This is a genomic window from Nocardioides sp. NPDC057767 (genome assembly GCF_042798275.1).
In the GTDB taxonomy this organism is placed as follows: Bacteria; Actinomycetota; Actinomycetes; order Propionibacteriales; family Nocardioidaceae; genus Nocardioides.
The window spans coordinates 1-92180 of sequence record NZ_JBHVKJ010000020.1 but is presented as its reverse complement, the minus strand read 5'-3'; the positions used below and the strand labels follow the sequence as shown (position 1 = coordinate 92180).

The window sequence follows — 92180 nt, the reverse complement described above, 5'->3', positions numbered from 1 at the left end:
GTTTCGTCGCCCACAACTACAGACTCGGCGCCCGGTTCTGCAGACTCGGAGAGGCCGTAACCCAAGCGCAACCTGGGCGTCAGATTTCGCAACGTTCGTTTCATAGGCTGCTCGAATGACGGTGAAGATCGCCGAGTTCGATGCGCTGCCGGCCGCAGAGGCGGAAGCCTTGGTCACGCCGTGTGTCGCCATCCCTTCGTGGGCGACCGGGCTCGTCGCCGGTCGCCCCTACACAGACGCCGATGACCTGCTCGCGACCGCGGAGCGGCTGGCCGCGGCCTGGACCGACGAGGAGGTCGAGGCCGCGTTGGCCGACCACCCCCGGATCGGCGAGCGGCATGCCGGCGACGGCGAGAGCGCGGCGCTCTCCGCCCGCGAGCAGGCCGGCGTCGACCCGGCCGACGTCGAGGTGCAGGCCCGGCTGAGGGCGGGCAACGCGGCCTACGAAGAGCGGTTCGGACGGATCTACCTGGTCCGCGCCGCGGGCCGGAGCGCCGAGGAGATGCTCGCGCTCCTCGAGGAGCGGCTGGAGAACGATCCGGCTACCGAAATCGCGGTGACCAGGGCTCAGCTCGCCGAGATCGCGTTGCTCCGGCTGCGAGGCTTGGTGGCATGACCACCGTCTCCACGCACGTCCTCGACGCCGCCCTCGGCCGGCCCGCCGCCGGGCTCGCGGTGATCCTCATCCTTCCCGACGACAGCGCGCGCACCGCGACCACCGATGCCGACGGCCGGGTGCGGTTCGAGGGCGAGGTGCCGCCCGGGCCGCACATCCTGACGTTCACGACCGGACCCTGGTTCGCCGAGCAGGACCGCGAGACCTTCTTCCCCGAGGTGAGCATCGGGTTCACCGTCACCGCCGGCGAGCACCACCACGTCGCCCTCCTGCTCAGCCCGTTCTCCTACACGACCTATCGAGGAAGCTGATGTCGATCACTCTTGGCCCCCACCAGCACGGCAAGGCGGAGGTACGCCTGGTCAAGGTCGACCGGGAGGGCACCCGTCACACCATCCACGACCTGAACGTGTCCACCCAGCTGCGCGGCGACTTCGCGAGCGCCTTCACCGAGGGTGACAACGTGCACGTGCACGCCACCGACACCCAGAAGAACGTGGTCTACGCGAAGGCCAAGGAGCTCGGCATCACCTCGCCGGAGGCCTTCCTGCTCGACCTCACCGCCCACTGGGCCGAACAGCCGTGGGTCACCGGGTCGGTGATGAAGGCGGAGTCGTACGCCTGGGACCGCATCCCGGCGAACGAGTTCTCGTTCGCCCGGCGCGGCCAGGAGACGCGTACGGCGGTGGTCAACCGCTATCCCGGCCGGACATTCGTCCTGTCCGGGCTGGCGGACCTGGTGGTGCTCAAGTCGACGGGGTCGGAGTTCCACGGCTTCCCGCGCGACCGCTACACCACCCTGGCCGAGACGACCGACCGCATCCTGGCGACCGAGGTCACCGCCTGGTGGCGCTGGGAGGCCCGTCCGGACGACTGGAACGCGGCCTACGACACGATCCGCACGATCATGCTCGACACCTTCGCGCAGGTGCACTCGCTCGCGCTGCAGCAGACCATCTACGAGATGGGCACGGCGGTGATGGAGGCCTTCGAAGGGATCGCTGAGTTCAAGATCTCCTGCCCCAACAAGCACCACTTCCTCGTCGACCTCTCCCCCTTCGACCTGGAGAACCCGAACGAGGTCTTCTTCGCCGCCGACCGCCCCTACGGGCTGATCGAGGCGACCCTGCAGCGCGACGGGTCGACCGAGCCGGACGCCTGGGCCTCGGTGCCCGGCTTCGCATGAGCACGGACGAGCGGATCGACCGGCGGATCGCCGCGACCTACCAGTCGCTCTCGCCCCAGGAACGGAAGGCCGCCGACACGCTTCTCGAGCATCTCGACGACCTGGCGACCTACCGTGCGGCCGAGCTGGCCTCGCTCGCCGAGGTCTCCAAGGCGACGATGAGCCGTCTCTTCCGGTCTCTGGGGTTCGACGGGTTCGACGAGGTACGCGACCACCTGCGGGGGCTGCGTACGGCTGGTGAGCCGCGGCGGGTCGAGGGCACACCCGACCTGAGCGCGCACGCCGAGGGCGAGGCGGCCGCGATCGCCCGTGTCGTGACGCAGGCGGGCATCGCCGAGGCAGTCGCGGCCATCGCCGGGGCGAGCGACGTCCTGATCGCCGGCTGGCGCAACTCCTACCCGGTCGCGCTCCATCTGCGCCAGCAGCTGACCCAGACGCGCGAGCGGGTCAGCCTCGCGCCGGTCCCGGGCCAGGTCATCGGCGAGGAGCTGGCCGGGCTCGGCGAGGGATCGGTGGTGATCGCGGTCGGTCTCCGCCGCCGACCACCGGGTTTCGGGAAGATCGTCGACGCCGCGGCCTCCGGGAGCACGGTGATCGTGATCGCCGACCCGACCGGGACGGTTCACCTCGGCCGCGCCGACATCGCGCTGGAGTGCCCGGTGCAGGGCGGCCTGGCCTTCGACTCCCTGGCCGCACCGATGTCGCTGGCGAGCGTGCTCGCCGACGGCGTGCTCCATGAGCGCGGACGAGCCGGCCGGGACCGCGTGTCCGCGATCAGCGCCACCTACGATCGGCTCCACGAGGTCGAGTGACAACGGGAGCACAATGACAGTAGAGACATCGATTCTCGGGCCTGTGCGAGGGGGAATCGGCATGACCGACACCATGTGGTTGGAACAGGCGGTCGCGCTGGCGGTCCGCAACGTCAACAACGGCGGCGGTCCGTTCGGCGCCATCATCCTGCGCGACGGCATCCTGCTCGGCACCGGTCAGAACCGGGTCACCCGCGACCTGGATCCCAGCGCCCATGCCGAGATCGTCGCGATCCGCTCCGCGTGCGAGGAGGCCGACAGCTTCTCGCTGGCCGGCTGCACCCTCTACACCTCGTGCGAGCCCTGCCCGATGTGTCTGGCGACCGCGTTGTGGGCGCGCCTGGACCGCGTCGTCTACGCGGCCGACCGTGACGACGCGGCCAAGGGCGGGTTCGACGACCGCGCCTTCTACGACCTGTTCGGCACCGGCCGCGCCAACGAGCACCACGACTGGCCGACCAAGGTCGACGAGCTGCGGATCCCGCAGGCGTACGACCCCTTCGACGCCTGGCTCGCCAAGCAGGACCGCACCGACTACTGACAGCCGAGGCGTACGTGACGCCTCGGCGCTAGCGGGTCATCCCCATCCGCTCGAGCGCGACGGACTCGAGGAGCTGGACGAGGTTGTAGAGCACCAGCGTGACCACGGTGATGATCGCGACGGCGGCCCACAGGTCGTCGAAACGGGCGGCGGCGGGGAACTTCTGGATGTTGCCGCCGATGCCGTTGCCGGTCGAGAGCCACTCGGCGAGCAGCGCGCCGGTCACCGCGCCGGGCACCGAGACCCGGGCGGCGGCGAAGATCGACGGGAGCGCGCCGGGCAACGAGACCTTGCGGATCGCGGTGAGCCGCGAGCCGCCGTAGACGGCGACCAGGTCCAGCGACTGGGGCGAGGCCTGGGAGAGCCCGAACAGGACGGCGGCCAGCGCCGGGAACAGGACCACGATGATCCCGAGCACCACGACCGAGGCGGTCGAGGCGCGGCCGGTGATCAGCATGACCACGGGCGCGATCGCGACCAGCGGGATCGAGCGCAGCAGCAGGGCCAGCGGCATCACGCCGGCCTCGACCGTACGCGACAGGTTGAACAGCACCGCCGCGACGATCGCGATGGCCATCCCGGCGAGGAAGCCGAGCCCGGCGTCCTTCAGGGTCACCCACGTCAGCGGGAACAGCTCCGCTCGGTGGGCGGCCGCCTCCGGCCCGGTGAAAAGGTGGTCGACGACGTCGAGCGGTCCCTTCGCGACGAACTCGGAGACGCTGGAGAACGATACGAACACCTGCCACAGCACGGCCACGATCGCCAGTGCGGCGAAGGTGTGCAGCACCGGCCCCAGGACCGCCCGCGACAGACCCTTGGCACCCGACCTCATCCGGACCTCCCAGCGACCCACGGCGTCACCAGACGCGAGACCAGCCCCAGCAGCAGATAGCCGGCCAGGGCGACCAGGGCGCAGACCAGGAAGACGGCCCAGAGCCGCTCCGGGTCGGGCTTGCCCTGCAGCACGATCAGCGTGCGCCCGACACCGCGGTCGGTGGAGCCGAGGTACTCCCCGAGAACGGCGCCCAGGATCGCGGTCGGCACCGCGATCTGCAGCGCGTTGAGGATGGCCGGGACGGCCGCGACGAGGCGTACCTTCACCAGCTGCGTCCACACCGAGCCGCCGTAGACCCGGACGACGTCGAGCGAGGCGCGGTCGGCCGACTTGAAGCCGAGCACGGCCCCGACCACGGTCGTGAAGAAGACCATCAGCGCGGCCAGGAAGATCGACGTCTTCGACGGGTCTCCCGGCTGCTCGGCGCCGCCGAGGACGACGATCGAGATGCCGCCGACGGCGACCACGGGCAGGCAGTACGTCGTCACCGCGATCTGCATGATCACCGGCTCCAGCCACGGCACCAGCAGCACCAGCGAGGCCAGCAGCAGCGCGATCAGGTTGCCCCACAGGAAGCCGATCGACGCCTCCGTCAACGTCTCCCGGAGCACGCCGTCCCAGAACGCAGACGGACCGGCCGCCGCCATCTCGGAGAGTACGGTCCACGGCGGCGGCACCGGCGTGAACCCGGTCCCGGCGTCGGGCGGGAACCCGACCACGGCCACGACCGCCCACAGCACGAACAGGGTGACCACGCCGATGATCCCGGCGAGCCAGCCAGGCACCCGCATCAGGACTCCGCCTCGGCGCGCCCGTCGTCACCGAAGAGCAGCTCGGAGGCCCGGTCGGCGAGCGCGTGAAACTCCGGCGTACGCATCATGTCCGGCGTACGCGGCCGGGGAAGGTCGACCTCGATGATCTCCTTGATCCGCCCCGGTCGCGGCGACATCACCGCGACCCGGTCGGAGAGGAAGATCGCCTCGTTCACGCCGTGGGTGACCAGCAGCGTGGTCGCCGGCTTCTCGGTCCAGATCCGGAGCAGCTCCAGGTTGAGGTTCTGCCGGGTCATGTCGTCGAGCGCGCCGAACGGCTCGTCGAGCAGGAGCACGGAGGGCTTCAGAGCCAGTGCCCGGGCGATCGAGACCCGCTGCCGCATCCCGCCGGAGAGCTGCGCCGGCCGCGCCTTCTCGAACCCGGACAGCCCGACGAGCTTGATCAGCTCGTGGATGTAGGCCATGTCCGGACGCCGCCCGGCGACCTCGAAGACGAGCTTGATGTTGCCGACCACCGAGCGCCACGGCAGCAGCGCGTGGTCCTGGAACGCGATCCCCAGCTCGGAGTCACGTCGCAGGTCGGCGGGGGCCTTCCCGTCGACGTACGCCTCCCCGCTCGTCGGGGTCTCCAGGCCGGCGAGGATCCGCAGGATCGTCGACTTGCCGCAGCCGGAGGGCCCCAGCAGGGCCAGGAACGAGCCCTGGTCGGTGTGGAGCTCGGTGTCCTTCAGCGCGGTGACGGCCTTGTTCCCCGAGCCGAAGACCTTGCTGATTCCTGAGATGTCGATGCCGTCAGCCATGACTACTTCTGGTAGTCCTTCAGCTCGGGGTTCTCCTCGTAGATCTCGTCGATGATCGAGGTGTCGAAGAGGTCCTCGACCGAGACCTCCCAGCCGGCGGCGGCGAGCGAGTCGACGGTCTGCTGCTGGAGCTCCTCGGAGATGGTGAACAGGCCGTTCTTCTCGGTCTCCGGGGTCGAGATCAGCTTCTGCGACTCCTCGAGACCGCGCTTGGTCTTGACCGGGTCGAGCTCGCCGAAGCTGGCCTCGAGACCGTCGGAGTCGCTGGCCGCCGCGTTGTAGTGGGTCGTGATGACCTCGACCACCTCGTCGGAGGGGTTCTTGAACGTCTCGGTCCAGCCCTTGATCTCGGCGGTCAGGAGCGCCTTGAGGAGGTCGCGGTTCTCGGCGAGGTACTGGTCGGTGACGGTGTAGGTCTCGGCGACGTACGGCACGCCGTTCTCGGCGTAGGGCAGGTTGGTGACCTCGTGGCCGGCGAGCTCGACGGTGATCGACTCGTTGGTCAGGTAGGCCATGAAGCCGTCGACCTGGCCCTCCATCAGCGGCGTCGGGTCGAACTCGACCGGCACGACGGTGATGTCGTCCTTCTTCTCCTCCAGGCCGTTGGCCGCCAGGATCGCCTTGAAGACGTTGACGTTGGAGTCCTGGACGCCGATCTTCTTGCCCTTGAGGTCGGCCGGCGTCGCGATGTCGCCGCCGTCCTTCAGCGACAGGATGGTGAACGGGTTCTTCTGGAAGGTCGCGCCGATGATCTTCAGCGGCGCCTCCTGCTCGGCGATCGCGGAGCCGACGGAGGCGGCGTCGTTGATGGCGACCTGGACCTTGCCGGAGAGCAGCTTGGCGACACCGGTGTCGGGGCCCGAGATGCCGTTGACCGCGTCGAAGCCGGCTTCCTTGTAGTAGCCCTTGTCCTCGGCGTAGAACTCGCCGGCGAACTCCTCGTTCTTGATCCACGAGTACTGCATCGAGATGGTGCCGAAGCCCTCCTCGCTGCTGCTGCCTTCGGAGTCGGAGCCGCAGGCGGCCAGTGTCGTGGCGGCCACGACGGAGAGGAGGGCCGTGGCGGCCCGGAGTCGTACTGACTTACGTCGCGAGGTCCGAGAGGCGGGGGTAGACATCGAAACGAGTTCCCTTCGAGGAGTTTCACGCACAGGTCCCGGGGACCGTAGCGAGCGGAGGTTTCAGGTGCTGGCACCGGCGTTTCGGCGTTGTAACGACCTTTTCAAGGAGAGCTCTCACACGATGTTCGAGGCAGGTCGATCCCGAGCCACGGCGTCCGCTGGACAAGAATGCCGTGGTTGTTGTCTAGTTACCCAACGCGCGTACGCCGCATTTCGTGTGCCGTCCGACACACCGGATCCGCCGTTATCGGTTCGTGATCAGGCCGAGATCTTTCGGTGACCAACCATCAGGTCGTACGCCGCAGCAGCGGCGGGTGCAGGTGCTCGGCGGAACCTCGGCGGAAGAGCTGGGCCGGCCGGCCACCGTCTCTCGTCGTCGTGGCACCGGTGGGCTCGAGGAACGCCTCTGTCTTGGTGACCTTGCGGTGGAAGTTGCGCGGGTCGAGCCGCTCGCCCCAGACGATCTCGTAGACCCGTCGCAGCTCGGCGACGGTGAACTCCTCGGCACAGAACGCCGCCCCCAGTGGTGAGTACTCCAGCTTCGAGCGCGCCCGCTCGACGCCGTCGCGGAGGATCTCCGCATGGTCGAAGGCGAGGCCGTCGCCGGCCAGCAGGGCGTCGACCCGGCACCACTGCGCGTCGGCGGCATCCGATCCCGCCGCGGGCACCGGGAGATCGGGCGCCAGCGCGAGATAGGCGACGGTCACCACCCGCGCCCGCGGGTCCCGCCCCGGTGAGCCGTACGTCGCCAGCTGCTCGACGTGCACGCTCCCCGGCCGCAGGCCGGTCTCCTCGGCGAGCTCGCGCGCCGCCGCCTCCTCCAGGCCCTCGTCCTCGAGGACGAATCCGCCCGGAAGCGCCCAGGCGCCGGCGAAGGGCTCGATGCCGCGGCGTACGACCAGGGCGCAGAGCGCATCGTCACGAACGGTGAGCACGACGAGGTCGACGGTGACGGCGAACGCGCTCGCTTGGCCAGGGGGGTGCTCCATGGGGCCAACCTTGCACCAATCGTCATCTTGACGACAAGCGCGCCACGTCTTATCGTCATTATGACGCTAATAAATCCGATGGAACAGACACGGAGTCCGAGATGGCCGACATCGCCCGCTACCCCTTCCTCCGCCACCTGCGCGGGAGCACCACCACGCACGTCCAGCACCTGCGCAACGGCACCGTCCGTCACAGCGGCGTCGGCGCCTCGTTCTGGTACCGCCCGCTCTCTGCCGTCCTCTCCGAGGTGCCCGTCGACGACCGCGAGCTGCCGCTGCTCTTCCACGCACGCACCGCCGACTTCCAGGACCTGACCACACAGGCCACCGTCAGCTTCCGGATCGTCGACCCGGCCGCGGTCGCCGGCCGCATCGACTTCTCGATCGACCCGGAGAACGGCCGCTGGCGCGGCAGCCCGCTCGACCAGGTCGCCGGACTGCTGACCGAGACCGCGCAGCAGTACGCGCTGGACCTGATCGCCGCCCGCAGCCTGGCGGACGTGCTCGCCGGGGGCGTCGGGCCGGTGCGCGACGCGATCGCCGCAGGCCTGGGTGGCGACGAGCGCCTGACCGCCACCGGGCTCGCGATCCTCGGAGTGCGGGTCGTCGCACTACGCCCCGAGCCCGAGGTGGAGAAGGCGCTCCTCACCCCGACGCGTGAGCGGGTCCAGGCGGACGCCGACAAGGCGACGTACGAACGGCGCGCGACCGCAGTCGAGCGCGAGCGGGCCATCTCCGAGAACGAGCTGCAGAACAAGATCGAGCTCGCCCGCCGCGAGGAGCAGCTGGTCGGCCAGCAGGGCGCCAACGCGCGGCGCAGCGCCGAGGAGAAGGCCGCCGCCGCCCGGATCGCGACCGCCGCAGAGGCCGAGCGCACCCAGGTGCTGGCCGAGGCGAACGCCCAGGCCACCCGGGCCACCGGGCTGGCGACGGCCGATGCCGAGGCCGCCGCCCTGGCCGCCTACCGCGACCTGCCGGAGGCGGTCCTGCTCGGTCTCGCGCTCAAGGAGCTGGCCGCCAACCTGCCCCAGATCGAGCACCTCGCGCTCACCCCGGACCTGCTCGCGCCGGTCCTCGCCAAGCTCGGCGCCCGGAGCACGGACCAGTGAGCATCGCGCCTCGCGTGGTGCTGGTCCACCGGGCCACCGAGCTGGAAGAGCTCGTCGCCCGTCACGGCACCCTCGGCCAGGTCGGCTTCTTCCTGTCCACCAGAGGACGCGACCCTTCGACAAGCTCAGGACATCGCCTGGCCGAGGTGCAGGGTCGCCATGAGGCCCTGAAGGCGGCGATGGCGCAGGTCGGCGCCGCGATCCCGCTCGACTGGCGGCAGGGATCGGTCGAGCGGGGCGACCTCGACCGGTTCCTCTTCGGCCCCGAGGACATCGTGGTCGTGGTCGGTCAGGACGGCCTGGTCGCCAACGTGGCGAAATACCTCGACGGTCAGCCGGTGGTCGGCATCGACCCCGAGCCGGGCCGAAACGCCGGTGTGCTCGTCCGCTACCCGGCACGCGCCGCTGCCGACCTGATCCGCTCGACCGGCACCTGCGAGGAGCGGACCATGGTCGAAGCGGTCGCCGACGACGGCCAGTCGCTGGTCGCGCTGAACGAGGTGTACGTCGGCCAGGCCACCCACCAGACCGCCCGCTACCGGCTCACCGTGGCCGGCCGGACGGAGTCGCAGGCCTCCTCCGGCCTGATCGTCGCGACCGGGACGGGCGCCACCGGATGGGCGCGGTCGGCCTGGGTCGAGCGGCACAGCACGCTCACGCTGCCCACGCCGGCCGCCCCGGAGCTGGCCTGGTTCGTGCGGGAGGCGTGGCCATCGCCGGCCACCGGGACGACCCAGACCGAGGGCACGCTGGCGAACGACGTACTCACGGTCGAGGTGGAGTCCGACCGGCTGGTCGTCTTCGGCGACGGCATCGAGACCGACACGCTCGCGCTGTCGTGGGGCCAGCAGGTCGTCGTGCGCCGCGCGCAGCGGAGGCTGCGGCTGGTCTCGGGCTGATCGTGCCGAAGCCGGTTCAGCCCTCGGCGATCGCTCCGGCAGCCGCGGCGAGGTCGGCCACGCCCGCGGCGAGCTCGTCAGGCCGGTCGGTGGCCAGGTCCAGATGGAAGCCGAACAGCGAGGAGTCGACGAGCGTGACGATCCGGCCGGCACGGTCGGGCGGCGCGCCACAGGCAGTGATGTAGTCGCGCAGCGCGGCGTACCAGAGCTCGTTGGTCTCCCGGACGACCGTGCGGTAGGGCTCCATCCCGATCAGCCCGGTCGCGGCCGCCTGCAGGTAGATCTGCAGGCAGCTGTGCAGCGGCTCGGTGCGGTAGGAGCGCCACAGCGCCTGCACCCCGGCGCGTACGTCCTCGGCGGGCTCCAGCGCCGCGACCGCCGCGACGGAGAGCTCGTTGGTACGCGCCACCACGGCTGCCACGAGCTCGTCACGGCCGCCGAAGTGGTAGATCAGCATCCGGTCGCTGGTGCCGATCGCGGCCGCCAGCGGACGCAGGGTCAGCCCGATCAGCCCGTGCTTGAGCACGTGCTCGACCACCTGCTCGAGGAGCTCCTCCTTGCGGTCCATGGAAAGCATTATGCCCAACCTGTAGCGACTGCTACATTTCTGCCTGATGTAGCAGTCGCTACACACGCCTCAGGAGGACCCCCATGTACGCCGCCAGCCTGCTCGTCGTCGCGATCGCGATCGAGGTCGCCAGCACCGCGCTGCTCCCTCGCACCGAGGGTTTCCGCAACGCGCCCTGGTCGGTTGCGGTCGTGGCCGGCTACGGCGTCTCGATCTGGTTGCTGTCCGTGGTCGTCGAGCGGATGTCGGTCTCGGTGGCGTACGCCATCTGGTCAGGCCTCGGCACCGCCCTGGTCGCGGGCATCGGCGTGATGTTCCTCGGCGAGCACCTCACCGCCGCCAAGGCCGGCTTCCTGGCGATGATCGTCGTGGGCGTGGTCGGCCTGAACCTCTCCGGCGCCCACTGACGGACCCGGATCAGATCGCCGCCGCCGCGGCCCGGCCCGCCGTACGTCCCGAGAACAGGCAGCCACCGAGGAAGGTGCCCTCGAGCGCGTTGTAGCCCATCATCCCGCCGCCGCCGAAACCGGAGACCTCGCCGGCCGCGTAGAGCCCGGGCAGCGGGGTGCCGGCCGAGGTCAGGCAGCGGCCCGACAGGTCGGTCTCCAGCCCGCCGAGCGTCTTGCGGGACAGGATGTGCAGCTTGACCGCGATCAGCGGACCGGCCTCGGCGTCGAGGATCCGGTGGGGCTTGGCCGTGCGCTGCAGCTTGTCGCCGCGGTAGTGGCGGGCGGCGTACAGCGCGGTGATCTGGGCGTCCTTGGTGAAGTTGTTGGCGATCTCACGGTCGCGGGCCTCGATGATCCTTCGCAGCTCCGACTCGGAGATCTGCGGGCCGGTCGGGTCCTTCTCGGCGAGGCCGTTCATGCCGTGGACCAGGGCGGTGAGGTTCTCGGCGACCACGAAGTCCTCGCCGTGCTCCATGAACTTCTTCACCGGGCCGGGCCCCTTGCGCGCCCGCTCGGCGAGCAGCTTGAGGTCCTTGCCGGTCAGATCGGGGTTCTGCTCCGAGCCAGAGAGCGCGAACTCCTTCTTGATGATCTTCTCGGTCAGCACGAACCAGGAGTAGTCGTAGCCGGTCTGGCGCAGGTGCTTGAGCGTGCCGAGGGTGTCGAAGCCGGGGAAGAACGGCGCCGGCAGCCGCTTGCCGGTGGCGTCGAGCCACAGCGAGGAGGGACCGGGGAGGATCCGGATGCCGTGGTTGGCCCAGATCGAGTCCCAGTTGCGGATGCCCTCGACGTAGTGCCACATCCGGTCGTCGTTGATGATCCGGGCACCGGTCGCTCCCGTGATGGCGAGCATCCGGCCGTCCACGTGCGCGGGCACGCCGGAGACCATCGACGTGGGCGGGGTGCCGAGGCGGGCCGGCCAGTGCTTGCGGACGAGGTCGTGGTCTCCGCCGATGCCGCCGGAGGTGACGATCACGGCCTGACCGCCGAGCTCGAAGTCCTCGACCTCTGTCCGGGAGGACGCCTGCCCACGCTCGATGTCGCTGGGCTCGAGCACCTTGCCGCGTACGCCGACGACCGCCCCGTCCTCGACCACGAGATGATCCACGCGGTGCCGGAAGGCGAAGGTGATCCGGCCGGTGTCGGCGTGGGCGCGCACCCGGCGCTCGAACGGCTCGACCACACCCGGCCCGGTCCCCCAGGTGATGTGGAAACGTGGCACCGAGTTGCCGTGTCCGTCGGCGCGGCCGTCGCCCCGCTCGGCCCAGCCGACGACCGGGAAGATCCGGTGGCCCATCTGGTGCAGCCAGGACCGCTTCTCACCGGCGGCGAAGTCGAGGTACGCCTCCGCCCAGCGTCGCGGCCACAGGTCCTCGTCACGGTCGAACTGAGCCGACCCCATCCAGTCCTGGAGCGCCAGCTCGGGTGAGTCCTTGATCCCCATCCGGCGCTGTTCGGGGCTGTCGACGAGGAAGAGTCCGCCGAGGCTCCAGAAGGCCTGGCCGCCCAGTGACTGCTCGGGCTCTTGGTCGACGAGCAGAACACTCTTTCCCGCATCGGCGGCTTCTGCCGCTGCCACCAGGCCGGCGAGGCCGGCTCCCACCACGATCACGTCGGCGTGCCGTTGAATGTCCGCAGTCATGTCCGCAGATCCTGCCACCTCGGATACCGGCGGGTACATGGAACCTGTCGCTTGACCGTTCCGCCTGGTGGACAGTTGTCGGACTCGCACCCCGAAGCAGCCGCCGAAGGGGGTCCGAGCGGATAGATTTTTTGCTCGTGATCGACCCCGAGGTGATGGCGCGAAGGCAGCAGAAGTGGGTCCAACGCGGCATCGCCCGCACCGAGAGCTGGCTGGGCCGCAGTGGCAGCAGCCTGGGTCCGCTGATCCCGCACATCGCCACCTCGATGGTGCTCATCGGCGACGAGGACCACGGCTGGATACCCCAGGGACTGGCCTACTCACCCGAGACCGAGCTGCTCTTGCAGGGCTACTACGGCGACAAGCTCGGCTCCGCGCTGGCCCTGGTCGACAAGCCGTCGGGCGAGCTCATCAACGCCGTCTACCTGGGCGGCCCGAAGGGCAGCGTGAGCGGTCCGGTCAACGCGGGCGGGGTCGCGGTGATCGGCGACGAGGTCTACGTGTGCCGCGAGGGGAACCCGCCCCGCCTCTACCGCTACTCGCTCACCCAGATCGTCCACGCCGAACCGCTCTCGACCATCTCCACGGTCTCCCCGCTGGTGGCGGTCGCCGCGGGCTCCTACCTGGCGGCCACGAAGGACCTGCTCTTCGTCGGGTCGCACGCGAACAACCGCCTCTACAAGTACATCCGCAAGGACGACTCCTGGCAGATCAAGACCCCGATCGGCGTACGCACCCCGGTCGGCACCCAGGGCGTCGTGGTCCGCGACGAGGAGTACGTCTTCAGCGTATCCCGCGGCCCGACCCGGCGTAGCCAGCTGATCGTGCAGGACCGGGTCACGATCCGGCCCCGCGCTCTGCAGTGGCTCCCCAACCTGGCCGAGGGCATCGCCGAGGTCGGGGACGAGTTCTTCGTGACGTACCAGTCGGGCGCCAGGCCCTACTCCCGCGGCTCCTCGACCCGGGGTCAGGCCTGGCCCTCGGCCCACATGACCCGTACGCCGCTGGCCAAGCTCGGCCTGGAGCCGCGGAAGCCGTCGGAGGTCTGATCAGGCCGGCCAGTCGGTGATGTCGGCGTACTCCTCGCCGTGCCGCTTCAGCCACCCCGCGACGTAGGGGCAGTGCGGGATGATCCGCTTCCCCTTCGCCTTCACGTCGGCCAGCGCGAACGCCACCAGCTTCGAGGCCAGCCCCTGCCCGTTGTAGGCCTCCCCGACCTCGGTGTGCACGAAGTCCACGTGCTCGTCGTCAGGCAGCCGGTAGGCCGCCAACCCCGCAACGGTGTCTCCGTCGCGGATCTCGTAGCGGTGCCTGGCCGGGTTCTCTACGTACTCGATGTCGCTCACGCCCTCATTCTCACCGCTCGGCCCAACTGCTCGGCCCATGGGCTCGGCGGGCGGTCGTTCTTTTGGCTGGTGGCCGCCGCCGATTTTCTTGGGTGTGAATCCTTCACAAAGCGTCGCCCTCGGCGTCACCTCGACCCGTTGCCACCTGATCCTCAGCGCCGTTCTCAACAGCCCACTACGACCCCGCCACCGAGCTCTCGACAGACCCCGTCGTGGCATCGCAGCGCCCGTATGCGCGGAGCTTGCCTGCCCCGCCGAGACGTCACTCGCGTCGGCCGAGTGGGCACTCGACTGCCAACTCGGCCGACGTACGTGACGCCTCGCCCGACCTAACTGACGTCTCGGCCGACGTGTCTGACTTTTCGGCGAGAATCGCCGGCTGACTCGCAACCCGAGAAGGAGTCGCGCGAGCGGGTGGCCCACCTGTGATCAGTGCGCCGGGCTCCGGCGCCATCTAGCGATGTCGAATCGGCCCAGACCGGCCCAGCCCTCGACCGCGTCAGCGATATCAGCAGCACCAGCAGACCGGTTCTGGATCAGCTCGTGCGGGCAGCCCTGGTGAACCGGATCCGTCCGTCCGGGAGGCGCTGGTAGGTGAAGTCGGGGTCGTGGATGCGGCGATGGTCGTTGGCACACAACAAGACCATGTTGGCCAGATCGGTCCTGCCGCCTTGGGACCAGGGTTTCAGGTGATGGGCTTCGGTCCAGGCGGCTGGGGCGTCGCAGTCTTCGGCTTGGCAGCACTGGTCCCGTAGCCGCAGGGCGCGGTGTTGGATGGGGTGGGCCAGGCGGGTGGTGCGGCCGAGGTCGAGGATTTCGGAGTCGGTGCCGAGCACGACGGGGACGAGGTCGGCGTTGCAGGCCATCCGGCGTGCTTCGGCGGCGGTGATCTTCTCGCCGTCGAACCCGAAGGCGGCGGTGCCGAGGTCCTTGCGGAGGTCTTCCACCGTCATGGTGATGAACACCGTGGTGCCGTGCCCGCCGTGACGCGGGAGCTGGTCGACGTCGTAGGTCGATCACCCGAGCGAAGGCCTGACCGAGGAGCCGGTCGTAGGGCGCTTTGACGCCACGGTTCTCGGCTGAGAGCTTCTCGGCTGGGCCAGGGAGTCCAGGATCGTGCGCAACCTGATCCCGACGGCATGGGAGACCCGCGCCTGGATGTCGATGGTGCCGTCGCCGTTGTCGCGGGAGGTGAAGGACGTGCGCCGCTGCGCGTGCTCCTCTTCCCGCTGCAACGCCTTGGCCTCGGCGGCCTCGAACCGTTCTGGGTCGATCTCGGCGAGGATCCGTTTCCCGACGATCTTGAGCTCGTTCGCGGTCAACCGGGTGGCGTAGTCGACCAGCAGCTTCTCCGCCAGGAGCAGGTCTTCGGCGCTGGCGGCAGGGTCGGCCTCGATCGCGTCGAGGGCCTGGGTGATCACGCGGGCCTTGTCCTGCGACACGACACCTTCGGCCAGACCACCTGCGACGAGGTCGTACTTGGCGACACCGGCGGCGAGCTTGATCTGGGAGCGGGCGGCGGCCTTGTCGACGAGGAGCTCGGTCCGCATCCATCCCGAGGCGTCTTTGGCCCCGGTCTCTTCGGCGATGTCGCCGGCCGACGCGAGGACCCGCAGTTTCAACGCGGCCTGTTGGGCCTGGAGCTTCTCCAGCCGCTCGAGGAGGTCTTTCTTCTGCCCGGTGCGCCAGTAGGCCGGGTCGGTGGCGAGCAGGTCGTGGAGGGCGGATTCGATGGCGGTCAGGGCAGCGTCGATCAGGTCACTGGCGTTGGTGCTCCAGTGGTTGATCTCGCGGCCGAGACTCATCGCCATCCTCCCCTCAGAGGTGTGCTGTGATGAGTCTGATTCTACTCCTCAACTATCGATCTGGCGATCTATTTACGCAGGTCAGACGTACTTTCGCGGCAAGCAAACGGTATCGTCCTTGTGGATGGTAAGTGGCGCGAAGGGCCACCTCTTCCACCCCAGCAACACCACCTGTCCCGTGCATGACTCTGCCGCGGCCACACTCGGGCCGCCGCCCCGATAGCCAGCCAATTCTTTTCTCGAGAACGGGTCGGCGGCCCACATCAGCCACAGAGAAACAGCTCCGAAGAGCGGTGGATCGACCAACCCAAGGACCCTTCACACCACGAAGATGCAGAAAATGTGCCCCGCCGGATCCGCATAAGCCCGCAGCGGCTCCACGGGATCGTCAGACCGATCGAGCCGGAGCGAAGCCCCCAACCCGAGCACCCGATCGTGCTCCGCATCGAGCTCCGCCACGGACCTGACGACGGTGTCCAGGTGCATGTGCTTGACCGCCCCAGGAGCAGGCCAGTCCGACGGCGCCATCTCGGCGGGGTCGACCAGGTTGAACGCGAGCGCCCGACGCCCATCGGGCCAGGTGAGCACCAACCAGTCGTCATCGTCGCCCGGCACCTCGTCGCCCGGACGATAGACGAGACCGAGGAACTGGCGGTAGAACTCGGCGAGGCCGCGTACGTCGGTGGTGTCGAGGACCGTGTGGAGAAGGTCAGCCACGCGGGGCACCACCCCGGGGCAGGCCCGAAGGCCGACCCAGCCACCGGGGCGTCGCGGCCCGGTAGGAGTCGTACGCCGCACCGAAGCTCCACGACAGGGCGCGCTCCTCCGCGGGGATCTGGGTGCGGTCGATGACGGCGACGAACGCCGCGACGGGGACGAGCGGGAGCAGACCACCCCGGAGCACGGCGTGGGCGAGCAGGAGGCCGGTCATGCCGACGTACATCGGGTTGCGGGTGTAGCGGTAGGGCCCGTCGGTGACGACGGCGGTGGCGCGCTCGGGTTCGAGCGGGTCGAAGCTGGTGCCCTTGTGCTTGAACGCCCGAGCCGCAGTGCCCGCGACGTACACCGACCCGGCGGCCACGAGCCCGGCCGCGACGGACCGCACCAGCGTCGGTCGGCGCCCGCGAGCGAGCAGATGCTGGGCGACCAGACCCACGGCGACATATACGGGCGGCGGCACCTTCGGCATGCCCTCCACCGTAGCCCTGCCCCGAGGGTCGAAACCCCTCTTTCTCGGGAAGAGGAAAGCGTCAGTGCAGCAGCGCGCGCACCAGTCGCTCGGCGATGTCCGGGACCGGCTCGCTGCGCTCGAGGGAGTGGAGCACGAACCCACCGACCAGGGCGCGTACGAACTCCATGACCGGCAGGTCGGCGGGCAGCTGTCCGGCTGCGACCGCGGCCTCGATCCGGGTGGAGACGGTGGCCGTGATGCCGAGCGCGTCGTTGAGGCGGGTGCCGATGTCGGGGTTCTCGCAGGCGGCGGCCACGAGCGAGCGGACGAGGCCGTCGTTGCCGGGCTGGGCCACCAGGTCGATGAGGCTCTGCATCCAAGCGATCAGGTCGGCACGGATGTCACCGGTGTCGGGCACCACGGGGTGGTCCGGCAGCAGCTTGTCCTCGATCAGCGCGTCGGCCACGACCGCGCTCTTCGAGGACCACCAGCGGTAGATCGTCTGCTTGGAGACGCCTGCCTCGGCCGCGATGCCCTCGATGGTGAGGTGGTCATAGCCTTGGGTCGCGAAGAGCCGCCCGGTCGCGCCGAGGACCGCGATGCGAGCCTCTTCGCTGCGTACGGCACCTCGACGGCGCACTCCTGCTGACGCTGGCATGAACGGCATCCTAAGAGGCCGTGGCATCTCCTGGCCAAGGCACAGGTGTGACCCATCACTCGCACAGCGACCCTTGTCCAGCGGCGTACAGGTGATTAACTGGACGCACCGTTGCGAATTACCGGAGGGATGCCGCCATGGCGGAGCTGTTGTATCGATTGGGCAAGACGGCCGCGCGCCGCGCCTGGCTTGTGATCCTTGCCTGGGTGCTGGCGCTGTCCGGCGCTGCCGGGGCGTACGTCGCCTGGTCCGGGGAGCTCACCACCAGCTTCGACATCCCGGGGCTGCCCTCGTCCGAGGTGGTCGACGAGCTCCAGAGGGGGCTGCCCGATCTCGCCGGCGGCTCCGGCACGATCGCCTTCCAGACCGAGGACGGCACCCCGCTCAGCGCGACGCAGAAGAAGGAGATCCAGGCACTCATCACCAGCGCCGAGGACCTTCCCGACGTCGCCGCGGTGACCGACCCGTTCCAGACCGAGGCCCAGCGTGAGGCGCAGGCCGAGAAGGTGGCCGAGGGCCAGGCCCAGCTCGAGGCCGGCCGCACCCGGCTCGACGGCGCCCAGGCCAAGCTCGACAAGGCCCAGGCCGACATCGACGCGGCCCGCACCCAGCTGCAGGCCGCGGGTCTGCCGACCACCGAGCTCGACGCCCAGCAGGCCGCCCTCGACAAGCAGCAGGCGAAGATCGACGACAGCTCGGCCGACCTCGAGGCCAACACCGCAAAGGCCGAGAACGGCGCCGAGCTGCTCGAGCTCGCAGACGGGATCCGGATGGTCTCCGCCGACGGCTCGGCAGCCCTGGTCAACGTCGCCTACTCGGTCGGACGTCTGGAGATTTCCGAGGAGACCAAGAAGGCCACCGTCGACCACTTCGCCGACCACCCCATCGACGGGGTCGAGATCGGCGTCTCCTCCGACATCTCCCAGGAGGCGCCCAACCCGATGGGGCCGGGTGAGATCGTCGGCGTCGGCGTCGCCGCGGTCGTCCTGCTGGTCATGCTCGGCACCATCATCGGCGCCGGCGTCCCGCTGGTCACCGCGCTGACCGGCGTCGGCATCGGCGCCCTCGGCGCGCTCTCCCTCTCCGGAGTCGTCCAGATGGCCTCGATGACCCCGATCCTGGGGCTGATGCTCGGCCTGGCCGTCGGCATCGACTACTCGCTCTTCATCCTCAACCGGCACCGCAAGCAGCTGCTCCACGGCTCCGACGTCACCGAGTCGATCGCGCTCGCCAACGGCACCGCCGGCACCGCCGTCGTCTTCGCCGGCTCCACCGTGATCGTCGCCCTGGTCGCGCTCAACATGACCGGCATCCCGTTCCTCGGCCTGATGGGCTCGGTCGGCGCCGCCTGCGTCGCGATCGCCGTGCTGGTCGCGATCACCCTGACCCCGGCCATCCTGGGCCTCGTCGGCGGACGCATCGTCTCCAAGCGCGCCCGGAAGAAGGTCGCGAAGCAGGACGCCGCCGAGGCCCACGCCCGGCCGATGCCCACCTGGCGCGCCGTGGTCACGGTCGTCGCCTCCGTGGTGGCGCTGCTCGCCCTCGCGATCCCCGCGCTCGACATGCGCCTGGGCCTGCCCGACGGCGGCTCGGAACCGGAGGGCTCGCTGGCGAAGACCGCCTACACGATCACCGAGGACAGCTTCGGCCCCGGCGCCAACGGCCCGCTGCTGGTCGCCGCCGACCTGCCCGACGGGCTCGACGAGTCCGGCATCCAGCGTGCCCAGCTGACGGTCGCCAAGGCCCTGGCGGACCTCGACGACGTACGCGCGGTGGCCCCGGCCGCGGTCTCCGAGGACGGTCGCACCGCTGCGTTCCAGGTCGTGCCCGAGGAGGGCCCCAACAGCGTCTCCACCAACGAGCTGGTCAACGCGATCCGGGAGATGCCGGCCGTCAACGGCGACATCACGCTCGGCGTCGCCGGCGCCACCGCCGTCGCGATCGACGTGTCGCAGGGGCTCAACGACGTACTCCTCCCCTATCTCGCCGTCGTCGTCGGTCTCTCCCTGCTGATCCTGATCCTGGTCTTCCGCTCGATCCTGGTCCCGCTCATCGCGACCGGTGGCTTCGTGCTCTCGCTGCTGGCGACGTACGGCGTGGTGGTCGCGGTCTTCCAGAAGGGCATCGGCGCGGAGTGGATCGGCATCGACAGCACCGGCCCCATCCTGAGCTTCCTGCCGATCCTGCTGGTCGGGATCCTCTTCGGCCTGGCGATGGACTACCAGCTGTTCCTCGCCTCCGGCATGCGGGAGGCCTACGTCCACGGCGCCCCGGCCCGGGTCGCCGTCGCCCAGGGCTTCCGGGCCGGGCGCTCGGTCGTCATCGCCGCCGGCCTGATCATGGTCTCGGTCTTCGGCGGGTTCATCTTCGCCGAGTCGGTGATGATCCGCTCGATGGGCTTCGGGCTCGCACTCGGGGTGCTGCTGGACGCCTTCATCGTCCGGATGCTGCTGATGCCGGCGCTGATGCACCTGCTCGGACGTTCGGCGTGGTGGCTGCCGAAGTGGCTCGACCGCATCCTCCCGAACGTGGACGTCGAGGGTGCCGCGCTCGAGCGTGCCCACGGCGGCGCCGCCCCCGACGAGGCCACGGTCGAGCGGGAGAAGGTCTCGGCCTGAGGAGGACCGTCGGTGGTCGCCGGTATGGTCGCTGGCGTGATGGAGTTGACCCCGGAGCTGGATGTCCTGCGCCGTGTCTTCGGCTACGACGAGTTTCGCGGCGACCAGGCCGAGATCGTCGCGCACGTGGCCACGGGCGGTGACGCCCTCGTCCTGATGCCGACCGGTGGCGGGAAGTCGCTGTGCTACCAGATCCCGTCGCTGGTGCGGCCCGGGACCGGGGTGGTCATCTCACCGCTGATCGCGCTGATGCAGGACCAGGTCGACGCCCTCTCCGCGCTCGGTGTGCGCGCCGGGTTCCTCAACTCGACCCAGATGCCTCATGAGCGGCAGCAGGTGGAGCGGGCGCTGCTGGCCGGCGAGCTCGACCTGCTCTACCTGGCCCCCGAGCGGCTGCGGGTGCCGGAGACCGGCCGGCTGCTCGACCAGGCCAAGATCTCGCTGTTCGCGATCGACGAGGCCCACTGCGTCTCGCAGTGGGGCCACGACTTCCGGCCCGACTACCTGCAGCTCTCCCACCTGCACGAGCGCTGGCCGGAGGTGCCGCGGATCGCGCTGACCGCGACCGCCACCGCGGAGACCCGCCGTGAGATCGCCGCCCGGCTCAACCTGGAGGACGCCCGCCACTTCGTGGCCTCCTTCGACCGGCCCAACATCCAGTACCGGATCGCCCCGAAGGACAAGCCGGCCAAGCAGCTCGTCGACCTGATCCGCACCGAGCACCCCGGTGAGGCCGGCATCGTCTACTGCCTCTCCCGCGCCTCGGTCGAGCGCACCGCGGCGTCACTGGTCGGCCAGGGCATCCCGGCGCTGCCCTACCATGCCGGTCTCGACGCCCGCACCCGCGCGGAGAACCAGTCCCGCTTCCTGCGCGAGGACGGCATCGTCATGGTCGCCACCATCGCCTTCGGGATGGGGATCGACAAGCCGGACGTACGCTTCGTGGCCCATCTCGACCTGCCCAAGTCGGTCGAGGGCTACTACCAGGAGACCGGCCGGGCCGGGCGTGACGGGCAGCCGTCCACCGCCTGGCTGGCCTACGGGCTGGCCGACGTCGTCCAGCAGCGGCAGATGATCGAGACCTCCGAGGGCGACCGTGCCCACAAGCACCGGCTCGGTCAGCATCTCAACGCGATGCTGGCGCTGTGCGAGACCGTCGACTGCCGCCGGGTGCAGCTGCTGCGCTACTTCGGGCAGGTCGCGGAGCCGTGCGGCAACTGCGACACCTGCCTGACGGCACCGGAGTCCTGGGACGGCACCGTCCCGGCGCAGAAGGTCCTCTCCACCGTCATCCGGCTCGACCGCGAGCGCAACGGCCAGCGCTTCGGGGCCGGACAGATCGTCGACATCCTGCGCGGCAAGGAGACCGAGAAGGTTCGCCAGTTCCGCCACGACGAGCTCTCGGTCTTCGGGATCGGCACCGACCTGGCCGAGAGCGACTGGCACTCGGTCATCCGCCAGCTGCTGGCCCGCGAGATGCTCGCGGTCGACAACCGCTACGGAGTCTTCTCGGTCGCCGAGCCGGCCGGCCCCGTGCTGCGCGGCGAGCAGCAGCTGATGCTCCGCAAGGAGCCGCCCCGGCAGGCCCGTCGCAGCTCCGGGGAGCGGAAGCCGAAGGTGGCCGCCGCCGACCTGTCGCCGGAGGCGGCCGAGGTCTTCGAGCGGCTGCGCGCGTGGCGCGGCGAGGTCGCCAAGGAGCAGGGGGTGCCGGCCTACGTCGTCTTCCACGACGCGACCCTGCGGGAGATCGCCACCCGGCTGCCATCCAGCCGGGACGAGCTCGGCACGATCAGCGGGATCGGTGAGGCGAAGCTGGAGAAGTACGCCGACGGGGTGCTCGCCGTCCTCTGAGCGGCGAGCAGGCGAATCGCCCTCGGTGAGCTTTCGGCCCTTCTGCGCCCGCTAGCCTGCCGACATGAAGATCGGACAGGCGGACGAGCGGGCACTTCTCGAGGGCATGGTCGACATCCAGCGCGAGCAGATCGGCGGCATCCTGGAGGATCTCGACGACGAGGAGGCGCGCCGGAAGCTGGTCCCGTCGCTGACCACCCCGCTGGGGCTGGTCAAGCACGCCACCTTCGTGGAGAAGGTGTGGTTCCACGCGCGGGTCGCCGGGGTCTCACGCAAGGAGATCGGGCTGCCCGAGACCGTCGACGAGAGCTTCGTTCTCGAGGCCGAGGACACGGTCGCCTCGATCCGGGCAGCCTACGACGCGGCCTGCGAGCACTCCCGCGAGGTCGCCGCCGCCCACGAGCTCGACGAGGAGTTCGACTGGCACGGCAACCGGGTGACGCTGCGGTTCGTCTACGTGCACATGATCCAGGAGCTGGCCCGTCACGCCGGGCACGGCGACATCATCGTCGAGCAGATCCAGGCCGCCCGGAGCGCCTAGCCGACGACCCCGGCGTATGCCAGCCGAAACCCTTGGCGCTACGGCCCGCCGATATCGGACAATGGTGAGCGTGCCGACTCTGAGCCAGTTCGCCGCCTTCGCGCTCGCCTCCGTCATCTTCATCCTGATCCCGGGACCGAGCGTGCTCTTCGCGCTCGGCCGCGCCCTGACCGCGGGCCGCCGCGAGGCGGTGCTCGCCGTCGGCGGCAACGCGCTCGGCCAGTTCGGCCAGGTCCTGGCGGTGGCCGTGGGCCTGGGTGCGCTCGTGGCAGCGTCCGCGACCGCGTTCACGGTCGTGAAGCTGATCGGCGCTGCGTACGTCGTCTATCTCGGCATCCAGGCGATCCGTCACCGCGCCGACGCCCGGGCCGCTCTCCACGGCGAGGACGTCGCGCGCACGACTGCGTGGGGCGCGATCCGCACCGGGATGGTCGTCGGCGCGACCAACCCGAAGACGATCGTCTTCCACCTGGCCTTCCTGCCTCAGTTCATCGACACCTCGGCGCCCGCGGTGCCCCAGATCCTCCTGCTGGGCGCGATCTTCTCGACGATGGCCTTCGCCTGCGACTCGGGCTGGGTCCTCGCCGCCAGCCGGGCCAAGGCCTGGTTCGCTCGCAAGCCCAAGCGCCTCGACACCCTCGGCGCGGGTGGCGGCGTCATGATGATCGGCCTCGGGGCCACCATGGCCACCGCCTCCCACGGCGCCTGACCGACACGTCGACCGACCGCCGAATTTCCGGGACAGGAGCGCGCCGGTCGCAGAGACTGGGTCCCATGCGGACTCCATGGAGAATCTCGGGCTTCATCGCGGCTGCGATCGCCTCACTGGTCATCACCTCGGGCACCTCGGTCACCCCCGCCCACGCCGCGGACGAGAAGCGTCCGGATCCGCTCCTGGCCTTCAACCACGCGTGGGCGATGGTCGACCAGGAGACCGCTGACGCGATCGAGCACTCCGCGTATCTGGGGCAGTTCGCCGACCGCCGCATCAGCACCGGCAACGACGGCACCTCGACCTGGACCGGTCGTTATCTGCTCGGCAAGGAGACCTACCTGGAGTTCTTCGGGCCGGGCGACGCCCCCGACGCGGTCGCCGGTGACACCGGGCTCGCCGTCTCGGCCGACGACGACGGCGACCTGGCCATCGCCACGGACAACCTGCGCGACCTCGTCGCCGACCCGGTCGAGTTCACCCAGGTGACCGACCTCGGCGACGGCGAGCTGATCCCGTGGTTCGACGTCACCTACACGACCGCGACCTACGACACCTTCTTCTCCTGGGCGATGGAGTATCGCGACGAGTTCCTCAGCGACCCGCGGCTCTCCTTCCCGCCCGCCGCCTACGAGGGCGACGTCAGCCGTGACCGCTACAACCGCGACCGCTACCTCGACCGCCAGATGCGCGACGTCATCGGCGTCCAGATCGCCACGACCGAGGCCGACATCGAGAAGATGGTGCCGCTGTGGCGCGCCGCCGGGATCACCATCCGCGTCCTGAAGGACGGCGGGGTGCTCGCCTTCGACGGCATGACCACGATCCGCCTGCAGCCGGTGCCGGCCGAAGAGGCGGGCGTACGCCACATCATCCTCGCCCTCAACGAGCCGGCCGAGAATCCCCACACCGAGACGATCGGCAACTCGACGCTGCACGTCGGGCCCGGGGCGTACGCGCTGTGGACCTTCGACCCGATCGAGGCCTCGCCGGACACCCGCTCCGGCGGGTCCGGCAAGCCGCTCCACCCGGCCTTCGGGGACTGAGCCGCGCCGCTCCCGCCGGGGCGGTGCGCCCTGCCCATCGGGCGAGGGGGATGATGTGGGAGGCGTCGACTCCCATGTGGCGAAGGCAGAGGACGATGGCGGGCAACAGCCGACAGGCCGGCACGAGCGTGACCAGCCGAGCGCTGGCGATCCTGAGCGCGTTCGACGAGCAGCACCGGGCGATGTCGCTCAGCGACATCGCGACCCGCGCGGACCTTCCGCTCGCGACGACCCATCGGCTCCTGGGTGAACTCTTCCGCTGGGGCGCGCTCGAGCGGCTGCCGTCCGGTGACTACGTCATCGGACGCAAGATCTGGGACATCGGCCACCTCGCGCCGGCCGAGACCGGACTGCGCCAGGTCGCCGAGCCGTTCCTCCACGACCTCTACGGCGCGACCCTGGCCACGGTGCATCTCGCCGTCCGTGAAGGGACCGAGGTGGTCTACCTCGACCGGCTGCGCGGCAACCAGTCGGTCCCGGTCGTGAGCAAGGTCGGTGGCCGCCTGCCGATGCACGCCACCGGCGTCGGCAAGGTCCTCCTCGCTCACGCTCCCGACGAGGTCCGGGACACGGTGCTGGCCACCCTCACCCGGATCACTCCCTACACGATCACCCAGCCCGGCGCCCTCCGCAGGCAGCTGCGGCAGGTGCTCGACAAGGGCTACGCCACCACTCACGAGGAGATGAGCCTCGGCGCCTGCTCGATCGCGGTCCCGATCCACCGACGCGACGAGGTGGTCGCCTCCCTGGGCCTGGTCGTTCCCACGCTCAAGGGGAGCGAGCAGCGGTTGTACGGCGCGCTCCGTGTCGCCGCACAGTCGATCGGGCGTCGGCTCTGAAGTATTTCGGCCGAGTTTCCACTGACCGGAAGCTGTGTCGATGCTCACAGGGCTGACCGCCCCTAGGTTCGTCCCATGAATGTGTCCGCAACCACATCGCGCACCATCGCCGACGGCAACCGGAGTCTTTGGCCGGTCGCGCTCTGCTGGCTCGCCGTCGCCCTCGACGGCTACGACCTCGTCGTGCTCGGCGCGGTGATCCCCACGCTGGCGGGGACCGGCGACCTCGGGTTCACCAAGGCGTCGTTGACCACCGCGGCCACGGTCGGCCTGGTCGGGGTCGGCATCGGCGCCGTCGCCATCGGTCCTCTTGCCGACCGGTTCGGCCGGCGTACGACCCTGATCAGCAGCATCGCCCTGTTCTCGCTGCTGACGCTGGCGGTCGCGTTCGCGCCGAACGCGACCGTGTTCATCGCGCTGCGCTTCCTGGCGGGTCTGGGTCTGGGCGCCTGCCTGCCGACGGCGCTGGCGTTCATGAGCGAGCACGCCCCCGAGGGCCGCTCCGGCACCGCCATGACACGGATGATGACCGGCTACCACGTCGGCGCGGTGCTCACAGCTCTGCTGGCCCTGTGGGTGATCCCGAACCTCGGCTGGGAGGCGATGTTCGTGATCGGCGGCGTCGCCGGACTACTGACGGTCCCGGTGATGTGGGTGAAGCTCCCGGAGTCCCAGGCCTACCTGGAAACCGTGGAGACCGAGAAGGTCCGCCCCTCGGAGGTCGTACGCGGCCGCCTGCTGTGGGTGAGCCTCGGTCTGTGGGCGGCGTCGTTCTGCGGTCTACTGCTGGTCTACGGCCTGAACACCTGGCTGCCGACGATCATGGGCGAGGCCGGCTACTCCCTCGACGCCGGCCTCGGCCTGCTCCTCACCCTCAACGTCGGCGCGGTGATCGGACTCGTGCTGGCAGGCCTGATCTCCGACGCGAGGGGCAACAAGCCGACGGTCGTGACCTGGTTCGGCGTCGCCGCCGTGATGCTGGCGCTGCTGTCGATCAAGATGGAGAACAGCCTCCTGGTGTACGGGGCGGTCCTGGCCGCCGGAGTCTTCGTGTTCAGCGCGCAGGTGCTGGTCTACGCGTTCGTCAGCCACCTCTATCCCGCCCGGATCCGCGGCACGGCACTGGGCATGTCCGCCGGCGTCGGCCGGGTCGGTGCCATCGTCGGCCCCTTCCTCGGCGGCGCCCTCCTCACCGCCGGCATCGCCTACCCCTGGGGCTTCTACGCCTTCGCCGGCGCGGCCGTGATCGCTCTGCTGGCCCTGCTGACCGTGCCGGCGCATCCCCACAACTAGCCACCCGACATTCAGGAGCACACCATGTCCGTTCTCGACTCCGTCGACTGGTCCGGAAACATTCTCAAGGCCGGCACCTGGCAGCCCGGGCGCGGAGGTGACTACGCCGTCGTCGAACCCGCCACCGGTGCCGAGCTCGGCAGGATGGGTCTGGCCACCGCCGCCGATGTGGCCGAGGCCGCTGCAGCGGCCGCCGAGGCCCAGCTCGAGTGGGCCGCACGTCCGCACCCGGAACGTGCCGCCGTCCTGCGTCGCGCCGGTGACCTGTGGCAGCGGCATGCCGAGGAGATCACCGGGTGGAACGTCCGTGAGGTCGGCGCCGTGCCGGGCATGGCCGGGTTCGCACTCCACGTCGCGGCCGAGGAGTGCTACGAGGCCGCCAGCCTCCCGAGCCGGCCGATCGGCGAGGTCATCCCGTCCGAACAGCCGCGTCTGTCGATGGCACGCCGCATGCCCGCCGGCGTGGTCACCGTCATCGCCCCGTTCAACGTGCCGATCATCCTCGGCATCCGCTCGGTCGCCCCCGCCCTCGCCCTCGGCAACGCCGTCATCCTCAAGCCGGACCCGCGCACCGCCGTGACCGGCGGCACGCTGATGGCCCGTGTCTTCGAGGAGGCGGGCCTGCCCCCGGGTGTGCTCCAGATGCTGCCCGGCGGCGCCGACGTGGGCGAAGCGCTGGTCACGGATCCCCACGTCCGGGTCATCTCGTTCACCGGATCGACCGGCGTCGGCCGCCGGATCGGCGAGCTGGCGGGCAAGCACCTCAAGCGCGCCCACCTCGAGCTCGGCGGCAACTCCGCGCTGCTGGTCCTCGACGACGCCGACGTCGAGGCCGCCGTCAACCTGGCAGCGTGGGGCTCGTTCTTCCACCAGGGCCAGATCTGCATGACGACCGGCCGGCACCTGGTCGCTGCCGGCATCTACGACGACTTCGTCGAAGCCCTCGCCGAGAAGGCCAGCCACCTGCCGGTCGGCAATCCCGCCACCGACCAGGTCGCTCTCGGTCCCGTCATCGACGCCGGTCAGCGCGACAAGATCCACGGCCTGGTCACGGCATCGGCGGATGCCGGTGCCAAGGTCGCGGCCGGCGGCACCTACGAGGATCTCTTCTACCGGCCCACCGTCCTCTCGGACGTCCCGCTGACCGCGCCGGCGTACGCGGAAGAGGTCTTCGGCCCCGTCGCTCCGGTGACCAAGGTCGAGTCGGTCGAGGACGCGATCGAGCTCGCGGGGGCCAGCGAGTACGGCCTGTCGTTGGGCATCGTCACCAAGGACGTCATGCGTGGCCTCGCGGTGGCGGAGCAGATCCCGACCGGCATCGTCCACATCAACGACCAGACCGTCAACGACGAGGCCAACGCGCCGTTCGGTGGCGTACGCGCGTCCGGCACCGGGTCCCGGTTCGGCGGCGCCGAGGCGAACATCGAGGCGTTCACCGAGACCCGGTGGATCACCATGCGGGGTGAGCCGGCGCGCTACCCGTTCTGAGCCGGGCGGCTTCTCATCCCCAGGGTGCCGGCCCGTCCGGCGTGATCAACCGAGCGCTGGGTGGAGGTGCTCGGTCTCGATCGCGACCCGGGCCTGGTCGGCGGCGGCACGAAGGGCGACGTCCACCGGCTCCCCACGCAGCCGCGCGGCCAGGAAGCCCGCCATGAAGGCGTCGCCTGCACCGTTGGTGTCGACGACGGTGGCCGGTGTCGCGGCGACCTCGTGCCGGGTCCCGTCCGCCTCGAGCGCGATCGCTCCCTTCGCCCCGAGGGTGCAGACGGCGAGGCCGGGACCGCGGTCGAGGCACGAGGCCATCAGCCCCCACGGGTCCTCGGTGCCGTCGTCGTTCATGAACACGCCTGCCGCCGCCCGCAGGAAGGGCTCGTGGAAGGCGGTGGCACCGTCGTAGTCGTGCAGATCCATCCAAAGCGGGATGCGCGGCGACGGCATCGCCTCGAGCACCATCCGGCCGAGCTCGCTCAGGTCGATCACCGCGAGGTCGGCCTCGGCGACCGCACACGCCGCCGCATCGACCGCCTCGGCGGACGGGGTCGAGGGGGTCGAGACGTACAACGAGACCCGGCCGCCCCCGTCGGCCATGAGGTTGACGTGCCGCTCGGTCTGCTCGCTGACGATCGTCTCCACGACGACCCCCGCCTTCTCGAGCCGCTGCCGCAGTCGCTCGCCGTCCTCGTCGGTGCCGAGAGGAGCCCACAGACGTACGTCGATGCCGAGCCCGGCCAGGTGCAGCGCCTTGCCCGCCGAGGTGCCGCCGATCGTGTGCCACGACCGCCGCGCGAACTGCATGTGGGGCACCGGTTCGGGCAGACGGTCGAGGTCGATCAGGTGGTTCCAGGACGCGGGGCCGCAGACGACGACGCGGGGCGATGACGACATAGGCCTATTCAGCACCATCAGCGCGCCGCGCGCACGGCTATTACCTGGCGAAGTCCACCGTGACGGAGGACGCCTCCCGGAGCGGGGCGACACGCTCCGCCTCTGCCGCGAGTGCCTCCCTCCGCGCTCGGCTCGACGCCTCGAAGGTCGTCAGGTCGATGCGCAGCTCACGTCCGCGCTTGCGTGGGCGCCAGGTTCCGACGATCTCACCCTCGGCGAGGACGGTTCCGGGGTCGCCTGCCGTCCTCCAGATGTCGCGGTGATGCGCCTTGTCGACGATGGTCTCCCGGTCACGCAGCTGCGTGTAGGGGTCTCGCGGCGGGAGCAGCCGCACCCCGAAGGGCATGGTCGAGGTTCGGAGGGTGTCGAGGTCGGTGGCCAGGACCCATGCCGACCGGCCGACGTCGACCTCCTCCAGCTCGTCCTCGAGGCAACCCCACCAGGGATCGACATCACCCGCCCGCACTCCGAGCCACGCCGCGAAGTCGCCTCGGGTCGACGGCCCGTAGCAGCGCAGGTAGCGCCGGAGCAGCTCGGCGCGCGATGCCGTGGGGTCTGCCTCCGCGACCGGGTGGCCGAGCCACTCCTCGGTCAGCACGAACGGCGCCTTGTTCTCGGCTCGCGTCGCGAGACAGACGATCCGTCGCAGCGCGAGCACACGGACACAGAAGCGCACGACCGCCTCCCCGATGGGCTGACCCTCGGCGTACGGCCCCTCCTCGATCCAGACCTCTCGCTGCGGTGCCGTCAGTCGGGGCGTGATCACCTGGGACACCTCGACACCGAGCTCGCTGATCGCCAGCCCTCGCCCTGGCAGGACCTCACGTGCCGCCGCGGCGACGATGTCGACCGCCTCGGTGAGGCTCAGCCCGAGTCGGTCGACGGCTTGCTCGACACCCGGCACGAAGTGCCGTAACACCGTCTCCGACGGAGGAAGGACCCCGGTCGTGAAGACGCCGGCCTCGGCGGCCGGGACGAGGTAGGGGGCACCGCGCATGCTCCACGTCAGCAGCATGCTCCTGTCCTCGATCGCTCGGGCGACCGTCCCGGCGGCGACCCCATCCACCCGCGCATGCAGCGCCAGCAACGCCGATCCCGGTGGCGAGTCCTGGATGCCGCACCGTCCCGCGGCCGCGAGGAGATCGCCCTCACCCAGCCGGACGTCGAGATGGTGTGACGCCAGCCGGAACGCGACCACGCTCTCCCGCTCGAACCGCTCGGCCATCAGCCCAGCCTACGGCCCGGCTCAGGCGGCGAAGGTCGCCGGCGTCACGCCGAGGATGCGGCGGAAGTGGCGGGTGAGATGGGCCTGGTCATGGAATCCCGCCAGCGCAGCCGCCTCGGCGGGACGGTGGCCGTCCACGAGCAGCCGGCGGGCGAGATCGACGCGGCGACCGACCAGATACTTGTGCGGAGCGATGCCGTAGGTCTGCGAGAACACCCGGACCAGATGGCTGGGATGGGTGTCGAGCTCGGCGGCGGCCGCGGCGATCGTGAACGACTCCGTCAGCCGGTCGTCGAGGAGCGCCCGCAGACGCCTGGCCAACGGTGCGTCGCGAAGCCTCGGCGCGGGGCTTCCGAGGTGCGTGAGCACCTCGTCGCGGATGGTCAGCAGCCAGTGTTCGGCCGCCATCAGATCACCGGGGTCCTGCAGCGCCGCGTGCACGTGCCGGGCAGCCGCGAGCGGTGCCGCAGCCGCGAGCGTCGGCCGGCGCACGGCAAGGCCCTGAGCACCCGCCGGCAACCAGTCCGGATCGAGGTAGAGCACTCGTTTGCGATAACCCTTCCCCTCGATCGCCGAGTGGCCGTCGTGCGGCACCCCGGGCGGCAGCAGGGTCAGCGCTCCGGGAACGGCATGGTGGTCGTCGCGATCGAGGCCGTAGACCACCGCGCCGTCGTCGACCAGCATCACCGCCCAGTCGTCATGGGTGTGCATCGGGTAGGAGTGGTCGAAATCAGCGTGGTAGACCTCGCGCAGCGACGGCACCTCGGGATGCCAGGCGCGCACGTGATCGACCATGCAAGAAACGTACAAGACCTGGCTGCGGACGACGGCGGAGACTTCGACCATGACGGCACAGCTGACCTCGGAAGACCCCGCGACCTCCCCACGCTTCGACACGAAGGTGGTGGTCGTGCTCAACGAGGACCTCGAGCCCTGGCAGGAGCTCAACGTGACCGCGTTCCTGATGTCGGGGATCGCGACCAGCTCCCCCGGCCTCGTCGGCGAGGCCTACCGCGACGGCGACGCCACCGAGTACCTGCCCATGCTGCGTCAGCCGGTGATGGTCATGAGCGCCGACTCCGGCCTGCTGGGCAAGGCTCGCGGCAGGGCCGCCGCCCGGGACGACGTCGCGCTCGCCATCTACACCCGCGAGCTGTTCGGCACCGGACACGACGAGGCCAATCGAGCCGCTGTCGCCGCGGTCCCGGCGGCCGACCTCGACCTCGTCGGGATCGCCCTCCGTGGTCCCCGCAACGCCGTCGACCGCATCGTCAAGGGCGCCCGGTTCCACGACTGACCGAGCGGTCGAGCCCGGCGATCAGCACCAGTGCCGCGAAGCCGTCCTCGGTGCCCGGCCACTGTGCCCGCACCGCGTCGATCCCGGCCCGGCGGACGACGCCGCGCAGCGCGGCGGCGACGATGATCGCATCGTCGGCGTAGCCCAGCACCGGGATGAAGTCGGGCACCAGATCGATCGGCAGAGCCAGGTAGACCATCAGCAGCCCGAGCCTGATCCGTACGCCGCGGGGCATCGTCCTGTCCGCCGCGAGCCGCCGGAGCAGCCGCACGACGTCGGGCAGGATCCGCAGGGCCTCGCGCAGCAGGTCGCCGCGCGGGCGGACGACGAGCAGCGCCGCGACGAGGCACAGCCAGGTGAGCAGCAGGGCCGCGGCGATGCCGATCAGCAGGTCCCACCAGAACGAACCGGTCATCCTCGCCCTTCCCGCATCAGGCGTCCGCTGTGGCGCCGCTCCCCTGATTCCATCACGTCACGGCAGCGGAGCGGACGCTCCGGCCACTGGTCGAAACGGGCCGTCGAGAGCGGCCCACTGCACGAGCATGATGGTCTTGCCGTCCATGATCCGGCCGTCGCGGGTCATCGCCAGCGCGTCGGCGAAGTCGAGCTCGAGCACCTCGATGTCCTCGCCCTCCTCGGCGACCCCGCCTCCCTCACCGGTGCGACTCTGCGGTGAGTAGGCGGCTGCGAAGAAATGGAGTCGCTCGGTCACCGACCCCGGGCTCATGTACGCATCGAAGACGTGGTCGACCTCGCCGAGGCTGACGCCGAGCTCCTCGGCACTCTCCCGCCGAACGGCGGTGACCGGGTCGTCGGCGTCCAGCAGCCCCGCGGCAGCCTCGACGAGAAGACCGTCGGGATGGTCGTTGACGTAGACCGGATACCTGAACTGCCGCGTCAGCAGGACCGTTTCGCGCTCGAGGTCGTAGGGAAGGAGCACGGCTCCGTTCCCGCGGTCGTACGTCTCGCGCTGCTGTGTCTCCCAGCGCCCGTCGCGACGGCGGAAGTCGAAGGTGGTGCGCCTGAGCACGTGCCACCCCTGCGAGGTCAGCTCGACGTCTCGGACCACGACGTCGGGGTTGCGGGTCAGGTCCCGTCCGGTGCGATCGAGGCCGGTGCGGCCGCGATGGTCCGGGACGTCGACACCAGGTCGCGGGTCGGCTTTCGTTGTCGTCACAGCGGCAGCGTACATGCAATAATGTGCAAGAACAGAAAGGAACGTGCATGCTTGTTGGGCAGCGCCGCGCTCATCTCCTGCGTCTTCTGGAAGAAACAGGCAAGATCGTGGCCAAGGACGCGGCAACCGAGCTGGGCATCTCGGAGGACAGCATCCGCCGTGACCTGCGCGACCTGGCCGCCGAAGGGTTGTGCCAGCGCGTCTACGGTGGCGCGCTGCCCGTCTCCCCGGCGGTCGTCGACTACACCGCGCGCCACACCGTCGAGCCCGACGCCAAACGGACGGTCGCCGCCACGGCCGCCGGCCTCGTACGTCCCGGCAGCACGCTCATCCTCGACGGCGGCACCACCGCGCTCGCCGTCGCCCAGGCGCTCCCGGCGGACCTGGAGTGCACCGTCATCACCAACAGTCCGACGGTCGCCTCGGCCCTCCTCCAGCACCCGAGCGCCGACCTCTTCCTCCTCGGCGGCCGAGTCTTCAAGCACTCCGCCGTCGCCTGCGGTGCCGCGGCCGTCGAGGCCGCCCAGAACGTCTCCGCCGACCTCTGTCTCATCGGCGTCACCGGCGTCCACCCCGAAGCCGGACTCACCACCGGCGACGCCGAGGACGCCGCGATGAAGCGCGCCCTGGCCGGGCGTGCTGCCGAGACGTACGTCCTCGCCTCCTCGGAGAAGATCGGCGCCGCCTCCCCCTACCGCGTGCTTCCCTGGGGCCAGGTCGCGGGCGTCGTCACCGACGCCGACCCGACCGACGAGGTCGTCGAGCAGATCTCGGCACTCGGCGTCGAGATCCTGCACGCCACCGGGTCGAACATCGACGCACGACCCACAGGATTCGGGTGGCGCGACCGCCTCGCCGCCATGGGCGACGACGCCGAGATCATCAACTAGCGGTCAGTGCCGTTCCTCGAGGCCCACGGCCTCGCGCAGGATGCGCACCGAATCGGCGAGGTCCTCGTCGTCGCGGGCCCGCGACTCCATGAGATCGGAGAGGGCCGAGGCGATGACGTTGAGCTTCTCGTGCGAAGCCTCCTCCGAGCGTCGCCCGGCGTTCTGGAGCAGCACCAGCAACAGCAGCGAGAGGACCGATGAGCCCGTGTGCACCGCGAGCTCCCACTTGGTGCTGGAGGACCAGAACGGAAAGCTCACCGCCCACGCCAGCAGGACGACCACGATCACGTAGAAGAACGGCGCATGGCTGACCACGGAGGTCACCACCTCCACGAAGCGCTCGAACCCGTTGCGTCCGTCGCCTCGCTGGCGCGATTTCCTGGCCTCGTTCTCCACAGTCATGCGGTCACCGTAGCCGCGATCCGACGCATCGACTGGAAACGACCGGAACTCAGGCCGCAATGACCGAGGTGACCAGGACGTACGCAGCGGTCCCGGCGAAGATGCTCAGCGTCATGCTGCCGCGCCACAGGTGCAGGCCGATGGTGAGCATCAGGGCCAGGGCGGCCGGGCCGGCCGACGCGAGGACGACGGGGTCGGTGTCGCGAACGGTGTAGACGGCGAGGATGACCATCATCCCGACGGGCATCCGCTCGCCGATGTGGGCCATCAGCACGCTGTGCCGCAGCGGCGCCAGCACGGCGAACGGGACCGCACGGAGCCCCCAGGTGACAGCCGCGGAGACGGCGATGCCGGACAGGACGTACCAGGGATCAGGCACGACGGCTCCTCCGCGCGGCGAGGGCGTACGAACCGACTAGCGCGGCGACGAACATGCCCATCGCGATCAGCAGCATGTTCTCGCGCGAGATCAAAGCAGCGACGAGCGCGCAGCCGAGCGCGAGCGCCGGGACCGGCAGCGACCGACGGACCTTGTACGCCTCGAGCCCGAGCACCACGAACAGCGCGGTGACGGCGAACTCGAGCCCGACGACCTGCGGCGGGATCAGCGAGCCAAGCCCGGCGCCGGCGGCCACACAGATCACCCAGGCGACATGGAAGAACGCCTGGATGCCGATGATCCGGGCCCTCGACCAGCCGGCGGACTCCGGCGTCACGGTGAGTGCGTAGGCCTCGTCGGTGAGCGCGAAGGTGCTGTAGGCCTTCCATCCGGCGCCGTGCACCCGGTGCAGCGGGAACGAGATCGCGTAGAAGACGTGGCGGAAGTTCACCAGCAGGGTGCTGACGGCGATCTGCGCCAGGGGTGCGGTGGCGGCCAGCAGGCCGACCAGCAGGAACTCCATGGTGCCCGCGAACACGATCGCCCCGAGCACCGGCGCCCACCACCAGGCGAGCCCGGAGTGAACCACGAGCACGCCGAGCGCCAGCCCCAGCGGCACCACGGCAACACAGGCGGGAAGCACGCTCCGCCAGCCGGCAGCGAGCTCCTCACGGGTGCCCACGGGCTCCCGGAACGCCGTCTCCATCTCCATGACCTGCATGCCGCAAGCCTAGGCAAGTTCGGACGTTCATGGGTTGCCCATTGACGATGCTAAAGTGCCCGCATGCGCAATGATCATGCGATCGACGACCTGGATCGAGCAATCATTGCCGAACTCGAAGAAGACGCCCGACTGAGCAACGCCGAGCTGGCGCGCCGGGTCGGCCTCACCCCGGCTCCGTGCCTGCGCCGGGTGCAGCGCCTGGAGAGCGAAGGGGTGATCAAGGGCTACCACGCCCGCATCGACCCGAAGAGCGGCGGACGCGGGTTCGAGGTCATCGTCGCGATCGACATCGCGGTCAACGACGGCAAGACCATCGAGGACTTCGAGACCGCCGCCGTCGCCATCCCCGAGGTCACCGAGATGCGCCGCATGCTCGGTCAGCCCGACTACTACCTGCGTGTCCAGGTCGCCGACCCGGAGGCGTACGAAGCGCTCATCCTCGGGACGATCTCGCGCCTGCCCGCCGTGAGCCGGGTGCTCTCGCACCAGACGATGCGGCTGGTCAAGGGCTGAGCAGCCGCCGCGTCCGGTCGTCGGCGGGGACGAAGGTCTCCAGATGGAGGCCGTGGAGCGTCACGTCGGAGGCGCTCTCGATCTGGCTGGCGACGCTGAAGAAGCGGAGGATGTCGCCACCCATCTCGATCTCCAGCGGGACGACAGGATCGGCGAGGGGCCGGGCAGGCGGCACATCGTCGCCGGGATAGGCGGTGACCTCGTCCCGGAGCGCGACCAGCGCCGGGTCGCCACCGGTGTGCGTGATGCGCCGGCCGAGCTGATGGAGCAGGTGGGCACGCCAGACGGGAAGGTTGCGGATCCGCGGGGCGATCCCCCGCGGATGCAGGCAGAGCCGGATGACGTTCAACGGAGGCTCGAGCAGGCTGGGGTCGCAGCCGACGAGCAGCGCGTCGACGGACCGGTTGGCGTCGACGACGTCCCAGCGGTCGTCGAGGAGCAGGGCCGGGTACGGCGCGTGGGCGTCCAGCAGGCCACGAAGGCCCGCCATCACCGGGGCCAGCGCGTCGTCGTCGGTCGCGCGGTGCGGGTAGCGAGGAGCGAACCCACCGGCGAGCAGGAGTCGGTTCTGCTCGGCCATCGGCACCCGCAGCACCTCGGCCAGCCGCACGATCATCTCCGGCGTCGGCCGGGACCGGCCGTTCTCGACGTAGCTCACGTGCCGGGTGCTCACCTCGGCCTGGGTGGCGAGCGCGAGCTGGCTCAGGGACCGCAGCTCCCGCCAGCGGCGAAGCTCGCTGCCGACCGACGATGACGGTGGGGCCGCGGTTGAGGTCATGGCCACGAGGCTAGCCAAGCCGACGCCGGGGCGACCATGACCTCAGAGGTTATCGACCGGCGCACCGGGCGGCGGCGAACCTTCTCCTGGCACCCCGATCCGAGAGAAGGAAGACACCATGAACGACATCGTGACGCGCTACCTCGACACCTGGAACGCCACCGACGAGGAGCTCACCGAGCTGCTGGCCAAGCACTGGTCCGACGACTGCGTCTACGTCGATCCGCTCGCCGAGGTCGAGGGTCGCGACGCGGTTGGAGCGACCATCCAGGCCGTACGCGCGCAGTTCCCCGGCTTCGTGTTCACCCAGGTCGGCGAGGCCGACGCCCATCACCAGCAGGCCCGATTCCAGTGGGGGCTGGGCCCGGCCGGCGAGGAGCCCCTGATCATCGGCTTCGACGTGGTCGTCGTCGACGCGGACCAGCGGATCCTGGACGTACGCGGGTTCCTGGACAAGGTGCCCGCCTGACCTCAGGCCGGGTGCGGGGTCAGCGGTGAGAGCGGGCGTTCGAAGAAGGTCTCCAGGACCACCGTCGCCTGCGTCCCGCTGACCCCGTCGATGGCGTAGATCCGGCGCAGCACGTCCTGCAGCTGCTCGGTCGTCGCCGTCCTGACCTTGACCAGCACGGAGGCGCTGCCCGCGATGACATGAGCCTCCACGATCTCCGGGAGCGCGGCGAACGCCTCCGCGGAGTCGCCCATCCAGGAGGTCGAGTCGACCATGACGTACGCCAGGACGCCGCTGCCCACCGCGGCCGGGTCCACCTCGGCGCTGGTGCGCCGGATGACGCCCGCCTCGCGCAGCTTGCGCACGCGCTCGTGGGCGGCCCCGGCGGAGAGGCCGACGGCCTGGCCGAGCGCGGCGTAGGACTGGGTGGCGTCGCGCTGGAGCTCGGCCAGCAGCTCGCGATCGATCTGATCCACAGCATCTCCGTTCGGAAATATCTTGCCAGGACCATATCTCATCTTGCAGTCTTCGATATACGCCGATTCAGATTCGACCACGAGACGATGAGGATTCCATGAGCGATGAGCGCCCTGGCCTGTACGAGATGCTCGACGAGCGGTTCCGCACCGGGCGGTGCATGAACGGCGACGAAGCACTGGAGGTCCTGTTCACCGGCTGCCGCTGGGCCGAGGGACCGATCTACGTGCCCGCCTGGCGCCAGGTCGTCTGGAGCGACATCCCGAACGACCGGATGCTGCGCTGGGACGAGGAGACCGGCGACGTGGCGATCTTCCGTCGTACCGCCGGACACACCAACGGCAACACCCTCGACCGCGAGGGCCGGCTGATCACCTGCGAGCAGGGCAACCGCCGGGTGACCCGGACCGAGCACGACGGCACGATCACCGTGCTGGCCGACCGCTGGCAGGGCAAGCGGCTGAACAGCCCCAACGACGCGACCGTGAGGTCGGACGGCTCGATCTGGTTCTCCGACCCCGACTTCGGCATCACCAGCGACTACGAGGGATATCGCGCCGAGAGCGAGATCGGAGCCAACAACGTCTACCGGATCGACCCGGTCACCGGCGAGGTGAGCCTGGCGGCGGACTGCTTCGGGGCGCCGAACGGCCTGGTCTTCTCCCCCGATGAGCGGCAGCTCTTCGTCTCCGACACCCGCGCCGGCAAGATCTGGGTCTTCGACGTACGCGAGGACGGCACCCTCTCCGAGGAGCAGGTCTTCGCAGAGGCCGGAGCCCGCGAGGGTGCCCGCTTCGACAACATCCGCTTCGACGACGGTGGCCGCCTGTGGGTCGCCGCGATGACCGACGGTGTGCACTGCTACGACCCCGACGGCACCCTCATCGGCCGCCTGAACGTCCCCGAGGCGGTTGCCAACATCTCCTGGGGCGGCGCCAAGCGCAACCGCCTCTTCATCACCGCGGAGACGAGCCTGTACTCCGTCGTCATGGGCGTCACCGGGATCCATCCGACCGGGCCGGGACGGCGGCCCTGGCTGTAGCCGGCAGGCCGCTACCGGAGTGCGGCGGGCCGATGCGTCTCCGGCATCCGCAGCACGACCACGAGACCGGACGCGGCCGTGACGGCGGCGACGGCCCAGACCGCACCCCGGACACCCCACAGGTCCGCGAGGACCCCGGCCAGCAGCGCTCCGACCGCGAACCCGAGATCCCGCCACAGCCGGTAGACCCCGACGGCGCGTGCCCGCCACGAGGGATGCGCGACATCGCCGATGACCGCCAGAAGTGTCGGATAGACCATGGCGGTGCCCAGGCCGAGCAGCACCGCCGCGACGAGCCACCACGCCGCCGAGCCGACCGCAGCGACCAGGCCCAGGGCCGCGGCCTGGACCAGCATGCCGGCGACGATGAGCGGCTTGCGTCCCCAGTGGTCCGAGAGCGCGCCGGTGGCGAGCTGACCGAGGCCCCACACGGCCGGGTAGGCCGCCACGAGCAGGCCGACGTGACCGATGCCGAGCCCAGCCGAGGCGAACAGGACCGCGAACAGGCCCCAGGCCAGACCGTCGTTGAGGTTGTTCACCAGGCCCGCCTGGCTGGCCGAGGACAGCGCCGGGTCGCGCAGGGACGTACGGACGAGCACCTCGCGGTCGCTCATCGGACCCTCGGGCGGCTCCCCCTGGCCCGCCTCGCGGTCTGCGTGACCCCGGGTCTCGCGGACGGCCAAGGTCGAGAGTCCGAGCCCGAGGGCGGCGTACGCGACGCCGACCAGGAACGGCTCGGGCCGGAGCCCGGCGTCGGCGGCGATCCGGCCGGTCAGCAGCGCGGTGGCGGCGAGGGCCAGATACCCGGCGGACTCGTTGATGCCCAGGGCGAGACCCCGTCGGCGGGGGCCGACGAGGTCGATCTTCATGATGACGGTGGTCGACCAGGTGAGGCCCTGGCTGATGCCGAGCAACACGTTGGCACCGACGACGATCCACCAGCTCGGCGCCCAGATCAGCAGGAGCGGCACCGGCAGCGCGACCAGCCATCCCGCGACGAGGACCGGCTTGCGACCGTGGCGCTCGGACCAGATACCGGCGAGATAGTTGGTCGCGGCCTTCGCGAGACCGAAGGCGAGGATGTAGGTCAGGGCCGCCGTGTAGGACGCGACCCCGAACACGTCCTCGGCCAGCAGCGGGAGGACCGTACGCTCCTGGCCGAGCATCCCGCCGACAAGCGCGTTGACGACGACCAGCAGCGAGAACTGCGCCACGTTGGCACGCAGGCCGAGCCGTGGCGCAGTGCCGAGATCGCCGGTCACCCGACGGGCTCCGTCACCACGGACTCGGGGCCACCGTCCAGGACCGTCAGCTGCGTGAAGCCGTGCCGCTGCAGGATGCTCGCCGCACTCATGGCGCGTTCCCCGTGACCGCACATCACCAGGGTCGGCACGTCGGCGAGCGTGGTGGCCGCCTCCTCGACAACCCCGAGCTCGAGGTGCAGGGCTCCGGGAACATGACCGGCGACGTACTCGCGTTCCTGACGGACGTCGAGCACCCGCATCTCGTTCACACCGACGCCGTCGGTGAGCGCGAGAGAGGCAGTGGGAAGCCCGGCGGCCTGCCATGCCGGGAGCCCACCGTCGACCTCACCGGCGATGTTCTCGTAGCCGATCTTCAGCGCCTGCCAGAGGATCTCGTCGGGGTCCTGGTCCGCGTCCCGCAGCACGATGATCGGCCGGTCGTGCGGTGCCAGCCACCCCAGCCAGCTCACGAAGGCACTCCGCAGCGGGATCGACAGCGCATCCTGGGGGTGAGCAGCGGCGAACGCCGCGACCGGACGTACGTCGACGACGACGACACCATGCCGCTGCCCGTCCGCCACGACCCGCGGCGGAAGCGCCTCGAGCGCGGGCCGCCCACCGACGACGGCCGGCCCGCGCCGGTTGCGCTCGCCCAGGCGCCGGAAGTAGGTCGGGTACGTCCCGTGCGAAGCGAGCAGCGCCTGCACGAATCCGTCCTCGTCGAGCGCCAGCAGCGGGTTGCTGAGCCGCTCCTTCCCGATCGTGCTGGTCGAGGTGCCCGTGGCCGCTGCCGAGCAGAACGAGCCCCCGCCATGGGTGGGCCACAGCGCCGCGTCGTCGCCGAGCGCGGCGACGCGACGTACGGATCGGAACTGCGCCCGCGCCAGGCTCTCGGTGCGCGCGGGGTCGACCAGGTCGACGCGGGCGGCCGACCCCACGATGAGGGAGCCGCCGGTGAACACCCCGAGTGTCAGATCACCGTCGAGCAGGGCGAAGGACAGGTGCTCGTCGGTGTGTCCAGGGGTGGCGAGCGCGCGAAGGATCAGCCCGCCGTTCAGGGCGATCTCCTGCTCGTCCTCGAGCGCGGTGTGCTCGAACGTTCGTCTGCCTGCCTTCGAGGCGAGCACCTGGGCACCCTCGTCGGCGGCGAGCTGGACGGCTCCGGAGAGGAAGTCAGCGTGCAGATGGGTGTCGGCGGCATGGGTGATCCGCAGGCCACGCCGGCCGGCCTCCGCGCGCAGCGCCCGGAGGTCGCGGCAGGCATCGACGGCGAGCGCCGCACCGTCGCCGAGATCGACCAGGTAGGCGTTGTTGCCGAGCCCGGAGTCGGGCACGGCGGTCACCAGGTCGTTGATCACTACCGGCCTCCCGGGTGGACGCTCCGCTGTCGATCATCCCTCGGCAGCGCCCTGAGCACCACGAGGAGGGCGGGCGCCTCGCGCCGACGCCACGGCGTGTTCACGGCTCCACCGGCTTGCTGGCCAGGAGCGAGATGCTCTTGACGCCGTACGTCTTCGCAGCACCCTGGGCTCCTGCCGACAGGAAGCCGTAGCGGTTGCGGCGCATCAACGCGACCACGAGCCCAGCCTTCTCGATCGCGGCGACGTAGTCGTCGACCTGGGCGGCGCCGCCGATGCAGGCCGCCCAGAGGTCGGCGTTGCACACGATGCCTTCGGCCAGCGGTACGTCGGTCACGATGTCGGCGAGCGCCAGCCGCCCTCCCGGCCGGAGCACGCGGGCGGCCTCGGCGAAGACGAGGGCCTTGTCCGGGCAGAGGTTGATCACGCCGTTGGAGATCACGCAGTCGACGGTGCCGTCCTCGACCGGAAGGTCGTCGAGGCGTCCTTCCCGGAACTCGACGGCGTCGGCGTGGCCGGCGGCGAGACGACGGGCCTTGGCCAGCTGCTCGGGGGTGAAGTCCACACCGATCACCTTGCCGCTGGTGCCGACCAGCGTCGCCGCGTAGAAGACGTCCATGCCGGACCCGCTGCCGAGGTCGAGGAGGGTCTCGCCCGCTCGGGGATCGGCAAAGTCGAAGAAGTGTCCGACGCCGGCGAAGGAGGCCACCGCGTCGGCGGGCACGAGGTCGAGCCGGGCCGGGTCGTAGCCGACGGACTCGGCCAGGCCTCGCCCGAGCTCGAAGTGGAAGCCCGCGTCAGGATGCAGCGCGACCTCCCGGTACATCTGCTGGACCTTCGCTTCCAGCTCGTGGGTGTCGACGGCCATGTCGACCACCTCCTATTCAATCTATCTCTTGAATAGATGGAACGCCTGCGCCCTTGCCTTGTCAAGAAAAATCTTGAATACTTGATCGACGCACGCCGCCCGGCGCACGTCGTACGAGGAGGCGATCATGGGTGACCGCAAGGCCAAGGACGCGCTCTACGACACGCTCGCCGAAGCAGCCAAGGCCCTCGCCAACGGGCGTCGCGCCGAGCTGGTTGACGTCCTGGCCCAGGGAGAGCGCCCGGTCGAGGACCTGGCCGGTGAGATCGGGCAGTCCATCGCCAACACCTCCCAGCACCTGCAGCGACTGCTGCGCGCCGGGCTCGTGACCTCGCGGCGCGACGGCAATCGGATCTTCTACTCGCTCGCCAGCCCGACGGTCCTCGCGCTCTGGCGAACGCTGCGCGAGACCGCGGCCCAGCACGTCGCCGAGCTCGATCGCGTGGCCGGCGCCTATCTCGGCAACCGCGACGAGCTCACCACGATCACCCGCGACGAGCTGCGCAAGCGCCTTCGCGCCGGCGACGTGGTCGTCCTCGACGTCCGCCCTCGTCCCGAGTACGACGCCGGCCACGTCCGCGGAGCCCTCTCGATCCCGAACACCGAGCTGCGCAGCCGCCTGGCCGAGCTGCCTGACGGCGCCACCGTCGTCGCCTACTGCCGCGGGCCCTACTGCGTCTACGCCGACGACGCCGTCCGCACCCTTCAGGCGGCCGGGCGCGACGCCGTCAGGCTCGAGGACGGCTATCCCGAGTGGGCCGCAGCCCGCCTCCCGGTCGCGGCGCTCCGGAACTGATCAGGAGCGCGGCAGCACGCCCATGAGGGCCGCGCCGCACAAGGTCCGCAGGCCTCACGTAGGTCCCGATGGAGCACCGCGAGGTCGGGCTCGTCCGCATGGGCGACAACGGGCTGGGTGGTGCCCGAGATGCTCACCGACCTCCGTCTCCCACTCGATGACTGTGCTGGCCGACTCGGCCTCATGGCTGCAGGTCACTCGGGGCCGATGGAGTCGGACGCCTCGATCCGGTGTGCGTGCCGCACCGACACCGAACCGGCGTACCCCTCGACGAAGCCGACGACCACGTCGTACTCCTCCCCCGTGGTCGAGCGCAGAGTGATCGTCCAGGAGTCGTCTGCCGGGTGATGCTCCTCCGCGCGGAGCGAGAGGGCGTCCGGGTCCACGGCGTACGCCGTCGCAGCCGCGATTCGGGAGCGCTGGACCGCCGACTCCCGTGAGGTCGGCGTCCGCTCCGGCTGGCCGACCACCTCCATCACGTCGCGGAAGGCGCGGGTCACACCGTCGTACGACGCCTCCGAGAGGGCCGTGGTCCGGGGCCCGGTGTTCACCAGCAGCCCGATCTCGAGGGCGCCCGGACTCGCGCCCCAGCTGGTGTGCCAACGGTGCTGGTGGAGCGAATAGTGGCGACGCGCGTCGGCGCCGGCGTACAGGACCGGCTCCAGTGCGGCGAGGATCGCTCTCTCCTCGAGGACGTTCTCGCCCTCCGGCTCCGGGACGGACAGGTCGAGCAGGTAATGCCGATCCACCCGCTGGTCCGGGCTGGCCCGATAACCGACCTGGACTCGCACCGAGTCCACCCGGCCGAGCGTCAGCAGCGAACGCGAGTCATCTACGGCACGGCTTGTCATCCCTCCAGAGTTCTCCTGGTTCCCGCCCGGGTCAAGCACCTCAGCGCTCTACGCGCCTGCACGCCCGGACCGAGAGCCGAGCGCATCGCGAAGCTGCCTCGAGGCGGACCGCGGTGTCGCGCCCGCCCGCCAGATGGCGAACAGCAGGTCCGCCCGCGGCCGGCCCGGCTCGGTCCAGCTCGGCCCGAGCTTCGCCTGGTGGAGCGCGTCGATGAGGTCGTCGTCGGCGGCCGTACGCGCTTCGGCCCAGGCCCGTGCGTACGCCTCGTCGACCCGTTGCAAGGTCGTCTCGCTCTCCACGATCGCCGGTGACCCGGCGACCACGGGTCCAGACTCCCGGCGATGACGCAGGAACGCGATGAGGAAGTAGACCAGGGCACCGGCCCAGCTGAAGACCAGCACCATCACGATGTCGAGGACGTCCAGCCCACTCATGCGCCCCCGGGCAGCGATACTTCGGCCGATCAGGACCAGCGCGACGATCGTCGGCACCCACCACAGCGCCATGATCGCGACGATCCACATCACCTCAACCTGGCCAACCATCGCAGCTCCACTCCGTCAAACCAGACCTCGGCCGAGAGTAGCCGCGGCTCGTCAGCCGTCGACGTCGAAAACGGAAAATACGTCGCGGCGCCCCGGAGTTGTCACGCCTCAGAACCGGAGAGGGCATCCTCAGCCATGCTGTCCGTCTGCTTCACCCGTGGAACGGCCGCGTCGCCACGAGGCCCGAACAGGTGCAGGACCTCGACAGCACCACTTCCGTCGGCGGGCCCGAACCAGTGCGGCGTCATCGGGTCGAACTCGGCGGTCTCCCCCGGAGCGAGCACATGCTCGTCATCGCCGAGCAGGAGGCGGAGAGTGCCTGCCAGGACGTACAGCCACGCGTGGCCCTCGTGAGAGACGAGCCTGGGCTCGCGCGGGCCGAGCACGTGCTTGAAGACCTGAATCCGACCGGGATATCGGGTCAGCGGAACCGCCAAGCCACCGTTCGGATGGCGATATGGCTCGAGGTGCGTTCGCGGATCGCCGGTCGCAGGCGCCCCGACGATCCGATCCAGCGACGCTCGGTACGTCTCGGCCAGAGGGATGAGCAGATCGAGTGTCGGTTGGCGGCGGCCGGTCTCGAGTCGGGACAGTGCGCTCACCGACAGTCCCGTCCGCTCGGCGACCGCGGCCAGGGTCAGCCCGCGCACGGTCCGTAGCGTCCGCAACCTCGGTCCGATGGCATCGATGATCCCCGCGACGTCCGCATCCATGCCGCCAGTTTGCAGGATCTGCAAGTTCACTCGCCTCGGCGGAGCGTCACCCGGAGGATGTGTCGAACACGGCACAGGAACGGAAGAGAGGTCATCTGGTGAGGACACTTCTGCTGGGAGCACGCGGCGCGGTCGGGACGGTGGTTCGCCGCGAACTCACCCGGGCCGGACACACCGTGACCGCGGCGAGCCGAAGAGCCAGCGGCGACACCGCGGTCGACCTGCGCGGAGATCTCACGGCGTTGACACGGCTCGCCGGCACGCACGATGTGGTCGTGAACACCTCCGGGATCGAGCGGCCCGATCTCGGCGAGGCTGTCGACGGTACGCCGCTGGTCGAGATCTCGGCGACGGGCGCCTATCTGGACGCGCTTCGAGCAGCATCGTCGGGCCCGGTCGTGCTCGGAGCGGGCCTGGCGCCCGGACTGAGCACGGTCCTCGTCGCGGAGCTCGACAGCCGCCCCCAGGACGAGGTCGACGTTCTCGTCATGCTCGGCTCCGGCGAGAAGCACGGACCTGCGGCCGTCGCGTGGACGGCAGACCTCGTCGGGACCGATCTCTACCGACCGCCCGAGCACGAGTCCGTACGGAATCTGGTCACGAGCACCAAGGCCGAGGGCCCTGACGGACGAACCCGTCGCTACCTCCGCGCGGACTTCCCCGACCACGTCCTGCTCGGCTTTGACCGCAGCCTCGCGATCCGCTCCTACCTCGCGCTGAGCTCCGCTCCCGCGACCGCCGCCCTCGCCGCTGTGGCGCGGGTGCCACGACTGCACGGGCTGCTCCGCCACGCGCCACGGATCGGGAGCGCAGACTGGCAGATCCTTGTCCGCAACCACCGCACCGGGCAGCACCTGCGAGCCCACGGCACCGGACAGTCCGAGGCCACCGGCCGACTCACGGCCCTCGCCGCGGTGCGCGTGGTCTCGCACTCCTCGACCGGCCCGACGACGATGGCCGACCTCATGGACAGCGACGAAGCCAGGGAGGCGCTTCGATCATGACCGGCCGACGGCTCACCGTAGCCAGATGCAACCCGATGCGACGTGCCATAGAAGGGTTCAGCTGTGGCAGTCGGCCGTACGCTCGGCGGTCCCGGTCAGTCGAGGCCCTCGACGATGCGGAAGTCGCGCTCGACGCCGCCGGAGAGGGCGGCCAGGGCCTCCTGATAGGCGGCGCTCTCGTGCGTCGCGACGGCCTGCTCGAAGCTGTCGAACTCGATCAGGACGGTGCGCTCGGCGATTCCGGCTTCATGCGCCACGACCCGGCTGCCACGGGTGAGGACCCGGCCACCGCCGGCCTCGACGGCCGCCGGGGCCAGCTTGCCGTAGGCGGCCAGCTTCTCGGGGTCCGAGATGTTGCGGTAGACGCTGACCCAGTAGCCCTTGGGCATGGAACCTCCAGCGTTGGCGTGAGTGCAGGGACGACCGATGACGGCCGTCGCTCAGACGTTGAAGCGGAACTCCACCACGTCGCCGTCGGCCATGACGTAGTCCTTGCCCTCCATACGGACCTTGCCGAGGTCACGGGCCTTGGCGACGGAGCCGGCGGCGATGAGGTCGTCGTAGGAGACGATCTCGGCCTTGATGAAGCCCTTCTGGAAGTCGGTGTGGATGACACCGGCGGCCTCGGGGGCGGTGGCGCCCTTGGGGATCTCCCACGCGCGGACCTCCTTGGGGCCGGCGGTGAGGTAGGTCTGCAGGCCGAGGGTGTCGAAGCCGACGCGGGCGAGGATGTCCAGGCCGGGCTCCTCGACCCCGGCGTCGGCCAGGAACTCGCGGGCCTCGTCCTCGTCGAGCTCGACGAGCTCGGACTCGAACTTGGCGTCCAGGAAGATCGCCTCGGCGGGGGCGACCAGCTCGCGCATCGAGTCCTTGAGGGCCTCGTCGGCGAGCTCGTCGGAGTCGCAGTTGAAGACGAAGATGTAGGGCTTCGCGGTGAGCAGCATCAGGTCGCGGATCAGGGCGCGGTCGATCTTCGTGGCGATGATCGGGGTGCCGGCCTCGAGGGCCTCCTTGGCCTCGACGACCGCGGCCAGGTTGGCCTTCAGCTCAGGCTGCTTGCGCGACTCCTTCTCCAGCCGCGGGATCGCCTTCTCGACCGTCTCCAGGTCGGCGAGGATCAGCTCGGTCTGGATGGTGGAGATGTCGTTGGCGGGCTCGACCTTGCCGTCGACGTGGGTGACGTCGTCGTCGCGGAACACCCGGGTGACCTGGCAGATCGCATCGGACTCACGGATGTGGGAGAGGAACTTGTTGCCCAGACCCTCACCCTGCGAGGCGCCGCGCACGATGCCGGCGATGTCGACGAACTGCACCGTGGCCGGCAGCAGCTTCTGCGACCCGTAGATCTTCGCCAGCTCGGCCAGCCTCTCGTCGGGCACCCCGACGACGCCGACGTTGGGCTCGATGGTGGCGAAGGGGTAGTTCGCCGCGAGTACGTCGTTCTTGGTCAGAGCGTTGAAGAGGGTCGACTTGCCCGCGTTGGGAAGTCCCACGATGCCGATGGTGAGTGCCACGATCGACAATCCTAGAGTCGTACGCCGACCACGGCCGAAACGCGGACGGGACCGGGGTCCGCGCGGCAAACTCTGCAGCGTGAGCGAGCTTCCCGGCACCAGCCTCCCGACCGGCTTCCAGTTCGGCGCCAGCACCGCCGCCTACCAGATCGAGGGGGCGGCCGACGAGGACGGCCGGGGTCCCTCGGTGTGGGACACCTTCTGCGCCGAGCCGGGACGGATCCTCGACAACAGCAGCGGCGAGGTGGCCTGCGACCACTATCACCGGCTCGAGGAGGACCTGGAGCTGATGGCACGGCTCGGGCTGGATGCGTACCGCTTCTCGATCTCCTGGTCCCGGGTGCTGCCGACCGGCTCGGGATCGGTCAACCGGGGCGGCCTCGACTTCTACGACCGCCTCGTCGACGGGCTGCTCGAGCGTGGCATCGCGCCGATGGCGACCCTGTTCCACTGGGACACCCCGCAGGTGCTGCAGGACGCCCACGGTGGCTGGCTGAGCCGGAAGACGGCGCAGCGGTTCGGGGAGTACGCAGCCGTGGTGGCCGATCGTCTGGCCGACCGCGTCGCCCAATGGTGCCCGGTGAACGAGCCGAACGTGGTGACCGTCCTCGGCCACGCGCTGGGCCTCCATGCCCCCGGCGAGAAGCTGGTCTTCGACGCGCTGCCCGCCGGTCACCATCTGCTGCTCGGGCACGGGCTGGCGGTGCAGGCGCTGCGCGCCGCGGGCGCCGGCAGCGTCGGTACCGCCACCAACCACATGCCGGTCTGGCCCGCGACCGACTCGGAGGGGGACGTCGCGACCGCGGGGCTGCTGGACACGCTGTGGAACCACTCCTTCGCCGACCCGGTGCTGCTGGGCAGATATCCCGAGGATCTCGCCGCGCTCTTCCCGGTCCAGGACGGCGACCTGGAGGTGATCAGCACGCCGCTCGACTTCTACGGGCTCAACTACTACAACCCGACCGCGGCGGCCGCCGCTCCCGAGGGCGCGCCGAACCCGATCGAGCAGCCGCCGATCACCGGCTACCCGACCACCGACTTCGGCTGGCCGGTCATCCCCGACGGGCTCCACGAGCTGCTGACCGCGCTGCACCAGCGCTATCCGGAGCACCCGCCGTTCGTGATCACCGAGAACGGTGCCTCCTACAACACCGCTCCCGGCGACGGCGACGCCGACCGCATCGCCTACCTCGACCTCCACCTGCGTCAGGTCGAGCGCGCGGTCGCCGACGGCATCGACGTCGCCGGCTACTACTGCTGGTCGCTGATGGACAACTTCGAGTGGGCGGAGGGCTACACCCAGCGGTTCGGGCTGGTGCACGTCGACTACGACACCCTGGTGCGCACACCGCGGGACTCGTTCGCGTGGTACGCCTCCGTAATCGCCGATCACAAATCCAGACGGTAAAGGGACACGACCCAATAGGCTCGCGCCCGTGAATGCCGACGCACCACAGCGACTGCGCGAACCCGCCCATCAGGTCTCCGAGCGAGCACCGGCCTACTGGCGTACGGCGGAGGCGATCGGTGCCGTGATCTGGCTGGCGCTTGCTGTCGGTGCGGTCGTGGCGGCGGTGATGGTGCCCGATGGCTTCTGGACCTGGATCCTCTGGCTCGCCGCGGTGGTCTTCGTCCTCGCGCCGGTCCCCGGGCTGACCTTCGTGCCGTCGATCCGGTTCCGGATCCACCGGTGGGAGGTGACCGACATCGCCGTGCACGTACGCCACGGGTGGCTCACCGTCGTCGACGAGATCGTGCCGCTCTCCCGGGTGCAGACGGTCGACTCGACCCAGGGGCCGCTGATGCGGCAGTTCGGGCTGCGTACGGTCAAGGTCTCCACCGCCTCCTCGGCCGGCAACGTCTCGATCGCCTGCCTCGACGACGCGCTCGCCCTCGAGGTGGTCGCGAAGCTGGTCGCGATCACCGCCGCGACCCCCGAGGACGCGACGTGAGCACGCCCGAGGTCCCGGAGCCGCCCGCCGTCCCGGACGCGGAGTGGCAGCGGCTGGCCGGCTGGACCGCGATCGTCAGCCCGCTCTCGACCCTGCGCCAGGCGGTCATCCCGGCCGCGGTCGGTGCCTTCGGCGCCGGTCAGGCCAACGTCTTCATCGGTCTCCTCGTCGCGGCCGGCATCGCGGTCGTCGCGGCCCTGGCGGGTCTGGTCCCGTGGCTGACCACGACCTATCGGGTGACGCCGACCCATCTGGAGGTACGCAAGGGGCTGCTCAACCGCACCACCCTGACCGCCCGGCTCGACCGGGTGCGCAGTGTCGACCTCAACTCGACCCTCATCCACCGCGCTCTCGGGGTCACCAAGGTCAACGTCGGCACCGGGGTCGACGAGGGTCAGATCATGCTCGACTCGCTGACCAAGGACGCGGCGGCCCGCCTCCGGCGTGAGCTGCTCCACGCGGCTCCCTCGACGCCGTCCACAGCCTCCACACCGTCCACGGACGGGGCGCCCGGCGACGCCTCAGCCGAGGAGAGGCAGCCAGCCGGCGTGGTCATCGCGAAGCTCGACTGGTCCTGGATCAAGTACGCCCCGCTCAACCTCAAGAACCTGGCGATCGCGATGGGTGGTCTGGGCGCGGTCTTCGGCGCGTTCTCCGACCTCATCCCGTGGGAGTCCCTCGGCATCCGGGTCACCGACGGCGAGGTGAACGGCGTCCCGGTCGAGGAGGTCGTACGCACGCTGTTCATCGCCGTTCCGATCGCGGTCCTCGGGGCGCTGGTGGTGTGGGCGGTCGGCTCGTGCGTGGGCTACGCGGTGCGCTGGTGGGACCTCCAGGTCGTGCGTGAGCAGGGCCGCGAGGGCACCACGCTGCGGCGTAGCTTCGGCCTGACCAGCACCCGCGCGACGACGGTGGAGGAGGCGAAGGTACGCGGCGCGACCTCGACCGTCGGCCCGCTGATCGGGCTGGCCGGCGGCGCCGACCTCAACCTGCTGACGACCGGGCTCGACGACAACTCCCCCGCGGTCCTGCCGACGGCGCCGGAGTCCGTCGTGTCGACCGTCGGCACCGACATCCTCGGCGAGGACGCGTTCTCCGCGGAGCTGACCGGTCACGGCCCGAAACCGCGCCGGCGCTACTGGTTCCGGGCGGCCGTGGCCACCGTGGTCTGGACGCTGGTCGCGCTCGTCCCGACCGTGCTGATCGGCGTCCTCGGGGACACCTGGATCTGGTGGATCCCGGTCGTCGTCCTGGTGGTCGCACTGGCCCTCGGCATGCTCGGTGCCGAGCTGCGCCACCGGCACCTCGGCCACGCCCTCACCGACCGCTACCTGGTGGTCCGCTCCGGCTCCTACACCGCCGTGCGCACCGCTCTGCAGACCGACGGCATCATCGGCTGGCGGGTCAGGCAGACCTTCTTCGACCGCCGTATCGGTCTCGCCCAGGTCACCGCGATGACCGCGGCCGGTCAGGAGCACGTCTCGGTCCCGGACGTGCCGCTCGAGACGGCCGTCGCCCTCGCGGCGGCGGCCACGCCGCGTACGGTCTCGGGGTTCGTCGAATAACCCGTTTCGCATCGGACCGGCCGCAGAGGATGATCCGGCCATGACGATCCAGATCCGCCACCTCACCTTCGACTGTGCCGACCCCCGCAAGCTCGCCGAGTTCTGGTCGGCGGTCACCGGCTGGCACCTCTTCTACGACGAGGACCCCGAGGTGATCGTCGCCAGGAGCTTCCCGTCGAAGGAGCTGATGTTCCTCTTCGTCCCCGTCCCCGAGGCGAAGACGGCGAAGAACCGGGTCCACATCGACATCAGGCCGGAGGACACCACTCGCGACGAGCTGGTCGAGCGGGCGCTCTCGCTCGGCGCCACCGTCTTCGGCGACCACCGCAAGGAGGACGGGTCCGGCTTCGTCGCGCTCCTCGACCCCGAGGGCAACGAGTTCTGCATCGAGCGCGGCGAGCACGAGATGGCTCCGAGCGGCCCGATGACGATCGGGCTCACGATCTGACCGTCAGCGGCTGAGCACCCCGACCCGTCCACCGGCGCCGGCGGCCCAGCAGGTGACGCCGACGCAGTCGACAGTGTGGAAGCGGGTCTGAGTCGCGCCGAACGGCTTCCACGAGCGGCCGTCGTCGTGGCTGATGTCGCTGCCGTTGGGGCCGACCGCGATCGCGGTGCGACCGCCGATCCAGTCGACCGCCTCGCGGTAGCCGCCCAGGTCGGAGGAGGAGTTCTTCCAGGTGCGGCCGCCGTCGGTGGAGTAGGCGGCGCGGTCGACGCCGTCGTCCTCGAAGCCGAAGTCGCCACCGACCGCGATCCCCTGACGAGGGTTGCTGAACGCCAGCCCGAAGACACCGGCGGCCTCGCCGGTCGCGATCGTGGAGTCGGCCGAGGACCAGGAGCGGCCGCCGTCGTGGGTGGCGTAGATCTTCGCTGCGGCACCGCCACCGCCGATCCAGGCGTCCTGCGCGCCCGCGGTGACCAGGCAGGTCCCGCTGGCCGAGTAGCCGAACTCGCCCGGCGCCTCGAGGCCGTCGGTGTCTGCGATCTCCCAGGTGTCGCCGCCGTCGGAGGTGGTGATGATCCGCCACTCGCCGCCCACCGGGTCGCTCATCGCGATCCCGCGCTCGCCGCCGGGCCAGAAGTCGACGCAGTTGTAGAACGCCGTCGGCTCCGCGGAGCGGAACGTCTCGGTCCAGGTCGCACCGCCGTCGACGGTCTTGTAGATCCGGCTCGCCTCGCCCTCGCCGATGGAGAGCACCACGGCCTCACTCGCCGAGCGCGCCTCGACGTCACGGAAGAGCAGCCCGTCCGATCCCGGCGGCGAGACCTCGTCCCAGGTGTCACCGCCGTCCGTCGTACGGAACACTCCCCCGCCGTCCCCGCCGACCCACGCGGTCTCCGCGTCCACGGCGTCGAGCGCCCGGAAGCCCTGCGTCGTATCGACGTTCACAGCCGTCCAGTCGTACGCACCCCCTGACTGCGCAGCCTGCGCCACCGGCGCCAGGGTGAGGGTGGTGAGAGCGAGAGTGGCCGCCGCTGCGGCTCCGACAACGATGCGCACGAAGGTTCACCCTGGCCCTGCCGAGCCGTTCTGTCCACCGATCCGACAAATTCGTCCGCCGAATCAGTAGTTGTGGCAGGCGAATCTTCAGACGTGGGCGACGAAAGTCGAGTTTCGTCCTCCACAACGACAGATTCGGTCGCCACAACCACCGATTCGGCGTGTCCGCTTGCGCGGAGTCGGCAATTTTCTTCCGTGACCGGTTGGTAGCCCCTAAAGTGAGTCGCCGTGCTGCATACCAGCGGCGCAGATGGGGAGGTTGTCATGAGCAGAACGACACTGACCAGAGGTGGCAGGCTGGCGGCGGCGGGACTTGCCGCTGCGGTGGCGGTTGCGATGCCGTACGCAGCAACTCATGCCGTCGAGCCCGACCCGCCCAGGACGACCGCCGGGCAGCTCGCCACGGACATGGCGTCGCCGCAGCACCGCCAGATCGTCTCGCTGATGCACCACATGTCGCTGCAGCAGAAGGTCGGCCAGCTCTTCGTGATCGAGGTCTACGGGCGCGACGCCAACAACGTCAGCGACGCGGCCAAGGCCGGCAACCAGAAGCTCTACGGCGTGGACACCCCGGCGCAGGCGATCGCGAAGTACCAGCCCGGCGGGGTCATCTACTTCACCACCCGCGGCCCCGACAACATCGGCGACGCCGCCCAGGTGGCGAAGCTCTCCAACGGCCTCCAGAGCGCCGCGCTGCAGCAGCGGCCCAAGATCCCGCTCAACATCGCGGTCGACCAGGAGGGCGGCGCGCTCGTGGCCCGCTTCGGCCCGGCCAGCGGTGCGACCCAGATGCCCGGCCAGATGGCGCTCGGCGCCGACGGCTCGGCCGCGGACGCGGCCCGCTCGGCCGAGGTGATCGGCACCGAGCTGGCCGCCGTCGGCGTCACCCAGGACTACGCGCCCGTCGCCGACGTCAACCTCAACCCCAACAACCCGGTCATCGGCATCCGCAGCGCCGGGGCCGACTCCGCCGCGGTCTCCGACATCGTGGCCGCAGAGGTGGGCGGCTTCGACAAGGGCGGCCTCTCCTCGATCGCCAAGCACTTCCCCGGCCACGGCGACACCGGCACCGACAGCCACTACGGCCTGCCCGAGGTGACCCACACCCGCGAGCAGCTAGAGGCGATCGACCTGCCGCCCTTCGAGGCCGCGATCGACGCCGGCATCGACGCGATCATGACGGCCCACGTGACCGTGCCCGCGATCGATCCGAGCGGCGAGCCGGCCACCATGTCGGAGCCGATCCTCACCGGCCTGCTCCGCGAGGAGATGGGCTTCGACGGTCTCATCGTGACCGATGCCCTCGACATGCAGGGCGCGAGCGCGACCTACCCGCCCGACGTCGCCCCGGTCGAGGCCTTCCTCGCCGGCGCCGACCAGCTGCTCATCCCGCCGCAGATGGACACGGCGTACGCAGCGGTCCTGGGCGCCGTCAAGGACGGCACCATCTCGCGCCAGCGGCTCGACGAGTCGGTCTACCGGATCCTGAAGCACAAGCTCGACAACAAGATCTTCGAGAGCCCGTACGTCGACCCGGCTGCCGCTCCGGCGGTCTTCGCCAATCCGGTCCACAAGGCCGACGCCCAGGCGATCTCCGACCGCACCACCACCCTGGTGAAGAACGACGACGGTCTGCTGCCGCTTGCGGCCGGCCCGAGGGACGTCCTGGTCGCGGGCTGGGGTGTGGACACGACCGCCGGCATCGCGGCCGGGTTCCAGAAGCGCGGCGCGACGACCCAGGTGCTGCAGTCGGGCACCACGCCGACCGATGCGCAGATCGACGCCGCGGTCGCAGCAGCCGAGGGCAAGGACGTGGTGGTCGTGCCGACCAACAACGCCTGGCAGATCAGCCCTGCGACCGGCCAGCCGACACCCGCGTCCGTGGCCCAGACCAAGCTGGTCAAGGCGCTGCTGGCCACCGACACGCCGGTGATCGTGACCGCGATGCGCAACCCCTACGACGTCACCTCCTTCCCGGAGGCGGCCACGGTGCTCGACACCTACGGCTACACCTCCCACCAGCTCGAGTCGCTGGTGCGGGTGCTCCACGGCGAGGTCGACCCGAGCGGCAAGCTCCCGGTGGAGATCCCCGATCTCTTCCCGCTCGGCCACGGTCTGTCCTACTAGGCAACGCACGAAGGCGGCCCTCCCGGAAACCGGGAGGGCCGCCTCTGTGCTGCTGCTAGGTGATCAGGAGCCGTACAGTGCCCGGACACCGGCCGCGTCGGAGGCCTGGAACTCCAGGTCCTCCGAGCCGCCGTTGCACTGCGGGTAGTGCATGATCGAGGACGAGTCGTACGGGGTCAGCGCACGCCAGTTGTTGTCCTCGAAGCAGGTCGCCGCCTCCGGGCGGGTGTGCTCGTGGCGGAACCCGAGCGTGTGCCCGAGCTCGTGGGCGAGGATGTCACCCGGCTCCCAGTTGCCCGCCGAGAAGATCGAGTCGTCGATGAGCACGTTGCGCGAGCGCTTCGACGTCGACGGGAAGAACGCCCGGGCGATGTACTGCGAGGTGCTCACCGGCTCGACCGAGAACAGCACGTTGGAGTTGCGGGTGTTGCACGACGCGTCCTGGGACGGGACGTAGATGAACTCGACCGCCGAGCTCGCTGCCTCCCACAGCCCTTCGCCCTGTGCCATCGCGGTGACGATGGCGGCCTTGTCGGTGCCGAACTTGTCCGAGACACAGTAGGTCAGGTTGAGCGCCTGGGAGGCCGACCACTTGTCGTCCTTGCCGCTGATGGTGTTGACGATGAGGCCGTCCTCCGGGACGTGCTTCGGCGTCGAGACCATCGACTCGTAGAACTTGTGCAGGTCACCCTGGTTGGACACGACCTCGTCGCCGTTGACGATGTACTGACCGTCGACGTCGACGTACGTGGACGCCTCGAACTCCTGGTAGCTCGGGGCCTCCTCGGCGAATGCGGGAACCATCGACGCAGTCAGCGCTGCGGCACCCGCAGCCGCGGCGATCATCATGGGAATACGAACTCGCATAGCTCTTCCTCCTGGATTTGTGAGCGACCGCCGGCGATTGACGCCGACGGCCACAGGAGATTCAAGCGTTACGACCCCGAAAATGGCATAGAAACTTCGGTGAAATTCCCGTTGGACGGGCAAAAGTTTCGCGCGGAACTCGTACGTTTGCCGTCGCTCACGTCACGGAGCGGGCCAGATCACCTGGTCGGCGTCATCGACCACGGCCTCGGCGAAGGAGCTGTCGAACCAGGAGGCAGCCTGCTCGGGCGTGACCTTCTGCCCGGCGTACGTCGTCACGACCTCGGCCAGGGCGGCGACGTTGGCGGGGTCGACCGAGCCGAACCTGCCCGGGAGCGGGTTGTCGGCCGCGACCTGCACCTCGGTGCGCCAGATGGCGGTCTCGTGCTTCTCGTCGGACTCGGCGCCGGCCAGGTCGTGCTGGTAGCCGATGCACTCCTCGACGTGCTCGTCGGCAGCGCAGTAGGTGTAGGCCTTGAAGACGGCGCGCAGGACGTCCTCGACCGCGGTGGGGTGCTTCTCCGCCCACGCGGGGTTGACGGAGTAGGCACCGAGGGAGCCCGGCACGTCGAAGTCGGTCGGCTGCCAGACCGTGACCTTCTCGCCGGCCTCCTTCAGCTGGTTGGGCTCGTTGGAGACGAACCCGACCAGCGCGTCGACCTGGCCGCGCGGCAGCACGCCCGGGTCGTAGCCGACCTTGACCTGCTTGACCTCGGACATGTCGACGCCCGCCTCGGCGAGCATCGCCTGCACCCCGACCGGCACCCAGCCCTTGTGGCCGAGCGTCCTGCCCTCGAGCTGCTTCAGGTCGGTGATGCCGGTGTCGGTCATGAGCACGTCGAGACCCGCGTTGGAGTAGGAGGAGACGCCGAGGACCTTCAGGCCGCTCGCGTTGGAGGTCATGATGTCCTGCTCCGAGAGCGGGCCGACCTGCACCTTCCCGGCCGCGATCAGCTTGGCGTTCTGGGAGACGTCGCCCGAGCCCGGCTGGAGCTCGACGTCGAGGCAGAGATCATCGAAGTAGCCCAGCTGATCTGCGGCGATGGCTTCCATGATCGAGGCCGACGCCTGCCAGTAGTAGCCCGACATGTAGGTGATCCTCCCGGCCTCCCGGTTCTGCTCGCAGCGCTCGGCCGAGACCGCGCTCCCCTGCTCGCCGGCGGAGTTCTGCGAGGAGCCGCAGGCAGTGAGCGCACCCAGCAGGACGACCGCCGACATGAGGGCAGCGGCGATCGGACGTACGCGAGACATGAAGGGCTCCTTCAACGCAAGAATCAGGACTGGTGCCAGTGGAGCACTCGCCGCTCGGCGAGCGTCACGAGCCAGAACAGCAGCGAGCCGAGCGCCGCGAGGACGAAGATCGCTGCCCACACCGTAGCCAGTCTGTTCTGCGAGCTGGCCACCTGGATCACGCTGCCGAGCCCGTCGGCCGAGCCTGCGGCGGAGAGCTCCGCCACGACGGCACCGATCATCGACAGCGGGAAGACGATCCGCAGCGACGCGAAGACGTAGGGCAGCGAGGCCGGCACCCGCAGGTGCCGCAGCACCTCCAGCCGGCTCGCGGCCACGGTGCGGTAGACCTGCAGCACCGGGCCGGGCACCGCACGCAGCCCGGTCGCCACGTTGATCAGGATCGGGAAGAAGCAGACCAGTGCGGTCAGGACGACCTTCGGTCCCATCCCGAAGCCGAGCGCCACCACGAGCAACGGCGCGATGGCCACCAGCGGGGTCACCGAGAGCACCACGGCCAGCGGCATCACCGCGCGCCGCACCACGCCGATCTCGCTCACCACCACGGCGAGCGCGAAGGCGGCCACGAACCCGATCCCGAGCCCCACCAGCGCCTCGCCGAGCGTGACCAGGGTGTTGGACAGGAAGTAGCCCGGGTCGCCGGTCAGCACGCCCGCGACGTCGCCCAGCGGCGCGAACAGGTAGGGCATCCGTCGCGCCCCCACCTCCCAGCCGAACCCGAGCACCACGAGGAGGAGGACGAAGGGAAGCCAGTACGCCGGCCGGAGGATCCTGGTGCGGTGGCGGAGCCGTCGCGTGGCGGCTGTCCTGACGGTCGTATCGGTGGCCGGAGCGACCACCTCGTTCATCGCCCGACTCACCGGGTGACCCCGCTGTGACTGAAGGCGTCCCGCAGGCTCTCCCGGAGGGCGAGCTCGTAGGCGTGGAACTCCGGCGAGGTGATGATCTCCTGGTGGCGCGGGCGGGGCAGGTCGATGTCGATGACGTCGGTGATCCGGCCGGGGCGAGGGGCCATCACCACGACCTTGTCCGAGAGCCGGACCGCCTCGGAGATCGAGTGGGTGACGAAGACGACCGTCGCCCGGGTCTGCTCCCACAGCTCCAGCAGCTGCTCCTGAAGCGCCTCCCGGGTGAACTCGTCGAGCGCACCGAACGGCTCGTCGAGCAGGAGTACGTCGGGGCGCAGCCCGAAGGCGCGTACGATCGCGGTCCGCTGCTTCATGCCCCCGGACAGCTCGGCGGGGAGCTTGTGGAGCGACTCCCCCAGGCCGACCTCGCGCAGCATCGCCTCGAGGTCGGGGCGGCCGTGGTCACCGCGCCGGGCAGCCCCGCGCCGGTTGACCTTGTGAGGCAACGTCACGTTGCCGAGCACGCTCAGCCAGGGCAGCAGCGCGGGTGACTGCGGCACGAACCCGAAGGCCTTCGCCTCGGCGGCCTCCTTCGGGCTCAGGCCACACACCGTGATCCTGCCCGCGTCCGGCTTCTCCTGCCCGCTGACCAGCCGCAACAGGGTCGACTTGCCGCATCCCGAGGGCCCGATGATGCTCACGAACGTGCCGGGCTCGATGGTCAGCTCGATGTCGTCGAGGGCGACCAGCTCGGAGAGGTCGGCCTGCTCATAGAGACGACGGACCCCGTGCATCTCGATCGTCGCTCTGCCCACGCCTCAAACGGTAGTCCACGACGCCTTCTGGATAGTCTGACGGGCGTGCGTATCGCCACCTGGAACATCAACTCCATCCGCTCCCGCATCGACCGTGTCGAGGCCTTCGTCGAACGACACTCGATCGACGTGCTCGCCCTGCAGGAGACCAAGGCCAAGCCCGACCAGATCCCGACGATGGGCCTGGAGGCCCGCGGCTACGAGGTCGCCTCGGTGGGCTACGACCAGTGGAACGGCGTCGCGCTGATCTCCCGCGTCGGGCTCTCCGACATCCAGATCGGGTTCGAGGGGATGCCCTCGTTCAAGGACGTCGCGGAGGCACGGGCGCTCACCGCGACCTGCGGCGGCGTACGCCTCACCTCGGTCTACGTCCCCAACGGCCGCAAGCCCGACGACCCGCACTACGCCTACAAGCTGGAGTGGCTCGCCGCCCTGCAGAAGGCCGCGACCGCGTGGCACGACGGCCCCTCGGCCATGGTCGGCGACTGGAACGTCTGCCCCTTCGACGAGGACTGCTTCGACCCCAAGCAGTTCGTCGGCAAGACCCACCTCACCCCCGCTGAGCGCGACGCCTTCTTCGCCATCGAGAAGGACTTCAAGGACGTCGTACGCCCCTTCGTGCCCGGCCCGGAGGCCTACACCTACTTCGACTACTACCGGCAGCGCTTCGAGCGCAACCGCGGCCTGCGCATCGACTTCGTCCTCGGTTCGCCGTCGTTCGCGTCGCGCGTCACCGGCGCCTTCGTCGACCTCGACGAGCGCAACCCCGCCATCGGCGCCGGCTCCCCCTCCGACCACGCTCCGGTGATCGTCGACCTGGCCGACTGAGACGGCTACTTCGGCGGCTTCGGCGGCAGCGACTCGGCCGTCGCCACGCCCCGCGTGACCCAGCCGGCGAGCGCGTCGCCGCGGAGTAGGTCCGCGGCGACGTTGACGTAGCCGGACATCGTCCGCGCGCCCATGATCATCGGCTCCGCGCCGGCTGCGAGCGCGGCCTCGTAGGCCGACTTGCCGGTGCGTACGAGCAGGTCGTCGGCGCCCACCGCGCACGCCATGTTGCCGTTCACCATGAACGCGAGCCCGCCGAACATCTTCACCTCGGTGGCATCGGCGGGCATCAGGGTACGAACACGTTCTGCAAGCTCGGCGTCGTAGGCCATGTCTCCATGCAACCACGAACCAGTCTCTCCGGCCACGGTCAGCGCTGGAGCGCCCCTCGTCTGGACTGACCAGAGCGAGGGAGCGTAGCGACTGAGCGGCGGGAAGGAAGACGAGGGTCAAGCGCAAGCGCTCGCGAATTGCGAAGCAATCGCCACAAGCACAGCGCTGGAGCGCCCCTCGTCTGGACGCAGCGCAGTGAGGAGCGCAGCGACGAACGGAGCGGAGGAAGACGAGGGTCAAGCGGAGGCGCTGCGCGAATTGCGAAGCAATCGCCACAAGCACAGCGCTGGAGCGCCCCTCGTCTGGACGCAGCGCAGTGAGGAGCGCAGCGACGAACGAAGCGGAGGAAGACGAGGGCCAAGCGCAAGCGCTGCGCGAATTGCGAAGCAATCGCATCCAAAACTGTCGGTGCTTACTGGGAGGATCAGTCCATGGAGATCTGGATCCTTGTGCTCGGGTTGGTGATCGGTCTTGCTCTGGGCGCTGTGCTCGGGGGGCTCTGGGTGCGGGCGCGGAGCGTCGAGGCTGTCGGTGCGGGAATGGTCGACCAGGCCGAGGTGATGCAGGGCCTCGACCGGCTCAGCGACCAGATGCAGCATCTCGACCGGGAGCGGGCGCGCTGGCAGGGGCAGTTCGAGACGGAGGTCGGGCGGCTGCAGAGCGAGACCCGGTCGCTGTCGACGGCGCTGCGCAAACCCCAGGTCAGAGGCCGTTGGGGCGAGATGCACCTGCGGCGCGCGGTGGAGCTGGCGGGCCTGGTGGACAAGTGCGACTTCTCCGAACAGGTCCAGCTGGAGGACGGCCGGCTGCGTCCCGACCTGGTGGTGCACCTCTCCGGCGGCAAGGAGCTGGTCGTCGACTCGAAGGTTCCCCTCGACGCCTACCTCGACGCCGCCGCTGCGGACAACGAGGACGACTACCGCACCCACCTGCGCAGACACACCGCCCAGCTGCGTACGCACGTGGATCAGCTGGCCTCGAAGGCCTACTGGCGCTTCCTGGAGGAGTCGCCCGAGTTCGTGGTGCTCTTCGTGCCGGCGGAGTCGTTCCTCTCCGCGGCACTCGAGACCGAGCCGGGCCTGATCGAGTACGCCGGGGAGCGCCGGGTGGTGCTGGCCTCGCCGACCACGCTGATCGCGCTGCTGCGCACCGTCGCGCACGGCTGGTCCCACGAGGCCCTCGCCGAGCAGGCTCGGGAGATCCACCGACTCGGCCGTGACCTGCACCAACGCCTCGCCACGATGTCCACTCATCTGGACGGCATCGGGCGCTCGCTCAACACCGCGGTGACCCGCTACAACCAGGCGATCGGATCCCTCGACAACCGGGTCCTCGTGGCCGCCCGTCGTTTCAATGAATTATCGGTAACTGACGATGAACTCGAGACGCCACGTCCGGTCGAGATCCGCGCCGTGGAGCGGCTCAGCAGCGTAAGGGAGGATGATCGGCGCGCCGCCGAAAATGACGGTGTGCCGGGCCCTACCGTGGGTTCTGATACACAGGCTGCATACGAGAGATCGTGACCCCCGACATGAGTCAGCGCACCATCTGGGAGGAAGGACGCGAGTCCGGCCGCCATGTCGTCGCGCTCGGATCCGCCACCTCGCTGACCGTGACCTTCGTCGATCTGCTCATCGACGACCAGATCGGCCTGCTCTTCGACCTCACCTTCGTGGCGATCGCGCTGACGCTCGCGCTCATCGTCAGGCCCAGCGACTTCTTCGTGGTCGGCGTGCTGCCGCCGCTGATCATGCTCGGCATCTTCATCCTGCTGGCCGCGACCCAGCCTGGATCGATCGCCGATGCCGAGGACGGCTTCGTCCAAGCCGTGGTCAGCGGTCTCGGACACCACGCGATCAGCCTCTTCATCGGCTACGCCCTGTGCCTGGGCTGCCTGGTGATGCGGCGCCGGGTCCTACGACAACGCAGCGAGACCCGCGACGAGGTCGAGCGCGAGCGCGCCCTGGCCTCCTGAGCGGTCGGAGCAGATCGGTCAGTCCAGCGCGAGGAACCCGGAGACATCGCCGGCGCCCTGGCGGATGATCTCGGGCTGACCGTCGGACCAGTCGATGACCGTGGTCGGCTCAGCCGGGGTCTCGCCGGCCTCGATCACGATGTCGACCTGGTGGTCGAGCGCCTCCTTGACGTTCCAGCCGAAGACCTCCGGCTCGTTCTCGCCGGGCAGGATCAGCGTCGAGGACAGCAGCGGCTCACCGAGCTCCTCGAGCAGGGCCTGCACGACGGCGTGCTCGGGGATGCGTACGCCGACGGTCTTCTTCTTCGGGTGCATCAGCCGTCGCGGCACCTCGGGGGTGGCCGGGAGGATGAAGGTGTAGGGCCCCGGCGTCGCGTGCTTGATCGCCCGGAAAGCGGTGTTGTCGACGTGGACCATCGTGCCGAGCTGCGCGAAGTCCTTGCAGATCAGCGTGAAGTGGTGACGGTCGTCGAGGCCGCGGATCCGCAGGATCCGGTCGCGGCCGTCCTTGTTGCCGATCCGAGAGCCGAGCGCGTAGCCGGAATCGGTGGGGTACGCGATCAGCTGGTCGTCACGCAGGGCATCGACGACCTGGCTGATCAGACGGGGCTGCGGGTTGTCAGGGTGTACGTCGAGAAATCGGGCCACCCCTCGACCCTAACGCCCCCGGGCGGGCAGGGATCAACCCCTTGCCGCAGCCGCCTTCAGATCCTTGCGGAGCTCGGTGGGCAGCGCGAAGATCAGCGACTCCTCGGCGCTCTTGTGCGCCGTGGCGTCCGGGAAGCCACGGTCCTTGAGGAACCCGACGACGCCCTCGACCAGCTTCTCGGGGACGCTGGCCCCGGAGGTGACCGAGACGCTGCGTACGCCCTCGAGCCAGGACTCGTCGATCTCGGTGGCGTCGTCGACGCGGTAGGCGGCCTTGGCGCCCGCCTCGAGGGCGACCTCGACCAGGCGGACCGAGTTGGAGGAGTTGCCGGAGCCCACGACGATCACCAGATCGCTGGCGGCGCCGATCTCCTTGACCGCCTGCTGACGGTTCTGGGTGGCGTAGCAGATGTCGTCGCTGGGCGGGTCGAGCAGCTCGGGGAACTTCACCCGGAGCGCGGCGACGGTGTCCATGGTCTCGTCGACCGAGAGCGTGGTCTGGGAGAGCCAGACGACCTTGGAGGGGTCGGGGACCTCGATGCCGGGTACGTCGCCGGGGCCCTCGACGAGCGTGGTCGCCTCCGGCGCCTCGCCCATGGTGCCCTCGACCTCCTCGTGACCGGCGTGGCCGATCAGCAGGATGCTGTAGCCCTCGCGCGCGAACCGCTTGGCCTCCAGGTGGACCTTGGTGACCAGGGGGCAGGTCGCGTCGATCGTCTTCAGCTCGCGCACGGCGGCGTCGGCATGGACCGCCGGCGAGACACCATGGGCGGAGAAGACGACCGTCGCACCCGAGGGCACCTCGTCGAGCTCGTTGACGAACACGGCACCGCGGTTGCGGAGGTCGTCGACGACGTGTTTGTTGTGGACGATCTCCTTGCGCACGTAGACCGGCGCACCGTAGAGGTCCAGGGCCTCTTCCACGGTGATCACGGCCCGATCCACCCCGGCGCAGTAGCCGCGCGGCTCCGCGAGAAGAACGGCCTTCTCGTCGTCGGTGATCAGGCGTGGGGTGCCGAGGTCGATGCTCATGCGGACCAGTCTAGAGACCCGGTGCACGCATGCCGACTCGGCGCGTCAGTCCCACACCACGACACCGACCGGGCGCGTCTGTCCCGCCGATCTGCGCCGAGTCGGCGCATCTGTCCCACGGTTGCCCGGTCAACCGGGACAGACGCGCCGACTCGACGCTCTGAGGCGGGACAGACGCGCCGAGTGGGCATGCGTGTGTGGGACAAACGGGCCGAGTGGGCGGGCACTAGGGTGGCGCCATGGCCCTCGACACCTCCCCCGAGTCGCCCGCTCCGGTGCGGCAGATCGCGAACGCGATCGGTGGCTGGATCGACCGGCTCGGCGCGGTCTGGGTGGAGGGGCAGGTCGCCCAGCTGAGCCGGCGGCCGGGGATGCAGACGGTGTTCCTGACCCTGCGCGACTCGGTGGCCGACATCTCGGTGCCGGTGACGTGCACCCGGTTCCTGCTCGACAGCCTCAACCCGCCGCTGGTCGAGGGCGCGTCGGTGATCATCCACGCCAAGCCGTCCTACTACGCCAACCGCGGCACGCTGTCGCTGCAGGCCCGCGACATCCGCCCGGTCGGGCTCGGCGAGCTGCTCGCCCGGCTCGAGCAGCGCCGGCAGCTGCTGGCCGCCGAGGGGCTCTTCGCGGCCGAGCTCAAGCGACCGCTCCCCTTCCTGCCGACCAAGGTCGGACTGGTCACCGCGGCCAACTCAGCGGCTGAGCGGGACGTGCTCGAGAACGCGCGGCGACGGTGGCCGCAGGTGCGGTTCGAGGTGGCGTACGCCGCGATGCAGGGTTCGCGCAGCGCCGCCGACGTCGTCGAGAAGCTGCAGCGGCTCGACCGTGATCCCGAGGTCGACGTCATCGTCGTCGCCCGCGGCGGCGGCTCCGTCGAGGACCTGCTGCCGTTCTCCGACGAGCACCTGATCCGTGCCGTGCACGCCGCTCGCACGCCCATCGTCTCCGCGATCGGCCACGAGCCCGACTCGCCGCTGCTGGACCTGGCCGCTGACGTACGCGCCTCGACGCCGACCGATGCCGCCAAGCTCGTCGTGCCCGACGTGGTCGAGGAGCAGCGGATCGTCGCGACCGGTCGTGACCGGCTCCGTGGCGGCATCGCCGCGCTGATCCACCGCGAGCAGACGCTGCTCGACGCGCTGCGCTCGCGGCCCGTGCTGGCCGACCCACGATCGCTGATCGACGCCCGGCACGACGAGGTCACCTCGCTGCGCGACCGTGCCCGTCGCACCGTCGGGCACGCCCTCGACCGGGCTGCCGACGACATCGGCCACCATCGGGCCCGCGCCCGCGCGCTCTCTCCCCTGGAGACGCTCAGGCGCGGCTACGCGGTCGCCCAGGACGCCGATGGACACGTGCTCACCAGCGTCACCGACGCGACCGAAGGCGCCGCCGTCAGCATCCGCCTTGCCGACGGCCGCCTGAACACCGCCATCACCTCGATCGAGAAAGACCCAGCCGATGACTGACTCCGACGACAAGAACCTCTCCTACGAGCAGGCCCGCGAGGAGCTGGTCGAGGTCGTCCGCAAGCTCGAGGCCGGCGGCATCACCCTCGAGGAGTCGCTGGCCCTGTGGGAGCGCGGCGAGAAGCTGGCCACGCTGTGCCAGGAGTGGCTCGACGGCGCCCGGAAGAAGATCGACGCCGCGATCGCCGACGACTGATCTCGCCTCGCTGGTCGAGCCGCCGGAGCCGCTAGGCGGAGGCGTGTCGAGACCAGCGGTGGGTCGCTACTTCTTCAGGGGCTCGGTGGTGAGGAGCGCGAGGTAGTCGCGTACGTCGCCGTCCTTGGGACCCCAGAGCATCAGGGTCTGACCGTCGACCTCGGCCGAGTAGGCGCTGTCGCCGTCGGAGTCGGACCACTCGGTCCAGGTGGTGGCGACAGCGGTCTCGATGGTGACCTCGTCGCCCTGCTTGGCCTGGGTGTCGACGTTCTTCTGGGCGAGCGCCTGCGCCGACCGGGCCGAGAGCTCGAGGCCGACGTAGGAGGTCTCGCCCTTGACGAACGACATCGTCCACGCCGGCTCCTCGCCGCCCTTGTAGGACGGGTCGGTGTTGGCGTACCAGCCCGAGGGCAGCTCACGCGGGTAGACGATGTCGAGATCGGCGGCCTGGGCGCTGCGCACGGCCTCGGCCCAGTCGGCCTTGTAGGTCTGGTTGGCGCCGCTCACCTCGCGCTCGAGGTTGCCGCGCCACTGCACGATCAGCACGATCGGGACGACGAGGACGAGCAGGAAGATCATCGATCCGATGAGCGCACCGAACGTACGCGGGTAGCTGCGCGCCGGGGTCTCCGGCTGCTCGCTCGTCGGCTGATTCGACGGCTGGGCGGGCTGCTGCTGATCGGTGTCGCTCACGTCCTCCATGGTCCCACTCGACCGATGTTCCCTCGAATCGTGGTCTCGACAGGCTCGACCACCGAGTCCTCGCGTTCCGCAGATGAGGACAATCGAAGCGAGATCGCTCCGCAGATGCGATACTCCTTCGGTGACCTCGTACCGCATCGCCGAAGCCGCCGATCTCCTCGGCGTCAGCGACGACACCGTTCGCCGCTGGGTGGATGCGGGACGGATCGCGGCGAGCACCGAGAACGGCCGCGCGGTCATCGACGGGATCGTCCTGGCCGAGCTGGCCTCGGAGCTGGCCGACGCCCCCAACCCGGACCGGGCGAAGGCGGTCAGCGCTCGCAACCGGATGCTCGGGATCGTCACCAGGACCACCTTGGACACCGTGATGGCCCAGGTGGAGATGGTGTGCGGGCCCTACCGGATCGTCTCGCTGATGAGCGCCGAGGCCGCCATCGAGCTCGGCCTCGAGCCCGGCGTCAGCGCCGTCGCGTCCATCAAGTCGACCAACGTCGTCGTGGAGCGCCCATGATCAAGCACCCCGCCATCGCTGCCGGCATCGCCGTCGCAGCCGTCCTCGCGCTCGCCGGCTGCGGCAGCGCGAGCGGACAGGCCGACGAGCAGGAGCTGACCGTGTTCGCGGCGGCCTCGCTGAGCGACACGTTCACCCAGCTGGCGGAGGAGTTCGAGAAGGAACACCCCGAGGTGAAGGTGACCACGAGCTTCGGCGGTTCCTCGGACCTGGTCGCCCAGATCGAGGACGGCGCCCCGGCCGACGTCTTCGCCTCGGCCGACGCCGCGAACATGGACAAGCTCGGCGACCTGGCCGTCGCCCCGGAGGACTTCGCCTCCAACATCCTGGAGATCGCCACGCCGCCGGGCAACCCGGCCGACATCACCGGCTTCCAGGACCTGGCCAGGCCCGGAAGCAAGGTCGTCGTCTGTGCCGCCGAGGTCCCGTGCGGCAACGCGACCGCCCGGATGGAGGAGAAGACCGGCGTCGACATCGAGCCGGTCAGCGAGGAGCAGTCGGTCAGCGACGTACTCGCCAAGGTGACCTCGGGCGACGCCGACGCCGGGCTGGTCTACGTCACCGACGTGGTCGCCGCCGGCGACACCGTCACGGGCGTCGAGTTCGAGGAGGCCGACCAGGTCGTGAACACCTATCCGATCAGCGCCATCGACGGCGCCGACGACACCGACCTGGCCCAGGAGTTCGTCGACCTGGTGCTGAGCGAGACCGGGCAGAAGGTGTTGAGCGATGCCGGCTTCGGCCAGCCCTGATCTTCTCGGGAGGTCCGGACGGACGGACCGGCAGCGGGGGGCCGGTCCGTCCGTCGGGATGCCACGCTGGCTGTGGCTGCCGGCGGCCCTCGCCGCGGCGTTCATCATCGTCCCGCTGGCCGCGATCATCCTCCGCGTCGACCTGGCGAGCTTCCCGGCACTGATCACCTCGCCGTCCGCGCTGGAGGCGCTCTGGCTCAGCCTGCGCACCGCGGTGGCCAGCACCGTGCTGTGCATCCTCCTCGGCGTACCCCTCTCCACGGTGCTCGCCCGCACCAGGTTCCGGGGACAGGGGCTGGTGCGCTCGCTGGTGCTGCTCCCACTCGTACTGCCGCCGGTCGTCAGCGGTCTGGCGCTGCTCTACACCTTCGGCCGCCGCGGGCTGCTGGGGCAGTCGCTGGACCTGGTCGGCATCCAGATCCCGTTCACCACGCTCGCCGTGGTGATGGCGCAGACGTTCGTCGCCCTGCCGTTCCTGGTGATCAGCCTCGAGGGAGCGCTGCGCACCAGCGGCACCCGCTACGAGGCGGTCGCGGCCACGCTCGGTGCCCGCCCGACCACCGTCTTCCGGCGCGTCACCCTCCCCCTGGTCGCCCCCGGCCTGCTCTCCGGATCGGTCCTCGCCTTCGCCCGCTGCCTGGGCGAGTTCGGCGCCACCATCACCTTCGCCGGCAACCTCCCCGGCGTCACCAGCACGATGCCGCTGCAGGTCTACCTGCTCCGCGTCGACGACCCCGACGCTGCGGTCGCGCTCTCGCTCGTGCTCGTCGTCGTCGCGGTCGCCGTGATCGGCTTCGCCCGCCACGGGAGGGCCCTATGAGCGCGCTTCACCTGCGGGCCGTGATCGCCGAGCGCGGCATCGATGTCACCCTCGACGTGGTCGCCGGCGAGACGGTGGCGCTCACCGGCCCCAACGGCGCCGGCAAGTCGAGCCTGCTCGGGGTGATCTCAGGTCTCCTCCGTCCCGACGAAGGAGAGGTACGTCTCGGTGACCGCATCCTCGACACCACTCCCCCGCACGCCCGTGGGGTCGCGCTCCTCGCCCAGGACCCGCTGCTCTTCCCGCACCTGTCCGTGCTGGCCAACGTGGCCTTCGCGCCCCGGGCCCGAGGCGTACGCCGCCACCAGGCCAACGAGCTCGCCACCCGCCATCTCACCGAGGTCGGCGCCGAGACGCTCGCCGGCCGCAAGCCGTCCCAGATCTCCGGTGGCCAGGCCCAGCGGGTGGCGGTGGCCAGGGCTCTCGCCGCGGACCCCGAGCTGCTGCTGCTCGACGAGCCGATGGCTTCACTCGACGTCGACGTACGCCCCGCGCTGCGGCAGACGCTGCGTACCGCCCTCGAAGGCAGGACCGCCATCATCATCACCCACGACGCCGCCGACGCCCGAGCGCTCGCCGACCGGGTGGTGGTGATCGAGCACGGTCGCATCGTCGAGGACGGCCCGACCGAACGGGTCCTGAACGACCCACAGACACCATTCGCTGTGAGACTTGTCTCTGGATCGATCAAGTGACTCGGCGGCCACGCCACCGCACGCGGCGGATAGATTGAACCCCATGAACGACACCCAGCCGCTCGGCGTCGCCCCCACCGCCCCTGACCGCAACCTGGCCCTGGAGCTGGTGCGCGTGACCGAGGCAGCGGCGATGGCCGCCGCCCGCTGGGTCGGCCGTGGCGACAAGAACGGCGCCGACGGTGTCGCGGTCAACGCGATGCGCACGATGATCTCCACGGTCGCCATGAACGGCACCGTCGTGATCGGCGAGGGAGAGAAGGACAACGCTCCCATGCTCTTCAACGGCGAGCAGGTCGGCGACGGCACCGGACCCGAGTGCGACGTCGCGGTCGACCCGATCGACGGCACCACCCTGACCGCCAAGGGCATGAGCAACGCCGTCGCGGTGATGGCAGTCGCCCCGCGCGGCAGCATGTACGACCCCAGCGCCGTCTTCTACATGGAGAAGCTGGTCACCGGCCCCGAGGCCGCCGACGTCGTCGACATCCGCCTGCCGGTCGCCGAGAACATCGCCGCCGTGGCCAAGGCCAAGGACACCACGACCTCCGACATCACCGTGATCGTGCTCGACCGGCCCCGTCACGACAAGCTGGTCGAGGAGATCCGCCAGACCGGCGCCCGGATCAAGTTCATCGTCGACGGCGACGTGGCCGGCGCGATCTCGGCGGCCCGCGCCGGCTCCGGCGCCGACCTGCTGATGGGCATCGGCGGCACTCCCGAGGGGATCGTCGCCGCCTGCGCGATGAAGGCGCTCGGCGGCACCATCCAGGGCCGGCTGTGGCCGAAGGACGACGAGGAGCGCCAGCGCGCCCTCGACGCCGGGCACAACCTCGACCCCGACTTCGTGCTCCACACCGACGACCTGGTCACCGGCGACGACTGCTTCTTCGTGGCCACCGGCATCACCGACGGCGACCTGATGCGGGGCGTGCAGTACCTCCCCCACGGCGCCGTCGTCACCGACTCCCTGGTGATGCGCAGCCGCTCGGGCACGATCCGCAAGGTCACCTCCGAGCACCAGCTCGCCAAGCTCAAGGCCTACAGCGCGATCGATTTCTGAGCCTCGCACGGCGCTTGCGCCGGGCGAACGCGAAGAGATCGAGCGAGGCCCGTTCTGGCGAGCTTGCTCGCCGGAACGACGGCCGGGTCGAGATCCACACGCTCGCGGAACATCGCCCGCCACGATGGTCTCGACAAGTTCGACCACCGGAGACATCTGGCCCCGTCCCGTAAAATCGGCACATGACCACCGCCGAGCCGACCGAGTCCACCGCTTTCCTCCCCGGAGGAGTCGAGCTTGCGTACGACACGTTCGGCGATCCCGGCGCTGACCCGCTGCTGCTGATCATGGGGCTAGGCGGCCCGATGACCTGGTGGGACGTCCGGCTGTGCCAGCAGCTGTCCGAGGCCGGCTTCTACGTGATCCGCTACGACAACCGCGACGTCGGCCACTCCTCACCGCACCCGAGCGACGAGCGGATCACGCTCGCCCGGCTGGCCCGGGCGTTCGTGGGGCTGCCGACCGCGTCGCCGTACGCCCTGACCGACCTCGCCGACGACGCGGCCGCGCTGCTGACCCACCTCGGCGTCGGCTCCGCCCATGTGTGGGGCGTGTCGATGGGCGGGATGATCGCCCAGACCCTCGCCATCCGCCACCCCGACCGGGTGCGCTCGGTCTGCTCGACGATGTCCACCACCGGCCGACGTGGTGTCGGCTTCCAGCACCCGACCCTGCTGCCCGCGCTGGTCATCAAGAAGCCCGGCCTGGAGGGTTACATCGAGCGCCAGATCAAGGGCGGCGTACAGATCGGCTCGCCCGCCTATCGCGAGCCCGAGGACGAGGTGCGCCGGCGCGCGATCGACACCTGGAACCGCGGCGTGAACGCTGCGGCCGTCGCCCGGCAGATGCTCGCCATCCTCACCCAGCCCGACCGCACCGAGGACCTCGGCCGGATCAAGGTCCCGTTCAGCGTGATCCACGGCCTGGCCGACAAGATGGTCCACGTCTCCGGCGGCCGGGCGACCGCGGCGGCCGTCCCCGGCGCCGAGATCACCCTGATCAAGGGCATGGGCCACGACCTTCCCGTGGGCCTGTGGCCGACCTTCATCAAGATCGTGCGCCGCACCGCCGACCGGGCCGCCGACCGCACGCTCACCGCCTAGCCGGCCGCCTGGAATAACCTCCGGTCGCGACCCGGAGATACCGTGAGGCCATGCACGACCACGGCTCCCTGCCCGCACTCGGCTGGTCCGAGTTCCTCACCACCTGGAGTCTCCAGCCCGGCTGGCTGCTCGCCGCGGTCATCCTCGGCGCGGGCTACCTCACGCTCCGCAACGCCGCCGGAGCGGCGTCGACGGTCAAAGCCTGGCGGGTAGCGTCGTTCCTGACCGGGCTCGGCCTGATGTACGTCGTGGTCGCCTCGGCCATCAACGGCTATGCGATGGCGCTGGCGTGGATGCACATGGTGCTCCACCTGACGCTGATCATGGTCGTACCCACGCTCCTGGTGCTCGGGCATCCGCTCACCGTCATCGCCGAGACCGGGCCGCGCGCCGAGCGAGCGATGCGCTCGCTCCCGGCGACCGTCCTGGTCCACCCCGTCACGGGCACCCTGCTCTACTCCCTGGTCATAATCGGCACCCACCTGTCCGGGTTCATGGACTCGATGGCTCAGAGCACGCCGCTGATGGTCGGCGAGCAGGTCGCCTACGTCGTCGCCGGCTTCCTCTTCCTCACCGGTACGATCGGCGAGGAGAAGGTACGCACCGACCTGCCCTACCTCGGCCGGATCGCCCTCCTCGTGGTCGGCATGGTGCCCGACACGATCGTCGGGATCGTGATGCTGCAGACCGAGCGCGACCTCTACCCGGTCTACTCCGGCGCCCGGCCCGAGTGGGCACTGGACGCGGTTCGCGACATCCAGACCGCCGGCGGCCTGATGTGGGCCGGCGGCGACGGCGGCATGATGCTGCTCGCGATCGGCCTGGTCATCGCCGTCGTCTCCTCACCCGAGCGCCGGACCAAGATGACCGGCCGCTTCCTCGACGGCGTACGCAGCGCCCGGCTCGCCGAGGAGAGCGCCCGGGGCACGACCGAGGGCCCCGCCGAGCCGGGATCCGTGGATCCCGACAGCGACGAGGCCCTCGATGCCTACAACGCGATGCTGGCTCGGATGAACCAGCAGCAGTGAGTTATTTGCGATTGCTTCGCAATTCGCGCAGCGCTGGAGCGCTGGGGACATCAGTTGACGCGCAGGCCCGACTCGGTGTCGAAGACGTGGACGTCCTCGGGGTCGGTGGTGACGTAGATGGTGTCGCCCTTGCTGACCTGGTCCTTGGAGGAGACCCGGACGATCAGGGTGGACGGGACACCCTCGACGTCGCTGGTGCCGTAGACGTAGGAGTCGGAACCGAGCTCCTCGACGACGGTCACCCGGACCGGCAGCCCGCCCTGGCCCTCGCCGATGACCCGGAAGCTCTCCGGGCGCACGCCGACGGTGATCTGCTGGGGCAGGTCGTGGCCGCTGATCGGCACGACGTACTCCTCGATCTTGGCGCCGCCGTCGGCCGAGGTGGCCTTGATCAGGTTCATCTGCGGGGAGCCGATGAAGCCGGCGACGAAGAGGTTGACCGGCTTGCGGTAGAGGTTGAGCGGGGTGTCGACCTGCTGCAGCTCACCGTTGCTCATCACCGCGACGCGGTCGCCCATCGTCATCGCCTCGACCTGGTCGTGGGTGACATAGACGGTCGTGATGCCGAGCTCGGCCTGGAGCTTGGCGATGTCGGTGCGGGTCTGGACACGCATCTTGGCGTCGAGGTTCGACAGCGGCTCGTCCATGCAGAAGACCTGAGGCTGGCGGACGATCGCACGGCCCATGGCGACGCGCTGGCGCTGACCACCGGAGAGCGCCTTCGGCTTGCGGTCGAGGTAGTCGGTCAGGCCCAGGGTCTTGGCCGCCTCGGCGACGAGCTTGTCACGCTCGGCCTTCGGAACCTTGGCCATCTTCAGCGAGAACGCCATGTTCTCGGCGACGCTCATGTGCGGGTAGAGCGCGTAGTTCTGGAAGACCATCGCGATGTCGCGGTCCTTGGGGGCGACGTTGGTGACGTCGCGGTCGCCGATCTTGATGGCGCCCGAGTTGACCTCCTCAAGCCCGGCGAGCATGCGCAGGGTGGTGGTCTTACCGCATCCGGACGGGCCGACGAGCACCATGAACTCGCCGTCCTTGATCTCCAGGTCGATGCCCTTGACCGCGGGCTCGGCGGCGCCGGCGTACCAACGCTGCGCCTTCTCAAAACTGACTGTTGCCATGATTCCGTTGTCTCCTTCACCGGCAGGTACGTGCCGGACGATCCGTTGTGAAGTGACCGAGGACACATTTCCTCGGCGGGGACACCATAGCCCAGATTCGGAATCAGCGGGTCAAAGCCCGGCACACAGCCGGGGCACAGCTGTCGTAGGCCTCGAGCCGGCGCATCAGGTCGCGCGCATACGGTTTCGCGTGGTCCTCGGCGAAGACGTTGCGGTCCTCCCACGGCCGGTCGTAGCGGTAGAGCTCGTAGGCGTAGTCGGTGCCCCTCCAGGACTTGTCCAGGTCGAACCGGACCAGCAGTCCCTGCGAGCCGCGCACCGCGATGTAGGACGGGATGATGTCGATGGTGCCGCCCGAGCCGCTGTCGAGGTCGACCTCGCCGGGGTGGGACCTGGCGTAGGTGTGCTCGAAGAAGGCGTACCTCCCGCCCGGCAGCCGCGGCCGGCTCAGGGTCTCCGCGAACGAGCTGCCGGAGACGTACGACGGGGTCGGGGCGCCGGCGATGTCGAGGAAGGTCGGCGCCAGGTCGATGTTGTTGACGAACTGGCTGCGCTTGCCCGGCACCACGTCGGGGCCGACGACGACCAGCGGGACGCGGGTGTCGGAGTCGTACGGCGCGCCCTTGCCGCCGTTGAGCTGGTGCTGACCGAGGTGGAAGCCGTTGTCCGAGGTCAGCACGATGTAGGTGTCGTCGCCGGCCGCCTGGCGCACCTGGGTGATCATCCGGTCGATCGACTGCACCATCCGGGCGCGGTCGCGGTACTGGCTCAGCGCCGTCTCGTCGCTCAGCGAGATCTTGTTGGTGCGCCAGGCGGGGGCCTGCGAGGTACGTCCGGCGCGGCCGAGGTAGGTGGGCGCATTGTCCGAGCGGTCGTCGCCGTAGCCGGCCAGGTCCTCGAGCGTCAGGTCGGCACAGGCGACCCGGCCACAGTTGCCGCCCGCGGGGTCGCCGGCGGGCGCCTGGTCGGCGAACGCGGGCGGGAACCAGGTGTCCAGGCCCGGGTAGTGGTGGCCGAGCCGGGAGTGCGGCCCGTAGGCGGCGATCTCGAGGAAGTAGGGGTTCTCGTCGTCGCGGTGCTTCTCGATGAAGGCGAGGGCGTAGTCGCGGGTGACGTTGGCGGCGTACGCAGCGTCCTTGCGCTCCACGGAGGCGTTCTGCGCTGGCTGCGGGTGGTTGCGCAGCCGCACCTCGCCGTCCTCGTCGAGGAAGGTGCTCTGGTAGCCCCAGCCGCCGTAGGCACCGCCGAGGAGCGCGTTCCAGGAGTCCCAGCCCGGCACCTTGGGCGGCGGGACCCGCTTGCCGTCGGAGCCGAGGGTGGCCTCGTAGGCGTTGATGTACTTCCCCACGAACCCGGTCGTGTAGCCGGCCTCCTGCAGCCCGATGCTGAACTGCTTCTCCAGGTTGCCGTAGCGCTGGAAAGCCGACCAGCCACCGACCGGGTGCTCCGGGTCGTTCTGGGTGTTGGTGAGGACCTTGGTGTGATGAGGCGTCTGCCCGGTGAGCAGCGCGGCACGCGAGGGGCAGCACAGCGAGTCGATGACGAAGGAGTTCTGGTAGGTCGCTCCCTCCGCGGCCATCCGGGTCGCCTCCGGCATCGTGCGGAGCAGCTCCAGGGAGAAGTCGTCCATCAGGATGAGCACCATGTCGGGGCGCTCGTCGGTCGTGGCGGCGAGCTCGGCCGCTTCCTCGACCGGCGCGACCGGCGCGGCCGACGGGTCGGCAGCGGCGGAACCGGCGGCGAGCGTCTTCGGGCCGATGACGAGGAGCCCTCCGACGAGCGCCACGGCCGCCGCGGTCGCGGCACCCAGCAGTAGGCTCCACTTCGGCTTCATCCCGAGTCTCCTTTGTCTACTATGTAACTACACAATAGCGTGTTCAGGCGAGGTTAGTGCCTGAACTCCAGGCACGACAAAATCGGTCCGCGGAGCGGACCTCCCGAGGGGTGTTGCTCAGTGCATCCCGTGTGGCGGGAGCTCGTGCGGCGGCGGCAGCCGCAGCTGCTTGGAGCGCTTGGGCTCCTTCAGCGGCTTGCGGATGACGGTGACGCCGCCCATCAGCGCCAGCCCCTTCACCCGCAGCAGAGGACCGCCGGTCGGCTCGATCCCGCGAGGACCGACGTAGCCGCCCATGATCCCGACGCCCTGCATCACGACCTGGACGTCGGGACCGACGGTGATGTTGACCCCACCCATGATCGCGTTGGCGTAGATCACGGTCTCCTGCGCGGAGAACTGCGCCTGGCGCATGTCGAGGTCGGCGCCGCCCATCAGCGCGATCACGTTGCCGGTCGCCGGCACCGTCCAGACCCCGCGCCGGTCGACGCCGCTCATGATCGCGACGTAGAGCTGGCTCTCGATCGGGTTGTCGGCGAAGACCGCGGGGCTGCTCCCGGTCGCGGGCGGCATCTGCGGAACCGGCGGAGCGGGGGTGCCCGCTGCCGGCAGGTCGACCGTGATCGGGATCAGGTCGGCGTACGTCTTGGCCTTGAAGGTCGCCTCGAGGCGGTCGTCGAGCTCGTCGATCTCCAGGCGTCCCTCGCCCGCGGCCTCGCGCAGGATGTCGGCCACCTTGTGGCGGTCGGCATCGCTGATCCGGAGATTCGGATCAGGATGCTGGCCACGGAATGGCTCGGGGGTCGTTCCCATGGGGCGAATCGTAGTGGGGGCATCGAGCCTGTGCCTCAACAATCCCCCTACCGCATTCACTCGAGACCGAGATGCTGCTTCAGCGTGCGCTTCGGGCCGCGCGGACCCCGGCGCTTGACGGTCACATCGCCCAGCACCGCGAGGCCCCGCACCCGCACCACCGGTGAGTCCGCGGAGAGCACCTCGGGCACCTTCGCCGACGGCTCCTTGAAGTCACCGAGCACGCCGTTGCCCTCGACGATCACGTGCACGTGCGGCGGCACGGTGACCTTCACGCTGCCCAGGACCGAGGTGGCGTTGATGACGACCTCGCGAGCCGAGTAGTGCGCCTCGCGCAGGTCGATGTCGGCGTCGCCCAGCACCGCGTTGACCGAGAGCTGCTGAGGAACCACCCACACGCCCTTGCGCTCGACGTTGCTCAGGAACGCGCTGGCGCTGTCGGACTCGTCGCCGTGGCCGTAGACGACGGGCACCGCGCCGGCGGCGGGCGCCGCGGGCATCACCGGCACCTGCCCCGCGACCGGCAGGTCCTGCGTGATCGGCTCCAGGTCGGCGTACGTCTTGGCCTGGTAGGTCTCCTCGAGCCGCTCCTCGAGCTCGTCGATGTCGAGCCGGCCATCCCCCGCCGCCTCGCGCAGGATGTCGGCCACCGCGTGGCGGTCGGCATCGCTGACGCGCAGGTCGGGTCGGCGGGGCTGGCCGGGGTGCGGTTCAGGGAGTCCCATGACCCTGAATGCTATCGGCGTAGGTGTCCCCCGTCTCTCGGGTTCAACCCTGAGACGGGCACTGACCGATTGGTGCGTACCCCAGTAAATAGTGGGTACTCCCGCAACGTGGCGACGTCCTCCAGCATGGATGACGTGTCAGAAACCAATAGAACCCCGACCCCCTCGACCGACGTCAGCGTGCTCGGCCTCGGCGCGATGGGTAGCGCGCTGGTGACCGCGTTGCTCGCCGCCGGCCGGTCCGTGACCGTCTGGAACCGCACCCCCGGCCGCGCCGAGGACCTGGTGGCCCGCGGCGCCGGTGTGGCGGACTCGGTCCCCGCGGCGGTGCTGGCCAGCCCCGTCGTCATCGCCTGCCTGCTCGATCACTCCTCCGTCGAGGAGACGCTCGGCCTGGCTGCCGGCGAGCTGCGCGGCCGCACCCTGGTCAACGTCACGACCACGACCCCGAACGAGTCCCGTGCGCTCGCCTCCTGGGCGGCCGAGCACGGCGTCGACTACCTCGACGGCGCCATCATGGCCGTGCCCGCCATGATCGGTTCCCGCGCGGGCCAGATCTTCTACAGCGGCTCGCGGACGGCGTACGACGCCGTCCTGCCGACGCTCGACGTCTGGGCCACGAGCGAGTTCCACGGCGAGGACGCCGGCAGGGCCTCGCTGGTGGACCTGGCGATGCTGTCGGGGATGTACCAGATGTTCATGGGCTTCTTCCACGGTGCCGCGATGGTCGCCACCATGGGGATGAGCGCTTCGGACTTCGCTGCCCGGCAGGGCTTGTTCCTCGCGGCCATGACGGAGGAGCTCGCCGGCTACGCGAAGGTCATCGACGGTGGCGACTATGCCGTCGAGGGCCAGCAGAGCCTGGAGTTCTCCGACCTCACCCACATCGTGCGTGCCAGCGAGGAGGAGGGGATCGACCCCTCCCCCATCGCTGCCGTCCAGGCGCTGATCAGCGGACAGATCGCCGCGGGGCACGGCTCGGAGGGGCTCCCCAGGGTCATCGAGAGCCTGCGCGCGGACGGGTAGCTGACGCGACAGTGCCCTGGCCGCCGGTGGGCCAGGGCACTGTCGAGCCGCCGGGGTCAGTCAGCGAGCGGGAGATACACGCGGCTGCCCGCCGCCGCGAACTCCTTCGACTTCTCCATCATCCCGGCCTCGATCTCCTCGGGGGATGCGCCGTCGTTGCCGCCGAAGCGGTCGCGTACGTCCTGGCTGATCTTCATCGAGCAGAACTTCGGGCCGCACATGGAGCAGAAGTGGGCCGTCTTGGCGTTCTCCGCCGGCAGGGTCTCGTCGTGGAAGCTCTCCGCGGTGACCGGGTCCAGGGAGAGGGCGAACTGGTCGCGCCAGCGGAACTCGAAGCGGGCCCGGGAGAGGGCGTCGTCGTGGTCGCGGGCGCCCGGGTGGCCTTTGGCGATGTCGGCGGCGTGGGCGGCGAGCTTGTAGGTGATCACGCCGGTCTTCACGTCGTCCTTGTCCGGCAGGCCGAGGTGCTCCTTCGGGGTGACGTAGCAGAGCATCGCGGTGCCGTGCATCGCGATCGTCGCCGCACCGATGGCGGAGGTGATGTGGTCGTAGCCGGGCGCGATGTCGGTCGCGAGCGGGCCCAGGGTGTAGAACGGCGCGCCGTGGCACCACTCCTGCTGGAGGTCGACGTTCTCCTTGACGAGGTTGAGCGGTACGTGGCCGGGGCCCTCGACCATGACCTGGACGTCGTGTCGCCATGCTCGTTCGGTCAGCTCGGCGAGGGTGCGCAGCTCGGAGAGCTGGGCCTCGTCGTTGGCGTCGGCGGTGCTGCCCGGGCGGAGGCCGTCACCGAGGGAGAAGGCGACGTCGTACTGCTTGAAGATCTCGCAGAGCTCGTCGTAGTGGGTGTAGAGGAAGTTCTCCTGGTGGTGCGCCAGGCACCAGCCGGCCATGATCGAGCCGCCCCGGCTGACGATGCCGGTGACCCGGTTGGCGGTGAGCGGGACGTAGCGGAGCAGGACGCCGGCGTGGATCGTCATGTAGTCGACGCCCTGCTCGGCCTGCTCGATGACGGTGTCGCGGAACACCTCCCAGGTCAGCTTGTCGGCCTCGCCGTTGACCTTCTCCAGGGCCTGGTAGATCGGGACGGTGCCGATCGGGACGGGTGAGTTGCGCAGGATCCACTCGCGGGTGGTGTGGATGTCGTCGCCGGTGCTGAGGTCCATCACCGTGTCCGCGCCCCAGGTGATCGCGTGGGTGAGCTTGTCGACCTCCTCGGCGATGGAGGACGTGACGGCGGAGTTGCCGATGTTGGCGTTGATCTTCACCAGGAACCGCTTGCCGATGATCATCGGCTCGGACTCGGGGTGGTTGACGTTGTTGGGGATGATCGCGCGGCCGGCGGCCACCTCCTCGCGGACCAGCTCGGGGTCGCAGCTCTCCCGCACCGCGACGTAGGCCATCTCCTTGGTGATGACGCCCTTCCGTGCGTAGTGCATCTGGGTGATGTTGGTGCCCTTGCGCGGCCGGCGGCGCTCGCCCTGCCACTCCTGGCGGGCCGCGCCGCGGCGTACGGCTGCCTTGCCGTTGTCCAGCAGCTCGGTCCGGCGACCCTCGTAGCTCTCGGTGTCGCCTCGCTCGCTGATCCACTCGTCGCGGCGCGGCGGGAGACCCTGCTCCGGCTCCGATCCGGGCCCCTCGGTGCAGTAGCGGTCGAAGGTCTCGCCGTTGGTGAGCGCGACCCGGGTCACCGGGACCTTCAGGTCACCGAGCTCGACGCGGGTGTGGGCGGGGTGGACGGTCATGCTGTCTCCTTGGTGCTTGTCGGGCTGGGCTGGTTCGTGGAGAGATGGGCGATCGGGCCTCGACCGCGGCCGAGGGTCCAGTGCCGGCTGGTGGCGAGCTGCCGGGTGACGTACACAGCGGCCCGCTCGGCGGCGTCGCGCAGCGGTGTGCCGTGGGCGAGGTGGGCGGCCAGGGCCGAGCTGTAGGTGCAGCCGGTGCCGTGGTCGTTGCTCGTGCGGATGGCGGGGTGTCTCAGCGGGATCGGGGGTTCTCCCGGTTCCGCGAACCAGTCGGTGCACTCCCCCGTGGCCGCCGGGTCGCCGCCGGTGACGACCACCGCCGGCCCCAAGCCGGCCAGCTCCACCGCCAGCTCCTCGGGAGTACCGTCCTGCCCGGCCAGCGCTCGGGCCTCGTCGAGGTTGGGAGTGACGACGGTGGCGACAGGGAGGAGGTGATCGAGATAGGCGCGGCGCACCTCCTCGCCGCCGAGGACAGCTCCCGAGGTGGCAACGAGGACAGGGTCGACGACCAGCGGAAGTCGTGAAGGCGAGAGTGACCCGTAGGCCACGCTCAGCTTCACAACCCGACGTGCGATCTCCTCCACGGCGGCGGCGGTTCCGAGCATCCCGGTCTTGATCGCAGCGATGGGAAGGTCGTCGAGCACCGCGTCCAGCTGAGCCTCGACGGAGGAGTGCGGGACCGGGTGGATGTCGCTGACGCCGGTCGTGTCCTGGGCGGTGACGGCGGTGATCACGCAGGCTCCGTGGACCCCGAGCGCGGCGAAGGTGGCCAGGTCGGCCGCGGTGCCCGCCGCTCCCCCGGAGTCGGTGCCGGCGATGGTGAGCGCGACCTGCGGGTTCATCGGGTCACCCCTGCGGCGAGGGCGGCGAGAAGGTCGCGCACGACCTGTCCCGGCTCGTCGGCTCGCATCACCGCGCCCATCACGGCGACCCCGTAGGCGCCCCCGGCGACCGCCTCGGCGGCGTTGTCCGGGGTGATCCCGCCAAGTGCGTACGTCGGGAGCGGCAGGTCCCGGAAGGCGCCCGGCCCCAGCGGGGGCCCGTAACCGGGCTTGGACTCGGTCGTCGCGTACGGGCTCAGCATCGCGTAGTCGAAGCCGTCCTCGGCGGCTCTGGCGACCTCGGCGGGGCTGTGGCAGCTGCGGCCACGGTGTAACGACGTGTCGGCCGGAACGCCGGCCGGGAGATGCACTCCCACCGCCCCGGGCAGCGGACCGTGGGCGGCGATGACCGCGAGGCCCAGATCGGCGGCGCACTGCGCCAGGCGGGCGCGCTGCTCGAGCGGCTCGTCGAGCTCGCGTAGAACGACGTGGGTGAGCCCGGCAGCCCGACACTCGGCCAACGTCGCGAGCAGGCTGCGGCCGAGCGGCAGCTGGGAGCGGTCGGTGAGGACGAGCAGTCGCGGTGGGGAGGTCATGCGATCCGGCCCTCCATCGGCGAGGAGGCCCTGGCGACCGCCTGGCGCGGGATCCGGCCGGCAGCACAGGCGGTGTGCCCGGCCTCGACGGCCAACCGCAGGGCCCGGGCCATCGCGACCGGGTCGTCGGCGCGGGTGACGGCGGTGGCGGCGAGGACGGCGGAGCAGCCGAGCTCCATCGCCAGCGCCGCGTCCGAGGCGGTCCCGACCCCGGCGTCGAGCACCACCGGCACGTCGACCGCAGCCACGACGGCCTCGATGGCATACGGGTTGAGGATGCCGAGCCCCGACCCGATCGGCGAGCCGAGCGGCATCACCGCCGCGCAGCCGGCGTCGGCGAGCCGGCGGGCGAGGACGGGGTCGTCGGTGGCGTACGGCAGGACCGTGAAGCCCTTGCGCACCAGCTGCTCGGCAGCCTCGACGAGCTCGACGGCGTCGGGCATCAGCGAGGTCTCGTCGCCGATCACCTCCAGCTTGACCCAGTCGGTCTCCAGCGCCTCACGGGCCAGCTCGGCGGTCAGCACGGCCTCGCGGGCCGAGAGACAGCCGGCGGTGTTCGGCAGGATCGGGACGGCCGCGGCGCGCAGCGTCTCGAGCAGCCCGCCGGCCGCCGTCGAGGACGTACGCCGCATCGACACCGTCACCAGACCCGGCTCGGCCGCCGCGATGACCTCGGGGAGCAGCGCCAGGTTGGGCAGGCCGCCGGTGCCGAGGAACAGGCGCGAGGACAGCTCACGCCCGGCGATCTTCAACACGCTCATCCGCCCTGCACCGCCGTCACGATCTCGACGACATGACCGTCCTGGAGCGGCCAACGCGCCCAGTCGTCGCGCGGCACGATCTCCTCGTCCACGGCGACGGCGATGCCGCTCGGGCGCCGGTCGCCGGTCCTGGCCTCGAGCAGGTCGGCAACGGTGCCGCTGACCTCCATCGGCTCGCTGTTCACGGTGATCTTCATCCGTCCTCCTTCATTCGGAACCGACGCGGATCCACCGCGGGCTCCACCGTCCCTGTCTCGATGTGATCGGCGACCAGCCGTGCGATGAGTGGCGCGAGCAGGACCCCGTTGCGGTAGGCGCCGGCAGCGAGCACGACCCCCGGTTCGTGGGTCGGCCCGACCAGCGGGAGGTTGTCGGCGGTGCCGGGCCGGTCCCGCGACGTCACCTCCACCACGTTCGCCCGGTCGAGCGCGGGCACCACCCGACGCGCGGAGTCGAGCAGCCGCCACACGCCCTCGACGGTCGGCAGCAGCGGACCGTCACGCTCTTCGGAGGTGGCACCGATGACCACCTCGTCGCTGCCGGTCCGCGGCACCACGTAGACCTGCTCGCCGTGCGCCCAGGCCCGCACCGTCCGCTCGACCGGCTCCTGCGTCCGCACCCGCACCACGTCGCCGCGTACGGGCCGGATGAGGGACGAGTACGGGGCGGGGAGGTGCGCCCCCGTGGCGATGACTGTCACGTCAACGGCTGTGCTGGTCTCGAGACCAACACGGTCGCCGACGCGCGCGAGCAGCGCCGCGACGACGGCCCGCGGGTCGACGGAGTGGTCCTCGGCGAGGAACGCGCCACCGGCGACGCGGCCGAGGCCGGGTTCATGGTCCAGCAGATCGCGCCGACCCAGCCGTTCGTAGGCGACCCCAGCGAGGTCGAGCACCGCGAGCTGCCGCTCGACCTGCTGGACGTCACCGGCGTCGACACCGACGAGCAGCGTGCCACGGGTGTGCACAGGCACCCCGAGCCGCGAGGCGAAGTCGGGCCACAACGAGAGCGACGACAGGCAGAGTCGGGTCAGGTCCTCCTCACCGTGCCAGGCCTCACCGGCCGGGCTGAGCATGCCGGCGGCGGCGTACGAGGCCCCCGAGCCCGGCGATGGATCGATCACCGCGACGTCATGTCCACGACGGATCAGCTCGTCGGCGACAGACAGCCCGACGATCCCGGCCCCCAGCACCCGGACGCGCATCACGCCACCGCCGTCACGAGCTCCTTCGCGGCCTGGAGTGGATCGGGTTGTCGCCAGAGGCCGCCGATCACGGCGACCCCGTGGGCGCCGGCGGCACGCACGGGCGCAGCAGTCTCCGCCGAGATCCCGCCGATCGCGATCAGCGGCAGCACACCGGCCGCGGCACCCACCGCCTCGACGCCCAACGGGTCGGGAAGGCCGTCCTTGGACGAGGTGGCGAACACGGGCCCGAACCCCGCGTAGTCCGCCCCCGAGTCCGCCGCCGCCTCGACCGCGGCGCGGTTTCGGCAGGTGGCACCGATGATCAGCCCCGGCGCGACGGCGTCGGCGATCCGCCGGGCCTCGTCCAGCGGCAGATCGGCCGCGCCGAGGTGCACGCCGTCCGCACCGGCCGCGAGCGCGACGTCGAGCCGGTCGTCGACGACGACACGAGCCTGGTACGCCGCGACGAGCTCGAGCACGCTCGCGGTGAGGACGAGCAGCTCGCGCGTGGTCGCGGCCTTGTCACGTACTTGAAAGCCGTCGACTCCTGCCGCCGCGAGCGCAGGCAGCAGGGTCAGGTCGTCGGTCGTGGAGACGAGGCAGAAGATCCTCGGGAGGGCAGGCAACACGTCAGGTCACTTCCTTCGCCGGCATTATCCGGATCAGGTACGACGGTCGGAGCGGCTCCAGCTCCCTCTCAGCCCGCTGCCGCGGACTCCCGTGTGGGTTGGGTCTCCATCACTGTAACGGAGTCGTGGGCACCCGACGCAAGGGGTTCACCCGATCGTGGACGGCTGACCGCCGCGCTGTGCGAGCGGCTTGAGCTCGCAGGCCTCCGCGAAGCCGTCGGACTCGATGCCCAGCGCGACGTTGGTGCGGGTCGACAGGTTGGCGAACCCGATGACCGCGGTCAGCTCGATCACGGCCGCCTCGCCGAGCTGCCCGACCAGGCCCGACACCATCTCGTCGGTGACGGTCGGCTCGGTCTGGCTCATCGCCTCGGCGTACGCCATCACGTCCCGCTCCAGCGGAGTGAACACGTCCGACTCACGCCAGCGCGGCACCTCCCGAGCCTTGTCCATGTCGAGGCCGCGGTTGTGCGCCTCGAAGTAGTTGAAGTCCAGGCACCAGCTGCATCCCACGGCCGAGGCGACTGCCATGTGGGCGAAGGACTTCAGCTGCTCGTCGCAGGCGTCCCACTTCTTCACCTTGGAGCCGAGGCCGGACATGCCCATCAGCACCTTCTGGTTGTGCCAGTAGACGCCGACCGAAGACGGCACCTGACCGAGCAGCTTCATGGCGAACCGCTTGATCATCATCCCCTTGAAGCCGGTGATCTCTGCGGGCGCGATGCGGGTGGCGGTCATTTCTCCTCCTGGGTCCGGGCCCCGTTCCTCGAGGCTCTCGACATCTAGACGGCGGACGCGCGCGATCTGTGACATCCGCGGCGGCGTACGATTCGGTTCCGTGGCTGACGTTGAGTTCCGGTACTCCGACCTCCTCCCGACCTCTCATGACGACACGCCTTACCGGCTGGTCACCTCAGAGGGGGTGGAAGAGATCGAGGTCGACGGGCGCAAGTTCCTCAAGGTCGACCCCGAGGCGATCCGCCTGCTGACCGCCGAGGCGATGAAGGACATCAACCAGTACCTCCGCCCGGCCCACCTGCGCCAGCTCAGGAAGATCATCGACGACCCCGAGGCCTCCGGCAACGACCGCTTCGTCGCGCTCGACCTCCTCAAGAACGTCAACATCTCCGCCGGCGGGATCCTGCCGATGTGCCAGGACACCGGCACCGCGATCGTGATGGGCAAGAAGTCCGAGGGCGTGCTGACCGGCTCGGACGACGCCGAGACGGTCTCGCGGGGCGTCTTCGACGCCTACACCAAGCTCAACCTCCGCTACTCCCAGCTGGCCCCGCTGACGACGTACGAGGAGAAGAACACCGGCTCCAACCTGCCCGCGCAGGTCGAGATCTACTCGACCGCCGAGGGCGAGAACGGCCCGGAGTACAAGTTCCTCTTCATGGCCAAGGGCGGCGGCAGCGCCAACAAGTCGTTCCTGTTCCAGGAGACCAAGGCGATCCTCAACCCCGACAGGATCCTGACCTTCCTCGACGAGAAGATCCGCTCCCTGGGGACCGCCGCCTGCCCGCCGTACCACCTCGCCGTGGTCATCGGCGGGACGTCCGCGGAGTTCGCCCTGAAGACCGCGAAGTACGCCTCGGCCCACTACCTCGACAACCTCCCGACCGAGGGCTCGATGAGCGCCCACGGCTTCCGCGACACCGAGCTCGAGGAGAAGGTCTTCGAGCTGACCCAGTCCTTCGGGATCGGCGCCCAGTTCGGCGGCAAGTACTTCTGCCATGACGTACGCGTCGTCCGGCTCCCCCGCCACGGCGCCTCCTGCCCCGTCGCGATCGCGGTCTCCTGCTCCGCCGACCGCCAGGCGCTGGGCAAGATCACCCGCGACGGCGTGTTCCTCGAGCAGCTCGAGACCGACCCGGCGCAGTACATGCCCGACGCCGGCATGGCCGAGGAGATCTCGGCCGGCGAGGTGGTCTCGATCGATCTGAACCAGCCCATGGACAAGATCCTGGAGACGCTGTCCCAGCACCCGGTCAAGACCCGGCTCTCGCTGAGCGGCCCGATGGTCGTGGCCCGCGACATCGCGCACGCCAAGATCAAGGAGCGCCTCGACGCCGGCGAGGAGATGCCGGAGTACATGAAGAACCACCCGGTCTACTACGCCGGCCCGGCCAAGACGCCCGAGGGCATGGCGAGCGGGTCCTTCGGGCCGACGACCGCCGGCCGGATGGACTCCTACGTCGAGCAGTTCCAGGCCGCCGGCGGCTCCATGGTCATGCTGGCCAAGGGCAACCGCTCCAAGGTCGTCGCCGAGGCGTGCGGCACCTACGGTGGCTTCTATCTCGGCTCGATCGGCGGCCCCGCCGCCCGTCTCGCCCAGGACTGCATCAAGTCCGTGGAGGTGCTCGAATACCCCGAGCTCGGCATGGAGGCGGTCTGGAAGATCGAGGTCGAGAACTTCCCCGCCTTCATCGTCGTGGACGGCGAGGGCAACGACTTCTTCACCGACCCCTCCGGCACCACCACCATCCCCCTCACCGGGATCAGGGTGCGGTCGAAGGAGCGCTGAGCGGGCGCCCACCGGCGCTGAGCCGCGGCGATGCGGGACGACCGGATAGGTTGATGGGCGCCGATCCCCGACGACGAGGAGACCCCCATGCAGTGCCCCATCGACGGTGCCACCCTGGTGATGAGCGAGCGCCAAGGCATCGAGATCGACTACTGCCCGCAGTGCCGTGGCGTGTGGCTGGACCGCGGCGAGATCGACAAGATCGTCGAGCGGTCCGTCGGCGCTCCGCAACCCGGCAGCTACCAGCAGCCCCGCCAGGAGCAGCGCGACGACCGGCGCTATGAGAAGCGGGAGTACGAGCGGCGCGACTACGACGACGACCACCGCTACGACAAGCGCCGCAGCCACCACCGCGAGTCCTGGTTGGGTGACCTGTTCGGCTGAGCCTGACCCAGCCCGGCCCGCCCGCAGAATCGCTAGACGTCGTTGTCGCGCCGGTTCTCGGGCGGCGCCTCGCTCGGTCCGGACCCCTTCGTGTCCGGGCTGCCGGCCTCGGAATCGGGGTAACCCGCCGTCGAGTCCGCGGGCGCGATCGGAGTGCCGGCCTCGTCATCGTCGAGGCGCTGGGTCTCGGAGACCTGCCCAGACTCCTCGGTGTATTCGGGGTCGTCGGGTCCCTCTGCTGGAAGCTGCTCGTGGCTCATGACCGTGCGGTACCCCGTTGCCGGGCCAACCACTCCCGTCGGAGCAACCCGAACACCCACGAGTCGGAGACGTCGCCGTTCACGACGCAGTCCTCCCGCAGCGTCCCTTCGAGCGTGAACCCGAGCTTCTCCAGCACCCGGGCCGAGGCCGCGTTACGGGTGTCGGCCTCGGCCTGGACCCGGTTGAGGTCGAGGGTGTCGAAGGCCCAGGTCAGCACGGCACCGGCCGCCTCGGTCGCATAGCCCTGGCCCCAGGCCGCCTCGCCGAGGCAGTAGCCGAGCGACGCGCTGCGGAACTCCGGGTTCCACGAGTTGACGGTGCACCAGCCGAGGAATCCGGAGTCCCGTTCGATGGCCACCCGCACGCCGGACCCCTCCTCCGCCATCTCCTGAGACCTGGCGATGAACTGCCCGGCGCGGGCCGGGTCGGTCCACGGCGGTGAGTCCCAGTAGCGCAGTACGTGGGCGTCGCTCTGCAGCGCGAAGAGGTCATCCCCATCGGCGTCGGTGAACGGCCGCAGCCGCAACCGGGTCGTGACGAGCGTCGGAGTGGGAAACGACATGGCCCGATGCTGTCAATCCGTGACCGCCCGCCGCATCAGGTTTTCGAGGTCACCGATGGCGAGACTCCAATGGCCAGCACGGCTCGGCGTGCCCGTCGCTCCAGGGCGCAAGCCGCCTTCGCGTCGAGCACCCGCCGGATGAGACCAGTGGTCGAGATCCCCCTCGTACGCGGAACGTTCGCGAGCCTGCCAGCGGCGAGTGCTGCGCCGTAGACGGCTTCATCATGCCCCGCTTCCCATCATGACTGTCGGTGGTCGGTCTCATACTGGCTCACATGGATGCAGTCGAGGCACTGAAGCACAACCTCCACCTCACCCATCTCAGCGCCGCGCTCCATCACGGATGGGAGATCCGTACATCTCCCAGCGTGCCGCATCTCCTACTCACGCCGAGATACAGACGCTCAGCGAATCACGGCTTCGCGTCGAGGAACGCGGTCACGGGGCGGTCGCGTCGGGGCCGCGCAGATCGGTGACCTCGACGCGCTTGACTCGGATGCCCCAGTCCTCGCGCGAGCGGCGGGTGGCGTCATAGGCGACATCCGTCAGGCGCTGGGCGGAGATGAGGAACTCGTCTCGGTCGACAATTCCGGCGAACTCTCGCAGCGCCTCGCGTAGAGCGCGTTCGAGCTGCTGCTGGGTGTTGTCGACGCGGTAGACGATCGGCGGGTCCTCGAACTCGAAGTAGACGTTCAGAACCGCCTCGCAGACGTAGTGATCGCGGCAGATGAGCGGTTCCCGCATCGACAGCACCTGCTCGCGCATGTCGAGCCGGGCGACGACCCGGTCGAGCACTGGCACGATGGTGTTGAGGCCGGGCTTCAGTGTGGTCCGGTACCGGCCGCGGCGCTCGATCACGAAGCAGGTCGCCGCCGGGACGATCTTGACGCTCATCAGCAGCCCGACGACCACCACGATGACGAGCAGCACGACCACGAGACCCGGCGACATGCCGGTCAGGCTACCGGCGTACGTCAGCCGACGATGCGGTCCGCGCGGGCGGACTCCTCCTTGGCCTGCTCGACCGCCTTGACGGCCTCCTCGTGCGCCTCGCGCTGGGCCTGCTCGATGGCGTTGCGCGGACCGGGCAGCGGCGGCGTACGTCGCTCGTCGCCGTTCCCGTTGCTGTTGCTGTTGTCCACCGACTTCGAGGCGGTGTCGGCGAAGGCCCCGGTGACCGTACGCATCGCCTCGGTGAGCTCGCCGGGGATGACCCAGAACGAGTTGCCGTGCGCGGCGAGCGAGGGCAGCATCTCGAGGTACTTGTAGGCCAGCACCTTGGCGTCGGCGTCGTTGGCGTGGACCGCCTGGAAGACCCGCTCGAGCGCCTTGGCCTCACCGTCTGCCTCGAGCACCCGGGCCTGCTGGTGCCCCTCGGCCTCCAGGATCGAGCGCTGCCGGGTGCCCTCGGCCTCGAGGATCAACGAGGCCCGCTTGCCCTCGGCGTGCAGGATCGCGGCTCGCTTGTCGCGCTCGGCGCGCATCTGCTTCTCCATCGCCTCCTTGATCGAGGCCGGCGGGTCGATCGCCTTGATCTCGACCCGGTTGACCCGGATCCCCCACTTTCCGGTGGCGTCGTCGAGCACCTCGCGGAGGCGGGTGTTGATGGTCTCGCGCGAGGTCAGCGTCGTCTCCAGGTCCATCGAACCGATCAGGTTGCGCAGCGTGGTGACGGTGAGCTGGTCGATCGCCTGCAGGTAGTTGGCCACCTCGTAGGCGGCCGCCCGCGGGTCGGTGATCTGGTAGTAGAGCACCGTGTCGATGGCGACCACCAGGTTGTCCTCGGTGATGACCGGACGCGGGTTGGAGGAGTAGACCTGCTCACGCACGTCCAGCTTGGTGTTGACCCGGTCCACCAGCGGGATCACGAAGTTCAGCCCCGGCTGCAGCGTGCCCCGGTAACGCCCGAAGCGCTCGATGTTGTAGCGCCGGGCCTGCGGCACGATCCGCACCGTCGAGGCGACTCCCCCGACCACCAGCCCGATCAGGACCAGCACAATCAGCAGAAGTTCCATGTCGTACGTCCTCCTCTAGGGCGACAGCGACAGCGGGTCCCGCGGATGCACGAGCGCTGTCGCGCCGTCGATCTCGAGCACATCGACCCGGCATCCGACCGGGATGACAAGGTCCTCGTCGTAGGGCCGGGCGGTCCAGTCCTCGCCGGCGAGCCGCACCAGGCCGTGGGCGAAGCTGACCTCCGCGAGGACGACCGCCTGACGGCCGACCAAGGCATCGGTGCCGTCCCGCACCGGCGGTGGCAGCGCCATGTGACGGCGTGCGACGGGCCGCACCAGCAGCACGCTGCCACCACCGGCGAGCGCGAAGACGAGCACCTGCACCAGCACCGGAGCGCCCAAGGCTGCGCTCCCCGCGGCAAGGAGCGCCCCGCCGGCGACGAAAGCGAACGCCAGCGTCATCGTGAACGCCTCGGCAACTCCCAGCAGCACCGCGACGAAAATCCAGAAGATCGACCACATATGCCCACCAGACTCGGTTCCCGTCCAGCGTACTCCCGCTGTGGTGGTCATCACACCGGGTCAGTGGGAGTTGTTTCGCCCGTTCAGCAGCGGCAGGCCCGCCCAGAGGGAGACGAACAGGACGAGCACGGCGACGGCGGCGATCACCGCGGCGGTGAGCGAGACGACGACGTCGAAGACGAGAAGCACGACCAGTGCCGAGACGATCGCGAAGCCCACGAGTCCGGCGCGCGCGCAGATGTGCGAGGCCGTGACCAGCCAGGGACGCTGCCGGCGCCGGAACAGCATCCGGTGGAAGGAGACCGGGGCGATGATCAGACAGGTGGTGACGACCGCGCCGACCAGCACGATGAGATAGATCGTCTGCTGATGGTCGTTCAGGTCCGGGAAGCGCGGCGAGAAGGGCACCGTCAGCAGGAAACCGGTCAGGATCTGCACCCCGGTCTGCAGCACCCTCAGCTCCTGGAGGAGCTCGTTCCAGTTGCGGGTGATCCGCTGCTCCGGTCCCTCCTCCGGACCACCGCCGTCGATCTCGCCGTCGTCCCAGCTGCTCGTGCCCATCAGAACACCGGCCGTCCCCCAGTCACCCCGAGGACGGTTCCGGACACGTAGGACGCTTCGGCCGGCGAGGCGAGGAAGACGAACGCCGGCGCGACCTCGGCCGGCTGGCCGGCGCGACCCAGCGGTGTGTTGGCCCCGAACTTCTCCACCTTCTCCGGAGCCTGCGTCGCGGGCTGCAGCGGCGTCCAGATCGGCCCGGGCGCGACCGCGTTCACCCGGACCCCGTCGGGACCGAGCTCGGCGGCGAGGTTGACGGTGAAGTTGTTGATGGCCGCCTTCGTCGCGGCGTAGTCGAGCAGGCTGGTCGAGGGTTCGTACGCCTGGATGGAGGCGTTGTTGATGACGCAGCCGTTGCTCTTCTTCAGGTGCGGGACGGCCGCCCGGGTCAGCCAGAGCAGGGCGTACAGGTTGGTCTTGAACGTCCGGTCGATCCGCTCGTCGTCCATGTCCGTCAGGCCCTTGTCTCGGGCGAACTGGTAGCCGGCGTTGTTGACCAGGATGTCGAGGCCGCCGAGCTCCTGCACGGTGCGCTCGACGACCTCGTCGCACGCCTCGCGCTCGCGCAGGTCGATCGGAATCGCCAGAGCCGTCCGGCCGGCATCCTCGACCAGCTTCGTGGTCTCCTGGGCGTCCGGCTCCTCCTCGGGAAGGTAGGTGAAGGCCACGTCGGCCCCTTCCCGGGCGTACGCGATGGCGACCGCGCGGCCGATGCCGGAGTCGCCTCCGGTGATCAGGGCGACCTTGCCCTCGAGGCGGCCATGGCCCTGGTAGCTCGACTCGCCGTGGTCGGGCACCGGCTCCATCTCGCCGGTCAGCCCGGGAGGCTCCTGCTGCTGGGCGGGGAACTGGGTGTTGTCATCGCTCATGGCCGGACCGGTACCCACATCGGACACAATGGAACCGTGAGCGAGCGTCAGCGAGTGAACCAACAGAACTTCACGCGACCGCGTCCGTACTCTGGCGCTTGCGCTACGGAGGTGGTCGCGTGAGCGGGATGGAATCGGTGATCGTCGACGGTGGGCTCGCCCTACGGCACCGGGCGGACGGCCACCTCGAGCTGCGGGCCAACGGGATCTTCGTGATGGACACCCGGGAGACCTCGACCGAGAAGGCGCTCGCGACGCGCGCGCTCGAGCTGCACCCGCGGCCGAGACACGTTCTCATCGGCGGCCTGGGCCTCGGGTTCACCCTCGAGGCGGTGCTGACCGACCCCCGGGTCGAGGCGGTCACGGTCGTCGAGATCGAGCCGCGCCTGGTCGAGTGGATGCGGGCCGGCCGGATCCCCCACGGCCCCGGGTTGCTGGCCGACGGGCGCGTCCACGTCGAGGTCGCCGACGTGGCCGTGGTCCTGCGGGAGAGCCGGCCCGAGGCGTACGACGTCGTGCTGCTGGACGTCGACAACGGCCCCGGCTACCTGGTGCATGACGCCAACGGGGCGCTCTACGAGGCGCCTGCGCTCGCCGATGCGCGGCGGGCCACCGCCCCGGGTGGCACGGTGGTGGTGTGGTCGGCGGCAGAGGCTCCGGCGCTGCTGGCGGTGATGGCGCAGGTCTTCGACGACGCCGAGGCGCTCTCCTATCCCGTGGATCTGCAGGGTCGCTCGGAGACGTACTGGCTCTACGTGGGCACCGTCTCGCAAGGGAATGGCACCAACTAGTCAAAGGTTGAACCAGACATGGACGACATGAGCTTCCGCATCGAGCACGACTCCATGGGTGAGGTCCGGGTCCCGAAGGATGCGCTGTGGCGCGCCCAGACCCAGCGGGCCGTGGAGAACTTCCCCATCTCGGGCACTCCGATCGAGCCGGCGCTGATCCATGCGATCGGCCATGTGAAGGCCTCGGCCGCCAAGGCCAACCGCGACCTCGGCGTGCTCGCCGGCGACAAGGCCGAGGCGATCATCGCGGCAGCGGGCGAGGTCTCCGAGGGCAGGCACGACGACGCCTTCCCGATCGACGTCTTCCAGACCGGCTCCGGCACCTCGTCCAACATGAACGCCAACGAGGTGATCGCGTCGCTGGTGGCCAGGGCCGGAGGCGACGTACATCCCAACGATCACGTCAACGCCTCCCAGTCGTCCAACGACACCTTCCCGACCGCGATCCACGTCGCCGCCGCCGTCGCCGTGACCGAGCAGCTGCTGCCCGCGATCGACACCCTCGCCAGCTCGCTCGAGACGAAGGCCACCGAGTTCGCCGGCCTGGTGAAGTCGGGACGTACCCACCTGATGGACGCGACGCCGGTCACCCTCGGCCAGGAGTTCGGAGGGTACGCAGCCACGATCCGCTACGCGGCCGAGCGACTGGAGTCGGTGCTGCCCAGGGTGCGTGAGCTGGCGCTCGGCGGCACCGCGGTCGGGACGGGCATCAACACGCCAGCCGGGTTCCCGCAGGCCGTGATCACGGACCTCTCCGAGCGCACCGGCCAGCCGTTCACCGAGGCTCGCAACCACTTCGAGGCCCAGGGCACCCGCGACTCGCTGGTCGAGCTCTCCGGCGTCCTGAAGACGCTCGCGGTCGGCCTGATCAAGATCAACAACGACCTGCGCTGGATGTCGTCGGGCCCGACCACCGGTCTGGCCGAGATCCACCTGCCCGACCTCCAGCCGGGCTCCTCGATCATGCCCGGCAAGGTGAACCCGGTCGTACCGGAGGCCACCTTGATGGTCGCGTTCCAGGTGATCGGCAACGACGCCGCGGTGACCGCCGCCGGCGCCTCGGGTGCCTTCGAGCTCAACGTCGCGATGCCGGTGATGGCCCGCAACATCCTGGAGTCGATCCGCCTGCTCTCGACCTCGATGACCGTCCTGGCCGAGCGCACCGTCGACGGGATCGTGCCGATCCCCGAGCGCCTCCGCGCCTACGCCGAGTCCTCCCCCTCGATCGTCACACCGCTCAACAAGTACCTCGGCTACGAGGCTGCCGCCAAGGTCGCCAAGCAGGCCCTCGCCGAGGGCGCCACGATCAAGGAGACGGTCATCAAGCTCGGCTACGTCGCCGACGGCACGATCACCGAGGAAGACCTCGACAGGGCCCTCGACGTGGAGTCGATGACCCACCCCTGAGAATCGCCGAGTCGGCCCGTCTTGACCGAATCAGACGTCGAGTCGGCCCGTCTTGACCACAACCACCGCCGAGTCGGCCCAGGGGAGCGTCCGAACACCCACAAACGCTTCCTCGATGTCCGCTACGGCGTCGCCCACCAGCCCCTGGC

At 69.9% G+C, this 92180-nt stretch carries 104 protein-coding genes, 1 pseudogene and 1 riboswitch; of the genes and pseudogenes, 46 read left to right on the top strand and 59 right to left on the bottom strand.

Annotation, left to right across the window (positions count from 1 at the left end; translation table 11 throughout):
- Positions 1 to 115 precede the first annotated feature (115 nt).
- The 5 genes from uraD (at position 116) to ACFVDI_RS12640 (ending at position 3155) form a co-directional block, all read left to right on the top strand.
- Positions 116 to 616 (top strand): 2-oxo-4-hydroxy-4-carboxy-5-ureidoimidazoline decarboxylase, encoded by a 501-nt coding sequence (gene uraD, locus ACFVDI_RS12660; RefSeq protein ID WP_378905187.1) that lies wholly within the window; start codon positions 116 to 118, stop codon positions 614 to 616.
- Complete coding sequence (gene uraH / locus ACFVDI_RS12655; protein WP_378905184.1) at positions 613 to 927, top strand: hydroxyisourate hydrolase; 315 nt, start codon at positions 613 to 615, stop codon at positions 925 to 927. Before uraD ends, uraH begins: the two co-directional genes overlap by 4 nt.
- Positions 927 to 1802: a factor-independent urate hydroxylase gene (gene pucL / locus ACFVDI_RS12650; RefSeq protein WP_378905181.1), complete on the top strand. Its 876-nt coding sequence runs from the start codon at positions 927 to 929 to the stop codon at positions 1800 to 1802. Before uraH ends, pucL begins: the two co-directional genes overlap by 1 nt.
- Complete coding sequence (locus ACFVDI_RS12645) at positions 1799 to 2614, top strand: MurR/RpiR family transcriptional regulator (RefSeq protein WP_378905178.1); 816 nt, start codon at positions 1799 to 1801, stop codon at positions 2612 to 2614. The genes pucL and ACFVDI_RS12645 overlap by 4 nt, the downstream gene beginning before the upstream one ends.
- A 61-nt stretch (positions 2615 to 2675) precedes the next feature.
- Entirely contained in the window at positions 2676 to 3155 is a 480-nt protein-coding gene (locus ACFVDI_RS12640) for a nucleoside deaminase (RefSeq protein WP_378905175.1), read from the top strand.
- 28 nt (positions 3156 to 3183) lie between these two features.
- On the opposite strand, the gene ACFVDI_RS12635 is transcribed toward ACFVDI_RS12640, so the two are convergent.
- From ACFVDI_RS12635 to ACFVDI_RS12615, 5 genes are all read right to left on the bottom strand, one after another.
- Positions 3184 to 3987, bottom strand: a complete 804-nt coding sequence (locus ACFVDI_RS12635; RefSeq protein WP_378905172.1) for an ABC transporter permease — start codon at positions 3985 to 3987, stop codon at positions 3184 to 3186.
- Positions 3984 to 4781 (bottom strand): ABC transporter permease, encoded by a 798-nt coding sequence (locus tag ACFVDI_RS12630; RefSeq protein ID WP_378905169.1) that lies wholly within the window; start codon positions 4779 to 4781, stop codon positions 3984 to 3986. The genes ACFVDI_RS12635 and ACFVDI_RS12630 overlap by 4 nt, the downstream gene beginning before the upstream one ends.
- Positions 4781 to 5563, bottom strand: coding sequence for an ABC transporter ATP-binding protein (locus tag ACFVDI_RS12625; RefSeq protein WP_378905166.1), 783 nt, complete (start codon positions 5561 to 5563; stop codon positions 4781 to 4783). Before ACFVDI_RS12625 ends, ACFVDI_RS12630 begins: the two co-directional genes overlap by 1 nt.
- Before the next feature lie 2 nt (positions 5564 to 5565).
- On the bottom strand, positions 5566 to 6606 hold the full coding sequence (locus ACFVDI_RS12620) for an ABC transporter substrate-binding protein (RefSeq protein ID WP_378905163.1): 1041 nt from the start codon (positions 6604 to 6606) through the stop codon (positions 5566 to 5568).
- Between the two features lie 365 nt (positions 6607 to 6971).
- The gene (locus tag ACFVDI_RS12615; RefSeq protein ID WP_378905160.1) at positions 6972 to 7673 is read right to left on the bottom strand and encodes an NUDIX domain-containing protein; all 702 of its coding nucleotides are present in this window, start codon (positions 7671 to 7673) and stop codon (positions 6972 to 6974) included.
- A 101-nt stretch (positions 7674 to 7774) separates the two neighbouring features.
- On the opposite strand from ACFVDI_RS12615, the gene ACFVDI_RS12610 reads away from it, so the two are divergent.
- Both ACFVDI_RS12610 and ACFVDI_RS12605 read left to right on the top strand, forming a co-directional pair.
- Positions 7775 to 8782, top strand: a complete 1008-nt coding sequence (locus tag ACFVDI_RS12610; protein WP_378905157.1) for an SPFH domain-containing protein — start codon at positions 7775 to 7777, stop codon at positions 8780 to 8782.
- Positions 8779 to 9681 carry a hypothetical protein gene (locus ACFVDI_RS12605; protein ID WP_378905154.1) on the top strand — a complete coding sequence of 301 codons (903 nt, stop codon included), beginning with the start codon at positions 8779 to 8781 and terminating at the stop codon, positions 9679 to 9681. The genes ACFVDI_RS12610 and ACFVDI_RS12605 overlap by 4 nt, the downstream gene beginning before the upstream one ends.
- 16 nt (positions 9682 to 9697) lie before the next feature.
- Here ACFVDI_RS12605 and ACFVDI_RS12600 read toward each other — a convergent pair whose 3' ends face one another.
- Complete coding sequence (locus ACFVDI_RS12600) at positions 9698 to 10249, bottom strand: TetR/AcrR family transcriptional regulator (protein WP_378905151.1); 552 nt, start codon at positions 10247 to 10249, stop codon at positions 9698 to 9700.
- An 83-nt stretch (positions 10250 to 10332) separates the two neighbouring features.
- Between ACFVDI_RS12600 and ACFVDI_RS12595 the strand changes: the two genes are divergently transcribed.
- A complete protein-coding gene (locus ACFVDI_RS12595) occupies positions 10333 to 10656 on the top strand; it encodes a DMT family transporter (protein WP_378905148.1) in 324 nt (107 codons plus the stop codon).
- 10 nt (positions 10657 to 10666) lie between these two features.
- On the opposite strand, the gene ACFVDI_RS12590 is transcribed toward ACFVDI_RS12595, so the two are convergent.
- The gene (locus tag ACFVDI_RS12590; protein WP_378905145.1) at positions 10667 to 12340 is read right to left on the bottom strand and encodes an FAD-binding dehydrogenase; all 1674 of its coding nucleotides are present in this window, start codon (positions 12338 to 12340) and stop codon (positions 10667 to 10669) included.
- Between the two features lie 137 nt (positions 12341 to 12477).
- Between ACFVDI_RS12590 and ACFVDI_RS12585 the strand changes: the two genes are divergently transcribed.
- Positions 12478 to 13389 (top strand): hypothetical protein, encoded by a 912-nt coding sequence (locus ACFVDI_RS12585; RefSeq protein ID WP_378905142.1) that lies wholly within the window; start codon positions 12478 to 12480, stop codon positions 13387 to 13389.
- On the opposite strand, the gene ACFVDI_RS12580 is transcribed toward ACFVDI_RS12585, so the two are convergent.
- From ACFVDI_RS12580 to ACFVDI_RS12555, 6 genes and pseudogenes are all read right to left on the bottom strand, one after another.
- Positions 13390 to 13686 (bottom strand): GNAT family N-acetyltransferase, encoded by a 297-nt coding sequence (locus tag ACFVDI_RS12580; protein WP_378905140.1) that lies wholly within the window; start codon positions 13684 to 13686, stop codon positions 13390 to 13392. It abuts the gene before it with no gap.
- 536 nt (positions 13687 to 14222) lie between these two features.
- The gene (locus ACFVDI_RS12575) at positions 14223 to 14447 is read right to left on the bottom strand and encodes an HNH endonuclease signature motif containing protein (RefSeq protein WP_378905196.1); all 225 of its coding nucleotides are present in this window, start codon (positions 14445 to 14447) and stop codon (positions 14223 to 14225) included.
- Positions 14445 to 15491: pseudogene (locus ACFVDI_RS12570) on the bottom strand (DUF222 domain-containing protein); the annotation flags it as partial. The gene ACFVDI_RS12575 and the pseudogene ACFVDI_RS12570, both read right to left, overlap by 3 nt.
- Before the next feature lie 318 nt (positions 15492 to 15809).
- A complete protein-coding gene (locus ACFVDI_RS12565; protein WP_378905137.1) occupies positions 15810 to 16208 on the bottom strand; it encodes a VOC family protein in 399 nt (132 codons plus the stop codon).
- The gene (locus ACFVDI_RS12560; protein WP_378905134.1) at positions 16201 to 16680 is read right to left on the bottom strand and encodes a methyltransferase family protein; all 480 of its coding nucleotides are present in this window, start codon (positions 16678 to 16680) and stop codon (positions 16201 to 16203) included. Before ACFVDI_RS12560 ends, ACFVDI_RS12565 begins: the two co-directional genes overlap by 8 nt.
- A gap of 61 nt (positions 16681 to 16741) precedes the next feature.
- Entirely contained in the window at positions 16742 to 17320 is a 579-nt protein-coding gene (locus ACFVDI_RS12555; protein WP_378905131.1) for a TetR/AcrR family transcriptional regulator, read from the bottom strand.
- 137 nt (positions 17321 to 17457) lie between these two features.
- Between ACFVDI_RS12555 and ACFVDI_RS12550 the strand changes: the two genes are divergently transcribed.
- The 8 genes from ACFVDI_RS12550 (at position 17458) to ACFVDI_RS12515 (ending at position 27708) form a co-directional block, all read left to right on the top strand.
- Positions 17458 to 19938 (top strand): MMPL family transporter, encoded by a 2481-nt coding sequence (locus ACFVDI_RS12550; protein WP_378905128.1) that lies wholly within the window; start codon positions 17458 to 17460, stop codon positions 19936 to 19938.
- Positions 19939 to 19977: 39 nt separating this feature from the next.
- Positions 19978 to 21789, top strand: coding sequence for a DNA helicase RecQ (gene recQ, locus ACFVDI_RS12545; protein WP_378905193.1), 1812 nt, complete (start codon positions 19978 to 19980; stop codon positions 21787 to 21789).
- Positions 21790 to 21853: 64 nt separating this feature from the next.
- Positions 21854 to 22330 (top strand): DinB family protein, encoded by a 477-nt coding sequence (locus ACFVDI_RS12540; protein WP_378905125.1) that lies wholly within the window; start codon positions 21854 to 21856, stop codon positions 22328 to 22330.
- 61 nt (positions 22331 to 22391) lie between these two features.
- Positions 22392 to 23039 (top strand): LysE family translocator, encoded by a 648-nt coding sequence (locus ACFVDI_RS12535; RefSeq protein ID WP_378905122.1) that lies wholly within the window; start codon positions 22392 to 22394, stop codon positions 23037 to 23039.
- 65 nt (positions 23040 to 23104) lie between these two features.
- A complete protein-coding gene (locus tag ACFVDI_RS12530) occupies positions 23105 to 24088 on the top strand; it encodes a DUF5829 family protein (protein WP_378905119.1) in 984 nt (327 codons plus the stop codon).
- A gap of 95 nt (positions 24089 to 24183) precedes the next feature.
- Positions 24184 to 24927 carry an IclR family transcriptional regulator gene (locus tag ACFVDI_RS12525; protein WP_378905116.1) on the top strand — a complete coding sequence of 248 codons (744 nt, stop codon included), beginning with the start codon at positions 24184 to 24186 and terminating at the stop codon, positions 24925 to 24927.
- Between the two features lie 75 nt (positions 24928 to 25002).
- Positions 25003 to 26220 (top strand): MFS transporter, encoded by a 1218-nt coding sequence (locus ACFVDI_RS12520; RefSeq protein WP_378905113.1) that lies wholly within the window; start codon positions 25003 to 25005, stop codon positions 26218 to 26220.
- 24 nt (positions 26221 to 26244) lie between these two features.
- Complete coding sequence (locus ACFVDI_RS12515; RefSeq protein ID WP_378905110.1) at positions 26245 to 27708, top strand: benzaldehyde dehydrogenase; 1464 nt, start codon at positions 26245 to 26247, stop codon at positions 27706 to 27708.
- A gap of 45 nt (positions 27709 to 27753) precedes the next feature.
- On the opposite strand, the gene ACFVDI_RS12510 is transcribed toward ACFVDI_RS12515, so the two are convergent.
- From ACFVDI_RS12510 to ACFVDI_RS12500, 3 genes are read right to left on the bottom strand one after another with little or no spacing between them, the layout of a single operon-like run.
- Complete coding sequence (locus ACFVDI_RS12510; RefSeq protein ID WP_378905107.1) at positions 27754 to 28605, bottom strand: carbohydrate kinase family protein; 852 nt, start codon at positions 28603 to 28605, stop codon at positions 27754 to 27756.
- Between the two features lie 40 nt (positions 28606 to 28645).
- Complete coding sequence (locus ACFVDI_RS12505) at positions 28646 to 29830, bottom strand: winged helix DNA-binding domain-containing protein (protein ID WP_378905104.1); 1185 nt, start codon at positions 29828 to 29830, stop codon at positions 28646 to 28648.
- A 21-nt stretch (positions 29831 to 29851) separates the two neighbouring features.
- A complete protein-coding gene (locus tag ACFVDI_RS12500) occupies positions 29852 to 30625 on the bottom strand; it encodes an AraC family transcriptional regulator (protein ID WP_378905101.1) in 774 nt (257 codons plus the stop codon).
- Between the two features lie 49 nt (positions 30626 to 30674).
- Here ACFVDI_RS12500 and ACFVDI_RS12495 point away from each other — a divergent pair, with 49 nt between their 5' ends.
- Positions 30675 to 31127 (top strand): DUF2000 family protein, encoded by a 453-nt coding sequence (locus ACFVDI_RS12495; protein WP_378905098.1) that lies wholly within the window; start codon positions 30675 to 30677, stop codon positions 31125 to 31127.
- On the opposite strand, the gene ACFVDI_RS12490 is transcribed toward ACFVDI_RS12495, so the two are convergent.
- Both ACFVDI_RS12490 and ACFVDI_RS12485 read right to left on the bottom strand, forming a co-directional pair.
- Positions 31102 to 31542, bottom strand: coding sequence for a YkvA family protein (locus ACFVDI_RS12490; protein ID WP_378905095.1), 441 nt, complete (start codon positions 31540 to 31542; stop codon positions 31102 to 31104). The genes ACFVDI_RS12495 and ACFVDI_RS12490 overlap by 26 nt on opposite strands.
- Positions 31543 to 31599: 57 nt before the next feature.
- Entirely contained in the window at positions 31600 to 32304 is a 705-nt protein-coding gene (locus ACFVDI_RS12485) for an NUDIX domain-containing protein (protein WP_378905092.1), read from the bottom strand.
- Positions 32305 to 32351: 47 nt separating this feature from the next.
- On the opposite strand from ACFVDI_RS12485, the gene ACFVDI_RS12480 reads away from it, so the two are divergent.
- On the top strand, positions 32352 to 33194 hold the full coding sequence (locus ACFVDI_RS12480; RefSeq protein ID WP_378905090.1) for a DeoR/GlpR family DNA-binding transcription regulator: 843 nt from the start codon (positions 32352 to 32354) through the stop codon (positions 33192 to 33194).
- 3 nt (positions 33195 to 33197) lie between these two features.
- Here ACFVDI_RS12480 and ACFVDI_RS12475 read toward each other — a convergent pair whose 3' ends face one another.
- Genes ACFVDI_RS12475 through ACFVDI_RS12465 form a run of 3 tightly spaced genes read right to left on the bottom strand, consistent with a single transcriptional unit; the run spans position 33198 to position 34696 of the window.
- A complete protein-coding gene (locus ACFVDI_RS12475; protein WP_378905087.1) occupies positions 33198 to 33596 on the bottom strand; it encodes a low affinity iron permease family protein in 399 nt (132 codons plus the stop codon).
- 49 nt (positions 33597 to 33645) lie between these two features.
- The gene (locus ACFVDI_RS12470; protein ID WP_378905084.1) at positions 33646 to 33975 is read right to left on the bottom strand and encodes a branched-chain amino acid transporter permease; all 330 of its coding nucleotides are present in this window, start codon (positions 33973 to 33975) and stop codon (positions 33646 to 33648) included.
- Positions 33968 to 34696: an AzlC family ABC transporter permease gene (locus tag ACFVDI_RS12465; protein WP_378905081.1), complete on the bottom strand. Its 729-nt coding sequence runs from the start codon at positions 34694 to 34696 to the stop codon at positions 33968 to 33970. The genes ACFVDI_RS12470 and ACFVDI_RS12465 overlap by 8 nt, the downstream gene beginning before the upstream one ends.
- Before the next feature lie 63 nt (positions 34697 to 34759).
- Between ACFVDI_RS12465 and ACFVDI_RS12460 the strand changes: the two genes are divergently transcribed.
- Positions 34760 to 35212: an Lrp/AsnC family transcriptional regulator gene (locus tag ACFVDI_RS12460; RefSeq protein ID WP_378905078.1), complete on the top strand. Its 453-nt coding sequence runs from the start codon at positions 34760 to 34762 to the stop codon at positions 35210 to 35212.
- On the opposite strand, the gene ACFVDI_RS12455 is transcribed toward ACFVDI_RS12460, so the two are convergent.
- The gene (locus ACFVDI_RS12455; protein WP_378905075.1) at positions 35202 to 35990 is read right to left on the bottom strand and encodes a helix-turn-helix domain-containing protein; all 789 of its coding nucleotides are present in this window, start codon (positions 35988 to 35990) and stop codon (positions 35202 to 35204) included. The genes ACFVDI_RS12460 and ACFVDI_RS12455 overlap by 11 nt on opposite strands.
- Before the next feature lie 118 nt (positions 35991 to 36108).
- On the opposite strand from ACFVDI_RS12455, the gene ACFVDI_RS12450 reads away from it, so the two are divergent.
- Positions 36109 to 36459 carry a nuclear transport factor 2 family protein gene (locus tag ACFVDI_RS12450; RefSeq protein ID WP_378905073.1) on the top strand — a complete coding sequence of 117 codons (351 nt, stop codon included), beginning with the start codon at positions 36109 to 36111 and terminating at the stop codon, positions 36457 to 36459.
- A 2-nt stretch (positions 36460 to 36461) separates the two neighbouring features.
- On the opposite strand, the gene ACFVDI_RS12445 is transcribed toward ACFVDI_RS12450, so the two are convergent.
- Positions 36462 to 36914 (bottom strand): Lrp/AsnC family transcriptional regulator, encoded by a 453-nt coding sequence (locus ACFVDI_RS12445; RefSeq protein WP_378905070.1) that lies wholly within the window; start codon positions 36912 to 36914, stop codon positions 36462 to 36464.
- Between the two features lie 98 nt (positions 36915 to 37012).
- On the opposite strand from ACFVDI_RS12445, the gene ACFVDI_RS12440 reads away from it, so the two are divergent.
- Positions 37013 to 37957 carry an SMP-30/gluconolactonase/LRE family protein gene (locus ACFVDI_RS12440; RefSeq protein WP_378905067.1) on the top strand — a complete coding sequence of 315 codons (945 nt, stop codon included), beginning with the start codon at positions 37013 to 37015 and terminating at the stop codon, positions 37955 to 37957.
- A gap of 11 nt (positions 37958 to 37968) precedes the next feature.
- On the opposite strand, the gene ACFVDI_RS12435 is transcribed toward ACFVDI_RS12440, so the two are convergent.
- The 3 genes from ACFVDI_RS12435 to ACFVDI_RS12425 all read right to left on the bottom strand — a co-directional run bounded on the left by ACFVDI_RS12435 (position 37969) and on the right by ACFVDI_RS12425 (position 41427).
- Positions 37969 to 39219, bottom strand: coding sequence for an MFS transporter (locus tag ACFVDI_RS12435; protein ID WP_378905064.1), 1251 nt, complete (start codon positions 39217 to 39219; stop codon positions 37969 to 37971).
- Positions 39216 to 40559 (bottom strand): rhodanese-like domain-containing protein, encoded by a 1344-nt coding sequence (locus ACFVDI_RS12430; RefSeq protein ID WP_378905062.1) that lies wholly within the window; start codon positions 40557 to 40559, stop codon positions 39216 to 39218. The genes ACFVDI_RS12435 and ACFVDI_RS12430 overlap by 4 nt, the downstream gene beginning before the upstream one ends.
- Positions 40560 to 40659: 100 nt before the next feature.
- Positions 40660 to 41427 carry a methyltransferase domain-containing protein gene (locus ACFVDI_RS12425; protein ID WP_378905060.1) on the bottom strand — a complete coding sequence of 256 codons (768 nt, stop codon included), beginning with the start codon at positions 41425 to 41427 and terminating at the stop codon, positions 40660 to 40662.
- 127 nt (positions 41428 to 41554) lie between these two features.
- Here ACFVDI_RS12425 and ACFVDI_RS12420 point away from each other — a divergent pair, with 127 nt between their 5' ends.
- The gene (locus ACFVDI_RS12420) at positions 41555 to 42223 is read left to right on the top strand and encodes an ArsR/SmtB family transcription factor (protein ID WP_378905058.1); all 669 of its coding nucleotides are present in this window, start codon (positions 41555 to 41557) and stop codon (positions 42221 to 42223) included.
- Positions 42224 to 42417: 194 nt separating this feature from the next.
- On the opposite strand, the gene ACFVDI_RS12415 is transcribed toward ACFVDI_RS12420, so the two are convergent.
- The 3 genes from ACFVDI_RS12415 to ACFVDI_RS12405 all read right to left on the bottom strand — a co-directional run bounded on the left by ACFVDI_RS12415 (position 42418) and on the right by ACFVDI_RS12405 (position 44333).
- Positions 42418 to 43074 carry a hypothetical protein gene (locus ACFVDI_RS12415; protein ID WP_378905056.1) on the bottom strand — a complete coding sequence of 219 codons (657 nt, stop codon included), beginning with the start codon at positions 43072 to 43074 and terminating at the stop codon, positions 42418 to 42420.
- A gap of 48 nt (positions 43075 to 43122) precedes the next feature.
- A complete protein-coding gene (locus ACFVDI_RS12410; protein ID WP_378905053.1) occupies positions 43123 to 43620 on the bottom strand; it encodes a hypothetical protein in 498 nt (165 codons plus the stop codon).
- A 101-nt stretch (positions 43621 to 43721) separates the two neighbouring features.
- Positions 43722 to 44333 (bottom strand): helix-turn-helix domain-containing protein, encoded by a 612-nt coding sequence (locus ACFVDI_RS12405; protein ID WP_378905050.1) that lies wholly within the window; start codon positions 44331 to 44333, stop codon positions 43722 to 43724.
- Between the two features lie 98 nt (positions 44334 to 44431).
- Between ACFVDI_RS12405 and ACFVDI_RS12400 the strand changes: the two genes are divergently transcribed.
- A complete protein-coding gene (locus ACFVDI_RS12400; RefSeq protein WP_378905047.1) occupies positions 44432 to 45337 on the top strand; it encodes a hypothetical protein in 906 nt (301 codons plus the stop codon).
- A gap of 95 nt (positions 45338 to 45432) precedes the next feature.
- On the opposite strand, the gene ACFVDI_RS12395 is transcribed toward ACFVDI_RS12400, so the two are convergent.
- Both ACFVDI_RS12395 and ychF read right to left on the bottom strand, forming a co-directional pair.
- A complete protein-coding gene (locus ACFVDI_RS12395) occupies positions 45433 to 45726 on the bottom strand; it encodes a DUF1330 domain-containing protein (RefSeq protein WP_378905044.1) in 294 nt (97 codons plus the stop codon).
- 51 nt (positions 45727 to 45777) lie between these two features.
- On the bottom strand, positions 45778 to 46851 hold the full coding sequence (gene ychF / locus ACFVDI_RS12390; RefSeq protein ID WP_378905041.1) for a redox-regulated ATPase YchF: 1074 nt from the start codon (positions 46849 to 46851) through the stop codon (positions 45778 to 45780).
- Positions 46852 to 46930: 79 nt separating this feature from the next.
- Here ychF and ACFVDI_RS12385 point away from each other — a divergent pair, with 79 nt between their 5' ends.
- The 4 genes from ACFVDI_RS12385 to ACFVDI_RS12370 are packed head-to-tail and all read left to right on the top strand — an operon-like array spanning position 46931 to position 50816.
- Complete coding sequence (locus ACFVDI_RS12385) at positions 46931 to 48259, top strand: GH1 family beta-glucosidase (protein ID WP_378905038.1); 1329 nt, start codon at positions 46931 to 46933, stop codon at positions 48257 to 48259.
- 28 nt (positions 48260 to 48287) lie between these two features.
- Positions 48288 to 48803: a PH domain-containing protein gene (locus ACFVDI_RS12380; protein ID WP_378905035.1), complete on the top strand. Its 516-nt coding sequence runs from the start codon at positions 48288 to 48290 to the stop codon at positions 48801 to 48803.
- A complete protein-coding gene (locus ACFVDI_RS12375) occupies positions 48800 to 50368 on the top strand; it encodes a PH domain-containing protein (RefSeq protein ID WP_378905031.1) in 1569 nt (522 codons plus the stop codon). Before ACFVDI_RS12380 ends, ACFVDI_RS12375 begins: the two co-directional genes overlap by 4 nt.
- Before the next feature lie 40 nt (positions 50369 to 50408).
- Positions 50409 to 50816, top strand: coding sequence for a VOC family protein (locus ACFVDI_RS12370; protein WP_378905028.1), 408 nt, complete (start codon positions 50409 to 50411; stop codon positions 50814 to 50816).
- Positions 50817 to 50819: 3 nt separating this feature from the next.
- Here ACFVDI_RS12370 and ACFVDI_RS12365 read toward each other — a convergent pair whose 3' ends face one another.
- A complete protein-coding gene (locus ACFVDI_RS12365; protein WP_378905025.1) occupies positions 50820 to 51872 on the bottom strand; it encodes a WD40/YVTN/BNR-like repeat-containing protein in 1053 nt (350 codons plus the stop codon).
- 264 nt (positions 51873 to 52136) lie between these two features.
- Here ACFVDI_RS12365 and ACFVDI_RS12360 point away from each other — a divergent pair, with 264 nt between their 5' ends.
- A complete protein-coding gene (locus ACFVDI_RS12360; RefSeq protein ID WP_378905022.1) occupies positions 52137 to 53999 on the top strand; it encodes a glycoside hydrolase family 3 protein in 1863 nt (620 codons plus the stop codon).
- Between the two features lie 63 nt (positions 54000 to 54062).
- Here ACFVDI_RS12360 and ACFVDI_RS12355 read toward each other — a convergent pair whose 3' ends face one another.
- From ACFVDI_RS12355 to ACFVDI_RS12340, 4 genes are all read right to left on the bottom strand, one after another.
- On the bottom strand, positions 54063 to 54866 hold the full coding sequence (locus ACFVDI_RS12355; RefSeq protein ID WP_378905019.1) for a M57 family metalloprotease: 804 nt from the start codon (positions 54864 to 54866) through the stop codon (positions 54063 to 54065).
- 162 nt (positions 54867 to 55028) lie between these two features.
- On the bottom strand, positions 55029 to 56117 hold the full coding sequence (locus ACFVDI_RS12350) for an ABC transporter substrate-binding protein (RefSeq protein WP_378905016.1): 1089 nt from the start codon (positions 56115 to 56117) through the stop codon (positions 55029 to 55031).
- Between the two features lie 23 nt (positions 56118 to 56140).
- The gene (locus ACFVDI_RS12345) at positions 56141 to 56965 is read right to left on the bottom strand and encodes an ABC transporter permease (RefSeq protein WP_378905013.1); all 825 of its coding nucleotides are present in this window, start codon (positions 56963 to 56965) and stop codon (positions 56141 to 56143) included.
- A gap of 8 nt (positions 56966 to 56973) precedes the next feature.
- Positions 56974 to 57780 carry an ABC transporter ATP-binding protein gene (locus ACFVDI_RS12340; RefSeq protein WP_378905010.1) on the bottom strand — a complete coding sequence of 269 codons (807 nt, stop codon included), beginning with the start codon at positions 57778 to 57780 and terminating at the stop codon, positions 56974 to 56976.
- Positions 57781 to 57825: 45 nt separating this feature from the next.
- On the opposite strand from ACFVDI_RS12340, the gene ACFVDI_RS12335 reads away from it, so the two are divergent.
- Positions 57826 to 58608 (top strand): exodeoxyribonuclease III, encoded by a 783-nt coding sequence (locus ACFVDI_RS12335; RefSeq protein ID WP_378905007.1) that lies wholly within the window; start codon positions 57826 to 57828, stop codon positions 58606 to 58608.
- A gap of 5 nt (positions 58609 to 58613) precedes the next feature.
- On the opposite strand, the gene ACFVDI_RS12330 is transcribed toward ACFVDI_RS12335, so the two are convergent.
- Positions 58614 to 58940, bottom strand: coding sequence for a TfoX/Sxy family protein (locus ACFVDI_RS12330; protein ID WP_378905004.1), 327 nt, complete (start codon positions 58938 to 58940; stop codon positions 58614 to 58616).
- 432 nt (positions 58941 to 59372) lie between these two features.
- Here ACFVDI_RS12330 and ACFVDI_RS12325 point away from each other — a divergent pair, with 432 nt between their 5' ends.
- Positions 59373 to 60464, top strand: a complete 1092-nt coding sequence (locus tag ACFVDI_RS12325; RefSeq protein ID WP_378905001.1) for a DNA recombination protein RmuC — start codon at positions 59373 to 59375, stop codon at positions 60462 to 60464.
- A complete protein-coding gene (locus ACFVDI_RS12320; protein ID WP_378904998.1) occupies positions 60461 to 60916 on the top strand; it encodes a DUF6542 domain-containing protein in 456 nt (151 codons plus the stop codon). Before ACFVDI_RS12325 ends, ACFVDI_RS12320 begins: the two co-directional genes overlap by 4 nt.
- Before the next feature lie 18 nt (positions 60917 to 60934).
- Here the strand turns inward: ACFVDI_RS12320 and ACFVDI_RS12315 are convergent, their stop codons facing one another.
- Together ACFVDI_RS12315 and ACFVDI_RS12310 are read right to left on the bottom strand one after the other, a co-directional pair.
- On the bottom strand, positions 60935 to 61564 hold the full coding sequence (locus ACFVDI_RS12315) for an L-threonylcarbamoyladenylate synthase (RefSeq protein ID WP_378904995.1): 630 nt from the start codon (positions 61562 to 61564) through the stop codon (positions 60935 to 60937).
- Positions 61565 to 61597: 33 nt separating this feature from the next.
- Positions 61598 to 62596 (bottom strand): 4-hydroxy-3-methylbut-2-enyl diphosphate reductase, encoded by a 999-nt coding sequence (locus ACFVDI_RS12310; RefSeq protein WP_378904992.1) that lies wholly within the window; start codon positions 62594 to 62596, stop codon positions 61598 to 61600.
- 239 nt (positions 62597 to 62835) lie between these two features.
- On the opposite strand from ACFVDI_RS12310, the gene xseA reads away from it, so the two are divergent.
- Complete coding sequence (xseA, locus tag ACFVDI_RS12305; protein ID WP_378904989.1) at positions 62836 to 64068, top strand: exodeoxyribonuclease VII large subunit; 1233 nt, start codon at positions 62836 to 62838, stop codon at positions 64066 to 64068.
- The gene (locus ACFVDI_RS12300) at positions 64061 to 64264 is read left to right on the top strand and encodes an exodeoxyribonuclease VII small subunit (protein WP_378904986.1); all 204 of its coding nucleotides are present in this window, start codon (positions 64061 to 64063) and stop codon (positions 64262 to 64264) included. The genes xseA and ACFVDI_RS12300 overlap by 8 nt, the downstream gene beginning before the upstream one ends.
- Before the next feature lie 66 nt (positions 64265 to 64330).
- Here ACFVDI_RS12300 and ACFVDI_RS12295 read toward each other — a convergent pair whose 3' ends face one another.
- Positions 64331 to 64957 (bottom strand): DUF4245 family protein, encoded by a 627-nt coding sequence (locus ACFVDI_RS12295; protein WP_378904983.1) that lies wholly within the window; start codon positions 64955 to 64957, stop codon positions 64331 to 64333.
- A gap of 130 nt (positions 64958 to 65087) precedes the next feature.
- On the opposite strand from ACFVDI_RS12295, the gene ACFVDI_RS12290 reads away from it, so the two are divergent.
- The 7 genes from ACFVDI_RS12290 to ACFVDI_RS12260 all read left to right on the top strand — a co-directional run bounded on the left by ACFVDI_RS12290 (position 65088) and on the right by ACFVDI_RS12260 (position 70938).
- Positions 65088 to 65477 (top strand): molybdopterin-binding protein, encoded by a 390-nt coding sequence (locus tag ACFVDI_RS12290; RefSeq protein WP_378904980.1) that lies wholly within the window; start codon positions 65088 to 65090, stop codon positions 65475 to 65477.
- Positions 65474 to 66229 carry a molybdate ABC transporter substrate-binding protein gene (gene modA / locus ACFVDI_RS12285; protein WP_378904978.1) on the top strand — a complete coding sequence of 252 codons (756 nt, stop codon included), beginning with the start codon at positions 65474 to 65476 and terminating at the stop codon, positions 66227 to 66229. Before ACFVDI_RS12290 ends, modA begins: the two co-directional genes overlap by 4 nt.
- Positions 66230 to 66287: 58 nt before the next feature.
- Positions 66288 to 67049: an ABC transporter permease gene (locus ACFVDI_RS12280; RefSeq protein ID WP_378904975.1), complete on the top strand. Its 762-nt coding sequence runs from the start codon at positions 66288 to 66290 to the stop codon at positions 67047 to 67049.
- Positions 67046 to 67744, top strand: a complete 699-nt coding sequence (locus ACFVDI_RS12275) for an ATP-binding cassette domain-containing protein (RefSeq protein WP_378904972.1) — start codon at positions 67046 to 67048, stop codon at positions 67742 to 67744. Before ACFVDI_RS12280 ends, ACFVDI_RS12275 begins: the two co-directional genes overlap by 4 nt.
- 43 nt (positions 67745 to 67787) lie before the next feature.
- Positions 67788 to 68807, top strand: a complete 1020-nt coding sequence (glpX, locus tag ACFVDI_RS12270) for a class II fructose-bisphosphatase (protein ID WP_378904969.1) — start codon at positions 67788 to 67790, stop codon at positions 68805 to 68807.
- Between the two features lie 182 nt (positions 68808 to 68989).
- Positions 68990 to 69910, top strand: coding sequence for an alpha/beta fold hydrolase (locus ACFVDI_RS12265; RefSeq protein ID WP_378904966.1), 921 nt, complete (start codon positions 68990 to 68992; stop codon positions 69908 to 69910).
- A 50-nt stretch (positions 69911 to 69960) separates the two neighbouring features.
- A complete protein-coding gene (locus ACFVDI_RS12260) occupies positions 69961 to 70938 on the top strand; it encodes a cytochrome c oxidase assembly protein (protein ID WP_378904963.1) in 978 nt (325 codons plus the stop codon).
- A 50-nt stretch (positions 70939 to 70988) separates the two neighbouring features.
- On the opposite strand, the gene ACFVDI_RS12255 is transcribed toward ACFVDI_RS12260, so the two are convergent.
- The 4 genes from ACFVDI_RS12255 to ACFVDI_RS12240 all read right to left on the bottom strand — a co-directional run bounded on the left by ACFVDI_RS12255 (position 70989) and on the right by ACFVDI_RS12240 (position 75431).
- Positions 70989 to 72059 (bottom strand): ABC transporter ATP-binding protein, encoded by a 1071-nt coding sequence (locus tag ACFVDI_RS12255; protein WP_378904960.1) that lies wholly within the window; start codon positions 72057 to 72059, stop codon positions 70989 to 70991.
- Between the two features lie 103 nt (positions 72060 to 72162).
- Positions 72163 to 73893 carry a sulfatase-like hydrolase/transferase gene (locus ACFVDI_RS12250; RefSeq protein ID WP_378904957.1) on the bottom strand — a complete coding sequence of 577 codons (1731 nt, stop codon included), beginning with the start codon at positions 73891 to 73893 and terminating at the stop codon, positions 72163 to 72165.
- 117 nt (positions 73894 to 74010) lie between these two features.
- The gene (locus tag ACFVDI_RS12245) at positions 74011 to 74706 is read right to left on the bottom strand and encodes a DUF1707 domain-containing protein (RefSeq protein WP_378904954.1); all 696 of its coding nucleotides are present in this window, start codon (positions 74704 to 74706) and stop codon (positions 74011 to 74013) included.
- Positions 74707 to 74762: 56 nt separating this feature from the next.
- The gene (locus ACFVDI_RS12240) at positions 74763 to 75431 is read right to left on the bottom strand and encodes a DUF1707 domain-containing protein (RefSeq protein ID WP_378904951.1); all 669 of its coding nucleotides are present in this window, start codon (positions 75429 to 75431) and stop codon (positions 74763 to 74765) included.
- 126 nt (positions 75432 to 75557) lie between these two features.
- Here ACFVDI_RS12240 and ACFVDI_RS12235 point away from each other — a divergent pair, with 126 nt between their 5' ends.
- The gene (locus ACFVDI_RS12235; protein ID WP_378904948.1) at positions 75558 to 76457 is read left to right on the top strand and encodes an NAD(P)-dependent oxidoreductase; all 900 of its coding nucleotides are present in this window, start codon (positions 75558 to 75560) and stop codon (positions 76455 to 76457) included.
- Positions 76458 to 76513: 56 nt separating this feature from the next.
- On the opposite strand, the gene thiC is transcribed toward ACFVDI_RS12235, so the two are convergent.
- From thiC to ACFVDI_RS12195, 8 genes are all read right to left on the bottom strand, one after another.
- Positions 76514 to 78202, bottom strand: coding sequence for a phosphomethylpyrimidine synthase ThiC (gene thiC / locus ACFVDI_RS12230; protein ID WP_378904945.1), 1689 nt, complete (start codon positions 78200 to 78202; stop codon positions 76514 to 76516).
- On the bottom strand, positions 78199 to 79044 hold the full coding sequence (thiD, locus tag ACFVDI_RS12225) for a bifunctional hydroxymethylpyrimidine kinase/phosphomethylpyrimidine kinase (RefSeq protein WP_378904942.1): 846 nt from the start codon (positions 79042 to 79044) through the stop codon (positions 78199 to 78201). The genes thiC and thiD overlap by 4 nt, the downstream gene beginning before the upstream one ends.
- Complete coding sequence (locus ACFVDI_RS12220; protein WP_378904939.1) at positions 79041 to 79619, bottom strand: thiamine phosphate synthase; 579 nt, start codon at positions 79617 to 79619, stop codon at positions 79041 to 79043. The genes thiD and ACFVDI_RS12220 overlap by 4 nt, the downstream gene beginning before the upstream one ends.
- The gene (locus ACFVDI_RS12215; protein ID WP_378904936.1) at positions 79616 to 80380 is read right to left on the bottom strand and encodes a thiazole synthase; all 765 of its coding nucleotides are present in this window, start codon (positions 80378 to 80380) and stop codon (positions 79616 to 79618) included. Before ACFVDI_RS12215 ends, ACFVDI_RS12220 begins: the two co-directional genes overlap by 4 nt.
- Positions 80377 to 80577: a sulfur carrier protein ThiS gene (gene thiS, locus ACFVDI_RS12210; protein ID WP_160024886.1), complete on the bottom strand. Its 201-nt coding sequence runs from the start codon at positions 80575 to 80577 to the stop codon at positions 80377 to 80379. Before thiS ends, ACFVDI_RS12215 begins: the two co-directional genes overlap by 4 nt.
- Positions 80574 to 81584, bottom strand: coding sequence for an FAD-dependent oxidoreductase (locus ACFVDI_RS12205; protein WP_378904933.1), 1011 nt, complete (start codon positions 81582 to 81584; stop codon positions 80574 to 80576). The genes thiS and ACFVDI_RS12205 overlap by 4 nt, the downstream gene beginning before the upstream one ends.
- Complete coding sequence (gene thiE, locus ACFVDI_RS12200; RefSeq protein WP_378904930.1) at positions 81584 to 82195, bottom strand: thiamine phosphate synthase; 612 nt, start codon at positions 82193 to 82195, stop codon at positions 81584 to 81586. Before thiE ends, ACFVDI_RS12205 begins: the two co-directional genes overlap by 1 nt.
- Positions 82189 to 82298: riboswitch (TPP riboswitch) on the bottom strand. Its footprint overlaps the gene before it by 7 nt.
- Positions 82299 to 82342: 44 nt before the next feature.
- A complete protein-coding gene (locus ACFVDI_RS12195; protein WP_378904927.1) occupies positions 82343 to 82933 on the bottom strand; it encodes a carboxymuconolactone decarboxylase family protein in 591 nt (196 codons plus the stop codon).
- Between the two features lie 100 nt (positions 82934 to 83033).
- Between ACFVDI_RS12195 and ACFVDI_RS12190 the strand changes: the two genes are divergently transcribed.
- Both ACFVDI_RS12190 and ACFVDI_RS12185 read left to right on the top strand, forming a co-directional pair.
- Complete coding sequence (locus ACFVDI_RS12190; RefSeq protein WP_378904925.1) at positions 83034 to 84722, top strand: fumarate hydratase; 1689 nt, start codon at positions 83034 to 83036, stop codon at positions 84720 to 84722.
- A gap of 87 nt (positions 84723 to 84809) precedes the next feature.
- Positions 84810 to 85106, top strand: a complete 297-nt coding sequence (locus ACFVDI_RS12185; protein WP_378904922.1) for a zf-TFIIB domain-containing protein — start codon at positions 84810 to 84812, stop codon at positions 85104 to 85106.
- A gap of 32 nt (positions 85107 to 85138) precedes the next feature.
- On the opposite strand, the gene ACFVDI_RS12180 is transcribed toward ACFVDI_RS12185, so the two are convergent.
- The 7 genes from ACFVDI_RS12180 to ACFVDI_RS12150 all read right to left on the bottom strand — a co-directional run bounded on the left by ACFVDI_RS12180 (position 85139) and on the right by ACFVDI_RS12150 (position 89833).
- On the bottom strand, positions 85139 to 85366 hold the full coding sequence (locus ACFVDI_RS12180) for a hypothetical protein (RefSeq protein ID WP_378904918.1): 228 nt from the start codon (positions 85364 to 85366) through the stop codon (positions 85139 to 85141).
- Complete coding sequence (locus tag ACFVDI_RS12175; protein ID WP_378904915.1) at positions 85363 to 85929, bottom strand: GNAT family N-acetyltransferase; 567 nt, start codon at positions 85927 to 85929, stop codon at positions 85363 to 85365. The genes ACFVDI_RS12180 and ACFVDI_RS12175 overlap by 4 nt, the downstream gene beginning before the upstream one ends.
- Positions 85930 to 86367: 438 nt before the next feature.
- On the bottom strand, positions 86368 to 86880 hold the full coding sequence (locus ACFVDI_RS12170) for an SPFH domain-containing protein (protein ID WP_378904912.1): 513 nt from the start codon (positions 86878 to 86880) through the stop codon (positions 86368 to 86370).
- A gap of 23 nt (positions 86881 to 86903) precedes the next feature.
- Positions 86904 to 87944, bottom strand: coding sequence for an SPFH domain-containing protein (locus tag ACFVDI_RS12165; protein ID WP_378904909.1), 1041 nt, complete (start codon positions 87942 to 87944; stop codon positions 86904 to 86906).
- Between the two features lie 15 nt (positions 87945 to 87959).
- Positions 87960 to 88406 (bottom strand): NfeD family protein, encoded by a 447-nt coding sequence (locus ACFVDI_RS12160; RefSeq protein WP_378904906.1) that lies wholly within the window; start codon positions 88404 to 88406, stop codon positions 87960 to 87962.
- A 60-nt stretch (positions 88407 to 88466) separates the two neighbouring features.
- On the bottom strand, positions 88467 to 88967 hold the full coding sequence (locus ACFVDI_RS12155) for a DUF6328 family protein (RefSeq protein ID WP_378904903.1): 501 nt from the start codon (positions 88965 to 88967) through the stop codon (positions 88467 to 88469).
- Positions 88967 to 89833 (bottom strand): glucose 1-dehydrogenase, encoded by an 867-nt coding sequence (locus ACFVDI_RS12150; RefSeq protein WP_378904900.1) that lies wholly within the window; start codon positions 89831 to 89833, stop codon positions 88967 to 88969. Before ACFVDI_RS12150 ends, ACFVDI_RS12155 begins: the two co-directional genes overlap by 1 nt.
- Before the next feature lie 128 nt (positions 89834 to 89961).
- Between ACFVDI_RS12150 and ACFVDI_RS12145 the strand changes: the two genes are divergently transcribed.
- On the top strand, positions 89962 to 90624 hold the full coding sequence (locus ACFVDI_RS12145) for a spermidine synthase (protein WP_378905190.1): 663 nt from the start codon (positions 89962 to 89964) through the stop codon (positions 90622 to 90624).
- An 18-nt stretch (positions 90625 to 90642) separates the two neighbouring features.
- The gene (locus ACFVDI_RS12140) at positions 90643 to 92031 is read left to right on the top strand and encodes a class II fumarate hydratase (protein WP_378904897.1); all 1389 of its coding nucleotides are present in this window, start codon (positions 90643 to 90645) and stop codon (positions 92029 to 92031) included.
- Positions 92032 to 92180 lie beyond the last annotated feature (149 nt).

Coding starts and splice junctions, on each gene's coding strand:
- ACFVDI_RS12265 (WP_378904966.1), top strand. CDS start 68,990: ATGACCACCGCCGAGCCGACCGAGTCCACCGCTTTCCTCCCCGGAGGA.
- ACFVDI_RS12145 (WP_378905190.1), top strand. CDS start 89,962: ATGGAATCGGTGATCGTCGACGGTGGGCTCGCCCTACGGCACCGGGCG.
- ACFVDI_RS12150 (WP_378904900.1), bottom strand. CDS start 89,833: ATGAGCGATGACAACACCCAGTTCCCCGCCCAGCAGCAGGAGCCTCCC.
- ACFVDI_RS12520 (WP_378905113.1), top strand. CDS start 25,003: ATGAATGTGTCCGCAACCACATCGCGCACCATCGCCGACGGCAACCGG.
- ACFVDI_RS12630 (WP_378905169.1), bottom strand. CDS start 4,781: ATGCGGGTGCCTGGCTGGCTCGCCGGGATCATCGGCGTGGTCACCCTG.
- thiC (WP_378904945.1), bottom strand. CDS start 78,202: ATGACCGTCCACCCCGCCCACACCCGCGTCGAGCTCGGTGACCTGAAG.
- ACFVDI_RS12250 (WP_378904957.1), bottom strand. CDS start 73,893: ATGAAGCCGAAGTGGAGCCTACTGCTGGGTGCCGCGACCGCGGCGGCC.
- ACFVDI_RS12495 (WP_378905098.1), top strand. CDS start 30,675: ATGACGGCACAGCTGACCTCGGAAGACCCCGCGACCTCCCCACGCTTC.
- ACFVDI_RS12325 (WP_378905001.1), top strand. CDS start 59,373: ATGGAGATCTGGATCCTTGTGCTCGGGTTGGTGATCGGTCTTGCTCTG.
- ACFVDI_RS12515 (WP_378905110.1), top strand. CDS start 26,245: ATGTCCGTTCTCGACTCCGTCGACTGGTCCGGAAACATTCTCAAGGCC.
- ACFVDI_RS12330 (WP_378905004.1), bottom strand. CDS start 58,940: ATGGCCTACGACGCCGAGCTTGCAGAACGTGTTCGTACCCTGATGCCC.
- ACFVDI_RS12245 (WP_378904954.1), bottom strand. CDS start 74,706: ATGGGAACGACCCCCGAGCCATTCCGTGGCCAGCATCCTGATCCGAAT.
- ACFVDI_RS12180 (WP_378904918.1), bottom strand. CDS start 85,366: ATGAGCCACGAGCAGCTTCCAGCAGAGGGACCCGACGACCCCGAATAC.
- ACFVDI_RS12525 (WP_378905116.1), top strand. CDS start 24,184: ATGGCGGGCAACAGCCGACAGGCCGGCACGAGCGTGACCAGCCGAGCG.
- ACFVDI_RS12490 (WP_378905095.1), bottom strand. CDS start 31,542: ATGACCGGTTCGTTCTGGTGGGACCTGCTGATCGGCATCGCCGCGGCC.
- ACFVDI_RS12240 (WP_378904951.1), bottom strand. CDS start 75,431: ATGGGACTCCCTGAACCGCACCCCGGCCAGCCCCGCCGACCCGACCTG.
- ACFVDI_RS12535 (WP_378905122.1), top strand. CDS start 22,392: ATGGTGAGCGTGCCGACTCTGAGCCAGTTCGCCGCCTTCGCGCTCGCC.
- ACFVDI_RS12625 (WP_378905166.1), bottom strand. CDS start 5,563: ATGGCTGACGGCATCGACATCTCAGGAATCAGCAAGGTCTTCGGCTCG.
- ACFVDI_RS12615 (WP_378905160.1), bottom strand. CDS start 7,673: ATGGAGCACCCCCCTGGCCAAGCGAGCGCGTTCGCCGTCACCGTCGAC.
- ACFVDI_RS12450 (WP_378905073.1), top strand. CDS start 36,109: ATGAACGACATCGTGACGCGCTACCTCGACACCTGGAACGCCACCGAC.
- ACFVDI_RS12420 (WP_378905058.1), top strand. CDS start 41,555: ATGGGTGACCGCAAGGCCAAGGACGCGCTCTACGACACGCTCGCCGAA.
- ACFVDI_RS12645 (WP_378905178.1), top strand. CDS start 1,799: ATGAGCACGGACGAGCGGATCGACCGGCGGATCGCCGCGACCTACCAG.
- ACFVDI_RS12165 (WP_378904909.1), bottom strand. CDS start 87,944: ATGGAACTTCTGCTGATTGTGCTGGTCCTGATCGGGCTGGTGGTCGGG.
- ACFVDI_RS12185 (WP_378904922.1), top strand. CDS start 84,810: ATGCAGTGCCCCATCGACGGTGCCACCCTGGTGATGAGCGAGCGCCAA.
- ACFVDI_RS12195 (WP_378904927.1), bottom strand. CDS start 82,933: ATGACCGCCACCCGCATCGCGCCCGCAGAGATCACCGGCTTCAAGGGG.
- ACFVDI_RS12555 (WP_378905131.1), bottom strand. CDS start 17,320: ATGCCAGCGTCAGCAGGAGTGCGCCGTCGAGGTGCCGTACGCAGCGAA.
- uraH (WP_378905184.1), top strand. CDS start 613: ATGACCACCGTCTCCACGCACGTCCTCGACGCCGCCCTCGGCCGGCCC.
- ACFVDI_RS12635 (WP_378905172.1), bottom strand. CDS start 3,987: ATGAGGTCGGGTGCCAAGGGTCTGTCGCGGGCGGTCCTGGGGCCGGTG.
- ACFVDI_RS12640 (WP_378905175.1), top strand. CDS start 2,676: ATGACCGACACCATGTGGTTGGAACAGGCGGTCGCGCTGGCGGTCCGC.
- ACFVDI_RS12415 (WP_378905056.1), bottom strand. CDS start 43,074: ATGACAAGCCGTGCCGTAGATGACTCGCGTTCGCTGCTGACGCTCGGC.
- ACFVDI_RS12155 (WP_378904903.1), bottom strand. CDS start 88,967: ATGGGCACGAGCAGCTGGGACGACGGCGAGATCGACGGCGGTGGTCCG.
- ACFVDI_RS12530 (WP_378905119.1), top strand. CDS start 23,105: ATGCGGACTCCATGGAGAATCTCGGGCTTCATCGCGGCTGCGATCGCC.
- thiS (WP_160024886.1), bottom strand. CDS start 80,577: ATGAAGATCACCGTGAACAGCGAGCCGATGGAGGTCAGCGGCACCGTT.
- ACFVDI_RS12455 (WP_378905075.1), bottom strand. CDS start 35,990: ATGACCTCAACCGCGGCCCCACCGTCATCGTCGGTCGGCAGCGAGCTT.
- ACFVDI_RS12255 (WP_378904960.1), bottom strand. CDS start 72,059: ATGGCAACAGTCAGTTTTGAGAAGGCGCAGCGTTGGTACGCCGGCGCC.
- ACFVDI_RS12345 (WP_378905013.1), bottom strand. CDS start 56,965: ATGAACGAGGTGGTCGCTCCGGCCACCGATACGACCGTCAGGACAGCC.
- ACFVDI_RS12395 (WP_378905044.1), bottom strand. CDS start 45,726: ATGCCCAAGGGCTACTGGGTCAGCGTCTACCGCAACATCTCGGACCCC.
- ACFVDI_RS12160 (WP_378904906.1), bottom strand. CDS start 88,406: ATGTGGTCGATCTTCTGGATTTTCGTCGCGGTGCTGCTGGGAGTTGCC.
- ACFVDI_RS12355 (WP_378905019.1), bottom strand. CDS start 54,866: ATGCGAGTTCGTATTCCCATGATGATCGCCGCGGCTGCGGGTGCCGCA.
- ACFVDI_RS12360 (WP_378905022.1), top strand. CDS start 52,137: ATGAGCAGAACGACACTGACCAGAGGTGGCAGGCTGGCGGCGGCGGGA.
- ACFVDI_RS12510 (WP_378905107.1), bottom strand. CDS start 28,605: ATGTCGTCATCGCCCCGCGTCGTCGTCTGCGGCCCCGCGTCCTGGAAC.
- ACFVDI_RS12465 (WP_378905081.1), bottom strand. CDS start 34,696: ATGCAGGTCATGGAGATGGAGACGGCGTTCCGGGAGCCCGTGGGCACC.
- recQ (WP_378905193.1), top strand. CDS start 19,978: ATGGAGTTGACCCCGGAGCTGGATGTCCTGCGCCGTGTCTTCGGCTAC.
- ACFVDI_RS12260 (WP_378904963.1), top strand. CDS start 69,961: ATGCACGACCACGGCTCCCTGCCCGCACTCGGCTGGTCCGAGTTCCTC.
- uraD (WP_378905187.1), top strand. CDS start 116: ATGACGGTGAAGATCGCCGAGTTCGATGCGCTGCCGGCCGCAGAGGCG.
- ACFVDI_RS12505 (WP_378905104.1), bottom strand. CDS start 29,830: ATGGCCGAGCGGTTCGAGCGGGAGAGCGTGGTCGCGTTCCGGCTGGCG.
- modA (WP_378904978.1), top strand. CDS start 65,474: ATGATCAAGCACCCCGCCATCGCTGCCGGCATCGCCGTCGCAGCCGTC.
- pucL (WP_378905181.1), top strand. CDS start 927: ATGTCGATCACTCTTGGCCCCCACCAGCACGGCAAGGCGGAGGTACGC.
- ACFVDI_RS12205 (WP_378904933.1), bottom strand. CDS start 81,584: ATGCGCGTCCGGGTGCTGGGGGCCGGGATCGTCGGGCTGTCTGTCGCC.
- ACFVDI_RS12410 (WP_378905053.1), bottom strand. CDS start 43,620: ATGGTTGGCCAGGTTGAGGTGATGTGGATCGTCGCGATCATGGCGCTG.
- ACFVDI_RS12170 (WP_378904912.1), bottom strand. CDS start 86,880: ATGTCGCCGGGTCTCGTGGTCGTGCTGCTCGTCATCGTGGTGGTCGTC.
- ACFVDI_RS12460 (WP_378905078.1), top strand. CDS start 34,760: ATGCGCAATGATCATGCGATCGACGACCTGGATCGAGCAATCATTGCC.
- ACFVDI_RS12500 (WP_378905101.1), bottom strand. CDS start 30,625: ATGGTCGATCACGTGCGCGCCTGGCATCCCGAGGTGCCGTCGCTGCGC.
- ACFVDI_RS12550 (WP_378905128.1), top strand. CDS start 17,458: ATGGCGGAGCTGTTGTATCGATTGGGCAAGACGGCCGCGCGCCGCGCC.
- glpX (WP_378904969.1), top strand. CDS start 67,788: ATGAACGACACCCAGCCGCTCGGCGTCGCCCCCACCGCCCCTGACCGC.
- ACFVDI_RS12140 (WP_378904897.1), top strand. CDS start 90,643: ATGGACGACATGAGCTTCCGCATCGAGCACGACTCCATGGGTGAGGTC.
- ACFVDI_RS12480 (WP_378905090.1), top strand. CDS start 32,352: ATGCTTGTTGGGCAGCGCCGCGCTCATCTCCTGCGTCTTCTGGAAGAA.
- ACFVDI_RS12595 (WP_378905148.1), top strand. CDS start 10,333: ATGTACGCCGCCAGCCTGCTCGTCGTCGCGATCGCGATCGAGGTCGCC.
- ACFVDI_RS12475 (WP_378905087.1), bottom strand. CDS start 33,596: ATGACTGTGGAGAACGAGGCCAGGAAATCGCGCCAGCGAGGCGACGGA.
- ACFVDI_RS12175 (WP_378904915.1), bottom strand. CDS start 85,929: ATGTCGTTTCCCACTCCGACGCTCGTCACGACCCGGTTGCGGCTGCGG.
- ACFVDI_RS12220 (WP_378904939.1), bottom strand. CDS start 79,619: ATGACCTCCCCACCGCGACTGCTCGTCCTCACCGACCGCTCCCAGCTG.
- ACFVDI_RS12610 (WP_378905157.1), top strand. CDS start 7,775: ATGGCCGACATCGCCCGCTACCCCTTCCTCCGCCACCTGCGCGGGAGC.
- ACFVDI_RS12540 (WP_378905125.1), top strand. CDS start 21,854: ATGAAGATCGGACAGGCGGACGAGCGGGCACTTCTCGAGGGCATGGTC.
- ACFVDI_RS12370 (WP_378905028.1), top strand. CDS start 50,409: ATGACGATCCAGATCCGCCACCTCACCTTCGACTGTGCCGACCCCCGC.
- ACFVDI_RS12300 (WP_378904986.1), top strand. CDS start 64,061: ATGACTGACTCCGACGACAAGAACCTCTCCTACGAGCAGGCCCGCGAG.
- ACFVDI_RS12215 (WP_378904936.1), bottom strand. CDS start 80,380: ATGAGCGTGTTGAAGATCGCCGGGCGTGAGCTGTCCTCGCGCCTGTTC.
- ACFVDI_RS12600 (WP_378905151.1), bottom strand. CDS start 10,249: ATGGACCGCAAGGAGGAGCTCCTCGAGCAGGTGGTCGAGCACGTGCTC.
- thiD (WP_378904942.1), bottom strand. CDS start 79,044: ATGAACCCGCAGGTCGCGCTCACCATCGCCGGCACCGACTCCGGGGGA.
- ACFVDI_RS12440 (WP_378905067.1), top strand. CDS start 37,013: ATGAGCGATGAGCGCCCTGGCCTGTACGAGATGCTCGACGAGCGGTTC.
- ACFVDI_RS12405 (WP_378905050.1), bottom strand. CDS start 44,333: ATGGATGCGGACGTCGCGGGGATCATCGATGCCATCGGACCGAGGTTG.
- ACFVDI_RS12560 (WP_378905134.1), bottom strand. CDS start 16,680: ATGCCGAAGGTGCCGCCGCCCGTATATGTCGCCGTGGGTCTGGTCGCC.
- ACFVDI_RS12275 (WP_378904972.1), top strand. CDS start 67,046: ATGAGCGCGCTTCACCTGCGGGCCGTGATCGCCGAGCGCGGCATCGAT.
- xseA (WP_378904989.1), top strand. CDS start 62,836: ATGGCCCTCGACACCTCCCCCGAGTCGCCCGCTCCGGTGCGGCAGATC.
- ACFVDI_RS12235 (WP_378904948.1), top strand. CDS start 75,558: ATGGATGACGTGTCAGAAACCAATAGAACCCCGACCCCCTCGACCGAC.
- ACFVDI_RS12280 (WP_378904975.1), top strand. CDS start 66,288: ATGCCACGCTGGCTGTGGCTGCCGGCGGCCCTCGCCGCGGCGTTCATC.
- ACFVDI_RS12350 (WP_378905016.1), bottom strand. CDS start 56,117: ATGTCTCGCGTACGTCCGATCGCCGCTGCCCTCATGTCGGCGGTCGTC.
- ACFVDI_RS12310 (WP_378904992.1), bottom strand. CDS start 62,596: ATGAGCATCGACCTCGGCACCCCACGCCTGATCACCGACGACGAGAAG.
- ACFVDI_RS12590 (WP_378905145.1), bottom strand. CDS start 12,340: ATGACTGCGGACATTCAACGGCACGCCGACGTGATCGTGGTGGGAGCC.
- ACFVDI_RS12425 (WP_378905060.1), bottom strand. CDS start 41,427: ATGGCCGTCGACACCCACGAGCTGGAAGCGAAGGTCCAGCAGATGTAC.